Source organism: Litoribrevibacter euphylliae, assembly GCF_042646085.1.
GTDB classification, from domain to species: domain Bacteria; phylum Pseudomonadota; class Gammaproteobacteria; order Pseudomonadales; family Litoribrevibacteraceae; genus Litoribrevibacter; species Litoribrevibacter euphylliae.
On record NZ_JBHRSZ010000004.1, the window covers coordinates 519,042 to 634,384 of the forward strand.

At 45.3% G+C, this 115,343-nt stretch carries 103 protein-coding genes and 2 tRNA genes (2 of these 105 cut by a window edge); 66 read left to right on the forward strand and 39 right to left on the reverse strand.

Annotation, left to right across the window (positions count from 1 at the left end; all coding sequences use genetic code 11):
• Together ACFOEK_RS09820 and ACFOEK_RS09825 are read right to left on the reverse strand one after the other, a co-directional pair.
• A protein-coding gene (locus ACFOEK_RS09820) for a flavin reductase family protein (RefSeq protein ID WP_386719868.1) crosses the window boundary here: on the reverse strand, positions 1–1,079 show its 5' portion. 46 nt of this gene lie to the left of the window's left edge; the window shows 1,079 of its 1,125 coding nt (coding positions 1–1,079); the start codon lies at positions 1,077–1,079; its stop codon lies off the left edge, out of view.
• Positions 1,080–1,228: 149 nt separating this feature from the next.
• Positions 1,229–1,756 (reverse strand): aminoacyl-tRNA deacylase, encoded by a 528-nt coding sequence (locus ACFOEK_RS09825; RefSeq protein WP_386719871.1) that lies wholly within the window; start codon positions 1,754–1,756, stop codon positions 1,229–1,231.
• Positions 1,757–2,200: 444 nt separating this feature from the next.
• Between ACFOEK_RS09825 and ACFOEK_RS09830 the strand changes: the two genes are divergently transcribed.
• The 3 genes from ACFOEK_RS09830 to ACFOEK_RS09840 all read left to right on the forward strand — a co-directional run bounded on the left by ACFOEK_RS09830 (position 2,201) and on the right by ACFOEK_RS09840 (position 6,344).
• A complete protein-coding gene (locus ACFOEK_RS09830) occupies positions 2,201–3,349 on the forward strand; it encodes a mechanosensitive ion channel family protein (protein ID WP_386719874.1) in 1,149 nt (382 codons plus the stop codon).
• 105 nt (positions 3,350–3,454) lie between these two features.
• Complete coding sequence (gene dsbD / locus ACFOEK_RS09835; RefSeq protein WP_386719877.1) at positions 3,455–5,275, forward strand: protein-disulfide reductase DsbD; 1,821 nt, start codon at positions 3,455–3,457, stop codon at positions 5,273–5,275.
• A 175-nt stretch (positions 5,276–5,450) separates the two neighbouring features.
• Positions 5,451–6,344, forward strand: a complete 894-nt coding sequence (locus ACFOEK_RS09840; protein ID WP_386719880.1) for a hypothetical protein — start codon at positions 5,451–5,453, stop codon at positions 6,342–6,344.
• Between the two features lie 34 nt (positions 6,345–6,378).
• Here ACFOEK_RS09840 and ACFOEK_RS09845 read toward each other — a convergent pair whose 3' ends face one another.
• Positions 6,379–7,455: a CsiV family protein gene (locus tag ACFOEK_RS09845; protein WP_386719883.1), complete on the reverse strand. Its 1,077-nt coding sequence runs from the start codon at positions 7,453–7,455 to the stop codon at positions 6,379–6,381.
• Positions 7,456–7,458: 3 nt separating this feature from the next.
• Complete coding sequence (gene mfd / locus ACFOEK_RS09850; protein ID WP_386719886.1) at positions 7,459–10,926, reverse strand: transcription-repair coupling factor; 3,468 nt, start codon at positions 10,924–10,926, stop codon at positions 7,459–7,461.
• Between the two features lie 452 nt (positions 10,927–11,378).
• On the opposite strand from mfd, the gene ACFOEK_RS09855 reads away from it, so the two are divergent.
• From ACFOEK_RS09855 to ACFOEK_RS09910, 12 genes are all read left to right on the forward strand, one after another.
• Positions 11,379–12,818, forward strand: coding sequence for a glyceraldehyde-3-phosphate dehydrogenase (locus ACFOEK_RS09855; RefSeq protein WP_386721537.1), 1,440 nt, complete (start codon positions 11,379–11,381; stop codon positions 12,816–12,818).
• A gap of 308 nt (positions 12,819–13,126) precedes the next feature.
• Positions 13,127–14,464 carry a Na(+)-translocating NADH-quinone reductase subunit A gene (locus tag ACFOEK_RS09860; protein WP_386719889.1) on the forward strand — a complete coding sequence of 446 codons (1,338 nt, stop codon included), beginning with the start codon at positions 13,127–13,129 and terminating at the stop codon, positions 14,462–14,464.
• A 2-nt stretch (positions 14,465–14,466) separates the two neighbouring features.
• Complete coding sequence (locus tag ACFOEK_RS09865) at positions 14,467–15,660, forward strand: NADH:ubiquinone reductase (Na(+)-transporting) subunit B (RefSeq protein ID WP_386719892.1); 1,194 nt, start codon at positions 14,467–14,469, stop codon at positions 15,658–15,660.
• Entirely contained in the window at positions 15,653–16,444 is a 792-nt protein-coding gene (locus ACFOEK_RS09870; protein WP_386719895.1) for a Na(+)-translocating NADH-quinone reductase subunit C, read from the forward strand. The genes ACFOEK_RS09865 and ACFOEK_RS09870 overlap by 8 nt, the downstream gene beginning before the upstream one ends.
• A 3-nt stretch (positions 16,445–16,447) precedes the next feature.
• Complete coding sequence (locus tag ACFOEK_RS09875) at positions 16,448–17,107, forward strand: NADH:ubiquinone reductase (Na(+)-transporting) subunit D (RefSeq protein ID WP_386719898.1); 660 nt, start codon at positions 16,448–16,450, stop codon at positions 17,105–17,107.
• Positions 17,107–17,721: an NADH:ubiquinone reductase (Na(+)-transporting) subunit E gene (gene nqrE / locus ACFOEK_RS09880; RefSeq protein ID WP_386719900.1), complete on the forward strand. Its 615-nt coding sequence runs from the start codon at positions 17,107–17,109 to the stop codon at positions 17,719–17,721. The genes ACFOEK_RS09875 and nqrE overlap by 1 nt, the downstream gene beginning before the upstream one ends.
• A gap of 26 nt (positions 17,722–17,747) precedes the next feature.
• Positions 17,748–18,977, forward strand: coding sequence for an NADH:ubiquinone reductase (Na(+)-transporting) subunit F (nqrF, locus tag ACFOEK_RS09885; RefSeq protein WP_386719903.1), 1,230 nt, complete (start codon positions 17,748–17,750; stop codon positions 18,975–18,977).
• Positions 18,978–19,067: 90 nt separating this feature from the next.
• The gene (locus tag ACFOEK_RS09890) at positions 19,068–20,111 is read left to right on the forward strand and encodes an FAD:protein FMN transferase (protein WP_386719906.1); all 1,044 of its coding nucleotides are present in this window, start codon (positions 19,068–19,070) and stop codon (positions 20,109–20,111) included.
• Between the two features lie 149 nt (positions 20,112–20,260).
• Positions 20,261–20,497 carry a (Na+)-NQR maturation NqrM gene (gene nqrM, locus ACFOEK_RS09895; RefSeq protein ID WP_386719909.1) on the forward strand — a complete coding sequence of 79 codons (237 nt, stop codon included), beginning with the start codon at positions 20,261–20,263 and terminating at the stop codon, positions 20,495–20,497.
• Positions 20,498–20,584: 87 nt separating this feature from the next.
• Positions 20,585–21,979, forward strand: coding sequence for a Si-specific NAD(P)(+) transhydrogenase (gene sthA / locus ACFOEK_RS09900; protein WP_386719912.1), 1,395 nt, complete (start codon positions 20,585–20,587; stop codon positions 21,977–21,979).
• A gap of 233 nt (positions 21,980–22,212) precedes the next feature.
• Entirely contained in the window at positions 22,213–22,488 is a 276-nt protein-coding gene (locus ACFOEK_RS09905) for a PA4642 family protein (protein WP_386719915.1), read from the forward strand.
• Positions 22,489–22,624: 136 nt separating this feature from the next.
• Positions 22,625–23,449: a mechanosensitive ion channel family protein gene (locus tag ACFOEK_RS09910; protein WP_386719918.1), complete on the forward strand. Its 825-nt coding sequence runs from the start codon at positions 22,625–22,627 to the stop codon at positions 23,447–23,449.
• Positions 23,450–23,515: 66 nt separating this feature from the next.
• Here ACFOEK_RS09910 and tal read toward each other — a convergent pair whose 3' ends face one another.
• Entirely contained in the window at positions 23,516–24,466 is a 951-nt protein-coding gene (gene tal / locus ACFOEK_RS09915) for a transaldolase (RefSeq protein ID WP_386719921.1), read from the reverse strand.
• A 91-nt stretch (positions 24,467–24,557) separates the two neighbouring features.
• The gene (dusA, locus tag ACFOEK_RS09920) at positions 24,558–25,547 is read right to left on the reverse strand and encodes a tRNA dihydrouridine(20/20a) synthase DusA (RefSeq protein WP_386719923.1); all 990 of its coding nucleotides are present in this window, start codon (positions 25,545–25,547) and stop codon (positions 24,558–24,560) included.
• 217 nt (positions 25,548–25,764) lie between these two features.
• Between dusA and ACFOEK_RS09925 the strand changes: the two genes are divergently transcribed.
• The 5 genes from ACFOEK_RS09925 (at position 25,765) to ACFOEK_RS09945 (ending at position 30,234) form a co-directional block, all read left to right on the forward strand.
• Positions 25,765–27,318 (forward strand): DUF3369 domain-containing protein, encoded by a 1,554-nt coding sequence (locus ACFOEK_RS09925; protein ID WP_386719925.1) that lies wholly within the window; start codon positions 25,765–25,767, stop codon positions 27,316–27,318.
• Positions 27,319–27,460: 142 nt separating this feature from the next.
• Positions 27,461–28,957: a glutamate--tRNA ligase gene (gltX, locus tag ACFOEK_RS09930; RefSeq protein WP_386719928.1), complete on the forward strand. Its 1,497-nt coding sequence runs from the start codon at positions 27,461–27,463 to the stop codon at positions 28,955–28,957.
• 112 nt (positions 28,958–29,069) lie between these two features.
• Positions 29,070–29,145: transfer RNA gene (locus ACFOEK_RS09935), tRNA-Ala, on the forward strand.
• Positions 29,146–29,174: 29 nt separating this feature from the next.
• Positions 29,175–29,250 (forward strand) — tRNA-Glu (locus ACFOEK_RS09940).
• A gap of 282 nt (positions 29,251–29,532) precedes the next feature.
• Positions 29,533–30,234, forward strand: coding sequence for a GGDEF domain-containing protein (locus ACFOEK_RS09945; protein ID WP_386719931.1), 702 nt, complete (start codon positions 29,533–29,535; stop codon positions 30,232–30,234).
• Positions 30,235–30,326: 92 nt separating this feature from the next.
• Here the strand turns inward: ACFOEK_RS09945 and leuA are convergent, their stop codons facing one another.
• The gene (gene leuA, locus ACFOEK_RS09950) at positions 30,327–32,042 is read right to left on the reverse strand and encodes a 2-isopropylmalate synthase (protein WP_386719934.1); all 1,716 of its coding nucleotides are present in this window, start codon (positions 32,040–32,042) and stop codon (positions 30,327–30,329) included.
• Between the two features lie 421 nt (positions 32,043–32,463).
• Between leuA and ACFOEK_RS09955 the strand changes: the two genes are divergently transcribed.
• Positions 32,464–32,940, forward strand: coding sequence for an Lrp/AsnC family transcriptional regulator (locus ACFOEK_RS09955; protein WP_386721539.1), 477 nt, complete (start codon positions 32,464–32,466; stop codon positions 32,938–32,940).
• An 84-nt stretch (positions 32,941–33,024) separates the two neighbouring features.
• On the opposite strand, the gene ACFOEK_RS09960 is transcribed toward ACFOEK_RS09955, so the two are convergent.
• A complete protein-coding gene (locus ACFOEK_RS09960) occupies positions 33,025–33,789 on the reverse strand; it encodes a TlyA family RNA methyltransferase (protein ID WP_386719937.1) in 765 nt (254 codons plus the stop codon).
• Positions 33,790–34,046: 257 nt separating this feature from the next.
• Here ACFOEK_RS09960 and ACFOEK_RS09965 point away from each other — a divergent pair, with 257 nt between their 5' ends.
• From ACFOEK_RS09965 to ACFOEK_RS10010, 10 genes are all read left to right on the forward strand, one after another.
• Entirely contained in the window at positions 34,047–36,338 is a 2,292-nt protein-coding gene (locus tag ACFOEK_RS09965; protein ID WP_386719940.1) for a choice-of-anchor I family protein, read from the forward strand.
• Positions 36,339–36,491: 153 nt separating this feature from the next.
• Positions 36,492–36,869, forward strand: coding sequence for a GFA family protein (locus tag ACFOEK_RS09970; RefSeq protein ID WP_386719943.1), 378 nt, complete (start codon positions 36,492–36,494; stop codon positions 36,867–36,869).
• Positions 36,870–36,893: 24 nt separating this feature from the next.
• A complete protein-coding gene (locus tag ACFOEK_RS09975; protein WP_386719946.1) occupies positions 36,894–37,292 on the forward strand; it encodes a hypothetical protein in 399 nt (132 codons plus the stop codon).
• Between the two features lie 141 nt (positions 37,293–37,433).
• Complete coding sequence (locus ACFOEK_RS09980; RefSeq protein ID WP_386719949.1) at positions 37,434–38,222, forward strand: substrate-binding periplasmic protein; 789 nt, start codon at positions 37,434–37,436, stop codon at positions 38,220–38,222.
• Between the two features lie 111 nt (positions 38,223–38,333).
• Positions 38,334–38,744: a CopL family metal-binding regulatory protein gene (locus tag ACFOEK_RS09985; protein ID WP_386719952.1), complete on the forward strand. Its 411-nt coding sequence runs from the start codon at positions 38,334–38,336 to the stop codon at positions 38,742–38,744.
• A 125-nt stretch (positions 38,745–38,869) separates the two neighbouring features.
• Entirely contained in the window at positions 38,870–40,468 is a 1,599-nt protein-coding gene (locus ACFOEK_RS09990) for an efflux RND transporter periplasmic adaptor subunit (protein ID WP_386719955.1), read from the forward strand.
• Between the two features lie 12 nt (positions 40,469–40,480).
• Positions 40,481–43,582 carry an efflux RND transporter permease subunit gene (locus ACFOEK_RS09995; protein WP_386719958.1) on the forward strand — a complete coding sequence of 1,034 codons (3,102 nt, stop codon included), beginning with the start codon at positions 40,481–40,483 and terminating at the stop codon, positions 43,580–43,582.
• A 26-nt stretch (positions 43,583–43,608) separates the two neighbouring features.
• The gene (locus ACFOEK_RS10000; RefSeq protein WP_386719961.1) at positions 43,609–44,160 is read left to right on the forward strand and encodes a cupredoxin domain-containing protein; all 552 of its coding nucleotides are present in this window, start codon (positions 43,609–43,611) and stop codon (positions 44,158–44,160) included.
• A gap of 195 nt (positions 44,161–44,355) precedes the next feature.
• Positions 44,356–45,450 (forward strand): lipase family protein, encoded by a 1,095-nt coding sequence (locus ACFOEK_RS10005; protein ID WP_386719964.1) that lies wholly within the window; start codon positions 44,356–44,358, stop codon positions 45,448–45,450.
• 131 nt (positions 45,451–45,581) lie between these two features.
• A complete protein-coding gene (locus ACFOEK_RS10010) occupies positions 45,582–46,304 on the forward strand; it encodes a hypothetical protein (RefSeq protein WP_386719967.1) in 723 nt (240 codons plus the stop codon).
• Positions 46,305–46,759: 455 nt separating this feature from the next.
• Here the strand turns inward: ACFOEK_RS10010 and ACFOEK_RS10015 are convergent, their stop codons facing one another.
• The 4 genes from ACFOEK_RS10015 to ACFOEK_RS10030 all read right to left on the reverse strand — a co-directional run bounded on the left by ACFOEK_RS10015 (position 46,760) and on the right by ACFOEK_RS10030 (position 50,769).
• Positions 46,760–47,425 (reverse strand): SDR family oxidoreductase, encoded by a 666-nt coding sequence (locus ACFOEK_RS10015; RefSeq protein WP_386719970.1) that lies wholly within the window; start codon positions 47,423–47,425, stop codon positions 46,760–46,762.
• A gap of 114 nt (positions 47,426–47,539) precedes the next feature.
• Positions 47,540–48,085 (reverse strand): HugZ family pyridoxamine 5'-phosphate oxidase, encoded by a 546-nt coding sequence (locus ACFOEK_RS10020; protein WP_386719972.1) that lies wholly within the window; start codon positions 48,083–48,085, stop codon positions 47,540–47,542.
• An 89-nt stretch (positions 48,086–48,174) separates the two neighbouring features.
• Positions 48,175–48,552 (reverse strand): heme utilization cystosolic carrier protein HutX, encoded by a 378-nt coding sequence (gene hutX / locus ACFOEK_RS10025; RefSeq protein WP_386719975.1) that lies wholly within the window; start codon positions 48,550–48,552, stop codon positions 48,175–48,177.
• A 96-nt stretch (positions 48,553–48,648) separates the two neighbouring features.
• Positions 48,649–50,769 carry a TonB-dependent hemoglobin/transferrin/lactoferrin family receptor gene (locus tag ACFOEK_RS10030; RefSeq protein WP_386719978.1) on the reverse strand — a complete coding sequence of 707 codons (2,121 nt, stop codon included), beginning with the start codon at positions 50,767–50,769 and terminating at the stop codon, positions 48,649–48,651.
• A gap of 279 nt (positions 50,770–51,048) precedes the next feature.
• Between ACFOEK_RS10030 and ACFOEK_RS10035 the strand changes: the two genes are divergently transcribed.
• The 7 genes from ACFOEK_RS10035 to ACFOEK_RS10065 all read left to right on the forward strand — a co-directional run bounded on the left by ACFOEK_RS10035 (position 51,049) and on the right by ACFOEK_RS10065 (position 58,563).
• Positions 51,049–51,879, forward strand: coding sequence for an energy transducer TonB (locus ACFOEK_RS10035; RefSeq protein WP_386719981.1), 831 nt, complete (start codon positions 51,049–51,051; stop codon positions 51,877–51,879).
• Positions 51,880–51,968: 89 nt separating this feature from the next.
• A complete protein-coding gene (locus ACFOEK_RS10040) occupies positions 51,969–52,640 on the forward strand; it encodes a MotA/TolQ/ExbB proton channel family protein (RefSeq protein WP_386719984.1) in 672 nt (223 codons plus the stop codon).
• Positions 52,637–53,083, forward strand: a complete 447-nt coding sequence (locus ACFOEK_RS10045) for an ExbD/TolR family protein (protein WP_386719987.1) — start codon at positions 52,637–52,639, stop codon at positions 53,081–53,083. Before ACFOEK_RS10040 ends, ACFOEK_RS10045 begins: the two co-directional genes overlap by 4 nt.
• Positions 53,084–53,115: 32 nt before the next feature.
• A complete protein-coding gene (locus ACFOEK_RS10050) occupies positions 53,116–54,066 on the forward strand; it encodes a heme/hemin ABC transporter substrate-binding protein (RefSeq protein WP_386719990.1) in 951 nt (316 codons plus the stop codon).
• Positions 54,066–55,109: a FecCD family ABC transporter permease gene (locus ACFOEK_RS10055; protein WP_386719993.1), complete on the forward strand. Its 1,044-nt coding sequence runs from the start codon at positions 54,066–54,068 to the stop codon at positions 55,107–55,109. Before ACFOEK_RS10050 ends, ACFOEK_RS10055 begins: the two co-directional genes overlap by 1 nt.
• Positions 55,110–55,922 (forward strand): heme ABC transporter ATP-binding protein, encoded by an 813-nt coding sequence (locus ACFOEK_RS10060; protein ID WP_386719996.1) that lies wholly within the window; start codon positions 55,110–55,112, stop codon positions 55,920–55,922. It abuts the gene before it with no gap.
• A gap of 595 nt (positions 55,923–56,517) precedes the next feature.
• Positions 56,518–58,563, forward strand: coding sequence for a methyl-accepting chemotaxis protein (locus ACFOEK_RS10065; RefSeq protein ID WP_386719999.1), 2,046 nt, complete (start codon positions 56,518–56,520; stop codon positions 58,561–58,563).
• A 16-nt stretch (positions 58,564–58,579) separates the two neighbouring features.
• Here ACFOEK_RS10065 and ACFOEK_RS10070 read toward each other — a convergent pair whose 3' ends face one another.
• From ACFOEK_RS10070 to ACFOEK_RS10080, 3 genes are all read right to left on the reverse strand, one after another.
• A complete protein-coding gene (locus ACFOEK_RS10070) occupies positions 58,580–60,229 on the reverse strand; it encodes a GAF domain-containing hybrid sensor histidine kinase/response regulator (protein ID WP_386720002.1) in 1,650 nt (549 codons plus the stop codon).
• A 117-nt stretch (positions 60,230–60,346) separates the two neighbouring features.
• Complete coding sequence (locus tag ACFOEK_RS10075; RefSeq protein WP_386720005.1) at positions 60,347–60,667, reverse strand: hypothetical protein; 321 nt, start codon at positions 60,665–60,667, stop codon at positions 60,347–60,349.
• A gap of 30 nt (positions 60,668–60,697) precedes the next feature.
• Positions 60,698–62,239 (reverse strand): M20/M25/M40 family metallo-hydrolase, encoded by a 1,542-nt coding sequence (locus ACFOEK_RS10080; RefSeq protein WP_386720008.1) that lies wholly within the window; start codon positions 62,237–62,239, stop codon positions 60,698–60,700.
• A 439-nt stretch (positions 62,240–62,678) separates the two neighbouring features.
• On the opposite strand from ACFOEK_RS10080, the gene ACFOEK_RS10085 reads away from it, so the two are divergent.
• Positions 62,679–64,823, forward strand: coding sequence for a TonB-dependent receptor (locus ACFOEK_RS10085; protein ID WP_386720010.1), 2,145 nt, complete (start codon positions 62,679–62,681; stop codon positions 64,821–64,823).
• A gap of 10 nt (positions 64,824–64,833) precedes the next feature.
• Positions 64,834–66,594, forward strand: coding sequence for a PepSY domain-containing protein (locus ACFOEK_RS10090; protein WP_386720013.1), 1,761 nt, complete (start codon positions 64,834–64,836; stop codon positions 66,592–66,594).
• 111 nt (positions 66,595–66,705) lie between these two features.
• Here ACFOEK_RS10090 and ACFOEK_RS10095 read toward each other — a convergent pair whose 3' ends face one another.
• A complete protein-coding gene (locus ACFOEK_RS10095; protein WP_386720016.1) occupies positions 66,706–67,005 on the reverse strand; it encodes an ArsR/SmtB family transcription factor in 300 nt (99 codons plus the stop codon).
• Positions 67,006–67,186: 181 nt separating this feature from the next.
• Here ACFOEK_RS10095 and ACFOEK_RS10100 point away from each other — a divergent pair, with 181 nt between their 5' ends.
• The gene (locus ACFOEK_RS10100) at positions 67,187–68,182 is read left to right on the forward strand and encodes a permease (protein ID WP_386720018.1); all 996 of its coding nucleotides are present in this window, start codon (positions 67,187–67,189) and stop codon (positions 68,180–68,182) included.
• A gap of 10 nt (positions 68,183–68,192) precedes the next feature.
• Here the strand turns inward: ACFOEK_RS10100 and ACFOEK_RS10105 are convergent, their stop codons facing one another.
• Both ACFOEK_RS10105 and ACFOEK_RS10110 read right to left on the reverse strand, forming a co-directional pair.
• Positions 68,193–69,011, reverse strand: coding sequence for a substrate-binding periplasmic protein (locus tag ACFOEK_RS10105; protein WP_386720021.1), 819 nt, complete (start codon positions 69,009–69,011; stop codon positions 68,193–68,195).
• 166 nt (positions 69,012–69,177) lie between these two features.
• Positions 69,178–70,149, reverse strand: a complete 972-nt coding sequence (locus ACFOEK_RS10110; protein WP_386720024.1) for a helix-turn-helix domain-containing protein — start codon at positions 70,147–70,149, stop codon at positions 69,178–69,180.
• A gap of 322 nt (positions 70,150–70,471) precedes the next feature.
• Here ACFOEK_RS10110 and ACFOEK_RS10115 point away from each other — a divergent pair, with 322 nt between their 5' ends.
• The 6 genes from ACFOEK_RS10115 (at position 70,472) to ACFOEK_RS10140 (ending at position 76,513) form a co-directional block, all read left to right on the forward strand.
• Positions 70,472–71,917, forward strand: coding sequence for an ethanolamine ammonia-lyase subunit EutB (locus ACFOEK_RS10115; protein WP_386720027.1), 1,446 nt, complete (start codon positions 70,472–70,474; stop codon positions 71,915–71,917).
• Positions 71,918–71,919: 2 nt separating this feature from the next.
• Positions 71,920–72,870, forward strand: coding sequence for an ethanolamine ammonia-lyase subunit EutC (gene eutC / locus ACFOEK_RS10120; RefSeq protein ID WP_386721541.1), 951 nt, complete (start codon positions 71,920–71,922; stop codon positions 72,868–72,870).
• A gap of 85 nt (positions 72,871–72,955) precedes the next feature.
• On the forward strand, positions 72,956–74,341 hold the full coding sequence (locus tag ACFOEK_RS10125; protein WP_386720030.1) for an ammonium transporter: 1,386 nt from the start codon (positions 72,956–72,958) through the stop codon (positions 74,339–74,341).
• Between the two features lie 2 nt (positions 74,342–74,343).
• Positions 74,344–74,508: a hypothetical protein gene (locus ACFOEK_RS10130; RefSeq protein WP_386720033.1), complete on the forward strand. Its 165-nt coding sequence runs from the start codon at positions 74,344–74,346 to the stop codon at positions 74,506–74,508.
• A gap of 200 nt (positions 74,509–74,708) precedes the next feature.
• Positions 74,709–75,428 (forward strand): hypothetical protein, encoded by a 720-nt coding sequence (locus ACFOEK_RS10135; protein WP_386720036.1) that lies wholly within the window; start codon positions 74,709–74,711, stop codon positions 75,426–75,428.
• A 113-nt stretch (positions 75,429–75,541) separates the two neighbouring features.
• The gene (locus ACFOEK_RS10140; RefSeq protein ID WP_386720039.1) at positions 75,542–76,513 is read left to right on the forward strand and encodes a transposase; all 972 of its coding nucleotides are present in this window, start codon (positions 75,542–75,544) and stop codon (positions 76,511–76,513) included.
• A 584-nt stretch (positions 76,514–77,097) separates the two neighbouring features.
• On the opposite strand, the gene ACFOEK_RS10145 is transcribed toward ACFOEK_RS10140, so the two are convergent.
• From ACFOEK_RS10145 to ACFOEK_RS10155, 3 genes are all read right to left on the reverse strand, one after another.
• Positions 77,098–77,634, reverse strand: coding sequence for a hypothetical protein (locus tag ACFOEK_RS10145; RefSeq protein ID WP_386720042.1), 537 nt, complete (start codon positions 77,632–77,634; stop codon positions 77,098–77,100).
• A gap of 133 nt (positions 77,635–77,767) precedes the next feature.
• Complete coding sequence (locus tag ACFOEK_RS10150; RefSeq protein ID WP_386720045.1) at positions 77,768–78,907, reverse strand: YheT family hydrolase; 1,140 nt, start codon at positions 78,905–78,907, stop codon at positions 77,768–77,770.
• A 179-nt stretch (positions 78,908–79,086) separates the two neighbouring features.
• Positions 79,087–79,734 carry a glutathione S-transferase family protein gene (locus tag ACFOEK_RS10155; protein ID WP_386720048.1) on the reverse strand — a complete coding sequence of 216 codons (648 nt, stop codon included), beginning with the start codon at positions 79,732–79,734 and terminating at the stop codon, positions 79,087–79,089.
• A gap of 108 nt (positions 79,735–79,842) precedes the next feature.
• On the opposite strand from ACFOEK_RS10155, the gene ACFOEK_RS10160 reads away from it, so the two are divergent.
• Positions 79,843–80,253, forward strand: coding sequence for a winged helix-turn-helix transcriptional regulator (locus ACFOEK_RS10160; protein WP_386720051.1), 411 nt, complete (start codon positions 79,843–79,845; stop codon positions 80,251–80,253).
• 98 nt (positions 80,254–80,351) lie between these two features.
• On the opposite strand, the gene ACFOEK_RS10165 is transcribed toward ACFOEK_RS10160, so the two are convergent.
• From ACFOEK_RS10165 to ACFOEK_RS10180, 4 genes are all read right to left on the reverse strand, one after another.
• Positions 80,352–81,332, reverse strand: a complete 981-nt coding sequence (locus ACFOEK_RS10165) for an ion transporter (protein ID WP_386720054.1) — start codon at positions 81,330–81,332, stop codon at positions 80,352–80,354.
• Positions 81,325–82,515: a low temperature requirement protein A gene (locus ACFOEK_RS10170; protein ID WP_386720057.1), complete on the reverse strand. Its 1,191-nt coding sequence runs from the start codon at positions 82,513–82,515 to the stop codon at positions 81,325–81,327. Before ACFOEK_RS10170 ends, ACFOEK_RS10165 begins: the two co-directional genes overlap by 8 nt.
• Positions 82,516–82,532: 17 nt before the next feature.
• The gene (locus ACFOEK_RS10175; protein ID WP_386720060.1) at positions 82,533–83,066 is read right to left on the reverse strand and encodes a redoxin domain-containing protein; all 534 of its coding nucleotides are present in this window, start codon (positions 83,064–83,066) and stop codon (positions 82,533–82,535) included.
• A gap of 152 nt (positions 83,067–83,218) precedes the next feature.
• Complete coding sequence (locus ACFOEK_RS10180) at positions 83,219–83,581, reverse strand: winged helix-turn-helix transcriptional regulator (protein ID WP_386720063.1); 363 nt, start codon at positions 83,579–83,581, stop codon at positions 83,219–83,221.
• Between the two features lie 124 nt (positions 83,582–83,705).
• Between ACFOEK_RS10180 and ACFOEK_RS10185 the strand changes: the two genes are divergently transcribed.
• The 3 genes from ACFOEK_RS10185 to ACFOEK_RS10195 all read left to right on the forward strand — a co-directional run bounded on the left by ACFOEK_RS10185 (position 83,706) and on the right by ACFOEK_RS10195 (position 85,495).
• A complete protein-coding gene (locus ACFOEK_RS10185) occupies positions 83,706–84,290 on the forward strand; it encodes an NAD(P)H-dependent oxidoreductase (RefSeq protein WP_386720065.1) in 585 nt (194 codons plus the stop codon).
• A gap of 78 nt (positions 84,291–84,368) precedes the next feature.
• Positions 84,369–84,800, forward strand: coding sequence for a hypothetical protein (locus tag ACFOEK_RS10190; RefSeq protein ID WP_386720068.1), 432 nt, complete (start codon positions 84,369–84,371; stop codon positions 84,798–84,800).
• Between the two features lie 23 nt (positions 84,801–84,823).
• A complete protein-coding gene (locus tag ACFOEK_RS10195) occupies positions 84,824–85,495 on the forward strand; it encodes a DsbA family oxidoreductase (RefSeq protein ID WP_386720071.1) in 672 nt (223 codons plus the stop codon).
• A gap of 87 nt (positions 85,496–85,582) precedes the next feature.
• On the opposite strand, the gene ACFOEK_RS10200 is transcribed toward ACFOEK_RS10195, so the two are convergent.
• Positions 85,583–86,491 carry a LysR family transcriptional regulator gene (locus tag ACFOEK_RS10200; protein ID WP_386720074.1) on the reverse strand — a complete coding sequence of 303 codons (909 nt, stop codon included), beginning with the start codon at positions 86,489–86,491 and terminating at the stop codon, positions 85,583–85,585.
• Between the two features lie 188 nt (positions 86,492–86,679).
• On the opposite strand from ACFOEK_RS10200, the gene ACFOEK_RS10205 reads away from it, so the two are divergent.
• The 8 genes from ACFOEK_RS10205 (at position 86,680) to ACFOEK_RS10240 (ending at position 95,637) form a co-directional block, all read left to right on the forward strand.
• A complete protein-coding gene (locus tag ACFOEK_RS10205; protein WP_386720077.1) occupies positions 86,680–87,471 on the forward strand; it encodes a CmcJ/NvfI family oxidoreductase in 792 nt (263 codons plus the stop codon).
• A 1-nt stretch (position 87,472) separates the two neighbouring features.
• Complete coding sequence (locus tag ACFOEK_RS10210; protein WP_386720080.1) at positions 87,473–88,810, forward strand: aldehyde dehydrogenase family protein; 1,338 nt, start codon at positions 87,473–87,475, stop codon at positions 88,808–88,810.
• Between the two features lie 9 nt (positions 88,811–88,819).
• Complete coding sequence (locus ACFOEK_RS10215) at positions 88,820–89,602, forward strand: prolyl hydroxylase family protein (RefSeq protein ID WP_386720083.1); 783 nt, start codon at positions 88,820–88,822, stop codon at positions 89,600–89,602.
• A 151-nt stretch (positions 89,603–89,753) separates the two neighbouring features.
• The gene (locus ACFOEK_RS10220; RefSeq protein WP_386720086.1) at positions 89,754–90,821 is read left to right on the forward strand and encodes an XdhC family protein; all 1,068 of its coding nucleotides are present in this window, start codon (positions 89,754–89,756) and stop codon (positions 90,819–90,821) included.
• Positions 90,822–91,001: 180 nt separating this feature from the next.
• Positions 91,002–91,493, forward strand: coding sequence for a (2Fe-2S)-binding protein (locus ACFOEK_RS10225; RefSeq protein WP_386720089.1), 492 nt, complete (start codon positions 91,002–91,004; stop codon positions 91,491–91,493).
• A gap of 1 nt (position 91,494) precedes the next feature.
• On the forward strand, positions 91,495–93,789 hold the full coding sequence (locus ACFOEK_RS10230; protein WP_386720092.1) for a xanthine dehydrogenase family protein molybdopterin-binding subunit: 2,295 nt from the start codon (positions 91,495–91,497) through the stop codon (positions 93,787–93,789).
• A complete protein-coding gene (locus ACFOEK_RS10235; protein ID WP_386720095.1) occupies positions 93,786–94,481 on the forward strand; it encodes a hypothetical protein in 696 nt (231 codons plus the stop codon). Before ACFOEK_RS10230 ends, ACFOEK_RS10235 begins: the two co-directional genes overlap by 4 nt.
• Before the next feature lie 10 nt (positions 94,482–94,491).
• Entirely contained in the window at positions 94,492–95,637 is a 1,146-nt protein-coding gene (locus tag ACFOEK_RS10240) for a cysteine desulfurase family protein (protein ID WP_386720098.1), read from the forward strand.
• Between the two features lie 272 nt (positions 95,638–95,909).
• Here the strand turns inward: ACFOEK_RS10240 and ACFOEK_RS10245 are convergent, their stop codons facing one another.
• The gene (locus ACFOEK_RS10245) at positions 95,910–96,596 is read right to left on the reverse strand and encodes a hypothetical protein (protein WP_386720101.1); all 687 of its coding nucleotides are present in this window, start codon (positions 96,594–96,596) and stop codon (positions 95,910–95,912) included.
• Between the two features lie 112 nt (positions 96,597–96,708).
• Here ACFOEK_RS10245 and ACFOEK_RS10250 point away from each other — a divergent pair, with 112 nt between their 5' ends.
• Positions 96,709–97,272 carry a type II secretion system protein gene (locus ACFOEK_RS10250; protein ID WP_386720104.1) on the forward strand — a complete coding sequence of 188 codons (564 nt, stop codon included), beginning with the start codon at positions 96,709–96,711 and terminating at the stop codon, positions 97,270–97,272.
• Positions 97,273–97,336: 64 nt separating this feature from the next.
• On the opposite strand, the gene ACFOEK_RS10255 is transcribed toward ACFOEK_RS10250, so the two are convergent.
• Both ACFOEK_RS10255 and ACFOEK_RS10260 read right to left on the reverse strand, forming a co-directional pair.
• Positions 97,337–98,764 (reverse strand): patatin-like phospholipase family protein, encoded by a 1,428-nt coding sequence (locus tag ACFOEK_RS10255; protein WP_386720107.1) that lies wholly within the window; start codon positions 98,762–98,764, stop codon positions 97,337–97,339.
• A gap of 281 nt (positions 98,765–99,045) precedes the next feature.
• Positions 99,046–100,086 carry a hypothetical protein gene (locus ACFOEK_RS10260; protein ID WP_386720110.1) on the reverse strand — a complete coding sequence of 347 codons (1,041 nt, stop codon included), beginning with the start codon at positions 100,084–100,086 and terminating at the stop codon, positions 99,046–99,048.
• 293 nt (positions 100,087–100,379) lie between these two features.
• On the opposite strand from ACFOEK_RS10260, the gene ACFOEK_RS10265 reads away from it, so the two are divergent.
• A complete protein-coding gene (locus ACFOEK_RS10265; RefSeq protein ID WP_386720113.1) occupies positions 100,380–101,312 on the forward strand; it encodes an NAD-dependent epimerase/dehydratase family protein in 933 nt (310 codons plus the stop codon).
• A gap of 26 nt (positions 101,313–101,338) precedes the next feature.
• On the opposite strand, the gene ACFOEK_RS10270 is transcribed toward ACFOEK_RS10265, so the two are convergent.
• From ACFOEK_RS10270 to ACFOEK_RS10290, 5 genes are all read right to left on the reverse strand, one after another.
• Positions 101,339–101,743, reverse strand: a complete 405-nt coding sequence (locus ACFOEK_RS10270) for a MerR family transcriptional regulator (RefSeq protein WP_386720116.1) — start codon at positions 101,741–101,743, stop codon at positions 101,339–101,341.
• Positions 101,744–101,945: 202 nt separating this feature from the next.
• Positions 101,946–102,743, reverse strand: coding sequence for a hypothetical protein (locus ACFOEK_RS10275; protein WP_386720118.1), 798 nt, complete (start codon positions 102,741–102,743; stop codon positions 101,946–101,948).
• A 191-nt stretch (positions 102,744–102,934) separates the two neighbouring features.
• A complete protein-coding gene (locus ACFOEK_RS10280) occupies positions 102,935–103,834 on the reverse strand; it encodes a LysR family transcriptional regulator (protein ID WP_386720121.1) in 900 nt (299 codons plus the stop codon).
• Positions 103,835–103,969: 135 nt separating this feature from the next.
• Positions 103,970–104,590 (reverse strand): CAP domain-containing protein, encoded by a 621-nt coding sequence (locus tag ACFOEK_RS10285; RefSeq protein ID WP_386720123.1) that lies wholly within the window; start codon positions 104,588–104,590, stop codon positions 103,970–103,972.
• 119 nt (positions 104,591–104,709) lie between these two features.
• Entirely contained in the window at positions 104,710–105,444 is a 735-nt protein-coding gene (locus ACFOEK_RS10290) for a substrate-binding periplasmic protein (RefSeq protein WP_386720126.1), read from the reverse strand.
• A gap of 412 nt (positions 105,445–105,856) precedes the next feature.
• Here ACFOEK_RS10290 and ACFOEK_RS10295 point away from each other — a divergent pair, with 412 nt between their 5' ends.
• Positions 105,857–106,903 (forward strand): alpha/beta hydrolase, encoded by a 1,047-nt coding sequence (locus tag ACFOEK_RS10295; RefSeq protein ID WP_386720128.1) that lies wholly within the window; start codon positions 105,857–105,859, stop codon positions 106,901–106,903.
• Positions 106,904–107,027: 124 nt separating this feature from the next.
• Here the strand turns inward: ACFOEK_RS10295 and ACFOEK_RS10300 are convergent, their stop codons facing one another.
• On the reverse strand, positions 107,028–108,101 hold the full coding sequence (locus ACFOEK_RS10300; protein ID WP_386720131.1) for an alkene reductase: 1,074 nt from the start codon (positions 108,099–108,101) through the stop codon (positions 107,028–107,030).
• 96 nt (positions 108,102–108,197) lie between these two features.
• Here ACFOEK_RS10300 and ACFOEK_RS10305 point away from each other — a divergent pair, with 96 nt between their 5' ends.
• Positions 108,198–109,148 (forward strand): LysR family transcriptional regulator, encoded by a 951-nt coding sequence (locus ACFOEK_RS10305; RefSeq protein WP_386720134.1) that lies wholly within the window; start codon positions 108,198–108,200, stop codon positions 109,146–109,148.
• Positions 109,149–109,167: 19 nt separating this feature from the next.
• Here ACFOEK_RS10305 and ACFOEK_RS10310 read toward each other — a convergent pair whose 3' ends face one another.
• The gene (locus ACFOEK_RS10310; RefSeq protein ID WP_386720137.1) at positions 109,168–110,265 is read right to left on the reverse strand and encodes an alkene reductase; all 1,098 of its coding nucleotides are present in this window, start codon (positions 110,263–110,265) and stop codon (positions 109,168–109,170) included.
• Positions 110,266–110,375: 110 nt separating this feature from the next.
• Positions 110,376–110,783, reverse strand: coding sequence for a VOC family protein (locus tag ACFOEK_RS10315; RefSeq protein ID WP_386720140.1), 408 nt, complete (start codon positions 110,781–110,783; stop codon positions 110,376–110,378).
• Positions 110,784–110,893: 110 nt separating this feature from the next.
• Here ACFOEK_RS10315 and ACFOEK_RS10320 point away from each other — a divergent pair, with 110 nt between their 5' ends.
• Positions 110,894–111,808, forward strand: coding sequence for a LysR family transcriptional regulator (locus ACFOEK_RS10320; RefSeq protein WP_386720143.1), 915 nt, complete (start codon positions 110,894–110,896; stop codon positions 111,806–111,808).
• A 45-nt stretch (positions 111,809–111,853) separates the two neighbouring features.
• Here ACFOEK_RS10320 and ACFOEK_RS10325 read toward each other — a convergent pair whose 3' ends face one another.
• Positions 111,854–112,732, reverse strand: a complete 879-nt coding sequence (locus tag ACFOEK_RS10325; protein WP_386720146.1) for a hypothetical protein — start codon at positions 112,730–112,732, stop codon at positions 111,854–111,856.
• Between the two features lie 215 nt (positions 112,733–112,947).
• Between ACFOEK_RS10325 and ACFOEK_RS10330 the strand changes: the two genes are divergently transcribed.
• A complete protein-coding gene (locus ACFOEK_RS10330) occupies positions 112,948–113,157 on the forward strand; it encodes a hypothetical protein (protein ID WP_386720149.1) in 210 nt (69 codons plus the stop codon).
• Between the two features lie 21 nt (positions 113,158–113,178).
• Positions 113,179–113,766 (forward strand): hypothetical protein, encoded by a 588-nt coding sequence (locus ACFOEK_RS10335; protein ID WP_386720151.1) that lies wholly within the window; start codon positions 113,179–113,181, stop codon positions 113,764–113,766.
• A 19-nt stretch (positions 113,767–113,785) separates the two neighbouring features.
• Here ACFOEK_RS10335 and ACFOEK_RS10340 read toward each other — a convergent pair whose 3' ends face one another.
• On the reverse strand, positions 113,786–115,343 hold the 3' portion of the coding sequence (locus ACFOEK_RS10340; RefSeq protein ID WP_386720154.1) for a hypothetical protein. The gene runs 92 nt beyond the window's last position; only the last 1,558 of its 1,650 coding nucleotides appear in the window; its start codon lies off the right edge, out of view — the gene reads right to left on this strand; its stop codon occupies positions 113,786–113,788.

The following is a 115,343-nucleotide window of genomic DNA, read 5'->3' on the forward strand; positions in this document are numbered from 1 at the left end:
TGAATGTCTTCTTTGGCGGTATCTGAGGTTTCACCGGTGAGTGTATTCAGTACGACGCCTTTGTTTTTCGTACATTTGCATTGATGGCAAATGCCCATTCGGCAGCCGTAGTCGGGGGATAGACGAGCATTTTCGGCCAGTTCCAATAATGTCTGGGAACTCTTTGATAGAGTTTGGGTTGTTTGACCGGCTTTAATGAACTCAACTTGAGCTTCAATTTCTGGCTGAGATGAAGGCAGAGCACGAATGGGGAGAAAGTGTTCTTGTACTATGCGCTCTTTTTCTATGCCTTGAGAAACGAACAGTTCTGTAATGTCTTTTGACATTTTGCTCGGGCCGCAAAGATAGATGGCGCGCTCTTTGAAGTCAGGGCAAAGCGCTTCGAGCATGGTTTCATCAAGGTGTCCTTGTGTTTGCGTATTGATAAAGTGCACTTTGAAGGAGGGATGTTTTTGAATCAGCGTCTCTAGTTCTTCTTGGAATAGGTGCGTGCTACGAGAGAAATAGAGGACATCTATGCTAGTTTGATGATTTTGGTGGCTTGAAAGTAAACTTTTAATCGGTGTAACGCCAGAACCCCCCGCAATAAGAAGCTTCGGGGTTTTGCTCTCTTTAAATACAAACTCGCCTTTGGCCTGAGAAATTTGGACATAACTGTTTTTAGACAGACCTTCAATTAGCCAAGGCGTTACGCGGCCTTTTTCCTGTTCTCGGATCGTTAATTCAATAATGCCTGTTTTATTCCAAGCCTGGGTTGAACTCGAAATACTAAAGCATCGAGTGACTAACGCGCCTTCCTGCATTGCTGTCAGTTCAATGTATTGGCCTGCTTGAAATCCTGGCCAGTGACGATGCGTTTTCAATGCGATTTGGATGATGTCTGTTTCCAAGCGCTTAATGCTTATTACTTTTGTTCTGTACTTTTTATTGCTCCAAAGAGGTAAAAATGCCTGGATAAGAGGTTCGTAGTAAGAAGTCAGCGACTGGTTGTTTACTAAAGATTCTTTGAGGAAGTTGGTGATCTTTAGTTTAAATTGTTGATTTTTATGGCTTAAATTTATATCGCTATTTGTAAGCATGTGTTTCTCCTCTTTTCAGCGTACAGTTGTACTCTTAAATTGTTAAAGTTTCAATACAAGAGCAATGATTTGTTTGGCGGTCAGAGGAAAGGAAGTTGGTGCCAGCCTTGAAAAAGGCTGGCGTTTAATGAGGTGGGTGTTTCGTTTGTTTAGTATTCGGCACCATTATCTTCAGCGTCGAACTGTGCGCTACTGGGCGGGTAGCCTGTACTGAAGTGGCTTATATTGCCATGTGCTTGAGTGGCTATCAGTGACATAAATTGTCGGTTGCTCATGCTGATTAAGGCTTTGTCGTCACCGGACTCCATGTAGAGTTTGTCGATGTCAGAAAGGCAGGAGCTCCAAATAGCACTTAGGTGATAGGCGGATGGAACGGCGGGAATAGACCCTGGCGTGCAATCCTGAAATATTTTCGTTAGGTCGGTTTCCTTGGCGAAAGACCAGTGGGACATGAGCTCTTTATTGACTCTGCTTATGTCGAGTTTGTGGTCGGCAGGTATCAGGGCGATTAAGTAGTTATCTCCATTGTTAAGCAATATGGCTTTGACCATGTTGTGCAATGGTATGTTGGCGGATCGTGCGCTGTCAGAAGCGCTGTGACTTTCTGGATGAAAGATGGTTTGGTAATGAATTGCCTGGTCATTAAGGTATGTGGCCAGATTGCGAGCGATGGACATGGTGTGTCCTCCTTTTTCATCTGGGATACTTTTATTCTAGTTCAGTCTTGAAATAACAGGGTAAGAGGATGAGTGCAGAGGATAGGTGGCTTTTCCTACATAAGAAGGTGTCTCTGTCTCTAGTGACAGTTTTGTCAGAACGTTAAGGTTACACCTGTTTTTTAAGGGCAGGGACGCTTCATGATTCAGTTAGTAAAGCTATGTGGTGGTTGGTTGAAGTTGGACAATACGAGCACTTCTCTTTTAACGGCCGCTGCGGCCTTATTAATTCTCACCGGTATATTTTCCTTATAGTGCGTTTTGTCTTGTGATAACGCATAGTTTCTCTGTATTTTTCTCATAAATCCTTTGATGTAGCTTCCAATCTCTTATACATTTTGTGCTCATTCGAATCTCCCCGTTTTTGACTGTTTGGGACATATTTCTACATCAAGGTGAAAAGTAATGAATGATTTAAGCATGGAAGAGTGGATCTTAGCTCAGGGTTGGCTTAGTTGGTCTGAAGGCTATGTTTGGGTTTGGTTGGTTCTCTCTGTTCTGATACTGGCTGCTGTCATTAATGTGATTGTTGCGCACTTGTTAGATGTTGCTGATCGTCAGTCCAAGAAAACATTGAATCTTTGGGATGATTCCTTAATTTATGCTCTAAGAAAACCCGCTCGTGTTTCTGTTTGGGTTGTGGCAGTTATTTTGAGTGTGGATATCATTGAGAAAAGCTCCAGCAACAAAGCGGTCAGTTCTGTATTGGACTACGTTCAGCCTGAGCGTTACACCTTGTTTGTGGTTTTTTTCATGTGTTGGTTTGGTTTGCGTTTTATCAAACAGGCCGAGCGTATTTTAGTTGATCCTGAACGTTTGAAAAAACCAATGGATTTAACGACAGTGCATGCCTTGGGTAAAGCTATGAAGGCTGTGGTGATTGTCATTGGTATGATTGTGGCTCTTCAAACCTTGGGTATTAGTGTTTCGGGCTTGTTGGCTTTTGGTGGTGTGGGTGGTATTGCTGTCGGTTTTGCGGCGAAAGATCTGCTGGCTAATTTCTTTGGCGGTTTGATGATTTATCTGGATCGCCCGTTTAAAGTGGGTGATTGGGTTCGTTCTCCTGACAAAAATATTGAAGGCACTGTTGAGGATATTGGGTGGCGTCTAACTCGTATTCGTACGTTTGATAAGCGTCCGTTGTATGTTCCAAATTCTACATTTACCAGCATCTCTGTCGAAAACCCATCTCGAATGTTGAATCGTCGCATTTATGAAACCATTGGTTTGCGTTATGGCGATGCTAAGTCGGTTCCTTTAATTGTGCAGGATGTTCGCGAAATGTTGGCAGGGCATCCTGATATTGATACAAACCAGACGTTGATTGTTAACTTTAATTCGTTCGGTGCGCATTCTTTGGACTTCTTTGTTTATACCTTTACTAAAACGACGGACTGGATCGAGTATCATAAGGTCAAAGAAAAAGTGCTGCTGGCTATCATGGATATCGTTCACAAACATGGTGCAGATATGGCCTTCCCAACTCAAACCTTGCATGTGGAAGGCAGTCTGCAAGCGGAAGAGCGTCGGTTGGTATCTGAGGAACTATCTTAGTTCTTTTGAGTCCATAGTTGAGTTCACTAATATTTATTTGATTTGCTTAATAGAGAAGTATCTATGGTTTTTTCTGAAGGGTATGGCATCCAAAAGGTGAGAGTAATGCAGGCTTTTTTGGGTGTGCTTATGTTAGGGCTTTTGTTTGGTGCTAACCCTTCCTATTCAGCAAATGGTAGTCTTTGGGACAGTGCTTCAAATGGTGGGCTGTTTACGCAAGAGGAGCCTGAGTTTCTCCCGGTGGATGAGGCGTTTCAGTTTGAGTCTGAGATTAGTAATGACAACCGACTGATTATTCGCTGGAATATTACCGATGGCTATTATCTCTATGAGGATCGCTTTTCGGTTAAGGATGCTGCCGGTAATAAGCTGGATTTTGAAACCATTGAGGGTAAGTCGAAAGAAAAGGACGATCCTGCGTTTGGATTGGTTCAAGTCTATTATCATGGTTGGGCGGTAGCGGTAACGCCTGATGTGGAAGGTGAGGTCAAAGTTCAATATCAGGGGTGTGCAGATGCAGGCCTTTGTTACCCACCGACGCGTAAAACTGCTTTCTGGGAAGGCGGCGTATCTGATGGCTCTCTATCAGATCTTACTTCTAATAATGGTTCTAATTCTTCTGCTAAAAGTTCTGTAAATTCGACAGCAACTTCTTCTGAGGCTGGTGCTTTATTACAAGAAGGCTTTTTCATCACACTTCTGATGTTTCTCGGGATTGGTCTTGGGTTGGCATTCACGCCATGTGTTTTGCCTATGCTGCCAATTTTGAGCTCTGTGGTGGTAAATCATCAGGGTAAACATAAGCATTCGGCGTTTCTTGCATCATTCTCTTATGTCTTGGGTATGGCTGTAACCTACAGTGCGTTAGGCGTTGCGATGGCAGGCTTTGGTGATGCAGTGCAAATGCAGGCTTGGTTGCAGCAGCCGATTGTAGTTGGGGTGTTCGCGGCGATATTTGTTGCCTTGGCACTTTCGATGTTTGGTTTGTACGAACTGCAGTTGCCTGAGTTTATTCGAAGCAAATTGAGTGGCGCGGGTGAAGGCTCTAAAAATCATGGTTTGTTTGGTTGTATTGTTCTTGGTGCTATTTCTGCGCTGGTGGTTTCACCTTGTGTTTCGGGGCCGTTGGCAGGGGTCTTAATTTACATAAGTACGACCCAGGACATGTTGTTGGGGGGCTCTGCTTTGTTTGCTATGGCATTAGGGATGGGCTTGCCGTTGATGGCTGTGGTGCTGGGCGGTCGGAATGTTTTGCCAAAAGCCGGTGTCTGGATGGAACAGGTTAAGGTGGTCTTTGGCGTCATGTTGTTATTGATGGCGTTGTATTTGGTTAAGCATCTGTTAACTACAGAAATGTTGGCCATCATGGTTTCCGTGATTTTAATTGTGTTTACCATTTGGGCGGGGGTTTTGGATTCGGTTACTAATGCTCTATATCGCGGGATTTTGCTGGTTGTCTTTGTATATTCGTTGGCTTTGTTGGCTTCCGGTTTGTCTGGCAAAGCCAGTTTCGATACGCCTCTTTCGTTTGTCACTATTGGGTCTAAAGCTGTTGCTCAGGAAACCAAGCTGGATGTGCTTAAGGTGACTCCGGGCGTTGAATTGGAGCAAGTGTTAGCTCAATCAAAACGCCAAGAGAAACCTATCATGTTAGATGTATTAGCGGACTGGTGTGTATCCTGTTTTGTGATGGAAAAAGACATTCTGGTTAAGGATGACGTTAAAGCCATGATGTCTGGTGTTGATATCGTTAAGGTTGATATTACTGAAGTGGCGGAGGCCAATGCTCAATTCTTGCAGGAGCAGAGCTTGTTTGGACCTCCGGCGTTCTTGTTTTATGATGCCCAGGGAAATCAAATTGGGCGGATCGTTGGTGAAGTGACGAAAGCTGAGTTTGAAGCTTATTATCGTTCACTTACGTTCTAAAGAGCTTTTTAAAAAGAGCATTCTAAACAGAGTGTTCTAAGCAGAATTTTTTGTCGATGTATTTTGATGGTTTTACCATCTGTCCGAATCCCCTTAATCCTCTTTGGAATCTGATTGGTTCCTTCTAATCCTATCTATAGTTAGAAACGAAACTTATATTTATCGGAGGTTTGCCATGAAATACTGGAAGACTTCGTTATTCACTGTTTTTCTGTTTTTAACTGAAGTATCAGTTGTCTCGGCCAGCGGCTTAGTGCAGTCGAGTTTTTCTTATCTCACTAGTACGCCAGAAATTCACTATCAGGTAACTATCAACAAAAAGAGCATAGTGTCTGCGACTCTGGAAGTGCTGGATGTCGGGGATGTTGCGCCTCCCGGCTTTGAGGTGGCGAGTGCTGAGCTCATCTCTCAGAAAGGGCTGCCTTCAACCTTTACCTTCTATAAGCCTGATAGCGGTTGGCCAGTCGGTTTCTATAAACTGGTTGTGCGCGATAATGATGTGGTCATAGATCAGGTTGTATTTAATGTGATTCCTCAATCAGATACTGCTAGTGCATCGGCGAGCGAACCAGCCGGAACCGATAATTATCCGCAAGCTAGTCAAAGCCGGGGCGGTGTTTTGGCTCAAGGAACTGGTGGACAGTTAACTTCGGATGCCGCAAATGCCTACGTGGATGCGCTGGTGTTTGTTCATGCTCAAATGGGGCAACCTCGTAACTTTACTGCGTCAGAGCGTCAAACCATCATCAATAACCTCGCAAACAGCTTTTCAGTCTTTCCATTTGATACACAACAGGATCTATCGCAAGCACGGCAGCTATTGAATCAGTATCAAGCCTCATGGGACTACATAGGATTGCAGGAGCAGAAGGATTTCGCGTACGTAGTGCTGTCTATTGCCTATGGCGAACGAGAAGCTGCACAAGCTTTGGGTTATAACTCTGGAGGCGGTTCTTCAGGAGGATCGAGCGGAGGAAGCTCCTATTATTCCGATGGTGCGTCGTATGTCAGTGATGGCAACTGTGCGATCTTTTCTTCGGAATATGGCAGTGTTTCGAGTTGTGATTAGGTGGGTATGTGAAAATACCCACCGGAGAGGTTGTTTAGCTGGAGCTTTTCAGCTTATCCAGCGGTGTTACCTTGATGATCATGCCAAATTTTGGGTGATCTAAGTAATACAAGTCTTTCGAGTGCTTCATGATGCGGTCTTCTTTGATATGGAAGACTTCATTGGTTACATAAGAGGAAGTGTGTTCGTCTTTTTTGCCAAGCACGTCTTCGTCTACATTCAGTGAGAATAGTTTTAGATGGTGGGGTTGGATGCCTTGGTTGTCGAAACTGTTGACCTCTGTGGTGTTGCTTGTTGGTTCTGCATTGATCGAGTCCTTAAACAGTTCATCGGTTAAGTCCAAATTAATGGCTTGATCGCTTTTGAGACTAAAAGTTTTTAAAAATAGGTCTGCGTAGGCGTGAAGATAGCGTTGTTTACTTACTTTTAAGAAGGCTTCAAATTCCGGTTGGTCATCGAACCAGTTACCAGCAATTAAGTGCAGTGTTGGCGATTCACTTTTTGGCAAGGTTGGTTGCTTCCAGGCGGTTGCCAGCAAAACTTGGTATTTCTGGCTCTTTTCAAGGCGCTTATGTGCGTCTTTCAGTAGTTCCAGTTCTTCCTTCTGGTAAGGGATTAATGATGGTTCGGTCGTGTTCTCTTGTCTTAATGCGCTTTCTGGCAGATCTTGAGTTTGTTGCTGGTAGGTTGTTGTTCCATTGTAGATGCCTGGAATGTTATTTAGAGGCGTGTATTCCAGTCCATGATTTTCCATCTGAAGAGGGTGGCGATCAGAATAATCAAACCCGCCAAGCATGATAAGAGGAGTTGGGTTTTTATAGTCTATTGCCCTGGGGAACTCTTCAGTAACCTTGTCGATGTCTTGTTTGAAGACAATAACTTCTACTTTGAACCATGGAGGAAGTTCTTCCGATGTCGTAGCGCTGTTTGCTTGACCAGAATTTTCGGCAGAAGGGATGCTGGTCGCAGCTTTAATATTTTGGCGTTGTTGTTCTAAGTCGCGGGAAAGATCTTCGGCGTTAATGTCGTTTTCTGTTGTTTCGGCATAAACGTGGCTTCCAGATGCGATGCAAATAGCAATACAGATGGCTGATAAGATTGTAGATTTCAAGAGTTATTCCTTCGGTGCTAATTCGGCTAGTAAAGCATCCACTGCTTGGAAGCGGCGTTCAGTTTTGTTCATATCTAACGTAAATTGCAATTGATTGCCACCTTGTAAACGATACTTTTGTGGCTGAGATTGCATCATAGTTACGATTTTAAAGGTGTCTACGCGCGTGTCTGACGAAAATACCATTTTGCCGCTCTTTGGCCCGGCTTCAATTTTAGTGATGCCCAGAGTTTCGGCTTTAAATCTGAGTTCGGTTAAGCGGAACAAGTTTTTAGTGGCGTCTGGTAGTAATCCAAAGCGATCGACCATTTCAACTTTCAAGTCATGCAGTGCTTGTTTGTTATCGGCATTGGATATGCGCTTGTAGATAATCAAACGTTCATGAATGTCAGGTAGGTACTCGTTAGGAATGAGTGCTGGTATTTTCAGGTTTACTTCTGTGGATTGCTGTAATGGCTTATCCAGGTTTGGTTCTTTGCCTTCTTTAATGGATTTAACGGCATCTTCCAGTAATTCCATAAAGAGCGTGAAGCCAACCCCTTCAATTTGACCGCTTTGGTCTTCACCAAGCAATTCCCCCGCACCACGAATTTCTAAGTCATGGGTGGCGAGCGTAAAACCGGCGCCAAGGGTATCGGCGGCGCTGATTGCTTCAAGTCGTTTAACGGCATCTTTGGTAATGCTACGAGGCGGCGGTGTCATTAAATACGCATACGCTTGGTGGTGGGAGCGTCCTACGCGGCCTCGTAATTGGTGTAATTGTGCAAGCCCGAATTTGTCGGCGCGTTCAATAATGATGGTGTTGGCGTTTGGAACGTCAATCCCGGTTTCGATAATGGTGGTGCAAACCAGAATATTGAAACGACGGTGGTAGAAGTCTGACATGATGCGTTCAAGTTCAGATTCTCGCATTTGACCGTGTGCAAACTCGACTCGAGCTTCCGGCATGAGTTCACGAATGTTCTGCGCAGTTTTCTCAATGCTTTTGACTTCGTTATGAAGAATATAGGCTTGGCCACCACGTAATAGCTCACGTAGAAGGGCTTCTCGTAAGGTGACGTCGTCTTTTTGTCGAACAAAGGTTTTAACTGAAAGTCGTTTTGCTGGCGGTGTTGCGATGATAGATAAGTCGCGAATGCCGGACATCGACATGTTAAGTGTTCTAGGGATTGGTGTGGCGGTGAGTGTCAGAATGTCTACGTCTGAACGCAGGGATTTCAGTTTATCTTTTTGCTGAACACCAAAACGGTGTTCTTCATCAATAATGAGTAAGCCAAGGTCTTTGAACTTAACATCGCCCTGAATGATTTTGTGTGTGCCAACCAGAATATCGACTTTGCCTTCTTCGAGCTGTTGTAGTGCTGCTGTTTGTTCTTTGGCGGTTTTGAATCGTGAAAGCACTTCCACTTTTACGGGCCAATCTGCAAAGCGATCCCGAAAGCTCTCATAATGCTGTTGAGCGAGAAGCGTTGTCGGTACTAGAACCGCTACTTGCTTGCCGGATTGTACGGCAACAAACGCGGCTCGCATGGCTACTTCGGTTTTGCCGAAGCCTACGTCACCACACACCAACCGATCCATCGGGGTTGGTTTGTGCATATCTTGAATGACGGCATTAATGGCTTGTGCTTGATCGGGGGTTTCTTCAAACGGGAAGCCTGCCGAAAATTGACGGTAACTTTCGTCTGGGAGATCAAACTGGAAGCCTTTTTTGGCGGCGCGGCGCGCATAAATATCCAGTAATTGGGCGGCAGTGTCTCTGGCTTTCTCTGCGGCTTTTCGTTTTGCCTGGCTCCAGCGTTCAGATCCAAGTTTGTTGATTGGCGCGTGTTCGTCATCTGCACCAGTGTAGCGAGCAATCATGTGCAAGTTGTTGACGGGCACGTAGAGCTTAGCGTTGTCGGCGTATTCCAGGATTAGGAATTCATTGGCTTGGCCGTCAAGTTCGATGGTTTCTAATCCGCGATAGCGACCAACGCCATGATCCAAGTGAACAACAGGCGAATCCATTTTAAGTTCGGTAAGGTTCTTAATAACCTGATCGCTATGATCTTCGGTTTTGGTAGCGCGGCGACGTTGGCTGACGGTAAAACCAAAGAGTTCTTGTTCGGTGATGATTGCGAGGTTTTGGTTTTCGAAAATAACGCCTTTCGCCAGCGGAGCAACCAACAGTTGAACTGTGTCTTTTTGGGAAATGGACAGGTCTTGCCAGTTTCCTATGTTGGTAGTTTTTACGTGCGCACCCTTTAGGGATTCGGCGAGCGTTTCTCTACGACCTGCTGAATCAGGAATTAAAACAATGGTACCGTCAAAGTCTTTGGTGAATTGTATCAGTCGGCTGTATGGCTCGGCCAGTCTGTGATCAACGCTTAGATCAGGCGCTGTACTTACGGGAAGGTTGAGCTTGCCAGCCTGCTCTTCGAGAGGTTTGTCCGAAAAGCTGATTCGCTGGAATGATTTCAGTTGAGCCAGTAAGTCATTCGGTCGAGAGTAGAGTTCTGCCGGAGGTAAAAGAGGACGTTCAATATCATAACGTAAGCTTTCGTAGCGTTGCTCAATGTCATTCCAAAATTTTTCTAGGTGATCGCTGATCTGCTCAAAACTAAAAATACAGGCTTGTTCAGGAATGTAGTCCAGTAAACAGCTCATGCCTTCTTCAAATAGGGCGTTGAAGAATAACGGTTGGTAGTACTCAATGCCTGAAGGGATAAGGTTATTTTGTAGATCTTTTAAGAGTGGTGCTTTATGAGATTGCTCGAAGGTTTCTCTGAACAACTTTCTAAAGGCGGTGAAGCTTTCGTCGTTACATGGAAATTCGCGCGCTGGCAGTAGATTAATAGCTTCGAATTTTTCAAGTGATCTTTGGTTTTCGGGGTCAAAGCTTCGTAAACTTTCTACTTCATCGTCAAACAGTTCTATACGGTAAGGTAGATCGTGACCCATTGGGTAGAGGTCAATGATTGAGCCACGGATTGAGAATTCACCGTGCTCATAGACAGTGTCAACATGTTGGTAGCCTGCGTGAGCTAGGCGTTCACGAAGTTTATCGAGCTTTAATGTGTCTTCGAGTTTGATGGAAAAAACATATTTGCCAATAAAGGATGCAGGTGGCACTTTTTGCATCAGTGTTTGGGCGGAAATAATTAGGACGCCGTTATTTGCCTGCCTTAAGGCGTTTAAGGTTTTTAATCGCTCAGAAATAATGTCTTGATGAGGCGAAAAGGTATCGTAGGGTAGGGTTTCCCAGTCAGGGAAGTTCAATACCGGCAATTGGCCTTTTGAAAAAAACTCTAATTCTTGAGAAAGGATGTCTGCTTGGCTGTTGTTGTCGGTAATGACGAGACCAAAACTGTTTAGCTTATGTAGCGTTTGAGCAATTAATAAGGCTGCAGATGAGCCAATAACTTTACCATAACGCTTGTGATCATTGAGTTGTGCTTTTTCAAGAAGATCGTTCGAGTCAAACAGCATAATGAATTAAAGCCTTTTTCGATTGTTCCGAGCGAATACAAAAGATGAGTAGATAAACTTCGCTTGGAATTGTCCTTAGATATTTTTAGGAAATTACGCCAGGGAACCGCATTTTACCTGATTGTATTCTAGGTGCCAGTGCTTTGGTGGAAAGGTGGGAGGGTGGTAGATCCTTTGATTATTAATGGTTTTCAAGTGTTGGGAGGTTTTTTGGTGTTCTTGATTTATGAAAAATGGGACGTTTCGAGCCAATAAAGTTGCGTTTTAAACCCTAAAAAAAGATAATAAGCGCGATTTTTTTACCGCTCGATCAGAAAATGAGCAGAGAAGGGCCGGGGAAGTCACTGTTTCTGTCTTTTTATCTGTTCGGGTGGCTCATATTAATGTGCTTGGATCAAATGAATTGATTCTAAGCTTAAGTCGCTTGTCAAAAAGGTGCCGTCGTGACTGATATCGCAGAAACTCATTTTTCTGATTGGAAAAATCGTGAAGAAATAGCAGAAACAATGATCCCGCTAGTGGGTAAATTAAGCCGTGATCGTAACGTTATTGCTACTGTTTACGGTCGCTCTCTAGTAAATCGTTCTGTTATTCATATCTTAAAAGCACACCGTGCAGCTCGTCGTATCGAGACTTCTGAGTTGTCAGTTGCGGACAGTTTGAAAGTAGTTCAAGCAATTCTTGAGCTTGGTATCCGTAATGCACGTATTGATATTGGTAAGCTTGGCTATCGTTTGAGCAAGCAACCTGAAGGCACTGATGCAGTTGAGTATGTAAAAACTGAGCTGTCTGAGTTAGGCGATACTTCTAATGTTAAACAAGAAGGTCGTGATGTTGTTCTTTATGGTTTTGGTCGTATTGGTCGTTTGTTGGCTCGTATTCTTATCGAGAAAGCAGGCAGCGGTGAAAACACTCGCTTGCGTGCAATTGTTGTTCGTCAAGGTAAGGGTAACGATCTTGAGAAGCGTGCAAGCTTGCTTCGTCGTGACTCTGTACATGGTTCTTTCCAGGGTACCATCACTGTTGATGAGGAAAACTGCGGTATCATCGCAAACGGCAACTTCATTAAAGTGATCTATGCAAGTTCTCCTGAGACTGTGGATTACGAGTCTTACGGTATTAAAGACGCGATCATTGTTGATAACACTGGTAAGTGGCGTGATGTTGAAGGCTTGTCTTTGCATTTGGAAGCGAAAGGGGCTTCTAAGGCGATTCTGACTGCTCCTGGTAAAGGTGACATGAAGAACATCGTTTATGGAATTAATAGCGATTCAATCGAAGAGTCTGACAAGCTGATTTCTGCGGCTTCTTGTACTACTAACGCGATCACACCTGTTCTTAAAGCAGTGAATGACGAGTTCGGCATCGAGCATGGTCATGTTGAAACAGTTCACTCTTACACGAATGACCAGAACTTAATTGATAACTACCACAGTGCTGACCGTCGTGGTCGTTCTGCACCATTAAATATGGTTATCACTGAAACGGGTGCGGCGAAAGCAGTATCTAAAGCGCTTCCTGAAATGGCTGGTAAACTAACTGGTAATGCGATTCGTGTTCCTACGCCAAACGTTTCTATGGCAATTCTTAACCTGACGCTTAAGAAAGAAACAACAACTGAAGAGATCAATGCTTATCTACGTCGTACTGCATTGTACTCTGAGCTTCAGCAGCAGATTGACTATGTTGATTCGCCTGAAGTAGTTTCTTCTGATTTCGTTGGTTCCCGTAAGGCGGGTATCGTTGATGGTAAAGCTACAATCGTGAATGGTGATAAAGCGGTTCTTTACGTTTGGTACGATAATGAGTTCGGTTACAGCTGTCAGGTTGTTCGTATTCTTGAGCAGGTAGCGGGTTGTAAGTTCCCTGAATACCCTCTGGATAAGAAATAATTGATTTTGATTGAAAACTGATCAGTGTGGATTTTGGAGTTAAATTAGTCTAACCCTTATATTCTGCTAGTCTTAAAGGCCAAGAGTTTGATCAAGCTCTTGGCCTTTTTTTATGGGTTGGCTAAAAACTGATCTTCGTCTTTGATTTATAACAAAAATACTCAAAGGAGGTAGTGTAAAGCTAGTCTCCTTTCGATATAATTTCGCAGATTTTTGGGTGGGGGAAACCCCGAAAAGTTTACTAGCATGCTAAATACTCACGTAAGAATGAGTACTAAGCGAGCTTTGATGAGAGACTTGGCAATCGAATGATTAAGCTAAAACGTGGCCTTGATCTTCCCATCTCTGGAAGTCCAGAGCAGTCTATTCGTCAAGGAAATTCAGTTCGCACTGTCGGCGTTGTAGGTTTTGACTACAACGGTATGAAGCCTACGATGGAAGTTCAAGTAGGTGATCAGGTCAAGTGTGGTCAGGTGATTTTCTCTGACAAGAAGACTCCAGGAGTGCTGTATACAGCACCGGCTTCCGGCAAAGTGGTTGAAATCAACCGTGGGGAGAAACGAGTTCTACAGTCCGTTGTGATCGAAGTGGATGGTGACGAGTCTGTAGAATTTCCGAAATACAGCGATACAGCAAGCCTAACCCGCGAACAGGTTCAGGAGAATCTTGTAACTTCTGGTATGTGGACGGCGTTGCGTACGCGTCCTTTCAGTAAAGTACCGGAAGTAGGTTCAGTCCCTGCATCTATTTTTGTTCAGGCAATTGATACCAATCCATTGGCAGCTGATCCTCAAGTGATTATTCAGGAAAAAGCGGAAGCTTTTAAGAGTGGTCTTGAGATCTTAACAAAGTTAACTGATGGAAAAGTATTTGTATGTCAGGCTGAAGGTGCAAGTACTCCTGTTCCTTCAACTGCGCAAGTACAACTGGCAGGTTTTGCTGGTCCTCATCCAGCTGGTCTTCCTGGTACGCATATTCATTTCCTAGATCCAGTGAATGCAGCTAAAACAGTCTGGACAATTAATTACCAAGAAGTGATTGCGATTGCTAACTTGTTCTCAACAGGTCGTTTGGACATTGAGCGTGTTGTTGCTCTTGCCGGTCCTCAGGTTAAGAAGCCAGGTTTGGTTCGCACTCGTGTAGGCGCGAATGTAAATGACCTTGCGGCGGGTGAGTTAGATGGCTCGAATAACCGTTTGATCTCTGGTTCTGTCTTTGGTGGTCGTGCTACTCGTGGCCCTGTTAGTTATCTTGGTCGTTACCACACTCAGATTTCTGTTCTTGAGGAAGGTACCAACCGTGATTTCATGGGGTGGCTATCTCCTGGTGGTAAGCGCTTCTCATTATTGAATATCTATCTTTCCAAGTTGGCTCCAAGCCGTCTCTTTAACTTCAATACTAATACTAATGGTAGTGAGCGTGCGATGGTTCCTGTGGGGCTCTATGAAAAAGTGATGCCTCTGGATATTTTACCAACTCAGTTGCTTCGCTCGTTAGCGGTAGGTGATACTGAAACCGCTCAATTGCTTGGTGCGTTGGAACTTGATGAGGAAGATTTGGCATTGTGTACTTTTGTTTGCCCGGGCAAATACGAGTACGGTCCAATCTTGCGTGATAACTTGACCCGAATTGAGAAGGAGGGCTAACCGTGAGTCTTAGAGGTTTCCTAGACAAAATCGAGCCCCAATTCCATAAAGGGGGCAAATACGAGAAGTGGTATGCGCTTTTTGAAGCGGTGGATACTATTTTCTATTCTCCAGGCAGCACAACCAAAACAACGGCCCATGTACGCGATGGTATTGACCTTAAGCGTATGATGATCACCGTTTGGTTTTTGCTATGGCCAGCTATGTTTTACGGCATGTGGAATATCGGCTTGCAGGCAAATACTGCCATTGCTGCAGGTACAGGTACTGCGCCGACTGACTGGCACGCATTATTCTTTACTGGTCATGATCCTGCCAGCATGTTGGATAACTTCATGTTTGGTGCGGCTTACTTCCTGCCAATTTATTTCGTTGCTTTCGCAGTGGGTGGTATCTGGGAAGTATTGTTCGCGATTACTCGTGGCCACGAAGTTAACGAAGGTTTCTTCGTAACCTCTATCCTGTTTGCATTGATTCTTCCACCTTCAATCCCACTGTGGCAGGTTGCTTTGGGCATCAGCTTCGGCGTTGTGATTGGTAAGGAAGTGTTCGGTGGAACAGGTAAAAACTTCCTGAACCCGGCATTAACCGGTCGTGCTTTCCTGTTCTTTGCATATCCTGCTCAAATGTCAGGTGATGCAATCTGGACAGCTGTAGACGGCTTCTCAGGTGCGACTCCGTTGAGTCTTGCTGCAACTGGTGGTGTAGACGCCATTCTTGCTAGCGGTGTAACTTGGGCAGATACCTTCTTCGGTAATATCCAAGGTTCTGTGGGTGAAACATCAACTCTGATGCTGTTGATCGGTGGTGGTGTACTGCTGCTTACAGGCATTGCATCGTGGAGGATCGTTGCCGGTGTAATGATCGGTATGGTTGCTACCTCGCTACTACTAAACAGTGTTGATTCTGAAACTAACCCAATGTTTGCGTTGCCTTGGTACTGGCACTTAACCCTAGGTGGTTTTGCAATTGGTATGTTGTTTATGGCAACAGATCCAGTATCCGCATCTATGACGAATAAAGGTAAGTGGTATTTTGGTGCTTTGATTGGCTTCATGGTGGTGTTGATCCGTGTGGTTAACCCTGCGTTCCCAGAAGGCATGATGCTGGCGATCCTATTTGCTAACTTGTTCGCCCCGTTAATTGATCACTTCGTGGTTCAAGCAAACATCAAGAGGAGGTTAGCGCGTGTCTAGTAATAACGATACGATCGGAAAAACTATCACAGTTGCACTTCTTCTTTGTATTGTGTGTTCTGTGATTGTATCTGGTGCGGCAATTGCGCTAAAACCTGCGCAAATTGCTAACAAAGCATTGGATATGCAGCGAAACATTCTTGCTATTGGTGGTTTGTCTAAACCAGGTGAGAGCCTAACTAAAGCCAAAGTTGAAGAGTTGTTTGGTCAGATCGAAGAAAAGTATGTCGATATGAGCACTGGTAAGTTTACGGAAGCTCCTTTCCCTAACTACGATCAAGTAAAAGCAACGAAAGATCCTAAGTTTTCTGAGAAGATTCCTGCGGATCAGGACATTGCTTCTTTGAAGCGTAAAGCGAATGTAGCAACTGTCTATAAAGTGGTTGGTGGTGAAAATGCTGGTCGCTTGATTCTTCCTGTTAGTGGTTATGGCTTGTGGTCAACGCTCTATGGTTTCGTAGCACTTGAGTCAGACCTAAATACGGTTGCTGGTTTAGGCTTCTATACACACGGTGAAACTCCGGGGCTAGGTGGTGAAATTGATAATCCACGTTGGAAAAAAATGTGGGTTGGCAAATCTATCTATGATGCAAACGGTAATGTCGTAGCCAAAGTTAAGAAAGGCATTGTGAATCCTGAAATTGCTGTTGAAAAGCAGCATCAGGTAGATGGTCTTTCTGGTGCAACACTTACCAGTAACGGTGTAAGTAATCTGATTAAGTTCTGGTTAGGTGACAATGGTTTTGCACCTTTCCTAAAGAACTACCAAGCAGGGGAGGCTTAATCAATGTCTGATATTAAACAGGTATTGACTGAACCAGTCGTAAAAAATAACCCAATTGCACTTCAGATTCTTGGTATCTGTTCAGCGCTTGCTGTAACCACTTCTCTGAACGTTGCTTTGGTGATGAGTATGGCAGTAATTGCAGTAACTGCTTTCTCTAACCTTTTTGTTTCTGTAATTCGTATGCATATTCCTAGCAGCATTCGGATTATTGTTCAGATGACGATCATTGCATCCTTGGTAATCGTTGTGGATCAGGTATTGAAAGCCTTTGCTTACTCAATCAGTAAGCAGCTTTCGGTATTCGTTGGTCTGATTATTACTAACTGTATTGTAATGGGTCGTGCTGAAGCCTATGCGATGAAAAATGGCCCATTCATGAGCTTTATGGATGGTATTGGTAATGGTCTTGGTTATTCTGCGATTCTTATCGTGGTTGCCTTCTTCCGTGAGCTGTTCGGTGCTGGTAAGTTGTTCGGTATCGAAATTCTGCCTTTGGTAACTGAAGGTGGTTGGTATAACCCGAACGGTCTGTTGTTGCTTCCACCAAGTGCGTTCTTCTTGATCGGTGGCATCATCTGGGCAATTCGTACCTTCCAGAAGGATCAGGTTGAAGCACCTGACTTCAAGATTGCTAAAAATACAACGAAGGAGGCTTACTAATGGAACATTATTTAAGTCTTTTAGTACGTGCCATTTTCGTTGAGAACATGGCATTAGCTTTCTTCCTGGGGATGTGTACCTTCATTGCAATCTCTAAGAAGATTCAAACCTCTTTAGGTCTGGGTATTGCTGTTATCGTGGTATTGGCCATTACAGTGCCGGTAAACAATCTGATTTATACCTACCTTCTTAAAGAAGGTGCGTTGACTTGGATTAGCCCTGATTACGCTACAGTGGATCTAAGTTTCCTTGGTCTGTTGAGCTACATCGGTGTGATCGCTGCAATGGTTCAAATCCTGGAGATGGTGTTGGATAAATACATTCCTACACTATACAACTCTCTGGGTGTGTTCCTGCCGTTGATTACCGTGAACTGTGCAATCATGGGTGCTTCATTGTTTATGGTGGAGCGTGATTATCAGTTTGGTGAAAGTGTTGTGTATGGTGTGGGTGCTGGTATTGGTTGGGCACTTGCGATTACTGCACTTGCGGGCATCCGTGAAAAATTGAAGTACAGCGACATTCCTGAAGGGTTACGCGGTTTAGGTATTACCTTTATGTGCGTAGGCTTGATGTCTCTTGGCTTCATGTCTTTCGGCGGCATTTCTTTGTAGTCGGTCACTATAGCGAGGGTATATAAATGTTAGGAACTGAAGTAATACTCGGTGTAGTGATGTTCACAGTGATCGTTATGGCGTTGGTGGCAGTTATTCTTTCTGCTCGTGCCAAACTTGTGAACTCAGGTGATGTCACTATCGGGATCAATGACGATGATGATAAATCTATCGTTACGCCAGCAGGTGGTAAGTTGCTACAGACATTGGCAGCTTCCAATGTATTCTTGTCATCAGCGTGTGGTGGTGGCGGTACTTGCGCTCAGTGTAAATGTAAGGTGTTTGAAGGCGGCGGCGACATGCTACCAACGGAAGCCTCTTACTTTACTAAGCGTGAAGCTCAAGAAGGTTGGCGTCTTGCATGTCAGGTGGCTGTTAAGCAAGACATGAAGATCGAAGTTGAAGATGAAGTCTTCGGCGTTAAGAAGTGGGAATGTACGGTTGAATCTAACCCGAATGTTGCTACCTTCATTAAGGAGCTAACGCTTCGCCTTCCTGAAGGTGAAAATGTTGACTTCCGTGCAGGTGGTTATGTTCAGTTAGAATGTCCGCCACACCATGTTAAGTACAGTGATTTTGATATTCCTGAAGAATATCGTGGTGACTGGGATCACTTTGGCATCTTTAAGTATGAGTCAATCGTTAAAGAGCCTGTGATTCGTGCTTACTCAATGGCGAACTACCCTGAAGAGCGTGGTGTTGTTAAGTTCAATATTCGTATTGCAACGCCGCCTCCAGGTACTGATCACCCACCAGGTATCATGTCATCTTACGTATTCAACCTGAAACCAGGCGATAAGATTACTGTATACGGCCCATTTGGTGAGTTCTTCGCGAAAGATACTGATGCTGAAATGGTGTTTATCGGTGGTGGTGCAGGTATGGCGCCTATGCGTTCGCACATCTTCGATCAGCTTAAGCGTCTTAACAGCAAGCGTAAGATCAGCTTCTGGTACGGTGCTCGTTCTATGCGTGAGTCCTTCTACAATGAAGAGTACGACATGCTTGCAGAAGAGAACGAGAACTTTGATTGGCATTTGGCTCTTTCAGACCCTCAACCAGAGGACAACTGGGAAGGCTTGACCGGGTTCATTCATAACGTACTTTATGAAGAGTACCTGAAAGACCACCCTGCGCCAGAAGATTGTGAGTTCTACATGTGTGGGCCTCCAATGATGAACGCAGCCGTAATCAACATGTTGGAAAACTTGGGTGTAGAGCCTGAGAACATTCTGCTTGATGACTTCGGTGGTTAAATAAAAAAGGCCGCATTTGCGGCCTTTTTTATTTGTAATTTTTTATTTCTGATTAATCTCTCATACAACATCTGATTTTGTAGGTGTCTCTTGTCTCAAAAGCAAATCTTAATAGGCTTCCTTTTACTGGTTGCGATTCTTTCGATCGGTATCTTTAACAAAAATAGCTCTTCTACTGATAAAGCCCAGGTTAAAAGTTCGTATCAAGGGCGAGCCATGGGGACCACGTACAGTGTAGTGTATGTTCTAAATGGCAAGGTTGAAGAAAAGGTCGTTCAGACTCGAATTGATCAGGCCATTAATCTTGTTAATGATCAGATGTCTACGTACAAAGCAGACTCAAATTTATCTATTTTTAATCAAAAGCCTGCAGGAGCCTGTTATAAGTTTCCTCAAGATACCTATCGTGTGTTGGAAATGGCGGTGGAGATAAGTAACGTCACTGAGGGGGCTTTTGATCCGACTGTAGGGCCTTTAGTAAACCTCTGGGGGTTTGGACCGGATTATCACGAATCCAAAAGGCCGTCTGATGAGCAAATACGAGAACTCAAGTCGACTAAAGTCGGATATCAATACCTTACGTTGAAAGAAGATAATGTGGCGTGTAAGGAAAAAGATATATACGTTGATCTGTCCGCCATTGCAAAAGGATACGCTGTAGATCTGGTTGCGGAGTATTTGGATAAGCTAGGTATAGAATCTTATTTGGTTGAAATTGGTGGTGAACTGAAAGCGAAAGGTATAAAACCAAATAATGAGTATTGGTATATTGCTATCGAAAACCCAGAAACTGAACTTGGTCGCTCAGTTCATAAAATTCTGGAACTTCAAAATACTGGGATAGCAACGTCTGGGGATTACAGAAACTATTTCGAAGTTGATGGAAAACGTTTCTCTCACACTATTGATCCTCAGACTGGTATGCCAATTAAGCATAACTTGGCTTCGATCAGTGTTTTGAATCCTTCAGTAGCGTATGCTGACGCAATGGCTACCGCTATGAATGTTATGGGCCCTGAAAAAGCTTTGCTTCTGGCAGAGAAACAAAGTCTGGCAGTTTATCTGTTGGTAAAGAGCGATAAGGGCTTTGAAGTCAAAAGTACAGATGCCTTTTTGCAGTATATAATTGAATAATATTCGAATGAATTGACGCTTGGCTGGATTGAGGGCTTCTTAAGGAAGTACAATTCGCCATTAAATAGTATTCGCTGAAAGCTGAACTTTTCCTTGAGTTCTCTTTCAAAAAGCAAATTAATTCGTGAAATCAAATCGGTGGTAATTCTATGGAATTAATGATTGTTGCTTTTGTGGTTATGTTGTTGCTGGTAGCTGGTATGGCTATTGGGGTCATCATGGGCCGGGAACCAATCAAAGGGTCATGCGGAGGCATGGCTGCATTAGGTATGGATACTGCGTGCGATATTTGTGGCGGTAACCCTGCCAAATGTGATGAAGAAAACGAAAGACAGCGTAAAGCTGCACAAGGCAAAGACGATCAGTTTTACGATGCTTCTAACTGATTAGTTATTTCAAGTTAAGTTGGTATACGAAAACAATAAATAAGTTATGGGTTGAATGTTTAACCCATAGAACACAGGGAAAACTTAATGGCGGATTTATATTACGACGTAGTAGTTATTGGTTCTGGTCCTGCGGGCGAAGGTGCTGCAATTAATGCAGCCAAGTGCGGAAAGCGTGTGGCTGTTATCGAAATGCAATCACAGGTAGGTGGTAACTGTACTCACAAAGGTACGATACCTTCAAAAGCGTTACGTCATGCGGTAAAGCAGATCATTACCTTTAATACCAACCCTATGTTCCGTGATATTGGTGAACCTCGTTGGTTCTCTTTCCCGAATGTGTTGAAAGGCGCTAATCGTGTGATGCAGAAGCAGGTAAAGCTGCGTACTGAGCATTATGCACGTAATCGTATCGACATACATTTTGGTCATGCGAAGTTTGTTGATCAGAATACCATTACAGTAACAGGTGGCTCGAATACAGCGGATCGCCTGCATGCCAAGAACTTCGTGATTGCAACAGGCTCCCGTCCTTGGCACCCACCCGGTGTTAACTTTAATCATCCACGCGTCTATGACAGTGATTCCGTGCTTGAACTTCAACATACACCGCGGACTTTAATTATTTATGGTGCGGGTGTGATTGGCTCTGAGTATGCTTCTATTTTTGTTGGCTTAGGCGTGAAAGTAGACCTGATCAATCCGGCTGATACCTTACTGTCTTTTCTTGATAGTGAAATCTCGGATGCATTGGGTTATCACCTTCGCAGTAATGGCGTGATGGTTCGGCATAATGAACAGTTTGAATCACTAGAAGCGCAAGAGAATGGAGTTATTCTAAATCTTCAGTCCGGTAAGCGATTAAAAGCAGATGCTTTCTTATGGTGTAATGGTCGTTCAGGTATTACGGACAATCTTGGGTTGGAGAATATCGGTTTAGAGCCAAATTCTCGTGGTCAGCTGGAGGTTGATGAGCACTATCGGACCTCTGTTGAAAACGTCTATGCCGCTGGTGATGTGATCGGTTGGCCAAGCTTGGCTAGTGCTTCCTATGATCAGGGACGAGCAGCCTCTAAGGACTTGGCTGAAGACCCTGAGTTCCATATGGTCACGGATGTACCTACAGGGATTTATACTATTCCGGAAATTAGCTCGGTAGGTTTAACGGAGCAGCAATTGACCGAGAAAAAAGTACCTTATGAAGTAGGGCAGGCGCAATTTCAGCATACGGCTCGTGCGCAAATTACGGGTGAACCGATTGGTATGCTGAAGATTCTTTTCCATCGTGAAACGTTGGAAATTTTGGGCGTTCACTGTTTTGGTGATCAAGCGTCTGAGATTGTTCACATTGGACAGGCAATTATGAATCAGCCGGGTGAGTTAAACAGTATCAAATACTTTGTAAATACCACGTTCAACTATCCAACCATGGCTGAAGCTTATCGTGTTGCTGCATTAAATGGCTTGAACCGAATTTTCTAGCTTGCTTGAGCTTTGATTTCAAAGGCTTCTGATTTGCGTCAGAGGCCTTTTTTATTACGTAAAATCCTTATCAGATTTACTTGTTTTTATATCTGTTTTTCGAGTAAGAGAGCGCCTTATTATTTGTTTTGTTTATGATATGATTCGCGCCATTAGATTGATAAGCTTTCCAGCGGCTGTATTACGATTAACATAATTGCCAGTCGTTGAACGATGATTAAGGTGAGTGAGACATGCTAAAGAAAGATAAGCAAAAAGTGTTTAAAGATGTATGGAGTGATGACCATATTAAGTCATTTCTTGAGCGTGCGCCTTATGGTGATGAAAACCCTGATTTCTATGCGCTAAATATTGCTTATCGTTATATGGTTGCTGATGATTTTGCTCGGTTCGTCGCTTTCTTTAAGGAAGCGGGTCGTGACATTGAGGCTACCGGTCCTGAAGGGAAAAACATGAAGCAGCTATTGGCTGAGCATCCAAACGGTGAAGATTATCTTGCAGCTCTGTAAGGCTAGGATAAAATTATCGTAAAGAAGGAGCGTTAAGCTCCTTTTTTTGTGTCTGGCTGTTTGAGTCGAGTTAGCTTCCGAAGGCATACCTTTACTGGTTAAGCCTTTACTGAACAGGGCTTTATGAGGCATGTATATGATGGATGAAGAATTACAACAAATTGAGAAAGCGTATGATTTGGTGACTGAGTTCATAGTGACTTATTCATTCCAGGTTTTGGGTGCAATTATCGTATTGGTTATTGGCTTCTTTATTGCCCGTGCAATTTCTAAGGCAATGAATAAGTTCTGTGTTTCTAGAGGGATAGATGTCACATTAGCAAAGTTTCTCGCAAGCGCGGTTAATATTCTTATTCTCGGTTGTTTCATTATTATCAGTTTAGGAAAATTTGGAATCAGTATTGCCCCGTTTGTTGCTGCTCTAGGTGCTTTAACTTTCGGGATTGGATTAGCGCTGCAAGGGCCTGTTTCGAACTATGGCGCAGGTCTCGCTATTATTTTGTCTCGACCTTTTAAAGTCGGGGATACTGTTACCATTAGTGATTACTCAGGGGTCGTAACAGACGTAAAGCTCGCTAATACTCAGTTAGCTACGGAAGATGGTGAAATCATTACCATTCCGAATAAGAAAATTATTGGCGAAGTCATTCACAACTCATTTAGCTACAAGTTGGTAGAAGTGGTTGTTGGCATTGATTACGCTGATGATTCACAGGCCGCAGTTGATTCCATCGTATCGGTTTTAAATGACTTTGATGTGGTGGCAGATGACCCTAAGCCTCAGGTGGGTATCGATAACTTTGGTGATTTCTCCGTAAACTTGGGCGTTCGATTTTGGGTGCCTATGAATAGCTATTACGAAACTAAGTATCAAGTGAATCAGAAAATTTATGAGGCGATTAAGCGAAATGGGATATCCATTCCGTTCCCTAGACGAGAAGTGAAAATGCTAGATAAATAGTTTCTTACAGCCATTAAAAAACGCAGCTTTTAGCTGCGTTTTTTAATGAGGGGCAGATGAACTTTCTTATGAAAGAGAGGCAATCTTTTGCTCAAGCTTAACCTGATCTTTGGCAAAATTTCGAATGCCTTCAGCAAGCTTCTCTGTTGCCATTGGATCCTCGTTCATAGCCCAGCGGAAGTCAGCTTCATTAAAGGTAACCGCTTCCATAACTTCATATTTATCCGCAAATAGCTTCTGCTCGAGCACTGATGTGGATTGTTCTAGATCAGAAAGCAGAGCAGGGCTGATGGTTAAACGATCACATCCTGCCAATTGTTCAATTTCACCTGTGTTACGGAAGCTTGCGCCCATAACAATAGTTTTATGGCCATGCTGCTTGAAGTAGTTGTAGATCTTAGTGACTGATAGTACACCAGGGTCGGTTTGAGCAGTGTAATCTTCACCTGTTGATGCTTTGTACCAGTCTAGGATGCGGCCAACAAAAGGCGAAATTAGGAATGCATTGGCTTCAGCTGCAGCAACGGCTTGGACGAAGCTAAAGATAAGGGTCAGGTTGCAGTTGATGCCTTCTTTCTGAAGTATTTCAGCGGCTTTGATACCTTCCCAAGTGGAAGCAATCTTAATGAGTACACGATCTTTACTTATGCCGTTCGCTTCGTAAAGTTCGATGATTTGCTTGGCTTTGGTAACCGTTGCTTCTGTATCGAACGATAATCTTGCATCGACTTCTGTTGAAATATAGCCCGGAATGATTCCTGTGATTTCTGTGCCGAGGTCAACGCCGAACTTATCACAGGCCAGTGAAACTTGTTGTTTAGCACTGGAAGCATGACCTTTTGCCCATGAAAGTGCATTCTTCAGCAGGTCTTGGTAATGAGGTAATTCGGATGCTTTCAGCAATAGTGATGGGTTGGTGGTCGCATCAACAGGCTTAAAGATTTTGATGGCTTCGATGTCACCTGTATCGGCAACGACTTGTGTCATTGTTTTTAGTTGGTTTAACTTGTTATCCATAACGCAACTTCTTCTGTAAATTTTGAGTATTCTTACCCATACCATATTACAACTGGATTACAAAGGTAAGGGTAAGAGCCTCAATATTCACTTAAAGTTGTTCGGGAACCATCTCCAGTGCTTCAATCAGTACCTCAAGTCCAGCTCCACGCTTAGGTGCATTTTCTGAAATATGGCGACGGAAGCGGCGAGCTCCAGGCACGGCTTGGAACATTCCCAGAATATGCCGAGCAATATGGTTCAGGTAGGTACCTTTTTCGAGCTCGGATTCAACGTATGGGTAAATAGCTCGAATTGCATCATGACGAGAAACTTGTTCTGCTGAGAGGTCTCCAAAGATTCGTTGATCCACCTCTGAAAACATATAAGGGTTGTTGTAGGCTTCCCGGCCAATCATGACACCATCGACTTTGGTTAAATGTTCTTCCACTTCTTCAAGTGTCTTTACGCCGCCGTTCAGTGAAATATGAAAACCAGGAAACTCTTCTTTTAAGCGATATACGAAGTCGTATTTCAGCGGTGGAATTTCACGGTTTTCTTTTGGGCTCAAGCCTTTCAAAATTGCTTTTCGAGCATGAACAATAAAGGTTTCACATTGGGATATGTGATTTACGGTACCGACGAAATTTAAGAATTCTTCATAGCTATCGCGGTCATCAATACCAATGCGAGATTTAACAGTCACAGGGATAGAAACAACATCTTGCATTGCTTTGATGCATTCACCGACCAATTCCGGTTCTGCCATTAAGCAGGCACCGAAGCTCCCATTCTGAACTCGGTCACTCGGACAGCCGACGTTAAGGTTAATTTCATCGTAGCCTCTGTTTTCGGCAATTTTTGCACATTCAGCCAAGGCTTTAGGATCGGATCCGCCTAGCTGCAATGCCACAAAGTGCTCTGCGTCGTTAAACTTCAAGTGGCGTTCTCTATCCCCAAAGAGAATCGCGCCGGTAGTAACCATTTCAGTATATAGCAGTGTGTGTTGGGTCAGCTCTCGCATGAACGTTCTGTAGTGGCTGGTTGTCCAATCTAACATTGGGGCAATGGAGAGTTTTCGGGAATGGTTAATATCGTGCATACAACTACTTTTTGATGGTAAGAAATCAGAGTGCGCGGAGTTTAACATTTTCTAAAAAATAGGCCGATATGTTTATGGATCAAATATGTTTAAAAATGTCAAAAATCCCAGTAAAGCCGATAAAGGATGCTACTCTTAGTGGAAGATGAGTAAATAAATAAGCCGACAGGTTACAAGTGGAAATAGGCTTGAAGCACTAAACGTTCGGGGGAGTTGAATGAACGAAGACGATTTACTTTTCATGGATGAAGAGGAAGCCGAAACCAAAGATGAGGTTGAGCCTTGGAAAATTCTGATCGTTGATGATGAAGCAGAAGTCCACGATGTTACACGCTTTGCTTTATCGGGATTCGAATTTGATGATAAGCCGTTGCAGTTTCTTGATGCATACTCTGGTCAAGAAGCCAGAGGGATCTTAGCCAATCACCCAGACGTAGCGGTCATCCTGTTAGACGTAGTGATGGAATCTGAAGATTCCGGACTCAGGGTGGCTAAGTTCATTCGTGAAGAACTCAAATACACCAGTGTTCGTATCATTCTTAGAACTGGCCAGCCTGGACATGCACCGGAAAAGACTGTAGTTCGGGATTACGATATCAATGATTACAAAGCAAAAACTGAGCTAACGGCTCAGAAGCTTTATACCTTAATGTTGTCTAGCCTGCGTTCCTACCGTGACATTGTCAGTCTTGAAAGAAACAAACGAGGCTTAGAGAAGGTTATTCAGTGTTCTCGTGGCATTTTTGAAAAGCACGCGATGGACCAGTTTGTAGAAGGTGCACTTGAGCAATTAGTTTCTTTGCTGTTTCTCGATCATCAACCTGAACTCTACAGCTATGACAGCCTTGCAGTTGAACTTAAGGACACAACCCGTCTTCGTTCCTTATGCAGTTGTGGAAAATTTAAGGCCAAAGGCGATTTCTGTCTAAGCGATCTGCCCGAAGATGTTCGATGCATTTTTAAACAGGCTATCTCTGAAAAAAGCAATATCTTCCGAGACAATGACTTAGTGGTGTACTGCGAAGGTAAACGGCGAGCCATTCTTATGTACGTTGATGGTCATCATGTGCTTTCTGCTCTCGATAAAGAATTGTTGGAAGTGTTTACTAAAAACGTAGTAACCGCGTATGAAAATATTGAGATATACGAGAAGACTCAACAGCGGACTGATGATTTGATTGCATACTTGGCCGAGTTAACCGAATGCCGAGATCAATTTGTTGGACGTCATACTCAGCGTGTTGCGGAAATTTCTGCCAAGCTGGGTGAATATTTTGGTTTGTCGTTACAGGAGATTTCTGCACTGAAAACTGCAGCGCCTCTTCATGACTTCGGGAATTTGATGTTGCCGGAAGAGTTACTTCACAAGAATGGCTCATTAACTGACGAAGAGATGGAGAAGGTCAGAACACATTCCCAGCGTGGTGCGGAAATGCTGGCTCAGGCAGATCAAGAGATACTGAAGTTGGCTGGCACCATTGCTCAAGATCACCATGAAAAGTGGGATGGTTCCGGATACCCTCACGGCAAGCAAGGCGAAGAAATTCATATTATGGGGCGCATTGTAGCCATTGCTGATGTGTTTGATCTGTTGGCTTGTAAACGCAGCTATCGTGAACCTTGGCCTTTGGAAGATATTATCCGTTACTTTGAAGATCAGAAAGGGCTGCATTTTGACCCCGCTTTGGTTGATATCCTGCTCAGTCATCTCAATGAGTTTATTAAAATTCGAGAGAAATTCCCCGATCCAGAATATCATTCAACGGAGTAGGGCAGGCTGATTAATAAAAAATAGCTTTCCATTAAGTGGGGTCGAACTAATACTGCTGATCAATAGCAAGGTTCGCCCCATTTCTGTATCATTGCCTGCAAATTTTATTTCCTTCCTTTGAACGTATTTTTGAGATAGATAAATGACAGTTCGTACGCGTATTGCGCCATCTCCAACTGGCGATCCACACGTAGGTACCGCCTACATTGCCCTTTTTAACTTATGTTTTGCGCGCCAGCATGGTGGCCAATTCATTCTTCGTATTGAAGATACTGACCAAACGCGTAGTACACAGGAATCTGAAGACCAAATTTTGGAAGCTATGCGCTGGATGGGGCTGGAATGGGATGAAGGGCCGGATGTAGGTGGTCCTCACGGTCCGTATCGCCAAAGCGAGCGTAAAGACAGCTACCGTCAGTATGCCGAAGACTTGATCGAGAAAGGTCATGCGTTCTACTGCTTCCGTACGCCAGAAGAGCTTGATGTGATCCGTGAAGAGCGTAAAGCTGCAGGCTTGAATCCTGGTATTAAAGGTGACTTAGAGCTTCCAGCAGACGAAGTTAAAGCACGCCTTGAAGCGGGTGATTCGTATGTGATCCGTATGAAAGTGCCGGATGAAGGCACGTGTGTAATCGAAGATCGTCTTCGTGGCACCATTGAGATCGATTGGTCTCAAGTAGATTGTCAGATTTTGTTGAAATCAGACGGTATGCCAACTTATCACTTGGCCAACGTGGTTGATGATCACCTGATGGAAATTACTCACGTAATCCGTGGGGAAGAGTGGATTAACTCCGCACCTAAGCACAAGTTGTTGTATGAATACTTTGGCTGGGATATGCCTGAGCTAATCCACATGCCGTTGCTGCGTAACCCGGACAAAAGCAAGCTAAGCAAGCGTAAGAATCCAACGTCTATCACATTCTATGAGCGTATGGGATTTTTACCAGAAGCGCTAACCAACTACCTAGGTCGTATGGGTTGGTCAATGCCAGATGAGCGTGAAAAATTCTCTTTGGCGGAAATGATCGAGAACTTCGATATCAATCGTGTATCGCTCGGCGGGCCGATTTTCGACGTTGAAAAGTTAAGCTGGCTGAATGGCCTGTGGATTCGTGAGGAGCTTTCTGTTGAACAGTTTGCTGATCGTATTCATCAGTGGGCATTCAACGAGAAAAACATCATGCCGATGTTACCGTTTGTTCAAGGTCGAATTAATGCCTTCAGTGATATTGCGCCACTGGTTAACTTTATGTTCTCAGGCATGTTGCCGTTGGGAGCATCAGCGTTTGAGCACAAGAAACTGGATGAAGATGCCGTGAAGCGCGTACTTCAATTTACTTTGTGGAAATTGGAAGCACAGCGCCATTGGTCCAAAGAAAATATCTTTGCCGACATTAAAGCCTTGAGCAAAATTATGGATATTAAGATGGGTGACTTCATGCAGCCTATCTTTGTGGCCATTGCAGGAACACCAAACTCATGGTCAGTGATGGATTCTATGGCGATGCTAGGGCCGGATATGACCCGTGCGCGTTTGCGTTATGCATTGAATGAAGTACTGGGTGGCTTCTCCAAAAACGAAACCAAGAAAGTAGATAAAGAGTACCGAGCTATTCTTACTCAGCTTGAAGGTTAATTGATCGCTAATTAACCTAAATAGTGGTTTTTTAATAAGAATTTAACTTTTTTGAAATTTTTTCTTGACTGAGGATGGGGTAATCACTAATATGCACCCCGTCCAAAGCAGTGGGGCCTTAGCTCAGCTGGGAGAGCGCAACGCTGGCAGCGTTGAGGTCAACGGTTCGATCCCGTTAGGCTCCACCAAATTAACTTCTTGAAGTTAATTCTACTGCGTCCCATTCGTCTAGTGGCCTAGGACACCGCCCTTTCACGGCGGTAACAGGGGTTCGAACCCCCTATGGGACGCCACTCTTTCCCTCTGCTTTATCCTGACTTACTCTGTCTATTTTTTTTAGTCTATTCATAAGTTTTACTTTCTCTCTGTATTCGTTGTGTTTCGTTGTGTGATGATCTTTAGACGTTAGACGTTAGACGTTAGACGTTAGACGTTAGACGTTAGACGTTAGACATCCCTGTGATTCAGTTCACACCTTACTAGTGCTTCCTTATTTCTTCCCAATTTCGTTCACTGAGCTTGCCAAGTTGCTCTCTATCTTTACGTTTAACGACGGGAAAACACTTGGAAGTATCATGAACACGCTATTGAATCGAATTGGTGAATTTGCCATTTCAAAGTTTCATTTTCGACTTTGTTTGCTGATGTTGGCTGGTTTTACTCCGGTTTCAACTATTTTGTATCTGGATAAAGTCTATTGGGTTGCGGGCTTATCCAGTTTGGTTGTGAGTTATTGCTTGATAGTGGTGTTTTACCACTGCGACTACTTTGAACGCCAATGTCATCAGTTAGCCAGTGAGGTGATTAAAGATCCTCTCACGGGTGCCTTTAATCGACGTTTCCTCATTGAAAAACTGAATGAATGTTTATCGATCTTTCGACGTACCTTTGAAGTGACTTCGGTTATTTCCATCGATATAGACCACTTTAAATCCATCAATGATCAACACGGGCATGATGTGGGTGACGAAGTATTGCGTCAGCTCGTTCGGAATATTAAAGGCCGTATCCGTCATACGGATCGTTTATGTCGAGTAGGGGGCGAGGAATTTATTTTGGTATTGCCGGCTACGAATAAGTTCCAGTCGAGAGTAGTCGCTGAATCTTTGAGAGAAAGACTGAAACACTCCGAGTTTCCTAATGGTATGAAAGTGACTGTGAGTATGGGGATTTCAGAGATTGTAGCGGGGGATGATATTGATAGCTTAACTAAGCGCTCTGATGTGGCTTTGTATGAAGCTAAGCGAGCAGGGCGTGATCAGGTGATTTCTTGCTGAGATTAGACAGCGTATGTTTCAAGATCGAATAAAGACAAAAAAGGCGAAGAGCATATGTTCTTCGCCTTTTTTTGTGTGTCTTGGCTGAGTTTCTAGACGTTACTCTGTGACTCAGCCTTTGAAGCTTGGCTCACGTATTTGTTAAGGCAGTTTAATACAGCGGCTAAGCTGGCAGTTAGAATATCTTGATGGATAGCTGCGGCTTCTATGCTCTTGCCATTCACTTCTACCTGAAGGTACGCAATGGCTTTGGACTCAGAGCCGTGTTCCAGAGCATGTTCATGAAACTCCTGAACGTCGATGGTCAAACCTGCAAATCCAGACAGTGCATGGGTAAAGGCGGATACTGCGCCATTGCCTTGACCTGTGATGGTTTTGATTTCCTGGCCATCTCTTATCTCAGCTGTAACTACGTCTGATTCACTTCTGTGCACAGAATATTTTTCCAGTGCGTAAGGTGATGACGACGACATATAGTGCTCGTCGAACAAGGCCTTAATCGTTTCTGAATCTACAACCGTCGAAGTTTTCTCAGCATGAGATTGAACGATGCTACTGAAACCGATCTGCATCCAGCGCGGAAGTTGAATACCGTAATCCAAGTCAAGTGTATAAGCGACGCCGCCTTTGCCTGATTGGCTGTTGACTCGAATCACTTCCTGATAGTTGCGACCTAAGTCCGCAGGATCAATGGGTAGATACGCAATGTCCCAAGCATCTTCTGGTTGATGTTGATCCAAACACTTCTTAATCGCATCTTGGTGCGAGCCGGAGAAGGCGGTGAACACCAACTCACCTGCATATGGGTGACGGGGATGTACCGGCATCTGGGTCGCTTCTTTATAGACTCGTACAATTTTGTTCATGTCGGCCAAGTCCAGTTTAGGATCAATGCCCTGGCTGTATAGGTTCATTGCCATAGTCACAATGTCCATATTGCCAGTACGCTCACCGTTCCCCATAAGAGTGCCTTCGACCCGATCAGCTCCGGCCATCACTGCAAGCTCGGCCGCCGCTACGGCGCAGCCACGATCATTATGAGTATGAACACTGATGTTCACTGAGTCGCGACGATTAACGTGGTTGCAGAACCATTCAATCTGATCAGCAAATACATTCGGTGTCGCCATTTCAACGGTTGATGGCAAATTGATAATGACTTTGTTTTGCGGTGTTGGTTGCCAAACATCGATGACGGCATTGGCCACTTCAACCGCGTAATCAATTTCAGTGCCGGTGAAACTCTCTGGTGAATATTCAAAAGTCCATTGAGTTTCAGGATACTTAGCGGCGTATTCCTGAACCCACTTGGCACCTTGTACTGCGATGGCTTTAATACCGTCTTTGTCTTGTTTGAAGACCTTTTCACGTTGCACCGTTGAGGTTGAGTTATAAACATGCACGACGGCACGTTTAACACCTTTCAAGGCTTCAAAGGTTTTTTCAATCAAGTGTTCACGAGCTTGAACTAGCACCTGAACGGTCACATCGTCCGGAATTTGATTCTCTTCAATTAACCAACGAACAAAATCGTAGTCTGGTTGAGATGCGGCCGGGAAACCAATTTCGATCTCTTTAAAACCAACCTCTACCAATAATTGATAAAGCGCCTGTTTCTGGCTCACTGTCATAGGCTCGAGTAAGGCTTGATTACCATCGCGGAGATCCACGGAACACCAATAGGGTGCTTGTGTGATTACCTGATCCGGCCATGTGCGATTCTTCATTTGAATCGGTGCAAATGGGCGGTACTTTTTATGATTAAAGCTTAGGTGATGGCTAAAACCTGATGTATTTGCGCCTGACATTGTCTATTCCAGTTATGTTTTAAAGGGTTGATAGAATCTTTTGGATAATCAATTTAAGCCAGGTTAGGCGGTACCTGCATCTCTGGGTTTAAGATGTCTAGAGTCCTTTATGAGCCTGGCTTTCGTTAATGCATCTTTACTAACGAAAGTGCTTTCTTTTTGAGAAAGTGCTCTGAGCGCGTCTCCACTCGCTCGATCAATCTTGTGAATTGATATTTAAGAACCTTTGATCCTGGCGATTTGTCTGCTGGGTAACAGCGTTGACAGGAAGAAATTATATGTCTGATGGAAGGGCGATTGGTTGCTAATGTGCTGCTGTTTTTGAGTCTTTATGCAATAAGTAATTAAAATCTGTTTGTTGTGTGGTGATATATTGCTTTAATATTTGTGTGTTGAATATAAAAAGGAAGTTTTTCCTGTGATTGAGCTAGATCGTACCGATAAACGCATTATTGAAGAGTTGCAAAAAGACGGTTCTCTGAGCAATTTGGAGTTAGCCGAAAAAGTAGGGCTATCGCCATCCCCCTGTTCTCGTCGAGTCAAGCATCTTGAAGACAGTGGTGTCATTGTCGGTAAAGCGGTGCTATTGGATGCAGAAAAGTTGGGACTTAACTTAACTGCAATCATTCAAGTCAGCATGGATCGCCATACCCCAGATCGTTTTGAAAACTTTGATAAAACGCTAGAGGGCTACCCTGAAGTGGTCACCTGTTCTTTGATTACCGGTCAGGCGGCAGATTATTTAGTCGAAGTGCTGGTAACCGATATGGCGCACTATCAAGAATTTCTATTGAACAAGCTGACCACTATTTCAGGCGTAACCGGGGTTCATTCAAGCTTCGTGCTGAGAAAAATCATTAACCGGACGGCTGTGCCGTTGGATCATCTGAGTCGATAAGGGAATGGGGGCGGGGCTCTTAGCTCTCCAAATCATAGCTCAAGTTAGTTCTTAACTGTCTAGCTTTTTACTGTCTATCCTTCATTACCCGTTCTTTATTGCCCACACCAGGAACTCACGATTGCCATCGCCGCCTTTGATGGAGCTTTCGATGTAGCTCTTAACGGTGAGTCCTAATTCTGAACAAGTTGCGCGAATGTGGTTCTCAACGTCTTTATAAAGTGCTGGATCACGAACAATGCCGCCTTTTCCGATGCCTTCTTTACCTACTTCAAATTGAGGTTTTACTAAAGACACTAGATGTCCGCCAGATTTCATAACGGGAGCCAGGGCAGGGAGGATCTTAGTCTGGGAAATAAAAGAGACATCCATCACCACAATATCGAAGCCTTCACTGTTGATGGTATGAGGCAACACTAATTGAGGGTCTAGTTCACGAGCGTTAATGCCTTCGTATAAGGTCACGCGGTCATCGTTTCGTAGCGTTTCAACTAATTGATCGTGACCAACCTCAACTCCAACGACATGCTTTGCGCCAGCCTGTAACAAGCAGTCAGTAAAACCACCGGTAGAACAACCCACGTCTAAACCAATCATATCTGTCACATCAATATTGTTGTCTTTCAATGCACCTTCTAGCTTTAAACCGCCACGAGAAACGAACTTGTCTTCTTCATGGGCTTCAATTTCCAGCGGTTCAGAACCTTCCAGCTTAAAACTCGGTTTGGTAATGACTTTCCATTGACTGCCTATTTGAACTTTCACTCGACCCGAACTGATGAGCTTTTGCGCGTGGGTGCGGGAGTTAGCTAAGGACTGTTCAACAAGGACTACATCAAGACGTTTCATGGACTACTCAACGAAATTCAAAGACAAAATTTGGACGGTGTTGTAATGGGATTTTGGTATTGAGAATAAAGTGTGGCAACTATACCAGAAAAGTGAATTTAAGCCTTTTTAATCTTGTTTCCGGCGGCTCATTTTTAGCTGTTGTCATTGTTTTGTCTTTTTTCTGACTTATGGCTGACATTTTTCCAGGGTAGAAATTAACCGGTTTTGTAATTGAACTAACCGGTATAAAAGTCTTAACCGCCAGGGAGATAATAATGAAGCTAGCCGCGAAAGGTTTTGGAAAAGGGGGTTTGAATATTAGCCCTATGGTTCTTGCTGTAGCTATGGGCTCAGCTGTAATGGTTGGATGCAGTGATAATGATGACTCATCTTCATCTTCGCCAAGTGTTCAAACTGGAGTATTTGTAGATTCCGCAGTGGGCGGTATTAACTATCGTACTGCCACTCAATCAGGATCAACGAATGCTGATGGTGAGTTTAACTACATCGAAGGCGAAACGGTAACCTTCTCAATCGGTGATATTGATCTTCCGGCAACAGTGGCAAGTAATCTTTTAACGCCTCTGGATTTGGCTGATTCTGATAATCCTTACGATGAAGCTGCAAATAATATTGCTCGCCTTCTTCAAACACTTGATTCAGACGGTGATGCGTCAAATGGTATCACCATTGAACAAGCAAGCCATACTGCTGCAGCTGATGCTGAAATCACTGATTGGTCTGATACGGATGCGTTCGAAACAGCGGTTAATGATGTGTTTGAGCCAGATGCAATTGTTTCTGCGAATGAGGCAGCACAGCATTTGGAAGAAACCCTTCAAGAGAATAATGGCCACGCGTCTTTGACTATGATTGGCCGTTTTGCTGAAGAACAAGAGCTGGATGAAGGCATGGCTGAAATTGTGGCTTTCCACAAAAACAGCGACAGTATTCTGGTCATCAATGCAAACGAAAAGACTGTTGATATTTTGAATGCTGCGGAGCTTTCAAGTAATGAACTTGAGTCGCCACTCACTGCCTCTAATTTGATACGTCGTTCTCAGTTGAATGTAGGCGCGGATGTCGATGCAGATGAAAATCTTGATGGTTTTGAGTCAGGAGGCATCAACAGTGTTGCCGTTGTAAATAATTTAATGGCGGTTGCTGTTGAGCACGATGACAAGCAAGCAAACGGTGTCATTGCTTTCTATAGCTTGAATGAAGAGGGTGCTGCAACCTACGTGAAATCTGTTGCGGCGGGTGCGCTTCCAGATAATGTACAAATTTCTTCTGATGGTGCGTTTGCGGTTGCTGCGAACGAAGGTGAACCTTCAAGTGATTACACGAATGATCCTGTAGGTTCTGTAACCATCGTTGCTATTACAAATGGTGTGCCTGCCGACGACGGTACTCAGGTGACGTTTGAAGCCTTTAACGAGGGTGGTGCTCGTGCGGATGAAATTGAAGGCGTTCGTATTTCTGGTTTGAACGCGTCTGTAGCGCAGGATCTTGAACCTGAATACGTGGCTATTTCTGATGACAACACCACAGCCTTTGTTTCCCTTCAAGAAAACAATGCCCTCGCTGTGATTGATTTGGCGGAAGGGACTGTTGAGCGTCTGATTGGTCTTGGTTATAAAGATCACAGTGTTGAGGGGAATGGTTTGGATGCATCTAACAAAGATGACTGCTCTCAAGAAGACGTTGAAGAGCAGGAATGTGAAGAAGTAAACGACGGCATCAACATCAAAACCTATGCAAATCTTCGCGGCTTATATATGCCTGACAGTATTGCTAGTGTTGAGATCGAAGGCGTGAACTATGTTGTTACGGCCAACGAAGGGGATTCTCGCGAGTACTTCTTTGATGTCGCTAACGAAGAAGAGTGTATCGCTGCCAACGGTCTGGATTATGACGAAGACGATGGCTGCTTGGCTTGGATCGACGAAGTACGTGTTAAAGATCTGGAAGATTTAGATCTGTCGCTTAACGAAGAGGTGTTCACCGATGAAACCATTGCTGACAACGAAAATCTTGGCCGTTTGAAGGTGATTTCGACGGAAGGTGACACAGACAACAATGGTTCGCTCGAAACATTGTATTCCTTCGGTACGCGTTCATTCTCTATTTTCAATGGCGATACCGGTGCTTTGGTATTTGATTCAGGCGATGATTTCGAGCAAATCACTGCTCAAGCGCTAGGTACTGAAGGTTTTAATACAACCAACGATGAAAACGCGTTTGATGATCGTTCGGATGACAAAGGCCCTGAACCTGAAGCTTTGGCGGTAGGCAAAGTCGGAGATAAGACGTATGCCTTTGTCGGTCTTGAGCGTACCGGCGGCATCATGATGTATGACATTACTGATCCTGCTGAACCTATGTTTGTTCAGTACACAGTTAACCGTGACTATTCTGTGGACATTGAAGAGTCTCTGGAGGAGGCTGGTGATCTTGCGCCAGAAGGCTTCAAGTTCGTATCGGCTGAAGACAGCCCGACTGATAATGCTCTGCTGATTGTTGGTAACGAAGTGTCTGGCACGACGACAGTGTATGAAGTGAAGTAACATTTTTTCACTTTAGTTCGAAAGCCCTGGTTCGGAAGAGCCGGGGCTTTTTCGTTATCGTTAGGTCCATGCTTAAAACATCTATAGCTGATGCTTTTCTCAATATGTTTTGTGGGGTAGTGTTTATTGGTTCATAAATTTAAGGAATTGAATATGGATGCAATAGGAATGCATAAAGGCACTTGCCACTGCGGTAATGTTGAGTTTGAAGTAAACCTACCAAATGGCTTTGAAGAGTTATCGCGTTGCAATTGTTCAATGTGCGCACGTCGTGGCGCGGTTGTTACGTCGGTTCCTCTTTCATCATTCACCTTGTCAAAAGGGCAAAATCATTTAACCCTGTATCAATTCAACACCAAAACTGCAGAGCATTATTTTTGTGATACCTGTGGTATCTATACTCACCACAAACGTCGTTCTAATCCGAATCAATATGCAATCAATGTGGCCTGCCTTGAAGGTGTTGACCCGTTTCAGTTAGGGCCGATTCCGACGACTGATGGTCAAAATCATTCTTGTGATCGCAAATAGGCTTTTGAGCTTTTAGGAGGGCGTATGCTGGCTCGAATTCTAATTTCTTTGGGTGTCTGCATTTTTGCAGTAATTGTTCCTGTTTTGGAAATTAATGTGTCGCATGTATTTAACCCCGATTGGCCTGCGCACGCTCGCTTTCATGAGGTCTGGCAGTTATTTACTAACTGTGGAATCGGTTTGTTGTGTTTATGGTTAACTTGGTTGAAAAACAATGTTCGATTGGCCAGTGTTTTGATTGTGTTGGTTATGGGTGGTGTTTTATTTGCTCATGCGACAGAAACGTTCTATGGCGGTTCTGTTCTCTCCGGTAACTTAAGTAAAACCTTATTAGGGCTCGAACTTGCAGCGTTTGCGGCTTGTTTGGCGATCGTTTTTGCGATGGTAGCCGCTGTTCTTGATATGCGAAGCAAGGTTCAGTGACGTCTTAATGTGGATGAGTATTCATCGGACTGAATTAATGTTGTGTAAGTGAATGCTGACATGAAAAATGTAGAAAATAGCAAGAAGCAAAGGTATGGGCTAGTATCTTAATGATGTGGTGAAAACATAGTGATGCCCCATATGATCCGATCTATTTCCTACTTGATATTATCTATTTCGATTTTCAGCTTTTCTGCTCTTAGCTCGGCAAGCCCTAGCTCGGGCATCAAGCGACCTGTGTTAATTGTTGGGTTGAGTGAAACAGATTATTACCCTTTCTATTTTGAACAAGACGGGCAGATAGTGGGTGCAGCAGCAGAGATTGTGACTCATCTGGCTCACAAGCTTAAATATCAGTTGAAATATAAGCGATTCCCTTGGAAACGAGTACAGCATAATTTGGCTAAGGGTAACATTGATATGGTATTGCTTTACTTCAAAACACCGGAGAGGGCAGAACATGTGTATTATGTTGATCTTCCGCATGTCTATGAGTCGAGCTCATTAATTGTCCGTCGTGACAGTAGTATCAAGTATTCAGGCGACCTTAATCAGCTGATTACTTATACCTTTGGGAATGTGAACGGCTATTGGCATGGGGCGTCGTATTCTGAACATAAAACCCTCAATAAAAGGGCGTTCAGCTCTACCGAAGAGCTGTTAACTGGCTTGAAGCGTGGTTCAATAGACATAGCCGTAGGCAATAAACCGGTGATGTTGCAGATTGCAAAAACCATGGGGCACGAGGATCAGTTTGCTTTTTTAGAGCCTAAAATTGATTATGCGCCAGACTACATTGCTTTTTCCAAAGCGAAACCGAAAGCCAAAGAACGAGTGAAAGCGTTTTCTAAGGCGCTGAAACCTTTCCTTAAAACCAAAAAATATCGACAAATTCTTGAGAAATACGGGTTCGATATTGCGCCAAAGTAAGATACGATGCACGACTGGCTACCCAGTTTAGAGTTCATCTTATGGAACTCTTACTCGTTGTGTGACTCCAACGAACGTGGTTTTTGGCAATAACTTTGTGAGTACCTCATTTTGCGTCATTTCAAAATTTGCATATTAGTGTTGAGCTTGTTGGCGTTAGTTAGCCAGAGCTATGCGAATGCCGTGATGAGTGTATCGATGTCTCACGTTAAGGTTGGCCAAGGCAATGCGGTCACTTCTGATCAAACAATTTCAACAAGCATGTCGGATCACTGTAGCGAAATGATGCAAGACATGACTGCTGAACATCTACCACAAGCCAGCCATGATAACCCCTCTGCTGCAGGCGATTGTTGTCAGGATACTTGTCAATGTTCCCTAGGCGTTTGTTCTTCTCCGCTATTCCATAATGTGATCTCTATTACTTCCGTTATTTGGGCTTCCCAGCCTGAGTTTATAGATTCTCAAGCTTCAATCGTTCGACTCGCAGCTTCTCTATACCGTCCTCCTATCACTGCTTAAACACCCTTAGTGCGCCTACTTTTGGCGTATTCTCAGTCATTCGAAGTGTTTGTTACGTACAAATTGTTAGCCACAAATTGCTAGCTTCGGATGTTGGTATTTAGCAGTGATAAAGAACAATGAATATGAAAATAGTTTCCGTAGTCTTTGCGGTGGTCTTAGGCACGATTGTCGGTGTCTTGGTGACGCCATTTTTAGCTGAACAAGGTGTATTGCCTTCGTTTATTTCTTTAACTACGGGTCAGCAAGACTCGAAAAACAGCGAACCTGAACCTCTCTACTGGGTCGCCCCGATGGACTCCAATTACCGTCGGGATAAGCCGGGTAAGTCTCCCATGGGAATGGATTTAATTCCTGTTTATGCGCAAGAGGGTGGAAGTGATTCAAGCCCCGGTACCGTTAGTATTTCCCCCGAAGTCATCAATAACCTTGGTGTGCGTCTTGGTTTTGCCGAGATGCGAATACTTGAAAGCAGAATCGAAACTGTGGGCTATGTGCAATATAACGAAGATGCCCTGATTCACATTCATCCTCGTATTCAAGGCTGGATTGAAAAACTCTACGTCACAGCCGAAGGTGACCCCGTCAAAAAAGGTCAGCCTTTGTATGATATCTACTCTCAAGAGCTGATTAATGCGCAAGAGGAATTATTGTTAGCGCTCAATCAGCAAAGTATTCGTTTGAGACAGGCCGCCATGCGTAAACTCAGATTGCTGCATGTGCCTGAGAAAAGCATTCAACGCTTGTTGAGAACGCGTAAAGTGGCCGAGAACATTACGTTTTATGCGCCTCAGTCGGGTGTGTTAGATAACCTTTCGATTAGAGAGGGCTTCTTCGTAAAACCTGAGACAACCTTGATGTCCATTGGGGCTTTGGATGAAGTTTGGGTCGAGGCGGAAGTCTTTGAAAAGCAGGCGGGCTTGGCCCGTATAGGTGCTGATGTCACCATGACACTGGACTATTTTCCCGGGCAAAGCTGGCAAGGTAAGGTCGATTACATCTATCCGTCATTGGATGCCATGACCCGTACTCTGAAAGTACGTGTGCGCTTTGATAATAAACAGCATCTTCTTAAACCCAATATGTTCGCTAGCGTCGTTATTCATGCCAGTGACAACAAACAGCACTTGATGATCCCCAGAGAAGCCGTGATTCGTACGCAAGATCAGGATCGCGTGGTATTGGCTCTTGGAGACGGTAAGTTTAAGTCTATTGAAGTGACGCTCGGCCAATCTGACCAAATGTATGTAGAAGTATTGGATGGACTTGAAGAAGGTGAAACTGTCGTAACCTCTGCACAATTCTTACTGGATTCAGAATCTTCCAAAAGCTCTGACTTCAAGCGAATGGAAGCTCGTACTGAAGAGAAGGGCGCGCCTGACAATGGAGGCCCGCAATCCTCTTGGGTAGAAGCCAAAATCGAAAGTATTGAAAGCATGGACGGTATGGGAGCTATGGTCGGAGCCACTCACCAACCAATCGATGAATGGGGCTGGCCAGAGATGTATATGGATTTTCCTGTGGCGGAATCGGTGGATGTAGCGGCTTTAACTGTGGGTATGGTGCTGCACATTCAGATTACCAAGTACCCTAACCACAAGTTTGAAATCAGTGACGTTCATATTCCTGATGATGCAATGATGAAGGGAATGCAACCCGACATGTCACCTATGACCGAAGAGGTGGATCACAGCGGTCATGACATGAGCAGTGAAGGCATGTAGGGGGATAGCTTTATGATTGAATCCGTTATTCGCTGGTCGGTGCACAACCGATTTTTTGTATTACTTGCGACCTTTATCTTGATAGGTGCTGGCGCGTATTCCATCAAGAATACGCCGGTGGATGCCATTCCTGATATGTCTGATGTTCAGGTGATCATCAAAACCTCGTATCCAGGGCAAGCGCCTCAGGTGGTGGAAGATCAAGTCACTTATCCGTTAACGACCGCCATGTTATCGGTACCCGGTGCTGAGACTGTGCGTGGTTATTCTTTTTTCGGGGATTCTTATGTGTATGTCATTTTTAATGAAGACACGGATCTCTACTGGGCCAGGAGTCGGGTACTTGAATATCTAAGCCAAGTTGCTCCGAATCTTCCAGCAACGGCCAAGCCTCAACTGGGGCCGGATGCTACTGGTGTGGGCTGGGTCTATATCTATTCTTTGGTCGATAAGACGGGCAAACATGACATCAGCCAATTGCGATCCATTCAGGACTGGTTTTTGAAGTATGAGCTTCAAACCGTTCCTGGCGTATCGGAAGTTGCTGCAGTGGGCGGTATGGTCAAGCAATATCAGGTGATCGTTGACCCGGATAAACTTCGTGCCTTTGATCTTCCGCTCTCCTTAATTCAAACCGCTATTCAACAAGGTAATCAGGAAGTCGGCGCGTCTGTGGTTGAAATGGCTGAAGCTGAATACATGGTAAGAGCTACCGGCTATATCCAGAATCAGCAAGATCTAGCCAATATTCCCTTGGGTGTGAACGCTAATGGCACACCTCTGTTATTGAAAGATGTTGCTGAGATTGAATTAGGCCCGCAAATGCGTCGTGGCATTGCCGAGCTTAATGGCGAAGGGGAAACCGTTGGTGGCGTTGTGGTTATGCGCTTTGGCGAAAACGCGCAAAAGACCATTGAAGGCGTGGTGGCTAAACTCGACGAACTCAAGAAAGGGTTGCCCGAAGGGGTAGAGCTGGTCACCGTTTATGATCGTTCCGGGTTGATTCAAAGTGCCATCGACAATCTCTGGGATAAACTGGCCGAAGAGCTGCTGATGGTGGCTTTGGTCTGTGTGATTTTCCTAGTGCACGTGCGCAGTTCGCTGGTGGCTATGATCAGCCTGCCGGTAGGGATTTTGGCGGCCTTTGTCGTTATGCATCTGCAAGGCTTGAATGCCAACATCATGTCGCTGGGCGGTATTGCCATCGCCATTGGTGCCATGATTGATGGGGCCATTGTGTTGATCGAAAACATGCACAAACACATGGAGCGCACGCCACTGACCGATCAAAATCGTTGGAAGATTGTGGCCGACTCTGCCGCAGAAGTGGGGCCATCCCTCTTTTTTAGCTTGTTGATCATCACCGTCAGTTTCTTACCCGTGTTTACACTCGAAGCACAAGAAGGTCGGATGTTCTCCCCTTTGGCATTTACCAAGACCTATGCCATGGCGGCCGCTGCGGCGTTAGCGATTACCTTGGTGCCTGCACTCATGGGCTACTTCATTCGGGGGCGAGTGATCAGTGAGCGTAAGAATCCCATCAATCGTTTGTTGATTGCTGGCTATAAGCCGATACTTCGCGGTGTACTGAATCATCCTCTTTTGACCTTGAGTTTCGCTTTGTTGGTGACTGGTGCGTCACTGTATCCGGCCAGCAAGATCGGCAGTGAATTTATGCCACCGTTGGATGAAGGCGATCTGATGTACATGCCGACAACCTATCCTGGTATTTCCATCGGTAAAGCCCGTGAGTTACTACAACAAACGGATAAGTTGATTCGAACAGTACCGGAAGTTGAGAATGTCTTCGGAAAAGTAGGGCGAGCCGAAACCGCAACCGACCCTGCACCTTTGACCATGATTGAAACCTTCATTCAGTTAAAGCCGAAAGAACAATGGCGACCAGGCATTACATCAAAAGACCTGATTAACGAATTTGAAGGTTTGGTGAAACTCCCTGGGGTGACTAACGCTTGGGTGATGCCGATTAAAACCCGGATTGATATGTTAGCGACGGGCATTAAGACCCCGGTGGGAATCAAGATCGCCGGACCTGAGCTGGCGACCATCCAAAAAATCGGACAAGACTTGGAGTTTATTCTTAATGATATTGAAGGTACTGCCTCTGCTTACTCCGAGCGTGTGGCAGGTGGCCGTTATATCAAGGTGGATATTCAACGTGGCAAAGCGGCTCGCTATGGCTTGAACATTGCCGACGTTCAACAAGTCGTTAGCTCTGCCATTGGTGGAATGAACGTCTCACAAACCGTTGAAGGGCTGGAACGCTATCCCATAAATCTTCGGTATCCTCAGCATTACCGAGATACGCCCGAGAAGATGGCTCTCTTACCTTTGGTGACGCCTTCTGGTCAGCGTATTTCGTTGGGGGACGTTGCCAATATTTATATTGAGGATGGTCCGCCAATGATTAAGAGTGAAAATGCACGTCTCAATGGCTGGACCTTTGTCGATATTGAAGGCATTGATATAGGCTCTTATGTAGCAAACGCCCGTGATATTGTGGCTGAACGCTTGGATGTTCCGGCCGGTTATTCCATTACTTGGGCTGGGCAATACGAATACATGGAGCGTGCGGTTGAGAAGCTTACCTACATCGTACCTTTGACTCTTATGATCATCATTGTGCTGCTGTACATGAATTTCCGGAGTTTTGCTGAAGTAATGATGATCTTACTGACCTTGCCTTTGGCTATGACCGGTGGAGTACTTTTGATGTATTTTGAAGGCTTCAATTTTTCGGTGGCGGTCGGTGTTGGTTTTATTGCGCTTGCAGGGGTTGCCGCAGAAACCGGGGTGATCATGTTGCAGTATTTAAAACAAAGCTGTGGCGAATTACCTAATACGGTGGATCGTCAACACATCAAAGCGGCCGTATTGGATGGCGCGGTATTACGAGTGCGTCCTGTGATGATGACGGCAATTGCGACCATCGTAGGTTTGATTCCGATTATGTACGGAGCAGGTACTGGCTCAGAGGTGATGAGTCGCATTGCAGCACCTATGGTCGGGGGTATGGTAACCTCGGTGGTGCTCACCTTGATTGTGATACCTGTGACTTATTATTTGTGGCAGCGTGTATTAAAACGCGTCTAATTTTTTTGTTTGTTTAAAGGATTTATATGAAAACTTTTTTGACTGTTATTTCGATGTTCTCTTTATCACTTTCTTTAAATGCACTGGCTGGCGGCGCGGGGAATCATCAGCACATGGATCATTCAAAGATGAATCATGATCAGATGAGCTCGGGTATGGATCATTCACAAATGAATCACGAGCATGGTAACAAGGCATTAAGTGCCAGTGGTGAACCAGGAGTTGCTGAAGAAGTGACAAAGACCATTAAGTTAGAAACCGTTGATGCGATGCGTTTCAATTTTGAACGTTTGCCTGAAATTAATTCAGGCGATGTCGTTCGCTTTGTGGTGACTAACAAAGGTCAGATCAACCATGAGTTCTCCATTGGAAATGCAGCAGAGCAAAAGTCGCATCAAGCGATGATGCGTCAAATGCCGGATATGGTTCATGAAGATGGAAACTCCATCACTGTGAAACCAGGGGAGACTCGTGAATTAATCTGGAAGTTTAAAGGCGATCCGAAGGTGGTATTTGCCTGTAATATCCCGGGTCATGCCGAAGCGGGGATGACTCACTCAATGAATTTGTCGGAGTGATGTCTACAGATATTTAGAGGTTTCCTAGATCGCTTGATCTAAACAATTGACCCAAGTCGATGAACCTTCTGGTTATCGTCCTTAAGAAAAGGGCGAATACCTACAGAAGGTTCATCGGTTTCTCAGAAGTTTGTTGTCTTGAAATGATCCACACTCAATAGCGTTGATTTATTCGGTTAAAGGCAAAGGACTCCTATGAAATACTCCATCGAACAGCAAATGCTGACACTCTCCTACATCTCTTACTGTGGCTATGCGCTCACTGGTTCAGATAAGAACAACGCCCAGAAGATTGCCCCAAGGCTGGTTGAACACTTAGCGTTGGAACCGCCCACCGCAGATGAATGGAAGCTGGTGTGGGGGCCGGCCGTCAGTGAATTTTGGTTCTCGCTGTTCGATGACAATATGGCGTATATTGTTCAGCATCGTAAGTACCCTCATAAGCTGGCTGTAGTTTTTCGTGGAACTAACCCGGTGGCACTCTCAAATTGGATCGTCGAAGATTTCTTCGTGTTCAGAAAGAAACCTTGGAAAGCAGGCTGCAACTCGGTTCAGGTCTATGGCAACCGTCCGGCTAAGATTTCTTATGGCACTCATGTGGGCATGGAAAAAGTAAAGAAAATGGAAGCGCCGGTTGGGGTTCCCGGTGCGGGTACGACCATGTTGCAGTTCTTGCGAATCCAGGCAGAAACGCATGACAAACCCTTGGATATCACAGTAACAGGCCATAGCTTAGGCGCGACCTTATCTTCAACTTACGGACTCTTTCTAAAACAAACGTCAGGTCAGGTGGATATCCCAGTGCAAGAACAATGGGATCCGGAAGGTAACGCGAGTATTCATGTCTACGCTTTCGCGGGTGCTACAGCGGGCAATAAAGCCTTTGCCGACTATTCTGACTCCCTGTTAGATGACTCCCACCTGAAACGACTTTCCAGCAGCCTGGACATAGTCCCTCACGCCTGGAATAGAGAGTCAGTTGCTGAAATGAGAGACCTCTATTTACCGGTGGCTAAGCCTAATATTCTGGTGGACTTATTTGTCACGCAAGCGACATTGGCGTCTATCTTATGTGACTACACTCAACCCCAAGCACAACAACCGTATCTTGAAGGTGAACTATCGGATGTGTGTCGGGAGTATTTCCAGCAAGCCATCTATCAACATGTGGTTGCTTATCCTAATTTGTTGGGATTGGAAGGAATTCTCGATCCGCTGACTTACTTCCCAATTCTAAAAGCGGTTTTACCTTGTTATTCGGACAAAGAACCACAGCCTGTAGCCGACTAGGTGTTGTTGAATAAAGTGAGTAAAGGTATTTGAGGAAACGGTTTTGAGGAAAGCATGCCAGCCGTAACATTTGTTAATTTCAGATCAGACTCGATGGGATAGGATAGCGCCACCCTGTTTCGGAAGATCTGATGATGAAAAAGAACGTCTGGCATGCTGTCTCGAATTACCCTGAATTAAAATTCGGGCAGTACATTGTCCCTAACTTTGTGTCCAACTCGGTTGCCATTAAGGTGTCTGACAACGAATTTGTGGTTATTAGCCCGGGTAAGCCGTTGTTGGATTCCTGGCCTGAAGAGTGGCATCGCCCAGACATTAAACTCCATATCGTCATGCCCAATGGCTACCACTACATGGGTGTGAAGCATTGGCAGAAGACGTTCAGAAACTTTGCATTATATGCCAGCCGAAAAGCCATTACTCGATTGATGCAACAAGGCGTGGTGGCGTCGGAAAATGAAATCTATGCCTTAGAAGACAAACAACCGCCGATGCCACAAGGCTATTCGGTGTTGTTGCCTCCGGGTCATAGAGCCGGAGATGCCTGGATTAAAAAACAAGATGAACAGGGTTGCCTCTGGATCACCTGCGACAGCTTTCTGAATTACGACCGACTCTCCAACCAGCCGGTAGCCCGCTTTACCCAAAAGCTGTTGGACGCTGCACCGGGGCTTAAAATGAGCCAAGTAGTGAAGTGGTTCATCATTGAAGACCGCGCTCAGTTCAAGTCTTGGGTGTTGAATCAATTACAGTTGGATAAACCGACCACAATGATCCCGAGTCACGGTGAGATTGCTCAGGCAGAAGATCTGTATAAAAAGATAAATCAGCTAGTGATAGATCGTTTAGATTAACACCAATAGGGCAGTAAATTTTACTGCCCTAAGATTCTTTATCTAGTCTTGTGTGTCTGATAACTGAATAAAATATGGTATTGGGGCATTTGATCCTGCAGGAACAGCATCACATGAGGACACAACTGAGGCATCAGTATATTTATATGATACGTCAATCTTTCGAGATGATACTTGGGCTGTTTGGAGTATGCTTAACCATGATTTACAAGTACTCGTACTTACGTTACCTATGTCTTGTGCAATGTTGCAAAGTACTATAAATGTACCGTCTGATATTGCATTTCCAGATAGGTATAGGCCTCCTGTATTCGAAATACGAGTTTTTATAACTGATGTTTGACACTGAGGTCCAGCGAGTATTGATTGAGAAGACAATAATGCTGTAAGTATTAATACAAGCTTCTTCATTGGGTTTCCTAGTATTGGTGAATGAGAAGGCCGGATTGTATTACTTACCAAGGTAGCACTTCACCATTGGAGTGCCAGAAACCACCGGTATTTTCCATATTCAGTTCTTCAATACGTGCGGCTAACCCTTTCGCGGCATCTTGCGGTGAAATATCACCGTTGAAGCCCACCATGCGGGTTTGAACAAAGCCTGGATGCAATTGAGCTACCGCGATACCTTGCGATTTCAGGTCTTCGGCCAGTGATTTGCCGAAGGCATTCAATGCGGCTTTGGACGCGCGGTAACCGTAATACGCACCGGATGTATTATCCGCAATCGAACCCATACGACTGGTGATGTTGGCGATCTTTGAACCCTCTTTTAACTGAGGAAGTAGCGCGAGCGTCACTTTAAGAGGGCCGTAGGCGTTGACTTCCATCTGTTGTTCAATGGTCTCAAAGTCCATATTACTGAGCGTTTCATTGATAAAGAGACCTGCATTGTTAATCAAAATATCGATGCTTTGATTGCTCAGGAAAATCTTTAATTGCTCAATGGCATTGATGTTAGAAACGTCGATATGCTCTATCACCATGGATGCGACTTCGTCTAATTCGTCCGATGTTTCTCGGCATACGCCAATAACTTGATCGCCTTGGGCTTGATAATGTCTCGCGAGTTCAAGACCAATGCCTCGATTGGCTCCAGTGATAACGACCGTTCTGCTCATGGGATGTCCTTTTCTGCTCTTTTCTGATTGGGATAGATTAAGGTTGTGTAAGAGTGTAGCGATTAAGTCCGTTATGGGGGCCAATTAGTTCAAAACAAGTGTTGATGATGTTTGTTAAGAGGCTTTTGCTTCTTCAGAGACAGTGGCTCGGGTTTTGTGTCCGTCTCGTAAACGATCAATGCTTTCACCGCATAGGGTATCGCCTGCAATGGCAAAAGCCCGACCAAAGTCTTTCACGTAACGACCGCCTAATGGATTGAGGCGGAACAAGTTGAAATCACTCAACTCAGCCAGTTTATGAATGCGGTCCCCGTGCTTTTGAAAAAGTTGCTCAATACCGGTTTTGTACTCATCAGAATCTAATTCGATGTGCTTGGCCTGTACTTGATAGTTCACTCGAATACGCGCAAAGATAGTCGCGGCTTCCGATTCATCTTCGACAATTTGAACAGCGGCTTTAGGGTTGTTTCTCAGATTCTTACCATGAATAGCGATGTCACTCAGCAATACATAAATACACTCGTCGCCAGTGGCGAAAGGCGCGTAAGAGGCGTATGGATAACCGTCTTCATCCAGACTTGCAAGGTTCAGAGTCTTGCGGGTGTTTAGAAAGTCGATGATTTCATCGCCCAAACGTTGTTCAAGGCCTTTGTTTTTCATAATTCTAATCCTAATAAATTGGGGAATCTCTGAGCAGGGAAGGGTTTGTTCAAAGGTTCCTTTATATAGTTTATATGATTGAGTAATTACTATGCGCTATAGATTGTTTGTAGTTCTTTAAAACGGGTTACTTGATTCTCAAGTAATTCGCCGTCGGAATCCCGGCCAACGAAAATTTTAAAAATGCAGCCGTTGTCTTTGTCATTGAACACCAAGGCATAGCTTTGTTTACCTCGGTGTTGCTTGTCTTGGAAGGCAATGTGATCCACTTTGTCGAGATTTAAATGGCCTTCAAAACCGGATTCGCCTTTGAGGTTATAGAATCCTTGTGCAACCGAGCCTTGAGGGAAATTACCTTTGAATTCAAACACTGACCCGCCGTGAAGAATGATGGTGGTTGTGTTTCCCCAATCTGCAATCTCTTGCAGTAATTCGAGGGCATTGTCGCCAGGTATGTTCATAGTCATTAACTCATCCGGTTTTTATTGGGGATTAGAATTTGTAGCAAGTACGTCTTCTAATCCCTCTCTTTATGTGAAACATGTATTGTAAATAGTTAGCGGTTAGAAGCTGTACTTAGCCGCTACTTTTAGTGAACGGCCAGGCTCATACACTTCCGAGAAGGCTTGTTGATAATGGGTGTCTTGTAAGTTTGCTAAGACAACATCCACTTTTACACCTTCCAGACTTGTGTCTGAGGGTTCCCAAGTCGCGTACAGATCGGTCGTGGTATAGCCATCATACACATGTTGATCTTCTTCAATGCGATCTTGCTTTTCAGCACTTAGGATTCTGACACCGGCTTTGGTGTCGATATCCCAGAAACCGTAACTAATATCAGCAACCCACTTGTCCGCAGGAATGTTAGGAAGGTGATCTTTGGTAGTGCCAGAAGAGGTCGTGGTATCGTGCGTGCCGCGTGTTTGACCGTAGCTTAGTAACGCATTGAAGGCACCAATCTGATAATTCGCTTCAAGCTCATAACCCCATAACTCTGCGTCACGTGCATTTGTATGAGTGGATGTCCCTGATACACAGTTACACGCGGGTGGTGGGCCGAAATCAGCTGTGGTTACAACGTCCAGATAGATGAAGTCTTCAACGTCGTTTTGGAACGCCGTCGCGGCAATCGTTAGCTTGTCATCCGCTAATAGATTGTTAAATGCCAGATCTACACTTAACTCGATGTTTTTGGCGGTTTCAGGTTTTAGATCCGGGTTAGCTACGAACTCATTATCCCAGCCTGGTGCGCCATAGTTGAAGTGTGTCCCTTGGATGTACAGCTCATAAGAGGATGGAGCGCGGAAGGCTTCATCGTAACGCAAACTCCAACGCATCCAATCGGTCGCTTGCCAACGAATACCCGCTGATGTTGAAAGATTGTTCTCGTCAGCACTGGTGTCCAGGTCATCCGACTCCGTTTCAAAGCTGTCGTAGCGAAGGCTGGCGTCCAGTTGAATTGTGGAGGTTAGATCATGAGTAATCGTGGTGAATGCACCCCAAACTTCACTTTCCGCTTTGGATGGCGGGTTAGGACGGTTGCCGGTGCTAGCGTCTTCGGTTCGTTTGGTTTCAATGGTGTCCTTGTAGCCATCAATCCCAACCAGTATTTGTGTCTGGTCGAAGTCGAAATTATTCAGAAGGTTCAAGCCAATTGTTTTTAGATCGCTTTGGTCGGTGCCTTCCAGTAAGTTAACCTCTTCGTTTTCTGTGTCGTTTAAATACAGTTTGGCATCGAAGTTAAGGTACTTAGAGGAGCCTTTGTGGGAATAATCAATCGCAGCGTGTTGATCTTTCACTAGACGATCAATCAGTAGATCGTCAGCGTTCTCGGCTTCATCGGTAGAACCCACCGTTGGCGGATGACCATCAAGATCGGCGTAGCGATATTGTGCTTGAACGCGCTGGTATTGATCGAGGTCGATCCCAAATTTACCTAAATAGGTGGTGTTTTTGGCTTCTGTTCCATACAAGGTCTGGCGTGAATCAACGTTTTCACCTTGCTTCATGAAGTTGCTGTCGTAGTGCGTGGCAGCAAAAAGCACATCCATGTTGTCGTGTTTAGCGGCGATTCCGGCAGACGTTGTACGAACGTCACCATTGGTTTGGTAGCCTTTCTTGATGAAACCACCGACATCGTTACCTTCTTGGATCAGGTCATCGGACTCAATGGTGTTTTGAACAACCACACCTCCAATGGCACCAGAACCCCACAAGCTACTAGAAGGGCCTTTCAGCACTTCAACAGATTTTAATAGCTCAGGATCAAGGAAATAAGACGGGCGGTGAGAGAAGTTGGTGTTGGAACGAGCACCGTCGATCACCTGAAGAACTTTGTCACCTTCCAGACCACGAATGTTAATTTTTTGGTTGCCTGGTACGGCGCCACCACCCACAGAAACGTTTGTTTGATAAGAAACGGCTTCGGCTACTGAGTTGGCTTGGATTTCTTCCAGCTGTTCTTTTTCAACCACTGAAACGGTACGTGTCACATCTTCTGCGTCTTGGGAAACTCGAGTCGCATTTACCGTGACTTTTTTGAATTCAGTAATGTCTCTGTTTTCTGTAGTGACAGACGTTTTTTTTGTAGAAACATTAGCATCTTGAGTTTGTGCATACACGTTGCTGGAGAGTAGCAAACTTCCTAAACCGCTGACTGCTAGAGCGGTAATCGCTTTTGACATGAGTGATTTTCCTAAATCGATCTAAATGTTCCAAGCTAAACAACGAGTTCTTCTGAGAACTTCTTAATGTTTGGTGCACATCCTGGTGCCAATATCTTCCGTGTTGTGATTTGTTATCGGTTGCAAATGCTAATTATTCTCAATAATATAGTCAACAGAAATGAGAATTGTTTTTATTTGAATGCTTTGTCAGTAAACAATCGTTTGGTAGCAAAGGCTCAGTAAACGGCTTGTCATAACTGAGAATCCACACATGAAGCGTGAAAGGTGTTAAGGGAAATGAAGAGTTTTGGTGTTCGATTATTTTCCGTGTGTATGGCGTTGCTGCTTCATGCAGGCGTGATCAGCTATTTAAACTCCTATGAGCAACAACAAGTAAGTTCAGGTCAGGTATCTAACTCAACCTTGGCGTTATCTTTTTCATTTTCTTCGCCACTGATTGAAAGAGCAGAGGCAAGCATTTCGAAGCCCGTGCTTATTGAAGAGTCTACTGAAGAGTCTATTCAAGAACCGATTCAAAAGCTTATAGATGCCCCTATTAAAGAGCCTGTGGTAGATCCAATAAGCAAACCACAACTACAAAAAGCCCAGCCAGCTCCCCAAGTGCCTGCAATCGTTGACAGTTTCCCACAAAAAGACACTCAAACAACAGAGAAGGTAACTGACGTTTTAGAAACTGAAATAGCCGCAGCCGAAACCGAGAGTCCGACCATTAAAAACGATTCGAAAACGCCAATCTCTGAAATGAAAGAAACTGAAACGAATGAAGTGGAAACCGAGTCTGTTGCCAGCCAGGCAACGGCGATATCGAATCAGTCGGGCGTTCATGAAGACATCATCCTTGATCCGCAATTTAAGTCCGATCCACAGCCGCCTATCTATCCCCGCTTAGCGCGCAAGCGTGGTCAGGAAGGTGTGGTCTGGCTGGATGTGTGGTTAGACAGTCGTGGCGAACAAACCAAGTTGGAAGTCTATGACAGTTCAGGCATAGGCTCGCTGGATCGTGCGGCGATTGAGGCTGTTTCCAAGTGGGAGTTTGTTCCCAAACATGCCGCAGGTCTGACGGTGGCGTCTCGGGTGCGTATCCCGGTGCACTTTATGTTGAATTAACTGGATGTTGAATTAACTAGATATTTTGAACTCGCCATTTTTTTTGAACGTATAAAACCCCCTAAAGAGAAACAGTAAGAGCAAGATTTATGTCCTTAGAAATCATTCAGCAACAGCTCGGGCCGTTGGCCATTCCTATGTTGGTGTTGTCTTTATTGGTATTCATTATTCTGATTGAACGTTTTTGTGTATTGGCTCATGCAAGTCTTCGCCGTCGTTCATCGCCTTTATCTAAGGTTGCTGACGGAGCTTCCTCTTCAGAACCATCTAAACGATTGATCCGAATGCCGCTGATCACTGCAGAGGGCATTCAGTTATTGGCGGAACATACTGAGCAAACCAAGCCAATCCGAGAAGAAATTTCGGGCATCTGGTTACTACAAAAGAAACGAAAACTGTCATCCGGACTTCGCTTTTTACAGGTGATTGCGGTACTGGCTCCGTTATTGGGGTTATTCGGAACGGTACTTGGTCTTATTAAAGTGTTTGATGATTTGTCCGTGGTAACGGGAGCGATTGAACCTTCGATGTTGGCCGAAGGCTTGGGGTTGGCGATGTACACCACGGCAGCGGGGCTTTTGATTGCCGTGCCAGCAGTGGCCGGAGCTCATTGTTATGCCATGTGGGTGGATCGCCTAATCAATCATGCTGAGCATGTGATGAATCATTTCAATTTGATGCTGGAAGGGGTGTCGGTGTCAGACTGTTCCCACCCAATGGGCGAGCTGACAAACGCTTCGTTGAAGGAATCCATAGCATGATCACAGCGTCTTCTGGGAGTCATGCTGAGAACAATGGCAACGAGGTTCCTTCCTTAGAGCTCACACCCCTGATTGATATTGTGTTTATCGTCATTGTGTTCCTGTTGATTACAGCGAATGCACCTTTGTTAAAACTGCCCGTCAATATTCCTGAAGCCACTGAAAATCCGTCTGCAGACGTGATCAGTGACGAGACCTTAGTCATCACGGTTGCGTCAGACCAAAACAGCTGGGCGCTAGGTGACGATACGTATGAAGAATGGGGTGAGCTAAAAACAGTGCTTCTAGGGCGTATTCAAAGCAAGCAAAGCGTATTGAATTCACTCAATATTTCCATTGCAACCGATAACTCAGCAACCGCTGAATCTTTGGTAAAAGTGATGTCATTTTTAAATGAACATCAGTTGAAGAATGTACAAATCTTGATGCAACAGCCGGAGTAATCGGCTTAATTTTCTACACGGTAGGGTATGTCATGTCGACTTTAAAGATGAATAGTGAGGATGTTCAATTGGCCAGAAAAGCATCTCTTTTAAAGCAAGAGTTCACCGAACATCTGCTTCCCGTGTTACTTGCTTTGGCGGCATGCACGGTGGTTTTGCTGGGTGCGTTTGCATCTCCTGCGCAAGCAAGTACCTCGTCAGATGATGTGCGAATCATCAGTACAGATGCCGGTACAACAGAAATCCTGGTGGCTTTAGGGCAGGGCGAATCTTTGGTGGGTATTGATGTGACCAGTTCTGTGCCTGACACCTTAACGCCAGCGAAGGTTGGTTATCATCGTCAATTGGCAGCCGAAGGTTTGTTGAGCTTGGCTCCGACGATTGTTTTTGGCAGTGAACACATTGGCCCAAAAGAAACCGTTAATGCTCTGAAAAGCGCTAATACGCAATTGGTACTGCAACCCACCGCGACCGATTCACAACAACTGATCGAGAACATTCAGCAAGTTGCGGAAGCTTTAAAACTGTCCGGTGATCAACTGGTCGATCAAGTTCAATCGGCGCAGCACATTCTTGATAAAAACTTGGATAAAAGCTCGGATAAAAGATTGGATAAAGCGTCTTCAGGGCGATCTACAAAAGCGGTGTTTTTGTTGTATTTGGAAGGGCGTGGTTTGAAACAGGCCGGACTAGGTACTTCCGGAGATTCACTTCTGAACCTGTTAGGTTTAGAGAATGTGTCTTCTCATTCTAATTACCGCTCTGTTTCTGCGGAAGGTCTAATGACCATGCAGCCCGAGGTGATTCTGATCGGCAGCCAAAACCCTAAAGCAGCTGAGGCCTTGTTAGCGCAATTCCCGTCGTTGTCTCATACGCCAGCCGTTGAAAACAACAAGGTGCTGTTTGTGGATGCGGCTGCGTTGGTGTCAGGTATTAGTCTGAAGGCAATGGAAGAAGCCGTGCGCGTGTCTGAAGCTTTGTAATGAACAGTCGTCGTTTATCTGCAGAATCTCTCATGTCGCCCATCATGTTACCTATGATGGTGCTATTAGTTCTTTTGGTCGCTTGGTCCGTCGCCAGTGGCCCCATGAAGTTGCCTTTAACCCAGAGTTTAATCTCGATTTGGGATGGTGTGTTTGGTAGTGAGTTCAGCACGCTTCAACAATATGAAAAAGTGGTAGTGTGGGACCTTCGTTTACCGAGAACCATCCTGGCTTTGTTGGTTGGGGCGTTACTGGCTCAGTGCGGCGCGGTGATGCAAGGCATCTTCCGAAATCCGCTGGCTGACCCAGGTATTATCGGCGTGGCGTCAGGTGCGGCATTAGGTGCGGCCATCGCCATCGTTGTGTTACCTGTTGAATACCAATATCTGACGGTGCCGTTTTGTTCCTTTGTGGGGGGCTTATTAACCACTTGGTTGGTCTATGGATTAGCCAAAAACGAATCAGGTACTTCGGTCGTTATCCTGTTATTAGCAGGTGTTGCTATTGCCGCCTTTGGTGGTGCCATTATTGGCTTTTTAACCTACATCGCAAATGACCAAGCACTGCGGGATTTGAGTCTCTGGCAGATGGGGTCTTTGGCATCCGCTTCCGGTTTTGATCTGATGTTAACCGGCGTTGTGTTAGTGATTGTGATGGTGCTGTTTCAGAAACAGGCCAATGCATTGAATGCACTCTTGTTAGGTGAAGCGGAAGCACGCCACTTGGGCATCGAAGTCGAAAAGCTGAAGCAGCAGTTCATTCTGATTACGGCGATTGGGGTCGGTGTTGCGGTATCGGTATCGGGCGTAATTGGCTTTGTTGGCTTGGTGGTTCCGCATCTCGTTCGCATGATGGTGGGGCCGGATCATCGTATTCTTTTGCCTTTGTCCGCGATGTTAGGCGCGGCCTTGTTGTTGCTTGCTGATCTTGGTGCCCGAACTTGGATGAGCCCAGCGGAATTACCCGTGGGACTGGTTACGGCAGGTTTGGGTGCACCTTTCTTTATGGTACTTCTATTTCAACGTCGACAGGGAATGATGTAGATGGGGCGAGATTTACAAACAGAGGTTTCAAAAACAGGCGATGTTTTATCGATTCAAAATCTCTCTTTGTCGGTAGGGCGAAAGTCACTTTTAAACATTGATACGCTGTTTGCTCGTTCGGGTCAGCTGATTGCTTTGCTCGGGGCTAATGGTGCGGGTAAATCCACCTTATTTAAGTCCATTACTGGCGAAATGCTGCCAGATGATGTTCACGCTTCTCGTGTTGAATTGCATGGCAAAAGTGTGTCTCAGTGGCAGCCCCAACAGCTGGCTCGTCACCTTGGCGTGTTGCCGCAAGCCAGCCAGCTCAGTTTTCCTTTTACGGTAAAAGAAGTGGTGGGTTTGGGATTAATTCCATTGACTGCCAGCAGGGCCGAGGGCCAACGTTTGGTGGCAGATGCTATGAGACAAACTGACACCACTCAATTTGCTGATCGTATCTACACTCAGCTGTCAGGTGGTGAGCGGCAGCGTGTTCATTTAGCTCGCGTGTTGGTGCAGTTATCCCAAGCGGATCAGACTCCTGTGTTGCTACTGGATGAACCGACTTCTGCGCAAGATTTAGGGCAACAGCATCACATTCTCAAATTAGCCGAAGACTTGTGTCACCAAAAGGGTTGGACGGTGATCGCGATTCTCCATGACCTAAACCAAGCTATGCGTTATTGCGATCAAGTTTGGTTGTTGCAGCAAGGTCGTGTGATCGAGCAGGGGGCGCCTAATCAGGTGTTGACTGAATCTATCATTGAAGGGGTTTGGGGTTATCGACCCGAGTTGGTAAAAAGAGCTAATGGCGAGTACGTTTTGGTTTAGGTCTTAGGTTAGAGAATAAGCCAAATAAGGCGTTAGGCGAACCTTTTCGCCTAACGTCATAGACTCTGAGTTATGCCTGTCCAGCGGTTCCTTAAGATCAACGAGCAACAATGGATGCCTTGTACGCCATCCGCAATGATGACCATAGTTAGCTGCGGTTTAGTTGGTACTTTTAGGATGTCTTAAGGATAGGCACAAAAGCCGGTAGAAAGGCAGACATTGGTGGTGTCTCCCATCAGCGAAGAGAGGATGAAGGCTTGTCCGTTTGGTTAGTAATCTAACGCCCTTAAAGTGGTTAATACATAAGAACCAAGGGACATCAGAGGCTTACTTCTTCCCGAGCATCAGTTTTTACGGTCATTTGCTAACCTAATGATATTTATAGGTTATTAATTCTCATTCTCTAATCGACGTCAGTTACTTCTCTTTTTTTCAAAACCTTAAAGTATGACGAGCCCTGTATTTTCAGCGCTATATTGCTTTCTTACGCCTCAACGTTTTATGGGTGATTCAATCACAAAGCTGTTTGATAACGTGGTTGATCAATAGCGTTTGAGACGCACCAGAAACTGACAAATTCAACAAGGAAGTGGCTATGGGCTTTAAATCATTGCAATCGAAAATAAGGTACACCCTGTTGGCTGTTCTGGCGGTGATGCTAGTTGTCGTATCTGTCGTAGTCTCTTTAATGGAAAGTCGAACCATCCTCGATCAAGCCAACGCCGAAATTGAAACTAAGGTGTCCGCCTCCCTCAAACTCTTAGCCATCACTGACTCTGTTATGAAGGAACGAGTGGCGTCGTCGATGGCGCTGCTTAAACAGCGTGGTGTTGAACTCGGGGATGCCGCTGCTGGGTCGTCTGTGACGGTGAATGGTCGGCAAACCAAGGACTTATTATTGGGTGGTGAATCGCAGGCAAATCGCTTTGGTTTGGTGGATGGTGTGACCGAAGTGATGGGCGGTACCGCGACCTTATTTGTGCGTGATGGCAGTAATTTTGTTCGAGTCTCTACGAATGTCATGAAGCAAGGCAAACGGGCTATCGGTACGTTATTGGCTCCGGATGGCAAAGTCATAAAGTTGATTCGTAATAAACGCCCTTACTATGGGCAAGTGGATATTTTGGGCACGCCTTACGTGACAGGTTATGAACCGGTTCTTGACAGCAGTGGCCAGGTCGTCGGTATTTGGTACGTTGGCTACAAGGCGGATTTGCAAGAGCTTCAAGCGGCGGTGACCAGCAGTCATATTCTGGAAACTGGGTTTGTTGCTCTGGTGGATGATATGCAGCGACTTCGTTTTCATTCGTCACAAGATGATGCATTGGTCAGTGCGGTGCTGGATGGTTCTGAATCAGGCTGGCAAGTAACACGAGTCGATTTTCCCGCTTGGAATTACCAACTGATTGCGGCTTATCCCGACAGTGACATCGTTGGCTTGATTATGCATAAAGTGGCGGTGATCTTACTGGGTGCTGTGGTCATTTCAGCTTTACTGATGTTTGTGCTTGGGTGGGCGATCAACAGTTTGGTGGTCAGACCGGTTCAATCGGCCATGAACGTGGCGGATCGTATTGCTCATGGACAGTTTGATAACCACATCGAGTATTCCAACAACGATGAAGTAGGGCGTTTACTCAACTCTTTGAGGGTTATGCAGCAGGCATTGAGTCATTTCATTAGTCAAGTATCGGTGGCCGGAGAGCAACTCAGTATTACTTCTGGCGAGCTTTCCACGGTTTCACAACAAACCCTGGCTGGAGTTGCCGATCAAAGAACTAGAACCGATTCGGTAGCGACGGCTATGGATGAAATGACTGCCACGGTTGCTGAGGTAGCACGAAATGCCAGCGAAGCGGCCGAAGTGACTCATCAAACCGATCAGAAAACCAAAGACGGTCTCAATGTGGTGAATCAAACCATGCAGACCATTCACTTATTAGCGGAAGATGTCAATCAAGCCGCTGAAACCATCAATCAACTGGAGAAATCCACGGAGCATATTTCGACGGTAGTTGATGTGATCAGAGGCATTGCCGAACAAACCAATCTACTTGCACTGAATGCAGCCATTGAAGCCGCTCGTGCCGGTGAACAAGGGCGAGGTTTTGCGGTTGTTGCGAGTGAAGTTCGGGAATTGGCAACGCGAACTCATGAATCGACTCAGGAAATATCTAACATGATTGATTCGTTGTGCAGTGGCGCCCGAGCTTCGGTGTCCAGTATGCAAGCCAGCAGTGATAGAGCCAACGAGAGTGTCTCCAAAGCGGATCTGGCGTTATCTGCACTCAACAGTATTGCTGAAGCCGTTACCCATATGAAAGACATGAATCATCAAATTGCTTCGGCTGCCGAAGAACAGAGTTGTGTGGCGGAAGAAGTCAGTCGTAACGTTTGGGAAATCCGTAAAGTGGCGGAAGAAACCAGTGAAGGTGCTGGTTTGGCATTCAGTGCGATGAATCGACTCTCAGACCTGGCGGGGACTCTTGATGCATTGCTGAGGCAGTACCAAGGGCAACAGCAAGAGCCGCAAGACTTGTATTCGTTTACGGGTTCGCAGGTGCCCAGAAATGATAATGTCTCGATCGAGGCCCGATCTGCTGTAATCTCTGGGAAAACTGAAGCGCTTGTGCTTACCTAAGTTCAGGTTGTGATAGTTAAAGCCACTTACTCAGTTTCTTTTTGAGGTCTTCCGGGTCAATCGGCTTGCCAATGTGATCGTCCATTCCGGCTTGTCGACAGCGTTCAATATCCGGTGTCAGGGCATTGGCGGTTAAGGCCAGAATAGGTAGCGTGCTTTTTGATCCTTCCAAATCACGAATGGCTTGGGTTGCCTTATAGCCATCTAATACCGGCATCAGGCAATCCATCAAAATGAGATCATAGTTATTCGAATGTATGTTCTCTAACGCTTCTTGGCCGTTTTCGGCTACGTCATAGCTGATGCCAAGTTTATCCAAAAAGCCTTGCGCGATTTGTTGATTGATCAGGTTGTCCTCTACCAGAAGCACGTGACCGGTTAGTTTTTTATCTAACTCTTGGGGTTCTGCATTCTGGTTGCTTGATTGAGTGGCGGTTAAATGCTTGAACGGAAGCGTAAACCAGAAGGTCGAGCCTTTGCCTTTTTCACTTTCAACACCAATGTGACCGCCCATGAGTTCAACCAAGGATTTACAAATGGAAAGCCCTAAACCGGTGCCGCCGTATTTTCGGGTAGTACTTTTGTCCGCTTGATGGAAACGCTCAAATAACTTGGATGCCTGTTCCTGTGTTAAGCCGATGCCGGTATCCGAAACTTGAAAACGGAAACACCCAACACGTCGGTTGTCGACCAAGTCTGAGCTGGTTTCTGTGATGCTCAGTCTGACCTGTCCGTCGCTGGTGAATTTAAGTGCATTACTGATTAGGTTATTGAGCACCTGTTTGAGTCGCAGACCATCGCCTAGCAAATGAAAGTTGCTGATGTTATTAAATTCGTAATCCAGTTTTACTGGTGAGTCGGATAATTTCAACGCTTGGGTGCTAACGATTTCAACCGCCAGTTCATCCAATTCAAACGGCGTTTCCGATAATTCGATCTTACCGGCTTCAATTTTTGAAATATCGAGAATGTCATCAAGAATGTTGCCCAGTGAAGAAGAGCTGCTTAATGCAAGGTTCACCAGTTTGTGTTGCTTTTTATTGAGCTCGGTGTCATTCAGAAGCTTTAGGGCACCTACAATACCGTTCATAGGGGTACGAATTTCATGACTCATATTAGACAGAAACTCGGTTTTATACTGGTTGGCTTTTTGTAGCTTTTTCTCTTGAACTTGTCGCTTGAGCTCAACTTCAATCCAAGATGCCATCAGTTTGAGTGCATCGATATCAACATCACGAAACTGTCTTGGGTAGGGATTCGGGCTCGAGAAATTGAGCGTGCCGTAGAGCCGACCGTTCACGTGAATGGGGACGCCGATATAAGATTCCAGTTGGAACGCAGCATAGGCAGGATGAGTAGAGTACTTATCATTCTTTCCCATGTGCTCAATAGCAACGGGTTGTCTGGAGGTACAGGTGATGTTGCAGTAAGTGATGCCAACATCAAACTTGTCGCCGGGTTTAAGCTCAACCCCATCAGGCGTGACGCAATGCATCACGGTGTAATCACCATCCTCAATATTCGATAGGATCGCAATATCGAGGACAAATCGCTCCAGTCCTAACCTAAGTAACTCTTGGATTTGATAGTCAAAGCCTTTGTCGTACGCATTGGTGATCTGATAAATGCGTCGTATGAGTCGTTCACTTTCAGAAATGTCTACCATGAGGAGTGCACTTATTACCTGAATTTAGGACCAAACTAATCTTCTAATCCTAAACGTTAATACGTTTATTCGCCATTGAATAAACGCATATTTAATCTCAAAAATACAAATAGTTAGCTATTTACGGACGATAAGATCACCACCACTTAATAATACCTGCTCACCATCAAACGTTACTTCTTCCCAATGTTCAGGATTGGAAGATTCATTTTCGTGAACAGTTAAGTAACAAAAGTTAGGGCTTTCAGTTTCAGGAAGGATGTTGACTAATGAGCTTCCAGTAATACCATACTTTTCACAGAGTTCTAGTTGACCAATTGCGGATTTAACTAAGTTAATTTGGCCTATATGCTCAGCTTTAGCCTGAATTGTGGGGAAGTGGCTTTCAGCCTCAAGTTCACTTAAAAATTCTTTTAATTTAACGACTGCAGGATTCATGGTTATCCGTTAATGCATAATTTAAAGGTTTCATAATTTATTCAGTAAATGTTGATAGAACCGAATACTTTCCAAATAACTCTCAATGGCTACTTTTTCATTAACGCCATGAAAGCCGCGAATTAATTCTCTGTTTAAAGTGAGGCCAACAAATCGATAGCTTTGCTCTGTCAGGTGTTCATAGTGTCGCGCATCGGTTGCGCCAATCATGATCATGGGCGAAATTTTAATGGCTTCATCACCTACCGTTTCTTGAATACTTTGGGCGATTAACTGATAGCCTGATTCGGTTGTGCCCGAGATTTTTGAAGGCTCACTGGCCTGGCCATAGATCTCTAGCTCAACTTGAGGGTCATTAATGATCTTTCTGGTTCGCTCGATTACTTGCTCAATGGAATCACCAGGCAGAATTCGATAATTAACCACGGCAGAGGCGTGGTTAGGAAGGACATTATCAACACCACTGCCTGCTAACATGGTGGGAGCGACAGTCGTTCTCATCGTTGCTCGGAGTTCTGGAATGGGTGGCATAATCCAGTGGGCAATGGGTTCAAACAGCCAGGCATTGGCCATGACTAAGCGTTGAATGAAAGGGGCGTCCTTACCTAAGCCTCGCACAAATTCGGCGGTATAGGTGAGATCAACGGGGAAGGGCGTGCTTTGAATCTTAGCCACGGCCATCGCTACCCGACCTGCAGCTGTAATCTTAGGTGGTTTTGAGGAATGCCCTGCATCGCTTGTTGCGATGATTTTCAGGCTTAAATAGCCTTTTTCACCAGGACCAATATGAACAACGCGTTCGCTGATATTGGGAACCAGTCCTTGGGTAATGTAACTGCCTTCGTCCAACACAAATTCAAAGGAAACGCCTTGTGTTTCAAGATACTGGGCAATAGCGACGGCACCATTCTGACCGCCCACTTCTTCATCATGGCCAAAGGCAAGATAGACGCTTCGGGTGGGGGTGGTGCCTTGTTTCAAGTGCCAATCAACGGCTTCCAATAACCCGAGTAAACTGGCTTTGTCATCCAATGCACCGCGCCCGTGAATGAATCCGTTTTCAACAACACCGCCAAAGGGAGGATGATTCCACTGAGACAACTGATTTTTAGGCACCGGAACCACATCGCTGTGAGCAAGTAAGAGAATGGGCTTTTGTGTGGAATCAGAACCTTGCCAGTGAAGTAACAGACCATGATTATTAAACTTGGTGATCTCTAATTCTTGAAATATACGAGGATAACTTTGCTCTAGAAATCCTGTGAAATCTGCAAATGCGTCGAAGTTGGCATCAGCCTGACCTCGTACCGAAACCGTTGGAAACTGAATGGCTTTTGAAAGCCGATCAACCACCTCAGCAGACTCTTCTTTGGTTCGTGTCATCAGCACGTTTCCATTCGGATTTGGTGTCTCCGAATTGGTGTAGATGCTTACAGACATGTCGGAAGACGTGAAGCGGTAAGTGTTGATCAACACTATTGCGGTCAAACAAAAAAGCCCCAACAGCGTGATTTTAGTGAGTAGCCAAAGGCGGCTTTTAAACGAGTGGGCAAGCGATGTGAAAGAATCCATTATTGGTCGTGTTCCATCCTGGGCTCTTTAATCCATTAAAGAGTCGTATTGTTATGATTATTCAGGTTCCCTAGGTCGGAAAATCCTACCGTGAGTTTGGATTCAGCACAATCAAAAGAAGGCGAACAGGGCTTAGGCAAGGTTTTGAGGGTGCGACAATTAGTCACATCCCAAACCTGAAAAAAGTGGTTTACACTGGCTTTATATTTTGATGCTTATTTAAATATTTACCCCTCTTAACGCCAGGCTTGTTACGAGGGGTTTTCTTTTTTTAACTTATTGATATTTAAGTTATTATCTCTTCTTAAGTGCGACAATTAGTCGCATTCTCATTCTTCATTTCTCGCTATAGACTGCGCGCGTTCTTGGATACCCCAAGAGCCAACTAATAACAACCCATAACAACTAATGACAATTACAACAGCAGCCAGGATTTGAGATGAAGAAACGTTCAATGGTAAGCGCCAGCATTGCCGCGTCGATCATGATGACACCCGTGATGGTTGAGAGCATCATGGCCGATGAAATCCAATCGAATCAATCTGAACCAATAGTTAACTCAGATAAAATCGTGATTACCGCGACCCGTGAAGCACAGGATAAAATGCAGGTTGCGGAATCGGTAACCGGGTTTGATGCCTACGAAAACCAACATGTTTCTCCCTCTCACCCTGCGGAATTATTGAATCGCAGTGCCGGTGTCCACATCAACAATCTGGGCGGTGAAGGGCACATGACAGCCATTCGCCAACCGATCACCACCAAAGGTGTGTATCTGTTCTTGGAAGATGGTATTCCAACGCGTCCGACCGGCTTCTTTAATCACAACGGCCTTTATGAAGTGAATATTCCGCAAAGCGAACGTATCGAAGTCACTAAAGGGCCAGGTTCATCCTTGTACGGCAGTGAGGCCATCGGCGGCATTATTAATTCCATGACCAAAGCCAGCCCGGATGAAGCAGAAGCCAGCGGCGTGGTTGAATTGGGTTCGTATGGTTGGAAGCGCACTTTGCTATCCGGCGGTAATGCGATTACCGATGACACGGGCTTTCGTATCGATTTCAACGCCACAGATAATTCCGGCTATCGTCAGGAAGCCGATTATTCTCGTTATTCCTCCACGATTCGTTTGGACAGCCAGTTAACCGATCAGTTGACCAGCAAAACCGTGATGTCCTACAGCTATGTGGATCAGAGCGGTACTTCGTCACTGGAAGAAGAGGATTACAAGAAAAACCCCAAGAAGAACCGATTCCATGATGATATTGGCTATCGCGAAGTCAGCGCGTTTCGACTTTCCAATGAATTTAACTTTGAGATGAACGACGATGCGCTAATTTCATTGGTGCCTTTCTATCGCAATAACACCACAGAAATGATGCCAAGCTGGATGGTATCGTATGACCCGAACGTTCGTGAAACCAAGTTTCAATCCTTTGGCTTGATGTCTAAATACCGTCAGAACTTCTGGCAAGGCAAAGCAACCGCTATTGTCGGGATGGATGTTGATTACTCGCCGTCTTCTTTCAAAGAAGAGCGCATTACGGTGACTCAGGTTGGCGACATCTACACAGATTATGACAAGACTGGGCAGTTGAGTTATGACTACGATGCCGATCAACTGTCTGTTTCGCCTTACCTTCACACAGAATTTCAAGTGCACGATCAGATACGCTTAACCGCAGGTCTGCGATACGATTATTTCGATGTGGATTACGATGACAATCTTGAACATCAAGCCGTTGACCCAAGCCATCTCCGCCCGGAATCTCAATCTGTCGACTTTGATGAACTGAGCCCTAAACTGGGTGTGGTGTATCAGTTCAGAAAAGATCATATGGCGTACGCCAATTATCGTCATGCCTTCCGTGCTCCTTCTGTCGGTCAGTTGTTCCGTGCTGGTTCTTCGATTAATACCGATGAATTACAACCTGTGTCTTCGGACAGCTATGAAATCGGAGTGCGAGGCAATATTAACCCGCAACACAGCTATGAAATTGCGATTTATCACATGACGGTGGAAGACGACATTGTTTCCTACATTGATGGCGCTGACCGTAAGACCACCAATGCAGGGGAAACCACTCACAAGGGTATTGAGATTGCTCTTAATGGTGATCTAACCGAAGAATTGAAATACGGCGTGGCAGCAAGTTACTCAAAACAAGAGTACAAAGACTTCCAGTACGTTTATGGCTACTATTCGACAGGTTGCTTTTGCTATGTGCAGGAAAACCTCAATTTTAAAGGAAACGATGTCGGTAAAGCGCCACGCACTATGGCCAATGTACACCTTAATTACTATCCGACGTATATGCCAATGGCCAGCTTCGAGCTGGAGTGGGAGCACTTAGGTGACTACTACACCGATGAAACCAACACTGCTAAATACAGTGGGCACAATCTTTTCAATCTACGTGGCGAATATGAGTTGACCGAAGACACTGTGATTTTTGGTCGAGTGATGAACCTGTTCGACAAGCGCTATTCCACTTACACCTCGAATCAGGTGGGCGATTCTGATATTTCCTACCGTCCCGGTAACCCTATGACTGGGGTTGTCGGCGTTCGTTTGAGTCTGTAAGGAGCGTCGAGTGGCCAATCCTTCATCTAAAGCAACGTCGCTGAGGCGTTCCAACTTATCCTTGCATAACATCTTGCTCTGGTGGGGCGCTGCGTGTGTGTTGATCTGGACATTGTCCGGATTAACGCACCCCTTGATGTCCTGGTTCGGGCCAAAACAAGCCAGTTATCGTCCACCCGCATTGACGCTCGATGTTATTGCCGATTCTGCACTTGCTCAGGGCATTGCGCTTTCTGAGTTGAAAACCATGACCTCAGTGTTAGTTCAGGCTCAACTGGATCAGGTATCCATCGCTAAAGTGGTGCCGAGTGCTGATGGCCCAATGTTGCAGCTTACTTACGATCAGTCGCAGCCAAGGCAGTATGTACCGCTGATGGCGCTTGTGGCTCAGCCCAATAGCTCTGTCGCAAATCTGCTGTCTTCGCCATTAACGGCGCAGACGCTTGTAAAAGACGCGATGCTTGAGAACTATGACGAGACGCAAGCCCGATGGCTAGCCAGCCACTACACCGGCCGATCTCAAGATGAGATCAAGCAAGTGATTTTTCAGACTGAGTTTGATGGCGACTACCCGTGGGTTAATCGACTTCTGCCCGTTTATAAAGTTTATTTTAAAGGCAATGGAGAAGACGAAGGCGATGATCAGCTAACCGCTTATATTCATACCGAATCTTTGCAGCTAGCTGGTCTTGCCAACCAAACGCGTCTTCGTTTGCAGACCGTATTCCGTGCATTGCACACCTTTGATTTTCTGGATGCACAAGACAACATTCGAGTGGTGGCCGTTTTTCTGGCAATGCTGGTGCTGGTTGGCGTCTCGGTCAGTGGTTTAGGTCTGGTGATCCTAATCAAGAGAAGAAAGATCAAACAGAGTGATCGAAAATGGCATCGCCGTTTGGGGTATGTCTTGTGGTTGCCTTTGTTCGCTTGGTCGATCTCTGGGTGCTATCACTTAATTCAAGCCGCATTTGTGGATGCCCCAGCGGGCATGCGATTAAACCCGGTGTTTGATTTTGGCCAGTTTTCAGGTGACCAGAGTTTAAATGAATCGCTTAAAACGCGGGGGGAAGAAAGCTCGACTGCCTCTGATGATGAACTTAAAGGCATTGATGGCGCTTCGATTCTGGCTGCAAGTCTAATGAATCTTGATGGACAACTGGTGTATCGACTGTCTGTGACCAAAGGGCATAATGATCATCAAGTAACTAATGGTTCGGAAGGCCCGCATTCTCATCATCAAGCCTTGGTCAAAAAGTACAAAGGCAATCCCTCTGAAACATCGTCACTCTATGTGGATGCGTTCTCTTTAATGCCGCTGACCATTTCGGACAAAGACAGAGCGTGGACGCTTGCGACTGAGTTCACTGGTTTATCAAGCGATGCGGTGTTGTCGATTGATAAAGTGACGCACTTTGGCCCGGACTATGACTTCCGTAATAAGCGATTACCGGTGTGGAAGGTGAGTTTTGATGATTCAGAACAGCGCCAGGTGTTTGTTGATCCGGCGACCAATTTATTGGTGGATCAGACGCGATCCGTTGATCGGGCAGAACGTTGGTCGTTCTCGATACTTCATAAGTGGAATCATTTAATCCCATTAACCGGGCGCTTTAAGCGCGATGTGATTATCGTTATCACTTTGGCGTTTATTACTTTGATTACGGTTTTTGGCATTCGTATGGCCTTAGCTCGGCGAGCTCGATTGAGACGCAAGCAAAAGGAGAAAACGGCTTCTGGACTTAACGACACCGAAGTGGGTGATGCGTCTTAACATAGCTATAGATTCACGCAGCCTCCATTCGGAGGCTGTTTCATGTTTATATCCACGGTTACTTTTACTCTTTTTCAGGGAGGGCTATTTAGAGGTTCCCTAGACAATAAGTTACTTATAGTTGGGGTCGTCCAAACAGCATTCTTCCTGAAGGAAGTGGATCACGGAAAGCAACTGTTCATACTCTGCCACGCAGTACAGAGTCCGGCCTTCTCGTCTTTGCTTGATTAAACGGGCAGAGGTTAAGCTCGACAAGTGATGGGATAGGGTCGAGCCAGGAATACCCAATTCTTCTTGAATCACCCCCACCGGCATACCGTCATAACCAGACTTCACCAGACGTTTAAATATTTGCAGCCGAATAGGGTGCCCTAATTCTTTTAGCGCTTTGGCTGTTTCTTCAATGTTCATACTTATCACCCTTCAATGATTGCAGGGCATTATTTCATATTTCTATATTTCTAGAAATATCTTGACTGAGATCCTTGATGGAATTATATTTCGAAAAAACTAGAAATATAGAAATAAGTCTGGATGTATATCTAGAATGTCTCGTATTTCTGAACACTCATATCGAAGTTAGAGGTGAATCATGACGATTACTTCAGAGATGTTGATGAACTCGCTCAACATGTTTGCATTCTTAGCGGTAGAACTGACCTTACTGTTTTTGGTGATCAGCTATTTTGTTGGTGTCTTACAGGAGTACATTCCTCCGGCCAAAGTTCAATCCATTTTGAGTAGCAAGAAGGGAAAGGGTTATGTGGTCGCCGCTCTGTTAGGTGCCATTACTCCGTTTTGTTCTTGCTCGACGATCCCGTTCCTTAAGGGCTTGATTCGTGCCAAAGCAGGGTTTGGCGCGATGATGGTATTTCTGTTTTCCAGCCCGTTGCTTAATCCAATCATCATTGGATTATTTATCTTTACCTTTGGCTTGAAGGTGGCTGTGTTTTACTTTGCGATTGCGATGGTGGTTTCTGTAGTGGCAGGGTATCTGTTGGAGAAACTGAAATTCGAACGTTTCATTCGTGACGAAGCCTATTTTGATCCTGCCAAATCAAGCTGTGGTTCTGGCTCTGGCTCTGGTTCTTGTTCTGGCTCTGCTTCTGCCTCAATAAATACAGAAAACCAAGGGTGTGGAGAGGCGGTATCTCTAGAAAGCAATGTTGTCGAGCTTCCAAACAAGTGGCTACGCATCTGGGATGCTACCTGGAGTGACTTTAAGAAAGCGCTACCTTACCTGATTTTCGGGGTGGCACTGGGTTCTTTAATTTATGGGGTGATTCCGACCGAGTTTATCGTCAAGGTTGCGGATGACAGTAATCCGTTAGCGATTCCGATTGCAGCTGTTATCGGTATTCCACTTTATGTAAAAGCGGAGCTAATCATTCCTTTGAGTTCAGCGTTGACAGCACAGGGCGTGAATCTAGGCGCAATGATGGCGCTGATCATTGGCAGTGCCGGGGCCAGTATTACCGAGGTGATCTTACTCAAGTCGATCTTTAAAAACCCTATGATCATTGCCTTCTTAACGGTGATTCTCGGCATGGCTGTTATGGCCGGCTTTCTTTACAGAGCGTTCTTTTAAAATCAAATACTCACTCATCATCGTGTGATGGTTGAGTACACAACACCTGATATTGCTTACACAACAGGGCGTATTCAGGTGTTTGCTTTACGGCTTTCAGGGCTTTTGAAAAGTCATCAACAAACTGCTTATTCACCGAGGCTTTGCTGAAGGCCAAATACATAGGCTTTACCTGAATGGGTGTGTGTTCCAGAATCGTAAACTCATCCTCATGGTTTCGAATCATGTTGCGTAAGACGATAATTTCATCGGCCAAGAAATCAAAACGGCCTGCCTTAAACATGTTAAATAGCTGTGTTTCGTGGGTGACTTCAAAATATTTGATGTTGTTACTTTCCAGAAAATGCCAGAACTCACCAGGAAAGTTATAGCCTCGAATCATCCCAACAGTACGACCTTTTAAATCATCAAACGATTGGTAGTTTAGGAGCTGCTTATTGTTGTTTCTTACTGCAAATACTTTGGCGGAATTCACCAAGGGTTCGTCAGGAAACCAAAGCAATTCTTTGCGTTCTTCATTTTTAGAGGTGCTGTGTATTGCGTGGATTTTTCCCGTGTAAGTGGATTCCAACGCTCGTTTCCAGGGATACATCCTATGGTGATAGCTGTTGATGTTCATCTGAACTAAGGTGAGATCAATCAGTTCTGCCGAGAAACCTTGGATTTGATGATCTTCGGTTGAAAACTCATAAGGTGGAAACTCTGCAGCTCCGATGGTTAGTTTGCCAGAATAAAGAGATTCGGTAGATAGCGGTTGTTGTGCCTGTATAGGGGGGATTGCCAGGAAGCTGATGAGAAAGCTGAGTATAACGGCTTGAAATCTATACATCGTTTGAACGACCAGAGAGTGAACTTATAGTTATTATTTTTCAACGTTAGCTATCAACTATAGAGCATTACGAAATGGTCGCGTATACGAATAAAGTATTGGCTTTATGCCTTATCCTCCGTGAACGGTACTTGGTTTTACTATGTTGTCTTTAACAACTTTCTCTTTAACGATGAAGCGTCTCCGAAGGGCGTTCCCCAAACAGTTGTTTGTAATCCTTGGCGAATTGGCTTAAATGCCAAAAGCCCCACTGGCTGGCAATGTCAGAGATGGATTCCCGATTGCTCATAGGCTTGAACTGATTTTGATGTAAGGCTCGACGGACACCGTTCAGTCGACTGGCCCGAATGTATTGCAATGGGCTAATTCCCAAGACAGAGGTAAAGCTGTATTGCAGCGTTCGGCGGCTGACATTGGCGTGCTCGCATAGGTCGGTAATGGTGACTGGGGCATCCGGGTGGGCTTCCATGTAGTGTTTGACCTTATCGACCACCGCTCTTCTGCGTTCAAAACTCGGCGCTACCGGGATGTGGTGACTTTCTTGTTTCAGTACTTCCAAAATCGACATCATCACCATTTCAGTGAGCACCTTATCCGGCGTGAGATTGTGCTCTGTGTTTAGAATTCGGTTCAGAATATAGCGAATGTGATACAGGGTTTTGCGCGGCACAGCCAGTCGGCCTTGCTGGGTTAAATCCTGCCAATTCAGTGGCACGCCTTGAATATCGGCCACTTTCATTAATGCACTTTGAGTGATTACCACACCAAAGATGTTGAAATCTTCCGGGGTGATCAGTTCAAACTCTGTGTCTCCGGGGCGACACATCACGTGTTCGTCTTTGATTTCGAGCCCGTTTATTCGGCTGACGTTATGACCGTTCTCAGGTAGCCCTAACCAGATGGAGTCTGACCAAACGTTGCATGTTTGTCTGAGCGCATGGCTGGTGTGTTCTTTAAAGACTTGCAGTTGTGGTAATGCCAATTCAGCAATGCTTCCGTAAAAGCCACCGCCACTGACTTGGTCGTATTGCTGTTGCCAGTCGGTCAGGTTTTGGGCGTGTTCATCTGCATCATGAGCTTCGGTGCGTATTGGTTGAATGCTCTTATTTGGTGCAAATGCCTCTTGTGCTGGCTTCATTCGGTGGCTCCATTGTCACATACGTGATGACGAATCTTGGTAAATATCTTGACTAAATGGTTGTTCAATAAAGAGTTTTTAGATTTGCCAAAATTCGTTAACTCAAAAAATCGGTTGTTGTTACCTTGGTAAAGAGCAAAAGCTATTCCGAAGTTTGATTTTTGGGGTATCCAGCGTTCATCGGAAGGTTCAATGAAACGTGAAATAAACCAAAGCAGGGTGTGATGGATACGCTGTAATAAAAGTATGTCATCGCTCGTTCTAAGGTGGTGTTTGAAACGAACCCAATCAAGGAATAGACAGTAGGTTACGAGGTAAGGGTATGAGTCAGTATCGGTTTACTCTGGGCAGTCAGACGGTTCAGTTTAAGAATCTGGCAGAGTTAATGGCCAAAGCGACCCCGGCGCGTTCGGGAGATCGTTTGGCGGGTGTCGCTGCACATTCCGCAGAGGAACGTGTTATGGCACAAATGGCACTGGCCGATGTGCCGTTGAAAGTCTTCTTAAATGAAGCCTTGGTGCCGTACGAAGAGGACGAAGTGACTCGTCTGATTCTGGATGATCACGATAAAACAGCCTTTGGCACAATTTCGCATCTCACCGTGGGAGACTTTCGAAATTGGCTGTTGAGTGATGAGGCCACGCCAGAGGTGCTAGCCAGTGTCCGTAATGCCATTACCCCGGAAATGGCAGCGGCGGTGAGCAAGCTTATGCGCAATCAGGATTTAATCATGGTGGCGCAGAAGTGTCGGGTGGTCACTGCCTTCAGAAATACGATAGGACTGGAAGGGCGTTTCTCGACGCGGTTGCAACCGAACCACCCAACCGACGATGTGACGGGCATTGCAGCCAGTATGCTGGATGGCCTTTTGTACGGCAATGGCGATGCAGTGATTGGCATTAATCCGGCCACCGACAATGTGGCACAGGCCATCAAACTGATGAATCTGATGGATGAAGTGATCCAGAAATACCAGATTCCCACCCAATCCTGTGTGTTGACCCATGTAACCAACACCATGGAAGCCATAGAGCAGGGCGCACCTGTGGATTTGGTGTTTCAGTCCATCGGTGGCACCGAAGCCACCAACAGCAGCTTTGGTTTTAACCTCAATACTTTACAAGAAGCGCAGGATGCCGCGCTGTCACTGAATCGTGGTACTGTCTACAACGGGACTGGCGATAATGCTTCAAATCAAAGCAATGTCATGTACTTCGAAACCGGGCAAGGAAGCTCACTCTCCGCCAATGCGCATCACGGGTTGGATCAACAAACCTGCGAAGCGCGCGCCTACGCGGTGGCCAGAAAATTTGAGCCTTTACTGGTCAATACCGTGGTGGGCTTCATTGGTCCCGAGTACTTGTTCGACGGAAAAGAGATCATTCGAGCCGGTCTTGAAGATCACTTCTGCGGCAAGTTACTCGGTGTGCCGATGGGGTGCGATGTGTGCTACACCAACCACGCCGAGGCGGATCAAAACGACATGGACAATCTGCTCACCTTATTGGGCGTCGCAGGCTGTACCTTCATCATGGGCATTCCTGGCTCTGATGACATCATGCTCAACTACCAAACCACCTCGTTTCACGATGCCTTATATGCACGCCGAGTGCTGAACCTCAAGCCCGCGCCAGAATTCGAACGTTGGTTAGAAGAAATGCAGATCTTCTCTGATGTCGACCGTTACCGTTTGAACGACGAATTGCCTTCAGCCTTTGCCAAACCCTTGCTGAATGTCGCTTCAAACAACAAGGCGTCGGGAGAATGAGCATGAAAAACGTCATTGATCATCCGGCTAAAAATACCGGCGAGAAGGCTTCAGAAAAAAACAGTGTGATTGAAAACCCGTGGCGCAAATTACGGGACTTTACCGACGCACGCATTGGCTTGGGAAGATCCGGTGTTAGCATTCCCACCAAGCACTTATTGGCATTTCAGTTAGCGCACGCACAAGCTCAGGATGCAGTGCATTTACCGCTGGATACAGATGAACTTACTCAGGCGTTATGCGCCAGTGGTGTACTTCAAAACCCGGAGCAGGCGGTGTTGCTGCACAGTCAGGCCGAAGATCGTTCAGTCTATTTGCAACGCCCGGATTTAGGTCGTCGATTGGACGAAGCGTCCGTCGACGCATTGAAAATGCTTCACTCTGATCAAGGGAATGCGATGCAGGCCTACGATTTGGCGGTGGTTGTGGTGGATGGCTTATCTTCCTTAGCCATTCAACAGAACACCGCCCCGTTTTTAACCGAACTCTATGCGGCATTGAAGGCGGATACTCAGCCCTGGAATCTCGCACCGATCACCATTGTTCAACAAGGCCGTGTGGCCGTGGGCGATGAAGTAGGGGAGTTACTCCATGCCCGATGCGTGTTGCTTTTAGTGGGTGAACGCCCAGGACTTAGCTCACCCGATAGCTTGGGCTTGTACCTAACCTGGGCGCCCAAAGTGGGGCTCACCGATGCTGCCCGAAACTGCATTTCAAACGTGCGTAAAGCCGGGCTGGATTACCCGGATGCCGTTCGAAAAGCCATGTACTTATTGAAGGAATCCCGCCAGTTGAAACTGTCCGGGGTGAACCTGAAAGACCGCTCGGAAGAGGGCGATCTGGTTTTGGATTCTCAATCAAAACAGATAGCCCAATCAGAACACTCAGAACAAACAAACTTGGAAAGCGGCACTAAGACCGCCAACGAAAAAAACTTTTTAGTCAGTGATTAAGCACTGCCTAGATGACCTTTTTCGTTACGAGTAATAGATCAAGAACACTTATTTCACATAAAAACTAGCACGAGGAAACTAGCTTATGGCTACAGAAACTCCAACCCTGGAGTCGTTACAGGCTGCGTTACAAACGCAGCAGGCGACCTTCGAAATGCACCAGGCAATGAATGTCGAGGTGTTCTACTGGTGGTGTACCGCCATCATGATGATGATCCACGCAGGCTTCCTGGCCTATGAAATGGGGGCATCCCGAAGTAAAAATGCACTGGCCGCAGGGATTAAAAACATCCTCGCATTGGCGGTGATTATCCCGACCTTCTATTTGTTCGGCTGGTGGATTTACAACGCCTTCCCGAATGGCTTTGTTCCTATTGATGCGGCAGCGGCCTTGCCTTGGTCGCAAAGCATGGGGCCGGATGCGCAAGACATGGGCACGGGTATTTTCTGGGCTGCGTTTGCGCTGTTTGGTGCCACCACAGGGTCGATTTTGTCCGGTGCGGTGATCGAGCGTATTCGCGTCAGTGCTTTCCTGATTTTGACGGTTTTCTTAGGCAGTGCGATCTGGATTTTGGCCGGTGCCTGGGGTTGGCACCCGGACGGTTGGTTACTGACCGATCTTGGTTATCATGACGTAGGGGCATCGGGAGTGGTTCACGCAGTCGCAGGTTTCTTCACCTTGGGTGTATTAATAAACCTGGGCGCGCGTAAAGGTAAATTCATCAATGGTGTTGCTCAAACCATCGCACCACACAGCTTACCTATGACGCTGATTGGTTTGATGATGATCATCTTTGGTTTCTTCGGCTTCCTTGGCGGCTGCATCATCTTTAATGGTGGTGAAACCGGTTGGACGACCATCTACAACACACCAACCAACTTATCTGCCTTCGCATTCAACACCCTAATGGGCTTTGCTGGTGGCGTGATTGGCTGTTACATCGCAACCCGTGACCCATTCTGGACCATGTCTGGCGGTCTGGTTGGCATCATCTCTGTGGCAGCTGGCCTTGATCTGTACAGCCCAAGCTTGGCCTTCATCATCGCAGTTGTGATGGGGGTGGCAGCGGTTCAATTCGCTAAATTCCTGGAGAAAATGGGCATCGACGACGCAGTCGGCGCAGTGGCAGTTCACGGCTTCACCGGTGTGGTTGCAGTTGCGCTAGTGGGCGTATTCGCAGGCGGCACACCAAACGTAAATGGCGCACCTGATATCACCTTCGTCGGTCAGGCGACTGCGGCGGTCATCATGGGGCTACTTGGTTTTATCCCTGGCTACGGCATCTCATTTGCGCTGAAAAAACTGAACATGCTACGTGTTCCAGAAGCGTGCGAAGACATCGGTATCGACGAAGTTGAAATCCTGGCTAAGCCATACCCGGAAGCAAACGTACCTGCCACTGCAGACAGCGACGTACCAAACAAACTGGCTGGTCAACCACACGACGGCCTATCACCACAAGGAGCTTAATCATGGGTGCATCAATTACAACGTGGGAAAACGTCTCCGCTTACTTCACCTTTGCAGACAACCCAGCGGCGCTCGTGCTGTTTGCCCTTGGCACAGCAGGCATAGTAGTGGGCTTGATTAGCTACATTGTTAAGCACGAGAATGAGGCATTTAAAAAGCATAAGTAAGTTGAGTGCTTTTGGATGTTGAAATGACGGCGCCTTCGGGCGCCGTTTTTTGTGGTATTCATAACTCGTTATTGAAGGTAATTGACTATCTAAGTGATTTGGGTTGGAATTGATTGATTTAAAACTAACCAACCTTTTGGGATGGTTGGGCTTATGAAACTTTTTCCGTTGATTAATCGTTAAATTCAAAGGAGATATATGTGCCTGAACTGAATTCAAGTTTTCTTAAAGAGATTGTATCTGTTCTGAACAGTACTCGATTCTCGGAAGGGGATTTTAATCTGGGGGGAGATGATTATAGAGAACTGCTTAGAATACAGTTTAAATATGATAGCCGGTACTTATTTATTCTTAAAGAAGAAGAGGTTACAGAAGAAGTAACGACAGGGAAGAGCTATGGTTTAACAACCTCAAGTTACTCTAAAACTGTAACGAAGCTATTTACATACGAATCTCCAGGAGAGTATAAAGCTGAAGATAAACAAGGGATTTCTAGCTTCACGGAAGTACCTGAACGGATCACTTCATGGTGCCACAATATTCATAGAGAATTAAGCAATGAAATGTTGATAGACCTGGATATTGATAAAGCGAAGGAAGATTTCAAGGAAAGTATATCGCTAGATCCAGATGAGCCGGATTCAACGTTTTCGAAGGAGGAAGTTGAAGTACTTACTTCCAAGCTAGAAACATTATACTCCAAGGTTAGCGAGTTGAGTGAAAAGTATCACATTTCAGAATCGGAACTAAGTAGGTTAAAAGGCGAGCTGGATGCGATTAAAGAAAATGCAAAGGTCTATAAAAAGGGAATTTGGGCAAAAATGACCGAAAACAAGATAACGAACTTCGTTTTTGAATTTCTTAAGTCAAAAGAAGGTAGAGGGTTAATTGTAGAGACCATTAAAAAACTTGGTAGTTGAAAGGGAAAACCTCGGGGAAAACCTCGGACATCCAACGTAAGAAGATTGGCCGATAGTCTTTTGAACTGTGTTTATATACAGTTTTCATGTCTTCACTATCCAAGGCCAATCTCATGCCTAAGCCACGCAAAGCCCAAATATCGCTAGATGCCACGCCTTACTATCACTGTGTTTCACGCTGTGTTCGACGAGCCTTTCTTTGTGGCCTGGATGATTTAACAGGCAAGAGTTACGAGCATCGCCGAGGCTGGTTAGAGAACAAGTTACTCTCACTTCCAGCCATCTTTGCCATTGATATTGCGGCCTACGCTATCATGTCTAATCATTATCACGTGGTGTTGTATGTGGATGCAGAGCAGGCTAAGAACTGGACGGATTATGAGGTGGCAGAGCGGTGGCATAAGTTGTTTCGTGGCTCGCTTATTTCTATGAAGTTTTTAAAGCATCAGGAATTAACTGAGGGCGAAAAGATCACGCTGGATCTCCAAATCACTAAGTGGCGTGAACGCTTGCAAGATATCAGTTGGTTCATGCGGGTGTTGAACGAAGCCATTGCCAGAGAAGCGAATAGGGAAGATCAATGCAGTGGTCGATTCTGGGAAGGTCGCTTCAAATCTCAAGCATTACTCGATGAAAAAGCACTCTTGGCTTGCATGGCGTATGTGGATCTCAACCCTGTGCGAGCCAAGATGGCTAGAACGCCGGAGCATTCCGATCATACTTCTGTTAAGAAGCGCTACCAAACAGCAATTCAAACCCAAGAACCAAACCCGTCTAAAAATCAGGTGAAAGAATTGCTGCCGTTTACGGGCTATCCAAATAACGAGCAAAAGAAAGGTTTACCCGTTCCATTAACCGATTACCTTGCGCTTGTGGATTGGACAGGGCGCGTTGTACGAGACGATAAACGCGGGGCTTTATCAAACACACTGCCACCAATACTCGATCGACTCAGTCTTGATCAGCAAGAATGGCTTAGACTCTCTCAAAGCTTTGAAAAATCATACAAAACCTTTGCTGGCGACTCTGACAAGATAAAGTTGGTTAGTCAGCTGCTTGGATATCAACGCGTTAGAACGACCTGATTTAATATACTCAAAAACTCATGTACTCGGTGGTGACTGAGGTTTTGTTGTGTCTGTGATCTGTGTTTTGACGAGAATTTCTGGTTATTAGCAGTTGGCATTGATATTTGTTGCAAAGGTCTGTGAGTTCTTGAATGATGGCCGGGGTATTTTCTTAAAGTGGCTGTCTCAATTCAGTCAGTCTCAATTCAGTCATTGTCTTAATTCAGTCATTCAGTCGCTGTCTTATTCCAAAGAGAGATTTGTTCAAACAATAACGTATAGCTTTGTCCCAATGAGAAGCACCAAACCAAGTTGAACAACCAAGAAACCGCTATTTAATATGAACTTATATCGGGAGTAGATTGGGGAGAATTCTTTAAGAATTATTGCCGTGAGTACGACTGAGTAAACCAAGGCAGTAGCTTCGTGAATTAACACATCCAGTATATGAGAGCCCATCAGAGGTTGATTTGGGTAGCTGACTTCAGAAAGGGCCTCAAAAAAGAATCGGGCATTCATGCTAACTAATAATAGAATGCCTAAGAGAATATTGAGGATGTAAATTAGTGTGTTGGTGATTCTGATCGTAGGGGGATGATTACTCACAAACAACCAACCACCATTTCATCCATCGCTCTTTCCGCTCCACCGGGGTGAGTCAATTCAATCTTGCATGCCTCACTGCGTTTTCCGGATTTCACCGCATAAATATTTAGGGTTAATGACACAGGTTCTTGGTCGGCTTGTCGGCCATCGTCCCAATGAAAATCAAAGGATTGGTAGCCATTCCAGGCACTGCGAGGGATCAGTGGTTTGGTGTGTTCGCTCAGGCTTAAGCCTTGAATGTTGGTACTGACGATTTCAAATTGAAAGCCTGCCTCATTGTCTTCCATGTCAGAAAATTCAAAGGCAGGGTCTGAGGGATTTATATAGATGGTAACGAACCCTATGCTAGCGCATGAGCTTGTGCCCGAGTGACCTCGGGTAATTCTGTACTTCAGGTCTGTAAGCGAGCTGGGTGTTGTGGTTGATTCAATGCCTGCTGGCGTGGGTTCCGGGGCGTATTTTACGGGTAAGAATCGACAGGCGTAGGATGAGACGGAGAATAGGGTAATGAATAAAAGTAGGAACAGTCGCATAACTTCCATGTTCTTTGAGTGTCTGGGTCAGTGAGGTTGGCTAAATCGTTGTTTCTTTTCGGTCGTTTAGCGTTAATACCTGATTTTCTATTAACTTGCCACAGAGATGTTACCTTCATCAATGGGTATTTGATTAGGTTACAGCTATTGCGTAGTCATCTTGATTTTGCATTTCTGTTTGAAGCTCATAAACAGAAGTGAAGTATTCTGTAATTAGCCTGTTAGCCCAGGGCTTTGCTGTCATGCCTTCAAAATACGCACAGTGGCTGCCTCGATCGGTTAGCACTAGGATGACGTTGTCCATTGCTTCAATACGATGTTGATGTTCATAGACATTGTCGATGTGACAGACTGGGTCATCTTTTGAATTCAGAATAAGCGTAGGAACTTTGATTGAATCAAAGACTTCAGAGGGATTAGATTTGAGCATATAGTCTTCGGTGCTTTCGTTACCCGCGACTTCATACAAGTGTTGATGGAATTCGTGCAGATCCTGAGTGTTGGTTAATGCGTCATAAGAGTCTAAATGCTGAAGCACAGCTTTGTTTGGTGTGATGAACAGTTTATGAAGTTTTTTTGCCATCATTTTGCTGTAAAAAGGTACTGCGCGGGTAAAGGCATTACGCATGTCATAGGCCGGGCAGTAGGCTACAGCGGCTTTAATTGGGGTGTTATTTCCTACTTTTCCTAAGTAATGTGCAAGCACACCTGAACCGGCTGAAATACCTGTGGCGTATAAGTCTGACTGAGGGAAGCACGCTTGAATATGTTCTATTTGAGCGGCGAAATCATCGGTATTACCCATGGTATTGAAGTTGGCAGTTTTCAGGCTTAACTCGCCATGACCACGGCGAACGCACAGTGCTACGCGCCAACCCAGATTCTCTCGCACATAGCGTACAAAACCACGCATACTTTGTGGGTTGCCCGAAATCGTATGCAACACCAACATGGTGGGTGTGTTTTCCGGTAAATCTAACCCCAGCCAATCAACGGACACCTGACCACCATCTGTCATGGTTAAGACATCATGTCGGTCATATTCCAACGGTTTGGCAAAGCCTTTTATGAAACCAAGCACTATTAGCTGCAAGTGCGTATTGAACAGCCATGGAGTCGCAAAATAACGATGATTTAAGGCTTTAGTGGCTTTAACAATAGCGTCGTTAAATGGCGTGGCTTGATAAATTAAAGATGGCTTCTTTGCTGCAGTTGCAAAGTAGTAAATTGCTGCCAGTAAAACGATTCCCAAACTTACCAGAAGTAGTGTCATAAAAGAGCTCTTTGCAGAAAGAAAGGCCACATTCTAGAAGAGAGGGTATACAGTGTAAAGATGGGTTGGGTTAAATGGTCAGTTTTCAACCTTAAACACTCAGCTTTCTTCAAAAAAACAGCCACCAATGAGTATGAACCTGTCATTGATGTCTGTCCTTTGCAACTTGTCCTTCGTATTTAAACAGCGGCTTTGCCAATGGCTTCAACGCTTTGTGGAGCCGTTGGCACCCAATGATCTGAGTTGCGCATACGTTCAAAATACGCATTTAGGTGAGGGAAGTCTGTCCAATCAAAGGGTACGTTTTCTTTAAAGAACTCAACGTGAATCATGGCGTAATCGGCTAGAGTGATCGTTTCTCCTACCATGAAGGTTCTATTCTCCAAGTGTGTATTTAAAATCGGAGCAAACCGTGTCAGTTGTTCTTTGGTCCAGTTAATAACACCTTCATTGCCTGGTGCACCCAAAAAGCCAGGTTTAGCAACGGATTCGAATGCCAGGGTACCAAACGCCTGGTTGAAGTGTGCCAGTTCCCAGCACAACCAACGAACAACATCCGCCCGCTTTTTCAAATCGGTGGGGAACAATTGGTCATCCCCGGCTTTATCCGCCAAATACTGGATTATTGCATTGGATTCCCAAAGCTTGAGATCTCCGTCGACTAACGCGGGCACCATCGCATTGGGGTTGATCGCCTTATACTCTGGGGTTTGGTTATCTCCCTCAAACAGATCCAAATATTCTACTTCGACATCAAGCCCTAAGTGGTTAATTACGGATAGTACTTTCCTTGAATTGGGTGAACCTACGATGGCATAGAGTTTCATTTTTGTGTCCCTTTATAGTTTACTTGTTTTTTGAAAGTATTTTTACCTTAGGAATATTACTTTCTTTTTGCAAGTGTTTTGTGTTGGGTAATGCGTTAAAATATTTTGATGGTAGATAAGAAGACAAAATCATGGGCTGGCTGCCCTGTGCGCTTTGGCATGAGCCAGTTTGGCGACAAATGGAGCTTTCTGATAATTCGCGACTTGATGTTCAAAGGTCGAAAGTATTATCACGAGTTTATGGAAGCGGGCGAAGGCATCTCAACCAATGTGCTGGCCACTCGGCTGGCGGATTTGGAAGCCAATGGCATTATTAGTAAAGCCAAAGATCCAAAGAAGGGCTCACGCTATATTTATACTTTGACGCAAAAAGGTATTGAACTGATGCCGATGATGCTAGCCATGATGGATTGGGCGGAGAAGTATGATGACGCCACTGAAGTTCCACGTGAGTTCATAGAGAAGCTACGTTCCGATCCGGCTAAACTGCAGCAAGAGTTGCTGGATAAACTGTCTTAACTTTAGCTAGTTTCATTCCTTTCGAATAATACTAAAGTGTCTGTCCTTCTTAAGTGTTTTCGGTGGTTAGTGGCTGTCATATAGAATGAAGGTTGTGCTTACATGTTGCTGTTTTCGTGATCCAAGGGTTCTCCGCAATGGGGGCAGGTAATACCTATCTTGGCCTTCATTTCCGCATAAACGGCTTCACGAATATGATCTGCGGCGCGAGATGAAATCCCTAATTGCTTTCTCAAGGCTTCGATATCTTCCTCTTCTTGTTCGCAAATCATGCCGTCTTCCAAGGCTTTTCTGAATTCTCGTTGCATGCTGGAACGGCGGCGGTGGATTTGTTCATTGAGACCGCTAGCAATAATACCGGCAGGCAGAGCGGCCATACCGATTCCAATGACTGTTATCAAAGCACCAAATATCTTACCTGCTATGGTAATTGGTGTGACATCACCATAGCCAACCGTTGTGAGAGTAGCGACTGCCCACCACATTGCAGAAGGTATCGAGCCGAAGGCGTCTGGTTGTACCGTATGCTCAGCCAACCAGGCACCGCTGGCTGCAAAGATAAGCATCAATATTAATATAAAAAAGCCTGCGAAAAAGGCACCGGCTTCTTCTTCAAATACCGCGAGTAACATGCTTAACGCTGGCGAATAGCGGGTGAGCTTCAGTAAACGTAGCATTCGGAAAGCACGAAGAATACGAAGGTCGATAGGGATTAACAGGTAGAGTAGTGCAGGTAATATAGCTAATAGATCTATGATCGCGACCGGTGAGCGTACCCAAGATATCCGGGTTGGTGTGTTCGGGTTTTCGGGGGCTACCCATAAACGCAATAGAAACTCACAGATAAAAATACATAGTGAGGTGGTTTCAAAAAGATCAAAGGCGAATTTCCAGCTTTGATATATTGAATCCACGGTTTCAATGATGACTGCACTGACATTCAAAATGATCAATGTGATTAGGGTTATTTCAAGCAACTTAGGACCGAAGGCGTTTCGGTCCGGTCGCTCTAACCACCAATAGACTTTGGCTCTTAGGCTTTCATCAATGTGAGCGTTAGAAGATAGAGTGTTACTCATGGCGAAAGGTCAACCATGCACGCGTTAATGGAAAAAGTATTTGCGAGAGTAATGCAAACCCCCAAATGAAGTTTGCTACGATGGCGGGCACGTGAGGAACAATAAAGAAACAGCCAATCGCCATTACGATGCCAAAAAGTCGAACATCCCAGCGGCCAAAGTCCGAAGCAACGCGATGTTCAATAACGTTTTTTAGCACCCACAGCATGGCGATATAACCTGCCAGACCAAAACATCCAATCGCAGCGTACTTAGTAGGATAGGGTTCCCAGAAACCAATCTTTACTTCAGCAGCGAGCGCTACGCCAACCATCACGCCACAAATCATAAGAACCAAATGAGCCAGCCACCACTTGACCAAAGTACCAAGTTTGTCATCTTTGGGCTTTCCGTTACCTACAAAATCAAAGTAGATCCAGCACATGATGAACATGGACACACCGCCAATGATGAAATTCACTAGCACGTCAGGGGAAACTTTATAAATGCCTTTTTCAGAAAGAGTGACAACCAACTTAAAGAAGCCTTCACCGAGCACGATTAACGTTAGCAGTGCGAAACGTTCCGCCATATGACCGAGGCGAGGGACAAATCGCTCGTATCGTATAATGGATAACTTGGGGATCATGTACAGTGCCTGAGTAGCTACGATGGCTGCCCCGAAGACCCAATAACCATAAGGCTGTGGTATAAATGCTGTACTGGCAAAAATAATGGCAAATATCGAGAAAGTCCTGATTTGCTCATTACACAAAGAATGGGTCGAAGAGTTATTTCTTCGGGCTCTGAAATACAGCATCGCCAGCATGGCTCGGTTAGCTGCGAATCCAAGAGCAAAGAAGGCCCAGCCCTTACCCCCGATGGATGGAATTGCGGCTGCCATAAACATCAAGGTACAAATCATGACGGACATGATGACTCTGTGCCAAACGTCTGTACTGACGTAAATGGAGTTAAAAATACTGAGCTCGCCCCATGCATACCACAAGGCTATAAAGACACCGCAAAACACCAGAAAACCGTCAAGGTTTAAGTGGTGAGATAAGTAGCTTCCAAGAAGGAAGATAGTGACCACATGAATCAGATCATAAAACAGCTCTACCCAATGGACGTGATCGTGGGCGTGATCCAGATCCTGATGATGTTGTGGCTTTCTCCACATCGGGTGTTCTTGCAGTGCCATGGAAATAACTCTCCTAATTAGCTGTAGGCGTAAGTGCCACGAATCGGATAGTTATTACTGCGAATCCATTCCAAACCGGATACAAGGTTTTCCAGATCCGGGCGTACAAACGGGTTGTTTGAAATGTCGACAACCTGAAGGGTGCCTTGCTCATTGATGATGAACAGACCTGGCTCCGCAAATGGGTGATCGGTTTCTTGTTCTGATCTTGGGTGTGAAATGTACAGCCCCAAAGATTTCATTTCTTCGGTGGTTAAGCCATAGAAGAGAGGGAAGTTAACGTTCAAGCGGCTGGTGTGTTCTTCCAGCTGTGCCAAGCTGTCGCCAGAAACTGCGACCACATCAATGCCGATGGCATTCAATCGAGCGGTGTACGCAGACAATTCATTCATGTATCGGGTGCACAAAGGGCAGTGGCGACCGCGATAAACAACCAGCATTTGCCAGTCAAAATTGCCTTGGGGTTTGCTTAGGTCTCTGTCCGCGACATTCAAGCCGGATTTGGTTAGGGATGGAAACGGGGCACCCGCTTCAAGTTTGAATGTTGTCATGACGACTCTCCAATAATGTGCTTGTGATCTTTTCTATTATTGGAGAGCCGATGAGAAAAACAATTAGTTGCTTTTTGGTAACCTAGTGAATCTTTGGATATATCACACTGATCTGGGAATAAGTCCGACAAACGGCGTTGATCGAGCTGGAGTTAATTCCCGACGTTGTGTTCTTCAGACCAAATACGCAGTGTTTCTAAAATATCCAATGCCGATTGGCCAAATTCGGTAAGTTCATACGTTACTGCGACTGGGCGTTCGTTAATGACTTTTCGAACTACCATACCTTCTTCTTCAAGCTCTTTAAGCCGTTGATCTACCATCTTTTTACTGGCCCCGCCCAACATGCGGGTTAGATCATTGAATCGCACTGGCTCATCTTTTAAATGATAAATAATGGAGCCTTTCCACTTACCGCCAATCAGTCTCATGCCCTTTTCAATCGAGCAGGGTTCATTGCAGGCGTTCTGTACCGTTTTTTTGCCTCGGGCATCGACTTTGATGACGCTTTCCATATTAAAACCTCAAAAAATAGTAGGTTACCAAAAGTAAACTAATTGTATTTGGTTTACAGGTTACCATAATAAACCACTAAGCGAAAACGCTAACAATGATTGTTTGTTAAGTGAGGATGAACCCATGAGTAACGTATTAATTTTAAATGCACACCATTACTACCCATTTGCTGAAGGCAAGTTAAATGCAACCTTGGTACAGGCGGCTGAAGAATTACTTAAAGCAAAAGGGCATAAGGTAAGAATAGTCCATGTTGGTGAGACTTATGATGTTGAAGAGGAGCTTGCGAATCATCAATGGGCAGACGTTGTGTTCTTGCAATCACCCGTGAACTGGATGGGTGTACCTTGGACCTTCAAAAAGTACATGGATGACGTTTACACCGCTGGCATGGGGGGCGCTCTGTGTCATGGTGATGGTCGAAATGAATCGGCACCAAAGGAAAACTACGGGGCAGGTGGTACGTTAACGGATACCAAGTACATGCTGTCATTGACTTTCAATGCACCGGAAGAAGCCTTTAATAATCCGGATGAATACTTGTTCCAAGGCAAGAGTGTTGATGACTTGTGGTTCCCAATGCACATGAATTTCCGTTTCTTCGGTATGCAGCCTATGGAGACGTTTGTGTGCTACGACGTGATGAAGAATGCAGACGTTGAGAACGACTTCAAACGTTTCGCTGCTCATATCGATAAGCACTTTTAATTCCATCAAATCGTCAGGTTATAAGCCAGGGCAATGAATTACATTGCCCTGATTGAAATCCAGTAGGGGGGATTACGCATGTTTAAGGTTATTCAGTCTGTTTTGGTTATGGGGTTGTTGCTGATCAACCCATTAGCGAGTGCGCAAACCAACCAAGAAACGGGGGTTAATGAAAACATACCGGCCGCTCATATAGCATCGCCAGAGATGTACCAAGTGCTGTTGGACAATGATCAGGTCTTGGTGTTGAAGATGGTGTTAAAACCGAATCAGGCGGATGCGCTTCATCGTCATCAGGATGAAACCGTGTATTTCGAAAAAGGCGGCAAATTGAGAATTGTTACCGGTGCAGGGAAACCGCTGGAAGTTGAGGTGCCGGATGGTCATGTGATGTGGCATTCAGCCTGGAGTCATCAAGTGACCAATATTGGTGACACTGATGTAGTGGCTGTGATTGTTGAAAGTAAAGGCAGTAACCAGCTTATCAGCCAGGTGTCTGTTCAACCGTAAGGTACTCAGCAGAGAGGTGAAAAATGAACAGTTCGTTGAATCATTCAACTTTGTTGAAGATTGATATTCTTTCCGATGTCGTTTGCCCTTGGTGTGTGATTGGCTATAAGCGATTACAAAAGGCTATTCAGGAACTGCAATTAGAAGACAAGGTCTGTATTGAATGGCATCCCTTTGAGTTGAATCCACAGATGAGCCCGGAGGGAGAGAACTTACGAAGTCATCTGGCGGCAAAGTATGGAACGACACTGGAAGGCAGTATTGCAGCACGAAAACATTTGACCGAGTTAGGTGCAGAGCTGGGCTTTCGTTTTAACTACTTTGATGAAATGCGAATGTATAACACTCGCAAGGCTCATTTATTAATTCATTTGGCAAAGGAGAAGGGGCTTCAAACGGTCATGTCTGAAGCGCTTTTCGAAGCCTACTTTTCAAATCAAAAGGATATTTCAGACACTGAAGAGCTGGTTAAGGTAGCCGTTCAAGTGGGCTTTAATGAGGCTGAGGTTTGTTATGTGTTGAATGACCGATCTTTAACCGAAATGCTTCAAAGCCTTCAAGGAAAGTGGTTAAGCAATGATTTTAATGGGGTTCCTGCATTTATCTTTAATTATGGTGTAACGCTTACCGGCGCTCAGGAGATCAATACCTTTAAATCAGTGTTAACGCGAGTAATTGCAGAGGAGCTAGTTTGAGCGCGAACCGCTTTTTCTTCCCTAGTGCCGACGATTGATGATTTGAAAGGGCTGCAAAGAGAGTTGTTCTTAGCAAGCAGATTTGTTCTAGGGAACCTCTCTTTTTTTGTCTGTTATCTTGAGCAATTGATCTCGTATCCAGCGATGAAGCGGGTCTTGGCTGGATCGTTGATGCCACACCGAGATGACTTCAAAGCCCGGAATGTTTTTATCCAATGTGATCTTCTTCAGGTTCGTATTGGGTAGAAGACGAGACGGTATAAAACCACAAAGGTCACTGTGCGCAATGCAGGCTTTTGCAGCCGTAAAGGTTGGGACTGAAAGCACCACATTTCTCGGGTGGCCTTGTTCACGAAACCATTGGTTGGCGGCACCGGTAAAATCACCTCGCGAAGGGGAAACCACTAACTGAGGGATTCGAGCGATTTCTGCGATTGTCATCTCATCTTTAACCTGCTGATTATCACAAGATGCGACACAGCAATACTCCTCAACATATAAACATTGTGAGGGGTAGTTAGGTGGCACGAAATCCGGATTACTGATAACGAGATCCACTTCTCCCGTTAACAGTGCGGAAGCTAATTGGTCGAGCTCCAGTTTCTTTATTGCCAGTTTTACGCCCGGCGCTTCTCTGCGCAGAATTTCCACCAGATAAGGCAGAATTACAACTTGTTCTAAATCGGTAGAGCTGATCGTAAACGTTTTATTGATCGCTTGAAGATCCAATTCGTCGGGCGTGAGTAAATCCTCAAGGGCTTTCAGAATATGGTCTATCTTCGGTTGCAGTGATTCCGCATAAGGCGTAGGAATGACGCCATTGCTGGTGCGGATAAACAAGCGATCATCGAGGGTTGTTCTCAGTTTTTTCAATTGATCACTGACGGCTTGTTGGGTGACACCCAACTGATCGGCAACTCTGGACAGATTGCGTTCCTGAAGAAGGCCGTGAAGAACCCTGAGTTGTTTAATGTCGATTCTACTAAGTGCGCTCACTCTTCCCTCTGTTTCTAGCTAGTCAGTTGGTAAAAAATGTCAGTTGGTAACCCATGTTAGTGGTCGATGTTATTAATACAAGTTTTTATTGTATCAGTAACATTGATATCTTGTTTTTGTTTGTATCTCTGGGCTCTTAAAATCACTTTCAAATAATGAAAATGATCTGAATAGGTCAGGAGAGGGTTATGTTTACCGTCAATTATGTAAAGCCAGGGCGAGATTTGGTGTATGACCAGCGACATCTTGGTCCCGGCAGCGAACAGTTAAGTGACCGTGTAGAGCAAAGATTGATTGATATTGAGGATGGGCGAGCTGCAAACACCCGATTCTCGTTGAGTGCTTCAGGCTTCGAGTTGGTTGAGGTTGATTTTAACTATGATCGTTTCGATAGTTCTTCTGGCATTAAAGACGATCTGCTTCCGGCTGTCTCGTCGTGGTTGAAATCCCGTTTGGGGGCTTCTGAGGTTCTGGTCTTTGATCATACATTTCGGTCTAAAGCCGCTAGTGAGAAAACGACTCAGCATCGTTCGCCTGTAAAAACCGCTCACAACGATTACACCTCAAATTCTGCGGAACACCGTTTGTATCAAGAAACGATTTCGCGTCCGGAGTTAAGACAGAAACGTTTTCAATTCATCAACCTTTGGATGCCTATCTATCACAAGGTGGAAGAATCGCCTTTGGCTATGGTCGATATCAGTACGGCCAAGGAATCGGATTACCATCCGTTGAGGCTTCTTTATCCAGATCGCGAAGGTGAAATTGCTGCAATTTCATATAACCCTGATCACAAATGGTATTACTTTTCTGAGATGGCGCCGGGAGAAGCGCTGTTAATCAAAGTCTTCGATAGTGAAATGGGCACCAAGCTCAACGGGGTGCCGCACACCGCCGTTGATCCGATAGAAGCTGCACACCCTAGTGCACTGCGAAGCAGTCTAGAAATTCGCACCATTGCGTTCTTTGAGGATCACTAATATGAGTCGTCTTTATTCGGTGAACCCTCTCGATCAATCTGTGGTGGGGGATGTGGCTGTTACCACGCAAGAGCAACTGACGGAGATCGTTGAACGGGCCAAAATCGGACAACAGGCTTGGGCCAAATGTGCGCTTTCAGAGCGCGCGCAACAATTATCTGATGCCTATAAGAAGTTACTGCCCCATCAGGCGCAGCTGGCTACTTTGATCAGTCAGGAAATGGGTAAGGATTTCCGTCGCGCCAGTTATGAGGCGCATGGTGTGGTCCAAAGTGCGGCTTACATGATTGAAGAGGCCGTTGATGCGTTTCAACCGGAACGCTTGGCGGCCAGAAGTGAGTTGCAGTATCGAGCTTTAGGAGTAGTCGGGGTTATTTCTCCGTGGAATTACCCTTTGGCGATGGCTAACAATTTGTTGATTCCTGCGTTGGTCGCTGGCAACAGTGTGATTTTGAAACCTTCCGAACACACACCGTTGGTAGCGGATTTATTCATTCAAACACTGCAGTCCCAGTTACCAGACGGTGTCCTGCAAATTGTTCATGGTGATGGGCAAGTCGGGCAAGCGCTGGTTCAGTCCGACATACAGATGATTGCCTTTACAGGCTCCGTTGCCGCAGGTCGGAACATCATGGCCAATGCGGCGCCTCAACTGAAACGCTTGGTGATGGAATTGGGCGGTAATGATCCGATGATTGTTCTGGCTAGCGCCGATATCAAAGCGGCGGCACGTTTTGCGGTAGCCAGTTCCTTTGAGAACGCAGGCCAAATGTGTACGTCAACAGAGCGCGTCTATGTGGATCAAAGCATTGCCGATGCTTTTTATCAGCAAGTCATGGCTGATGCCCGAAACTACCAAACCGGTGGGTGGGATGAGCCGGGTGTAAACATAGGGCCATTAGCCTCTGCTGACCAGCATCAGCGGGTGGTGAATCAATTACAGGATGCGGAGCAGAAAGGTGCGCGTTTTCTGATGGGGCAAGCCGATTATCCATTACCGTTTGTGGAGCCTACCGTCGTTGCTGGTATGACACCTGATATGCAACTGGAACAAACAGAAACCTTTGGGCCGGTTGTTGCGATGGCCGAATTTGAGCATGTTGAGGAAGCTATCGAGCGCGCTAATGATTCCATCTATGGCTTAGGTGCTGTGGTCTTTGGCGGACAGGATGCCGCAGCAGTCGCTGAACAGCTAGAAGCTGGCATGGTTTCAGTAAATCAGGGTGTTGGTGGCCCAGGGGATAGCCCTTGGGTAGGGGCTAAACAAAGTGGCTTTGGGTTTCATGGCTCAAAAGCAGGGCATCGACAATTCAGTCAGGTTCGGGTGATCAATTTTTAGGAGCAAACTATGAAGAATGTAGAAACTTCGTCATTTTATGTCGTAGCCCGCGAACCAGGGGCTGAGAATCCATCGTTACCGACCTGGGCAAATGAGCAGCCTAACCCGGTGATGCTGGACAAAAATTACGATACGTCTGTGATTGTCAGAAAAGACGTGCCCGAGGTGCCAGCCGCCTATCAACTGTTGAATGTGTTCACACGGGAAGAGTGCCAGCGCTTCATCGAGATTACCGAGCAATTAGGCTATCTCAAAGATGCGGCAGTGTCGTTACCCAGGGAAGTTCGCCATAACGACAACGTAACCTGGGTGACGGATCAAACCACTGGTCAGCTGATCTGGCAGCGGGTTGAGCAATTAGCGAATACCCAGTTGGATGCTTTCGACGGGAAACGTCCGGTTGGAATAAACGCTCGGTTTCGTTTTTATCGCTATGGCGAAGGTGACTTCTTTAAAAACCACATTGATGGTGCATGGCCGGGATCTCGAGTGATTGATCGTGAATTGATTACCAACGCGTATCCCGACCGTTATAGCCAGATGACTTTCTTGATTTTGTTAAGCGAGGACTTCGAAGGCGGGGCCACACGTTTCCTGGTTAACGCTGATGACCCAACACAGCCAGCACGTAGAAGCGCCTCCGTGAAAACGGTGGATGTGCGTACTCCGGCGGGTGGTGTGTTGTGTTTTCCTCATGGTCATCACCCGTTGCATTGCTTGCACAGCTCAGAACCGATCAGCAAAGGCACTAAATACATCATACGTACTGATATGTTGTTTGAGCTTGAGTGATCAAGATTGACCACCCTGGTTCTTAGGGTGGTTACCAAAAGGTGACTAATTTTTTTTAATTTTCAATTCTTGGATACTGCCGGGAGGGTGAACTATTGCCCGCATTTCTTCGAGTTGAACTCATTAAACGTGGTAGCGAAGAGTAGAGCTGATGGCAAATCATATTTCACATCTTTTATCGATTTGGATTGATCGTAAGGATCAAACAGAGTGGGTATTAGGTACTGTCGTTCGGACACAGGGCTCCAGCTATCGTAAGGCTGGAGCCATGATGTTGTTCAGCGGTGAGGGGGATCAATGGGGCTTGCTCAGTGGTGGCTGTCTTGAGAGCGACATTCAACGTCATGCACGAAAGGTAATGTTAACGGGGCAACCCAAAGCAGTGACTTATGACGGTAACGATGAAGATGACATCTCCTTTCAGTTAGGCATTGGTTGTGGCGGTGTTGTCGATATCTTGTTGCAGCCAATTACGAAACATAACGACTATCTGGCGTTGGAACACATGCACCACGCATTAGCCTCAGGCAAAGGCGGCGTTTATTTCCTTGATACGCGTGCAAGTGGCGATGGCTTGGCGAATCAATTTCAGGCGAATGATCAAAAAAATACAGATACGGGTTCACCATCTGGTTATCTGCTTGGTCTAAGCGGGTATTCGTTGCCTATTCCCGTGAAACCTCGAACTCATCTATTGATTATTGGTGGTGGCGTCGATGCCAGACCACTGGCCCACATGGCTTCTGAGTTGGGATGGCAAACAACGGTCTGGGACCCGAGGCCTGCAAACGCGCGGCCTAACTTTTTTGAATCGGTCGATCATTTACTCCGGCATGGTATCGACTGTCTTAGCCAGCACCTCAATACCTATCCAGTAGACGCAGCAGTTGTCATGAGCCATAGCATAACTCTGGATTCTTCTGCTGTGGAGGTGCTGGCTCCTTTTGAACTGAATTATCTGGCGATGTTAGGGCCAGTTCATCGACGTCAGCAGGTGTTAGACAACGCAGGTATTAATACGTCTGATCGCTTTCAACGTCTGGCTCGATATGTCGCTGGGCCTGCTGGCCTTGATCTGGGCGGAGAGCTTCCGGAAAACATTGCCTTGTCGATTCTTGCCGAGTGTCAGGCGGTATTGGAGGGGCGTTCAGCTCAATCTCTGAGCCTTACATTAGTGCCCGAAGAGCGGCTGACAAAACAGTTAGTGAGTAACGGATAGAGTGCAGTTTGAGAGGTTCAGTCCATATTCAGACACCAAAGCCATTAGCACGACAGACACATATAAGTAAGAAACATATAAGTAAGAAACATATAAGTAAGAAAAACATTAGTACGACAAACAGCAGCACGACCAACAAGAGTTTCCCTTCAGAGGAAATGCATTGATTAGGAGAAGGTAATGATCGAGTTCTATCTCAATGGTCAGAAAGTGACGACCAATGCGGCCGAAGATACCCCATTGCTCTGGGTAATTCGTGATGAATTTAAACTGAAAGGCACCAAATTTGGCTGTGGCATAGCCATGTGTGGTGCTTGTACTTTGCATGTGAATGGTAACGCTGTTCGTTCCTGTTCTTACCCGGTAAGCCTGGTGAAGGGTACTCAGGTGACCACTATTGAGGGGCTGAACAATGAGCACCCGATGCAAAAAGCGTGGGTTGAAGAGCAGGTGCCTCAATGCGGTTACTGTCAGTCAGGTCAGATTATGCAGGCTGCTACCTTGCTGAAGTACAACCCCAACCCTAGTGATCAGGACATCGTCAATCACATGAGTGCCAACTTATGTCGTTGCATGGCTTATAAGCGTATCCAAAAAGCGGTAAAGCGAGCTGCTGCAGATTCAAGCGTGGGAATTTATGAACCACAGACGGATAAAGAATTGGAGGCCTAAGATGAGATCATTAAAAGCGTTAAAACATAAAACGACCATTTCACGTCGTAATTTCATGATCGGCTCCGTCAGTGGCTCTCTGATGATGGCGTTTGCACCGGGCGTGATGGCGTCTACGGTGTCTGCCACTGAATCCCTCAAAAATAAAGTCTTCTCACCAACCATCTGGTTTGAAATTAAGGGTTCCGGTGAGGTTGTAGTGAATATCTCAAAGGCAGAAATGGGTCAGCACGTCGGTTCGGCATTGGCTCGTATTGTTGCGGATGAACTGGGAGCAGACTGGGAACAAGTGAGTATTCATCATGTGGATACAGACCCGAAATGGGGCTTTATGGTGACCGGAGGTTCCTGGTCGATTTTTACCTCATATAAACCGCTTTCCCAAGCGGGGGCTGCCGGTCGGATTGCCTTGATTGACGCTGCAGCGAAACTGAAAGGGGTTTCTGCCAAAGACTGCACAACTGAGAATGGCCATGTTCTAACACCAAAAGGTAAGGTGAGCTTTGGGGAGTTGGTTCAAAAAGGGCAGTTTAACCAGACGTTTGATCAAGAAGCGTTGGCAAAAATGCCTATTAAAGCGAAGGCCAATCATAAATTAATTGGCGGTCACTTTAAGGCGTTGGACATTCCTGCGAAAACCAATGGCACAGCAAAATACGGAATCGACGTTGAAATCGAAGGGATGGTCTATGCTCGCCCGATTGTGCCGCCAACTCGCTATGGCAGCAAAGTGGTCACGGTGAATGACAGTCAGGCAAAAGCGGTTAAGGGTTATCTTGGCTATGAAATTCTGAAAGACCCCAGTGAGACGCTACAAGGCTGGGTATCCGTGTTGGCGTCGGATTATCCAACTGCGATGAAAGTAGCGGACTTGGTGAAGGTGACGTATCAAGCCGGGCCGACGGCCAAGGTTTCCGAACAAGATATTCTTGATGAAGGTACTCGACAGGTAAATGATGCCTCAGAGGGGTATTTATTTGTGGATGACGGCGATGTGACGGGTGCCAGTAAGTCCGCAGACACACATTTAGATGCCATCTACCGAACTAATACGGCGTTGCATTTTGCACTTGAACCGTTAAATGCCACTGTTCACTTTGATAAAGGTATTTGGCATGTTCACGGTGGAAACCAGTGGCAGTCACTGACCTTGCCAACCTTGGCTAAAGCTTTAGGTGTGGAGCAAGAAAAAGTGATCATGCATCAATACTATTTAGGTGGTGGTTTTGGTCGTCGCTTGTGGGGTGATTATTTGATCCCGGCAGCGTTGACGGCGAAGCAGATTGGCAAGCCGGTTAAGTTGTTATTCACCCGAGCGGATGACTCCCGATTTGACCAAGTGCGTTCACCATCGGTCGCGCGCTTAGATGCCAGTTTGGATGCTCAAGGGCAATTGACAGGTTTGGAGCATGCCTTTTCAGCAGGTTGGCCAACTCTGACCATGGCACCTGGGTTCATGCCTGAAAGTGTTGATAAAAAAGGCAAGATCGATCCCTTTTCTTCCAGTGGTGCTGACCATTGGTACAGCATGAGAAACCATCGGGCTCGCGCAATTAATAATGATTTGGCTCAACAAACGTTCTTGCCTGGTTGGTTACGTTCAGTGGGGCAAGGCTGGATTGTATGGGGGTTGGAATCTTTCATTGATGAGATTGCTCATAAAGCTGGCGTTGACCCAGTTCAGTTCCGACTGTCAATGTTGGATGGCCAAGGTAAGCAGGCTGGACGTGCGCCAGAAAGTGTGGGTGGCGCATTGCGCCTGAAGAACACTCTGGAACGGCTGGTGAAACGCATAGGGTATGGTAAGTCATTACCTGCTGATGAAGGTATTGGTATCGCTATTACTGCCGGTCAGGAACGCACCATGCCAGCCTGGATTGCAACGGCTGCTCATGTGAAGGTGGATCGTTCTACGGGCAAGATTGATGTTAAAAAGGTCACTATGGTGGCGGATGCCGGGGTGATTGTTCATCCGGATGGTGCCTTGGCTCAGCTCGAAGGCAGTGCGTATTGGGGCGTGAGTCTGGCACTGCACGAATTCACCGAAATTGAACAAGGTCAGGTGAAGGATGTAAACCTAAATAGTTACTTGCCATTGCGTATGAATGATGCGCCCGAGTTGGATATTGAATTGGTCGAAAGTGATCAGGTGCCAACCGGATTGGGTGAGCCAGGCGTGATCGGCGTAGCTCCGGCCATTGGTAATGCGGTGTTTAACGCTGTGGGTGTCCGTCTGCGTGACTTACCGATGAAGCCGCAACATGTACTCGATGCATTAAATAAGGAGACGGTGTGATGGTCTCTTTGTTTACTCTCACTTGGCGTTATCTACTGGCAATCCTTAGTGTCTTTGTCGTGTCTAACACGGCTTTTAGTGATGCTTATCAGGACTATAAGGCGTCACCGAATGGTGAAACGGCATTTGAGTATCTGCATCAAGTGGCTACACATCCAAGGTGCAGTAATTGTCATGGCGTTATGGACGGTGGTGTTCATCGGCCAACCGTGGGCGACGAACGTCGACCACATCCAATGAATATCAGCAGTGCTAATAATCTTAGGTTAACCGTAGAAAACCATCATTTTGTGCAGGTGCCCAACTCGACCCAGCCGGTCAATTGCAGAAGCTGTCACCAAAACAAGAATGGCGCTTCACCCGGTATGCCACCGGGGGCAGCGAACGATCTGATGCCGGGCTTTGTCTGGCACATGCCGCCACCGACCATGATAGTGCCAGCCGATATTTCGCCAACACAATTGTGCGCAAATTGGTTAGATCCAGCCAAGAACAGTTTTTTGGCGTTTCGTGGTAGTCGTGACGATATGAAAACTTTTGAAAAAGAGTTTGTTCATCATGTCAGTGACGACCCTTTGATTCGTTGGGCATGGAATCCTGGCCCAGGGCGGTCGCCTGCTCCTGGTACACATCAAGAGTTTGTGACGGCTATGCAGCTTTGGATCGACCAAGATGCCCCTTGCCCTAACTAACAGGTGATTTATGACGGCACATCATCCTTGTATTTATTTGGACTATGCGGCCACGACACCTGTTGACCCTGCAGTGATTCAGGCTATGAATCACTGCATGTCATTTGATGGTTCGTTTGGTAATGCTGCGTCTGTGTATCATCCCTTTGGTTGGGACTCAGCAGAGCTTATTGACGGCGCTAAAGAGCAAGTGGCTAAGTTGATAGGTGCTGCTCCTTCTGAACTGGTGTTTACTTCCGGTGCGACTGAATCCATCAATCTGGCGTTGAAAGGTCTGGCGTTGCATCCTGACAACTCCAAGCGCCATATCATAACCTCTGCGACTGAACACAAAGCGGTGTTGGATGTCTGTGCTTTTCTAGAGCAAAAGGGATTCAGTATCACCTATTTGAACCCGGATCAGCAGGGGATCATCAACAAGGATCAAGTACTCTCTGCGATGCAGGACGATACCTTGTTGGTTAGCTTGATGCATGTAAACAACGAAACGGGCGTGATTCAGAACATAACCGAGATTGGTGAGTTATGCCGATCAAAATCAGTATTGTTTCATGTGGATGCGGCACAAAGCGCAGGAAAACTCGTAATTGATGTTAAACATTCGAATATAGATCTATTGTCTTTGTCGGCTCATAAATTTTATGGGCCGAAAGGCGTTGGCGCTCTGTTTATATGTCGAGGTTTACCAACTCATCTTTCGCCGATGATACATGGCGGAGGGCATCAGAAGGGTATGCGCTCCGGTACGCTTCCGACACAACAAATTGTTGGCCTGGGTAAGGCCTGTGAGATTGCAATGGAGCGCATGGATGCCGATTTGAACATCACACAAGCGCATTATGATCGGGTGGTTGACTCTGTGTCTGGCTTGTCTGGTGTGATCATAAACGGAGATCAAGACCGTCATTATCCAGGCATTCTAAATCTATCGTTTCCTGGTAGAGACAGTGAAGAGCTGATGATGCGCTTGAAACGCTTCGCGGTATCGTCAGGCTCTGCGTGTTCATCTGCAGATCGAAAGCCTTCTCATGTACTTCTGGCGATGGGGCGTTCAGCTGATCTTGCTCATTCTTCATTACGAATCAGTTTTGGGCGTTATACCTCTGAGGACGATGTGAAGCATCTGATTCAAGCCCTTAGCGCGCTGTTTCCTTGATGGTATTTCAGGTTTCAGCTTTTTCACTATTCTATGATCAATAGCCATCGAACCGTTTAATCCTGCACCTATGATGAAGTGGTAGCGATTGTTTCAGCGATGTTAATAACGTGGGGTTTTCAGATAGGGGGCGTGGCAAAGAATTTAATAACCGAGAATCAAATTTACGTAATACCTTTGCTATGTCTATGAGTACGGTCACTTCGTTTCACTTTGTTGATGGGCATTATCTGTGAATGGAGCTATCTGTTGTACTCTCTATGTCAGTATTTTTATACGGATCTTCGCATGCTCACCTGTTGATGTGTTTTTACACTTTCCAAATACTTAAGTTCATTGGTGATGATGGCTCTGTTTAAGGCTGAAACATCGGCAATGTTCTCAACCAGCGCAAGATAGTCAGAAATGAAGCGATGGAAGTAGCCCAAACCAAGGGTCTTAAAGACGAGACGACTCTTTTTGAGAAACTTAATTTTACTTTGGTCGTTCAACAACTGAATGATGTATTGAGATAACTCATCGAATAGCTTCAGAATTTCTCCATGCTTTTCAATGTAGTCAGCAGGCATCTTTAAAGACTCATAAAGTTCTGTTGAAGAGCCTTCTTGTGCCGTCAATGTTATCTCTTGAGCAATGGACACATTGAACTCAGAGATCAAAACGTGAAGTTCGAGAGGAATCAGAATAGGGGTTTTATCTGAGAGCGTTTTTTCTACTAACTCAATTTTCTTGCTGGTTTTAAGTACTGCATTGGAATCCAGGCCTTGATTGACGATGTCGGAATAGAAGGCTAACAGTTGCTGTTCTTGACGATCTTTGGTTAAGGGTAAGTGCCTGTTATAAAAATTGGATTTCTGATGGTCTTCGATGGCGGTTATGAGGTGGGTCCCGTGCTTTTGAGAAATAGCCTCGTTAACGGAGTGTAGGCGAGAGAACAACTCGGATAGTTTTCTTTTCATGATGGCATTAGGTCAGTACAATAAATTAATGTAGGATTGTACTACAATTTTACCTGCCGTAAATTAGTAGGGCGGGTTTAATATAAGGGTTGTGACGTTGTACGTGCTGAAAATGAATAAGAATGTGGGTTTCACCCTGATTGAACTGGTCGCTGTGATAGTAATTCTAGGCATCCTCTCTGCGTTTGCCCTTCCTCGGTTTGCATCCATTAGTGATGATGCGCATGAGAGTGTTGCTAAAGGGGTGTTTGCTGCGTTTGAGTCTGGGGTCAAAATTTTTCATGCTTGCTATGTTGCAAAGGGAAGTGGTGGATTCAGAACCGATCTGAATTGTTTCGGGAATGATTCAGTGGCCTCGGCCGTTACGGGATACCCATTAGGAACAACCACCGGAAGCTCTGCCAACGGCACAATCTTAAACGGCGCTAACTGTCAGGAACTCTGGGAAACTCTGTTGGAACATAATGACTTTGTGTTGGCGTTCCATACCGATGCTAACTTCGTGTCAGGAAATGACATCATCTATTGGTACGCAGGAGGCGATGTAACATCGAACTCGACTTACTGTTACTACAACTACATTGCGGATGACCCAAGAAAAGGCCAGGAGAATTGGCAGATGCGTTATTATCCAGCTACAGGAGATGTAACCATTGGCCGTGAGACCTTGGGTTAACTCAATTAGATTATTTCAGATTTGGTCTTTGCCAAGTTGTAGTTGAAGGTGCTATGACTTCTCCTCAGCCTCCCTTCATCTCCTCAATACACGCTCTAAGCGTGTTACTAATGCGCGTCTGGTTTCTGATCATTTGTAAATGAGGCCAGGTGGCTTGTTCGCCTTTTAGAATAAGGTAGTTCAGTTCTTTCTCATTCGGGTTAATCATGAACTTCTTATACCAGCCAATGGGGAATTTAGGGTGGATTGTGATATCGCCCAAGTAATCTTGATCCAGTAAGAGTTCAGCGTAACTCAGGCTTGCGTTGAACGGTTGTCTGGTGATTCGACGTTGCGCCAGCTTGATCATGGCGTTGCCTTGGCTTACCAAGGATGAGATGGCTACATCTTTTATTAGGGCTACTATTCCAGGCTTTTGTCTTTGAGATACGAAAGGTAGAATGTGGGGGTTGGCCTGACTTACGATAAAGTAATTGACGTTGAATAAACGACTGATTCGTTGCCTTGGAATGTCGGATGCAATGGCACCGTCACACCAGGTTTCCGTGGGGAGATAATCCTGTTCTGCTTCATTAGTACCTTCATGAGTTCCTGACCTTCTGGCTTTCAGTGATGCCGGAGGAAATAACCCAGGAACAGAGCACGATGCCTTCGAAGCTGTAGTAATTAAAACATCGGGTGCTGTTAAATGATTCAAGATTCTGGGTTTCTGGCCTGGTCGGGTAGGGGATACGGTGATGCTAACGCTTCGCCCTGTTTTCTGATACGCCTCCGCAAAGGTATAGGGCTTTATGTTGCTTTCAATACAGGTCTTGAGTTGTGTTTCATCCATCCATGCGCCTTGCTTGATTTTTTGCGTTAAAGGCAAAGGCTTCAAGGGTTGATAATGTGCGTTCTCGGGGGTGTTAAATAACTCGGTCAGTTCTTCATCTGTGTGCGTTGCAATAATGCCTGCCGCAATTGAGCCCATGCTTGTTCCTGAAACGATGTCTGGCAGTAAGTGCTGATCAAATAAGGATTTAACAACGCCAATATGGGCAATCCCAAAGGTACCGCCACCACTTAACATCAGTGCCGGACGACCAAAATTCTTTTCTACCTGACTAAAGCGCTTCAGTTTGTCGTCCTGTGTCATGTTAGGCAGAGCCGTTTTGGCAAGAAGCTCGATACCCTCGGTGACTGTGTCGAGGTAGGCTTCAACTTCGCTGTTACAGAATTGGTGAAGCCTGACGTTATTCAGTTCCCCGACCATTTGATGCAAGGATTCATCCAGAAAACGACTCAGCTCCACTAATCGCGAGTGGTTGATTAAGTTCGCCAAGCGTTCAGTGTGATTCGTTAATAAAGACCGGGAGGATTCAAAGTTGTCATACCTTGAGCTGTTATAACGTGAGCTGGCGTAATCCGATTGCTTGGTTGATTCATGCAGTGATAGCCATTCGTTATAGGTTTTCACATTAGATAATTGCTTATTTGATAGTGAAACTTTCATCTACTTTCCTGGCTGCATTGTGTGAATTTTAGTTCAGGTAGGCGTTCGTTATAGCATGTTTACAGCGGAAAATCGGTGATAGTAAGATATACGTGGTACAAAGACTATTCAGACTCGTTATTTTGAGCAAGGTAAGGACGAATTTGTAATTGAAGAGCTGGTTGACTTAGGCCTGTTAGGCATTGGGTAATCCAGCCACTTCTTATGTAAAAGTAAGAGGCTCATTAAGGCTACTTATCAAAAGTGACTGGATCTTTAGTATGTATCGAATAGAGGGGGTGTTATTTCTGCGTCAGCAACTCAGGTGCATACAGCGCACTCTGGAATTCAGGTACGTACTCGTATTTCATCACATCTCCTAATTTTAATGACTTGATGTACTGAGACAGTTCTCCACCGTTCAATTTAAGATTCACTGAATCGTTGTCTGAGTTGGTACCATAGCTTAGTTGTCTTGATACCGCATAGCCCGTGGTGAGCTGGCCTTTGGCATCTATGTTTGTGAAGCTGTTGGTTACCAAGGCTGCGTCCGTAGATAGGTCTTCCAGCTTTTGTGCTTCAAAAGTAACGTCTACTTTACCTGTCTTCCTGTCATAGATTTCATACGTCACCGTTTGGTCGTTCTCGCTGAGGTTGATTCTGGTGAGCCATTTAGGAAGGTTGTAACCAACAATTCCTCGAACTCTTGCAAGTTCCGTGTCTACCGGAAGTTTAAGCACATAACCCCAAAAGTCTTTCGACATTGACTGGCCAATCAGTGTCAGCGGGCCTAGATTGGAACTGCCCGGTTCGTTGGTGATGATCGACAAGGCAATTTCGTTGTAGCTGTCGTTATCGCAGTAGTGATAGGCGTAAGCAGTAAACGCGACCAACCCTCGACCTGGCCAGATTTGAAGGGGCTGAACTTGCTCAAGTACTTCAGATGGCATCAATTCTCTGAGGCGGTCAATATCGGCAGTAAACACCGCCGTTACCTTGCTGTTCTTGTAATAGAAGTTCGGTGAGTAGGATTCAAAGCCAATATCTACTTTGGTCTTCTTGAGTTGTTTGAACCAACTTAAATCCACATCCGGTGCTTCGGATTGAATCACATGTAATGGTGGATTCGAGCGGTATCTATCGTATAAACCACCCTTAACGACAGGCACTTTATAACCTGCAATATCAATGATTGAGCTATTTGTAATGGGATTCGTATTTGTAGTGGTATGAGCCGCTTTTGTATTTTCTTCTACAGTATTCCTTAAGTTTTCTGCAAAAGAAGTGAAAGCTAACGCGTTCAGCAATACACCGATTAGGAGTGAAATAAGTTTGATCTTCATCTTTGTATACCTCTGTATGAATGATGAATGTCACAGAGCAATGTCTGGTGTCTGAAACAGAGGCTAACCTTGAACTGAACTTTAAGGTCAAGCGTTAAGTTTAATATTTTTTGAAAACTCTTTACGCTTAAAAGAATGAAAATTTAAGGTGTTGACCTTCAAGCTAACTTTAAACTTATGATGTGCTCCTAACGTAATACGCGATCGGCTAACGCAGTGATTATTCGCATCGTTCATCAGCGTCGCAGAGACAGGCTTTTATTTAGACAAGCCTTTATTCGGAGAAATTAACCATGCAGACAATTTTGGGAGCAAACGGACAAATTGGCCGGGAGTTGGCCTTAAGCTTAAAACGAGATTTTACCAGTGATCTTCGATTGGTCAGCCGGAATCCGCAGAAAGTGAATGATACAGACGCCTTGGTTCGAGCGGATTTGATGGATAAGGATCAAACCATCCGAGCCGTAGAGGGTTCAGAGATCGTGTATTTTACTGCTGGTCTGCCAATGAATACTAAGATGTGGGTCGAGCGTTGGCCTACGATGATGCGTAACGTGATTGATGCCTGTGTGACGCACAATGCCAAAATGGTGTATTTCGATAACACCTACATGTACCCACAGACGGATGTTCCTCAAACTGAAGACAGCCACTTTGAGCCGTATGGTGAAAAAGGGATGGTTCGAGCGAATATCGTTCAGGACTTATTGAGCCACATGTCGAAAGGGCAATTGGACGCCTTAGTGTGTCGAGCACCAGAATTTTACGGCCCAGGTCAAACGCAGAGCATCACCAATGCAATCGTGATTGAGCCTATGTTATCAGGCAAAACGCCGAAAGTGTTTTTGCGCGATGATATGCTGCGAACGTTAATTTATACGCCCGATGCCAGTCGCGCTATGGCGTTACTGGGTAATACGCCGGATGCCTATTCACAGACTTGGCATTTGCCGTGTGATGATAATCGGCTGACCTACCAAGCGTTTATTGAGCTGGCTGCGCAAGTCTTTGGTACGAAAGCGAACTACAAGGTTCTGAAGCAGTGGCAATTGAGTATTGCTGGCATGTTTAACGATACGCTTCGCGAAGCAGCAGAGCTCTTGCCTCGCTATAAGATGGATAACATCTTTGTATCCGATAAATTCAAAACGCGTTTTCCTGAGTTTGAGGTGACCTCATTCAAAGATGGTTTAAGCGCCATTTGGAAGGAGCATTCAGGTAACTAAAGATTTGGCTATCTCCCTGATTTAAATTACTCAATATTGAATTGAGACAGGACTCGTCGAGCATTATCGTCGCAGTCCATGTCTTTGGGTTTGGCGTCTACTTCTTTGAGGACTTCCAAGAGCTTGGTTTTGTTGTCGGCCAGTTTCTTTTGAAGTATTTCAATGTCTTCCAGTTTTTGATGCAAGGCTTTGACTAACGAATCATGATCCCATTGGGTTAGGTCGGGTGGCAGCAGAGCGCGAAGTTCATCCAGCGTGAAACCGGCTTGTTGAGCCACATCAATCAGTTTTAACACAATGACAGCTTCAGGTGGATAGTCTCTATAACCATTGGCTTGTCGTTTTACTATTTTTAGAAGTCCGATGCTTTCGTAGAAACGAATGCGAGAGGGTGCAAGCCCTGTGATTTTCGATAGCTCTCCGATTTTCATATGCTCCAACTCTAATGACCTTAATTTAGTCTATGCCGCATGCCACTTGTTCGCCATTCATGTGTTCGGGATGAAATGCTCAGCCTGACATGTTCGGCATGAAATACTCGGAAGATAATAAGGTTAAAGGCAGCTTTAAGGTCAAGCAAAAACGCCCAAGTGTATTTACCTGGGCGTTTAAGTTGATCAGTCTACGAGAGGATTAATCTAATAGCTTTGGTGCATCACCGCTGAAATCGATCCAAGGGTTCCCACCAAGAGTTTCAGTTCCCTCAACGCTCGGTTCTTCATAGCGCATTACAAAGTGTTCGGGGCCGTGGGCATAGGCAACCACCAATCCATAAGATGCATCCAAGAAGCCACCGTGTGGGCCAAGGCCTGGGTAACTGATGCGCCATGCTTTGCCGTTAACGGGTACGAAGCCCAAGGTTAGCTTGCCTACTACGTTGTTTGGCAAGGTGAAGAACCAAGTCCAGTCGCCGCCGGAGACAATGGTCATCACTTCATCAATGCCTTGTCCGTTGTCAGAGCTGTTAACGTGCAGTTTGCCAAATTTGCCTTGAAGGTACTCGATAATGTCAGGCGTCATGGCTTTCATGTCGTACACCTTAGGATAGGGCGCAACGCCAATTTCTGAGGTAGATAAAAAGCCACCCCGATGCGCTTCTGGTTCACGGCCTGCCAGTTCAATTTGCTCAAGAAGATCCTTTCTGTTGAGTGCGAATAAGGACATTAGCTTTTCGCTTTCTTGTGTATTGAGCGCACGTTCTTTGGATGTTTCCAGAATCGGCTTGGCTTCTGGTGGGATTGCCACCGTGCTCACTCGTACACCGACGGAACGAAGCACTCTGTTCACGGCATCGACGCCGCTCGTTGGTTCGCGGCCATCGCTGTAGGAAAGAATTAACTGGCCGGCATTGTCTGTGCTGCCTGCGATACTTTGAGAAAAAGGCATAAGGGCGATCACGCCTGCAAATGCTATGTTGATCCACGTTTTCATGTTCAAACCTCTAAACTGCTGATTGATTTAAGCGCAGTTTAGGGGGTGTTACGCTGGTGAAAAACCGGACTTGAGTAAACTTATTGATAACTAAAGGTAAACAATGCTGGTTGGGTGCGAGGGTTTCTACGCGTTTTTATAGGTTTTGTTGTTATTTGGTGAACTATCAATGAGAAAATTATGCAGTACAGCTACTGGTTTTTGAAATGCTCGACCACAAAATCAATAAATGCACGTATCTTTTGAGATTGCTCTTTATGGTAAGGGTAGATAACGAATAAGGAATGTTTTTCGACATGCCATTCCGGCAAGATTTCAACCAGTTCACCTGTGTTGAGTTGGTCTCTTACAAATATATCCGGGAGTAATGCAATGCCTTGACCTAAGATAGCAGCTTGTCTTAAGGCTATGCCGCTATTCACGACATATCTGCTCTGGGTGAGTTCTACTTCATTGATTTGGTTTTGATCCGGGTTTCTGAATATCCATCGTCGGGCCGATGAAGAGAAGCTGTAGATCAAGCAGTTGTGATGGGTTAAATCGTCTGGTGCCGTTAAAGGCAAAGTGCGGTCAAGGTAGCTTGGAGAGGCGCAGAGTACTCGCTTCATCTCAACGAGTTTTCGCGATCTCAGACTGGAGTTATTCAGCTCAGCCCCCCCGCGAATGGCAATGTCGACGCCTTGTTCGATGAGGTCTATGTATTGGTCGCTCATCACCACTTCCACCGACAGTTCTGGATGCTTATCCATAAAGGCACAGATGATGGGATTAATCTCGATAAGCCCCAAGGACATGGGCACACTGATCTTTAATGAGCCTTTCAGTGTATGCGAGGCTTCAATCACTGAAAGATCGGCGTGTTTAAGGTTATCTAATATGTTGCAGACTTGGTTGTAATAGAGCTGGCCATTTTCTGTGATGTGCAGTTTTCGAGTGGTTCGGTTGATTAATGGGCTTTGCAGATATTCTTCGAGCTCATTAATGTTTTTACTGATGGCGGCTTTGGACAGGTTTAAATCGTCAGCCGCTGCTGTGAAACTTCCCAGTTCTACAACTCTTCGGAAAACGGCCAAAGCCTTTAGTTTATCCATGTCTGCAATCTCTATTGTTTCTGATCAGTGAATGATTATATGGCTTGATCGGTATTTATTCACTGTCAGTGGACTGCTCTTGTAAGTCGCTCTTGTAAGTTGTACTTGCGAAATGAAAGTCCGAAATAAGTCAATTTACCTCGGCCGCGCAAACACTTGCGTCCAATACGTTGGGTAGTCTGCGGTGGCTGAATCCACTCGGGACGATCCAAACTCGGTAAAGTTGCCGTTCATGATGTTGCGGCAGTGGCCTTCGCTGTTGAGCCAGCCAGTGACCACTTGCGTAACGCTGGTTTGGCCTGCGGCGATGTTTTCACCCACAGCGGACCAATTGTAATTCTGCGCATCTACACGATTCGATACCGATAAACCATCTGAACCCGTGTGGCTGAAGAAGTTGTTGGTGGCCATGTCAGTGCTGTGGGAAAGGGCGGCGGCTTCAAGGTCACAGTTCCAAGTTAACGCTGAAACAGCGGGGAGGTCATCGCTTCCACAGGTGTAACCTGAAGCGCGCGCGGCGTTTACTTGGTCGAGCATGTCTTGTTCGTTGGCGTCCAACTGGCATGAGTTTGTTGGGTTGTTGTCGGTGTCTGTGTTGTCTTGGTTGGTATTAGTGTTCTCTGTATTAGTCGTATCCGTAGACGCAACACCATCTGAGCCAGAAGACGAGCCTCCGCCGCCTCCACAGGCAGTTAAAAATAAGGCAGTAAAGCAGGTCGTGAGAAGAAGAGGGGAGGTGTTCTTTTGAATATGCATGAATCAGTGCTCGATAGTGAAAACAGCCATGGTATCGGGCAGGTTGAAAAGAACTGTGATCTTGGTTTGATCGTACACTTTGTTACTTTTTTGGTGACTGTACTTGCTCAGTGAGCAGATTAATCGTCATCGGGTTGTAGGTTTGTCCGTTGTAAGTAGCTCTTCAATAGATGATTGTAACGGCCATCTGCTCTGAGTTGTTTTAATTGTTCATCAAACTGGTCACGAATCTTTGTCAGGCCGTTTTTCTTTGAAAACATGATGTAACTGGGGACTTGTTGAACGAGAGGGCGAACTTCTTCAATGGTGTCCAGTTTATGGTGTTTGCTGGCAACGTAGAGCGCACCGAGTCGGTTGTTGATCCAGAGGTCAACCCGTCGGGTGAGTAGCATCCCGAGGCATTGTTCTGCGGTCGCTACGGAATGCAAATTAGTAAAGAGGCCTTGTTGCTGTAGGTCATCAAATTTACTGCCGTAACTCACTTTGCTGATGGTGATAATGCCGTGGTCAATAACTTCGTGGAGATCTCCCTCAAATGGAATGACACTGCCTTTCCGTTTGAAGAATGCGACTTCTTGTAGAAACAGGACTTCCTTTGAAAAAATGGCGAACTCTTGTCGTTCTTCAGTTTTATAGGCCGTATATACGGCATCAATCTTTCCTTCCTCCAGGTAAGTTAATGCTCTGGCCCATGGGTAGATTCTGATGGTGACGGGTTGATTCATTTCTTTGAAGACAGCGCGAACGATGTCGGTTGCGGCGCCTTCAACGTTCGTTCTATCTTCGCTGTAGTGGATGTACGGAGGGTAATCCAGGGTGCCAATTTCCAACGTTCTCGCTTGAGATACGCTCATCGTGGAAACCATTAACCAAAAAGCAAAAAGGGATCGAAACATTGAGTCCACCACCGGTCAGTGAAGTACTAAGTCATTACAGTCAAAGAATGCGTGCTTCGCAACGTGGTGCAGGGGGGTTCGAATTCATGCTGTTAAGTGCGAGTTGTCGAATTGGAGCGGTTGAATGAGGGTTTTCGAATGAGAGATGTTGAGCGAAATTTTAGTAGAAAAGAATAAATTGAATCCCAAAGCGTTAGTCGAGTGCTAACCAGTCCTCATTTCTTATCTTAATGTCCGCAGACCTACCCAAATGGGTGGGGACGTTCTTTTCAAGCATTGGTTTAATCGCTTCGCCTTTTAAAAGGCGTATTCATTGAGGCTGAAAAGCTCGGAGAAGCTTGTCTCGTCATACATTGTAAAGGATTGAATAATGCGAATAGTAATGACCTTTGTTGGTTTTCTTTTGTTGTCTTGTATCGCTCAGGCTGAGTTGGTATCCCAATCAGATTGGGAGGCTGATCGCCTTTATGGATTTGATGATAAGACGCTGTATTTTCCGGATGATTACGATGGTGCTGTTACCGCACATTTAGTGCGTAAGCTGGCACCAGAATCGACTAAAAAAGCGGTGCTGTATGTTCATGGTTTTGTTGATTATTTCTTCCAGGAAGAATTGGCTCAGCAATATAACGACCAGGGTTATAACTTTTATGCGTTAGATTTGAGAAAGCACGGTCGTTCTTTAATGGATCATCAGCATCCAAATTTTATGTTTGACGTGTCGGAGTTTTATGAAGAACTTGATGCCGCTGTTTCGATCATACGCAATGACGAAGGTAACGAAAAACTTCTGCTTAATGCCCATTCAACGGGTGGCCTGATTACTGCGCTGTATACGGTGGATCGTCAGAACAGCAGTTCATTCGATCAGCCATTCGACGCCATTGTCTATAACGGGCCGTTTTTCGATATCAATGATGCGTTCTTGAACATCAATTCCTACTACTTGTTGCCTGAAGTATTGAAGTCAATTGCGTCAATTAACCCGTTTGGTGCAACGGGCATGACCATCCCCGTTCAGTACGGCGAGTCGCTTCATGTGTCTGAGCGAGGCGAGTGGGATTACGATCTGAACTTGAAGCCTATCTATAGCTTCCCGATCTATTGGGGGTGGTTGAAAGGCGTGATTGATGCTCAGCAACGCCTTCAGAAAGGGTTGGATATTCAGGTGCCTGTTTTGGTGATGTATTCAACCCAATCTTCAACGCCATTCTTTAATTTCTGGCGAGATGAGTTCCAGGAGACGGATGTGATTCTGGATGTAAAAGACATCAATCGTATTTCAGATGTGTTGGGTAAACATGTGACTGAAATTCGTGTGGAAGGTGGTGTTCACGACCTAACTTTATCCAAAAAAGTTGTCAGAAACCGTGTGTATAAAGACATGTTAATTTGGTCAAATGCTTACATGAACTAATCAGAGCATGTCTTTCTAAGCATTAAAAAACTGGCCCCTGAGTATGCTTAACAGGGGCTCGTTTTATTAGATCTCGTTTATTCGATCTTATTTATTAGATCTTATTTATTAGACATAGCGACTATTAATTCATGGTCGGATAATCTGTGTAACCTTCCGCACCGCCCATGTAGAAGGTAGTTGGATCAGCCTCATTAAGCTCTGCATTGGCTGCAAAGCGTTCAACCAAATCCGGGTTAGCAATAAAAGGTACGCCAAAAGCGACGGCGTCTAGTTGATTCTCACCAATGGATGCAGACGCTTCTTCATGGCTATAGCCCATGTTGCCAATCAAATTCCCTTTGTACAGCTTGCGTGCTGGCGTCATCACATCGCCGGATTGTTGCCCTAAGAAGTCGGTGCGCATTAGATCCCAGAAGGCCAAGTCGAACTGGTTCAAGTGTTCGGCCAACCAAGTGGTTAAGGCAACCGGATCACTGTCTATCATGCTGTTGAAGCTGTTAAGAGGGGAAGTACGCAAGCCAACTTTGCCTGAGCCCCACACGTCGATCACGGCTTCCAGAACTTCAAACAGCAGCCGTGCACGGTTTTCAATGGAACCACCGTATTGATCATCGCGCTGATTTGTTCCATCACGAAGGAAGTTATCCAGGAGATAACCGTTCGCACCGTGAACTTCGACACCATCAAAGCCGGCTTCTTTGGCATTTATGGCGGCTTGTTTGAAGCCTGCAACAATGCCTGGAATTTCATTGGTTTCCAATGCGCGAGGTACGGTGTACGCCTTTTTGCCGTTCGGGGTGTGAACTTCATCGTTCGTGATCGCTAATGGGCTTGCTGCCACCGGTGTTTTACCGTCGTTAAGATCCGGGTGACAAGCACGACCACCATGCCAGAGTTGAAGAACAATTTTACCGCCATTGGCATGAACTGCATCCGTCACCTTGCGCCAACCTTCAATTTGTTCTTGAGAATAGATGCCTGGTTCATTCATAAATGCTGAGTTGCCTTCCATTACCATGGTGGCTTCCGCAATGATTAAACCGGCGCCTGCACGCTGCGCGTAATATTCGGCCATCATGTCAGTTGGTACATGGTTAACTGCGCGAGCGCGGGTGAGTGGTGCCATCAAAGCACGGTTTTTTAGTTTGATATCACCCAGTTGGATTTCAGAAAGAATGTTAAGTGTGTCGGTCATGGAAGAGCTCCAGAAAAATGTATGAGTAAACGCTTGAGTCGTTGATGGGTGTAGAGTATGGTTTGCCTGTTGGTGAAACAATAGGGTAATTAGAAAGTGATTGTTCGTAATTTAGAAACTATTGATTTTAGAACCTTGTCGGTTTTTGTAACGACCTGTCAGCAAATGAACCTAACTCAGTGTGCAGAGTTAATGGGCTTGCCTAAATCGACGGTGAGTAAGGCCATCACAAAACTTGAAGATCATCTAGAAGCTAAATTACTGGAGCGATCGACCCGTAAAATTCAGATCACCGAAGCCGGACAAATCGTGTTTAATCGAGCGGCTCAGCTGGTGAATGAGTTTAAAGCGCTGACTCAAGACGTTCAGGAAATGGAGCAGCAAGTACAGGGGATGCTGCGGATCTCAGCGCCACCCACCTTAGGCGGTTTCTTTACCAACTATGTGTTGTCGCCTTTCATGAAACAGTGGCCAAAGATCAAGGTGTCTTTGGAATTGTCTTATGACTTTGATGATTTGTTTTCTCAAGGGTTTGATCTTGCCTTGCGAGTAGGGCAAGTGGCTGACGATCGTTTGGTGGCTAAGGAAATCGGCTATTCAACACGAGTATTGGTCGCAAGTTCTGCGTATCTCGAAGAGCATGGCTACCCTGAACAACCCTCGGATTTGGTTCACCATAATTGCCTTCGGTTTCAACGCAATGCTGAAAGTACACCATGGACGTTAATGTCTGAAGGAGACACGGTGTCTGTGGGTGTCACAAGTAATTTTTCCTGTTCCAATATACAAGGCTTAAAAAGTGCGGCCATTGCAGGGTTGGGGGTTGCTCAAATTCCTGCAAATGAATTGGTCTGCGAATGGAATGAAGGAAAATTGGTACGGGTTTTACCGGAGTGGCATGCGGTGCCTATGCCTATTTATCTGGTCTATCGCTCGGGACTCAATAAACCTAGGCGTTTGGAAGCCATGTTGGAACACATCCTTTCGATGAAAGAGCAGTTCCGCTTTGGGCCGGAACTGCTCAATTCGACAAAATGCAGGTTTTGAGGACTTGATTTAAGCCTTGTTAACCTTGATAGGCAGGGTAGTCTGTGTAGCCGCGTTCATCCCCTCCAAATAAGGTGGACGGGTCTGATATCTCATTGAGTGTCAGTCGATGTTCAAGTCGATAGGGTAAATCCGGATTGGCGAGGAACTTCCGTCCAAAGGCAACGAAGTCCACCAGTTTATTGTTAATCAGCTCTGATGCACTTTCTTCGTTGTAGTTGCCTGCGACCACGATGGCTCCTGAAAAGTTACGGCGTAGCTGGATGCGGAAGTCATCACTCACAACGGGCGCGTCATCCCAATCGGCTTCGGCCAAATGAATGTAAGCAATGCCCATTTCTTCGAACTTTTTAGACGCGAGTAAGATGGCGTCCACGGCTTGAGGATCGTTCATTCCTCGTTGGGTAATGAAGGGCGCGAGTCGAATTCCGGTACGTTCTGCACCTATGGCGTCGCTGATTGCAGTAACAATTTCAAACGCAAAGCGCAGTCGATTCTCGATACTTCCGCCGTATTCATCCTCACGTTTGTTTGAGGTGCTACGAATGAACTGGTCGATTAAATAGCCATTGGCGGCGTGAATTTCTACGCCATCAAAGCCAGCTTCGATGGCATTAAGTGCAGCCTGACGATACTGAACCACGATGGATTGGATTTCTTCTTTACTTAATGCTCGTGGTTCCGGGCAATCGAGCATTTGTCCAATACCGTCTTCACCAACGACCCACACCTGAGCATCAGGCGCTAATGCAGATGGCGCGACCGGTTTCCCATCTGGGTGAAAGGATGGGTGCGACATACGGCCAACATGCCATAGTTGAGAGAATATTCGTCCGCCGTTTTCGTGAACGGCTTGAGTGACCTTTTTCCAGCCGTTAATTTGCTCTGATGTGAAGATACCAGGAGTAAAGGAATAGCCTTTACCCTGTGGGGAAATTTGTGTTGCTTCAGAAACAATGAAAGCAGCACTTGCTCGTTGCGCATAATAGGTTGCCATTAACTCGGTGGGAATGTCGCCCGGTTGTTGAGTTCGAGAACGAGTCATAGGAGCCATGACCAATCGATTTTTGGTCGTGAAGTTGCTCACGGCAGCGGATTCAAATAATGGATTTGTCATCTTTTTATTCCTCTCTAATCTTGCTTGTTTTGCCTTGTTTGCTGGGTGCTATTTACTGACTGTTATTTACTGGCTTCTAAAGGAAGCTAACTGCGTGGGTGTGAAAGCCATTAATCGCGGCTGAATACGATTTCGACTTTCAGTTCATCCGGGCCGAACACGAATACTTGATGTTCTTCAGATTCGGGGATGTCTCGTTCGATGTAAGGAATCTGGTGTTGGTCTAGCCGGCGAATAAGCGTCGGGTAGTCTTTCGAACTAAAGGCCAGGTGATCGATGGTGTCCAAGCCTGAATGAAGGTTTGAACCCTTAGGTTGGCGTAAATACTCTGCCTGATGCGCATTAATATCAGAACGGTCAGCGAGATGAATGCAGGGCAGGTTTTGATCGTCATACAGCCAAACGCCATCAAACTCAAAAGCTGGCCGATCACCCACCGTTAGCGCTAACGCCTGACAAAAGAATGTCGTCATTTCTGATAAATCAGTGGTCATGATCAGCACGTGATTAAGTCGCATAAACGGCTCCTTTCTTTTCGCTTAAGTTCTATAGGTTAAAGATTAACTGTTTTGGATTTTTTGATAATTGGTTGTATGGTTAAAAGACTATTTATAAAAACTGAATAATCATGGCGAAAATCGACGATATGGAGCTGTTTGTTCATGTGGTTAAAGCAGGTGGCTTAGCGGCCGCAGGGCGCAAACTGGGCCTGTCACCTGCAAGTATGACGGCACGAATAAACCAAATTGAAACGCGTTATAAGACACGTTTACTCACGCGAAATACTCGCAATATTGCACTTACCGAGGCGGGCGAACGCTTCTATAGCGGCTGTTTAAACGTCTTAGAGGAAGTTGCGTATACCGAGAATCTTTTACAAGAATCAAAGCAAGAGCTTGAGGGCAGTTTGCGCATTGCTGCGACGTCTGATTTCGGTCGTCAGTGTGTTTCGCCAGCCATTGCAGAGTTTGCTGCACTGCATCCCAAGGTTTCTGTGCATCTAAAGCTGGCGGATGGTCTGATCAATATCATTGATGAAGGGGTAGATTTGGCCTTTCGATTTGGAAATTTACCAGACAGTAACTTGGTCAGCCGTCCCATCGCAGATAATCGTCGCGTGTTATGTGCCTCACCTGAATACTTAAAACGACATGGTGAACCACAGACTCCAGAGGACTTGAGACATCACCAATGTCTGGTGTTAGAACGACAAGGACAGCTGCTTAATGAATGGCATTTCGAATCCGACAACAAACGCAATACCCTAAAAGTCAGGCCTTATCTGTCTTGCTCGGATGGCGATGTCATTCGTAACTGGGCACTGCAAGGGCACGGTATTGTTCTGAAATCACTGATCGATGTGAAACAGAATATCGCAAACGGAACGCTAGTGTTGGTGCTGGAGCAGTATGTTCGAGGCTTCAGTCAAAAGGACAGCAACAGTGTTGGCCTGCAAGCCATTTACCCGAGTCGGCAATATCAACCTCGTCAGGTCAAAACGTTTTTAGAGTTCTTCTCAAAGTGGATGGAAAAGGGGGCTTGAGGAATTTCTTCCTCATCAAGCCCCTAGATGACTAATCAATAAAGTTTAACTCGAACTCACCCTGAATTCGTACTTCATTAGATTGTTCGTCAGCAAATAGTAGATCAAAGGCTCCAGACATTTTTTCTCATCTAATTGATAAAACTCTATTTCTTGTCTAGAAGATGATGCTCCAGAAAATTGGATTGGGAATAGGTTTTCGGTTCCAAATGCTTCAGTAATCTCGGTATTGTTGGAGCGGAGCTCAACATCGGCAAACTCACCCTCTGGGGTTAATTTAGATGAGTTTACTTCATAAGTGCCTACGGTCATTGATTTAGGATAAATAATGTTTAATACATAGATAGAGTCGTCAGCGTCAAATCGAATATCTAACGATCGATAAACATCGATACCTGAACCGTTACCTCTTGTTTGGATACCTGCGGTTATACATGTTGGAGCTTGATCTGTTATGGATTGTATTCCTTCAATTTCAAGATCGATAAAGCTGTCTCTGATAGCTGAGTAATTCGACATCTTATTTAGTATTCGAGAGGCATCGCCTGAATCTGTTTCTTTTAACTCTGTATCGCTAATAATTTCGTAACTAGATGGCGTAATAGTTGTGTTCCCAAAAGTGATTGGTCGAGCATTTAGAGTTGAATTCTCAATATCATAAGATGTTTTTGAGGGATCTAAAAAACAGGATGCTATTTCAGCTGTTTGCCCTGATTCTGTTAACACTGATTTATTATGAACAATATTTACTTCGTCATTTTGACTTGTCAGGTCTAAAGGAAAGCTTTGTGACCAAGTACCTGATAGAGACGATTCTCCGGCAACTTTCGCTGCCCCAGTTGAAGAATTAGAATCACTTGAACTACTGCAACCTCCCAGCACAGCCAGAGTTAGTAAAGTTGCTAGTGTATTAGTAAGTTTCATTAGGGCTATTCCTTAGCTTAATTATTCTTGTGCGCCGTATTTTAATTAATTCATGCGATTTAAGTAAATGAAACTATTTGGAGATTATTGATATCTTTCAAATGTTTCGTGCCAAGCATTGTTAGTAGCTTGGTGTTCTCCTTCCAATGAACTAGCCTTCTAAGTAATTTCTTTGAATCCGTTTGCTGGTCACTTCTGGGTGACATCCAGGCTGTATGAAAGCGCTTTTTCTCTCCGTTAGCTTGATCCTGTTATCAAGTGTTTTGTCCAAGTTATCTGCGTCTGAGCTTGGATCTTCTCCTGTGCGATTTTGTGATGGGCTGGAAGAGTGGCCACCTTTCTTATTTCTTGAACGTGATCAACAGGGCAGGAAAACCACCAAAATAACCGGTGCATCCATGGCTATTCTTGAACTGTTGTTTTAAGAATTGGATATATCATTTTCGATGAAATTAATGCCTTGGAAACGCTGTACTACCTCGGTTAAGAACTTTAGTACGACTCACCAAATTGAAGCCTTTACCAATGCCAGTTTTAATGAAAAACGCAATGAAGAGTATTGGGTGACGGATGCAATTTATCAGACTCAGCAAGGATTGTTTTATTCGACGACACGCTATCCGGATATTTCGTCAGAGTTCTTACTTAATAATTTGGATACGCTCACTTTGTACAATGTTCATGGTTACAGTGATGAGATTTATTACATTCGCTTGAAAGTAAACAAGAATAAGGAGGTGCTCAGTTCTGCTAAGACACCTCAAGCCGTTTTGAAGATGCTTTCCTTGGGACGTTGTGATGTGTTTGTGAATAGCATTGAACCGATTTTAGGGGCGCATTCACTTGATCAAAATACCTTACCGAAAGACGTTTGGTATTTTCCGTTAAAGGATATTCCGCAGAGTACGTTCCATATCTATCTCTCTCGTAACTCTCCAAGAGGTGAAGCATTAAGGAATCGCCTCAATGATGTCATTCAACAAAAGAAAGACGAGGGGGTGCTTGAAAAGATACTTAATACGTATTTTGAGTGAATTGACCAATTACAGCCGATCAATCACCCAATAAGGTATCAATTGTTTTATAGAGCCCCAGTTGACGATTTAACTTGTCGTCCTTTAATACGTCGAGCTCAGTAGTATTAAGCGATTGAGCAAACTGTTCTTTTGACTCTTTCTGATCAGTAACGTCACCATTTTGATACTCGACCATGGTTTCTTCTTTGGATTGTGCATGCGTTACTTTGCCAGAATTGACCTTGCCGTCGTCTTGGACATTGATGGAACGGAGAAGGGCGCCTTCTTCTTTCATGGTTTCATAACGGTAGGTTTGGTTTTTGAAGTCCACCATATCAAGACCAGGCAGTGCTTTATGTTGTCTAACATCCAATTCGTAGGTGGACGCTTGAGTAATCTCAGCGTAGCGACCTTTGTTGTTTAGCCCTTTTTGAACACTGGTTTCTTGTTGGATTTCTAGCGACATAAAGGATCGTTCAGTGGGCTTCTCAAGGTTTGGCATGATATCTCGAGTCCCAAAGAAGCTGGCTTCAAAGTCCGGTAAGCCGCTGAGTGTTGATTGAGCAACTTTAAGTTGGCGATCATTCAATGTTGTGTCGTCTTCTCTGCTTTCATAGTCTTCGCCTAGGGTAAAGCCCAGTGCGGTTGAAAAACCATCTTTAAAGAAGGAAGCAACTTGTGATGTTCTCAGCTCTGGCATTTGGTAAGACTCAGCCATGTGGTCAATCATTGCCAAGTAGGATTGGAACTGAAGACTTTGGTTGGCCTCTTTGTCTACCAACTGGTTATTCTTATCCACCGTAATGCTGTATTCCAAACCAAATTGCGAGGCTTCTAAGGTTTGGTTGCCCGAGTGTTTATCAATTTCGAAGTGGAATTCAGCTTCACTATTATAGAACTGGCTATTCAGAGATAGATCAAAGCTGGAAAGCTCATTCTTATCAAAGCTTTCAAGGCCATTCAGTTGTGCCATGCCTTGGCCATTGAAGAAGGCACCGGCGGATTGGCTTAAATCCATCGCCAAATTTTGAATGGCTTCAAGTTCATCCTCATCCAAATCACCTTCAAAATCGAATTCAAAGGAAGAACCTTTGATACCGGCAAAACTTCCACCTGCGAAGCGCGTACCGCCGTCTTCTTTATTGATGGTAATAGTGACTTTGTCGCCGTCTTTGGTTTCGATATCCAGACTGAAGGAGGCAACAACAGGTGCTTTGTTAAAGCCTTTGTAGTCGGCAGTGAGTCTGTTGCCTTCCATATCATACGGAAGAAAACCTGCATAATTGCGAACGCCGTCTTTGTACGAGCCTTTCGATAGATCCAGTTCTGTAATATTGGCCAGGTAGCTCGTTGGATTGAATTCTTTTCTGTTGGCTTGGGCTTCCAGTTCAGCGGCGAGTAGTTCATTTCGGTGAAGATATTCCGGGTCACCTTCGGGGGTATAACGTAGAACGCCGCTTTCAAATTCAATCTTAGGTTCGACCTTAATAGGCGCGGTTGAGATTTCTACGGTTACGGATGGAAGCTCGACGGGTTTGGAAGGTTGCTGTGCTTTGGCTTCAGCAATGCTGGCCTGCATTTTGGCTTTGGTTTCT

Bases quoted from the DNA above. Each gene is read 5' to 3' on its own strand.
- ACFOEK_RS10230 (WP_386720092.1), top strand. From the start codon at position 91,495: ATGAGATCATTAAAAGCGTTAAAACATAAAACGACCATTTCACGTCGT.
- ACFOEK_RS10325 (WP_386720146.1), bottom strand. From the start codon at position 112,732: ATGAAACTTACTAATACACTAGCAACTTTACTAACTCTGGCTGTGCTG.
- ACFOEK_RS09910 (WP_386719918.1), top strand. From the start codon at position 22,625: ATGATGGATGAAGAATTACAACAAATTGAGAAAGCGTATGATTTGGTG.
- ACFOEK_RS10145 (WP_386720042.1), bottom strand. From the start codon at position 77,634: ATGCGACTGTTCCTACTTTTATTCATTACCCTATTCTCCGTCTCATCC.
- ACFOEK_RS10295 (WP_386720128.1), top strand. From the start codon at position 105,857: ATGCGAATAGTAATGACCTTTGTTGGTTTTCTTTTGTTGTCTTGTATC.
- ACFOEK_RS10210 (WP_386720080.1), top strand. From the start codon at position 87,473: ATGAGTCGTCTTTATTCGGTGAACCCTCTCGATCAATCTGTGGTGGGG.
- ACFOEK_RS10220 (WP_386720086.1), top strand. From the start codon at position 89,754: ATGGCAAATCATATTTCACATCTTTTATCGATTTGGATTGATCGTAAG.
- ACFOEK_RS10005 (WP_386719964.1), top strand. From the start codon at position 44,356: ATGAAATACTCCATCGAACAGCAAATGCTGACACTCTCCTACATCTCT.
- ACFOEK_RS10260 (WP_386720110.1), bottom strand. From the start codon at position 100,086: ATGAAGATCAAACTTATTTCACTCCTAATCGGTGTATTGCTGAACGCG.
- ACFOEK_RS10125 (WP_386720030.1), top strand. From the start codon at position 72,956: ATGGCTACAGAAACTCCAACCCTGGAGTCGTTACAGGCTGCGTTACAA.
- ACFOEK_RS09975 (WP_386719946.1), top strand. From the start codon at position 36,894: ATGCTGGCTCGAATTCTAATTTCTTTGGGTGTCTGCATTTTTGCAGTA.
- ACFOEK_RS09825 (WP_386719871.1), bottom strand. From the start codon at position 1,756: ATGTCCATCGCTCGCAATCTGGCCACATACCTTAATGACCAGGCAATT.
- ACFOEK_RS10000 (WP_386719961.1), top strand. From the start codon at position 43,609: ATGAAAACTTTTTTGACTGTTATTTCGATGTTCTCTTTATCACTTTCT.
- ACFOEK_RS10330 (WP_386720149.1), top strand. From the start codon at position 112,948: ATGAAAGCGCTTTTTCTCTCCGTTAGCTTGATCCTGTTATCAAGTGTT.
- ACFOEK_RS10160 (WP_386720051.1), top strand. From the start codon at position 79,843: ATGGTAGATAAGAAGACAAAATCATGGGCTGGCTGCCCTGTGCGCTTT.
- ACFOEK_RS10170 (WP_386720057.1), bottom strand. From the start codon at position 82,515: ATGGCACTGCAAGAACACCCGATGTGGAGAAAGCCACAACATCATCAG.
- ACFOEK_RS10225 (WP_386720089.1), top strand. From the start codon at position 91,002: ATGATCGAGTTCTATCTCAATGGTCAGAAAGTGACGACCAATGCGGCC.
- sthA (WP_386719912.1), top strand. From the start codon at position 20,585: ATGGCGGATTTATATTACGACGTAGTAGTTATTGGTTCTGGTCCTGCG.
- ACFOEK_RS09965 (WP_386719940.1), top strand. From the start codon at position 34,047: ATGAAGCTAGCCGCGAAAGGTTTTGGAAAAGGGGGTTTGAATATTAGC.
- ACFOEK_RS10040 (WP_386719984.1), top strand. From the start codon at position 51,969: ATGTCCTTAGAAATCATTCAGCAACAGCTCGGGCCGTTGGCCATTCCT.
- ACFOEK_RS10315 (WP_386720140.1), bottom strand. From the start codon at position 110,783: ATGCGACTTAATCACGTGCTGATCATGACCACTGATTTATCAGAAATG.
- dsbD (WP_386719877.1), top strand. From the start codon at position 3,455: ATGCAGGCTTTTTTGGGTGTGCTTATGTTAGGGCTTTTGTTTGGTGCT.
- ACFOEK_RS10215 (WP_386720083.1), top strand. From the start codon at position 88,820: ATGAAGAATGTAGAAACTTCGTCATTTTATGTCGTAGCCCGCGAACCA.
- tal (WP_386719921.1), bottom strand. From the start codon at position 24,466: ATGGATAACAAGTTAAACCAACTAAAAACAATGACACAAGTCGTTGCC.
- ACFOEK_RS10140 (WP_386720039.1), top strand. From the start codon at position 75,542: ATGCCTAAGCCACGCAAAGCCCAAATATCGCTAGATGCCACGCCTTAC.
- ACFOEK_RS10205 (WP_386720077.1), top strand. From the start codon at position 86,680: ATGTTTACCGTCAATTATGTAAAGCCAGGGCGAGATTTGGTGTATGAC.
- ACFOEK_RS10080 (WP_386720008.1), bottom strand. From the start codon at position 62,239: ATGGATTCTTTCACATCGCTTGCCCACTCGTTTAAAAGCCGCCTTTGG.
- nqrM (WP_386719909.1), top strand. From the start codon at position 20,261: ATGGAATTAATGATTGTTGCTTTTGTGGTTATGTTGTTGCTGGTAGCT.
- ACFOEK_RS10195 (WP_386720071.1), top strand. From the start codon at position 84,824: ATGAACAGTTCGTTGAATCATTCAACTTTGTTGAAGATTGATATTCTT.
- ACFOEK_RS10270 (WP_386720116.1), bottom strand. From the start codon at position 101,743: ATGAAAATCGGAGAGCTATCGAAAATCACAGGGCTTGCACCCTCTCGC.
- ACFOEK_RS10130 (WP_386720033.1), top strand. From the start codon at position 74,344: ATGGGTGCATCAATTACAACGTGGGAAAACGTCTCCGCTTACTTCACC.
- ACFOEK_RS10175 (WP_386720060.1), bottom strand. From the start codon at position 83,066: ATGACAACATTCAAACTTGAAGCGGGTGCCCCGTTTCCATCCCTAACC.
- gltX (WP_386719928.1), top strand. From the start codon at position 27,461: ATGACAGTTCGTACGCGTATTGCGCCATCTCCAACTGGCGATCCACAC.
- ACFOEK_RS10320 (WP_386720143.1), top strand. From the start codon at position 110,894: ATGGCGAAAATCGACGATATGGAGCTGTTTGTTCATGTGGTTAAAGCA.
- ACFOEK_RS09905 (WP_386719915.1), top strand. From the start codon at position 22,213: ATGCTAAAGAAAGATAAGCAAAAAGTGTTTAAAGATGTATGGAGTGAT.
- ACFOEK_RS10085 (WP_386720010.1), top strand. From the start codon at position 62,679: ATGAAGAAACGTTCAATGGTAAGCGCCAGCATTGCCGCGTCGATCATG.
- ACFOEK_RS10055 (WP_386719993.1), top strand. From the start codon at position 54,066: ATGAACAGTCGTCGTTTATCTGCAGAATCTCTCATGTCGCCCATCATG.
- ACFOEK_RS09970 (WP_386719943.1), top strand. From the start codon at position 36,492: ATGGATGCAATAGGAATGCATAAAGGCACTTGCCACTGCGGTAATGTT.
- ACFOEK_RS09980 (WP_386719949.1), top strand. From the start codon at position 37,434: ATGATCCGATCTATTTCCTACTTGATATTATCTATTTCGATTTTCAGC.
- ACFOEK_RS09875 (WP_386719898.1), top strand. From the start codon at position 16,448: ATGTCTGATATTAAACAGGTATTGACTGAACCAGTCGTAAAAAATAAC.
- ACFOEK_RS10255 (WP_386720107.1), bottom strand. From the start codon at position 98,764: ATGAAAGTTTCACTATCAAATAAGCAATTATCTAATGTGAAAACCTAT.
- ACFOEK_RS10265 (WP_386720113.1), top strand. From the start codon at position 100,380: ATGCAGACAATTTTGGGAGCAAACGGACAAATTGGCCGGGAGTTGGCC.
- ACFOEK_RS10115 (WP_386720027.1), top strand. From the start codon at position 70,472: ATGAGTCAGTATCGGTTTACTCTGGGCAGTCAGACGGTTCAGTTTAAG.
- ACFOEK_RS10110 (WP_386720024.1), bottom strand. From the start codon at position 70,149: ATGAAGCCAGCACAAGAGGCATTTGCACCAAATAAGAGCATTCAACCA.
- ACFOEK_RS10285 (WP_386720123.1), bottom strand. From the start codon at position 104,590: ATGCATATTCAAAAGAACACCTCCCCTCTTCTTCTCACGACCTGCTTT.
- ACFOEK_RS10095 (WP_386720016.1), bottom strand. From the start codon at position 67,005: ATGAACATTGAAGAAACAGCCAAAGCGCTAAAAGAATTAGGGCACCCT.
- ACFOEK_RS10300 (WP_386720131.1), bottom strand. From the start codon at position 108,101: ATGACCGACACACTTAACATTCTTTCTGAAATCCAACTGGGTGATATC.
- ACFOEK_RS10245 (WP_386720101.1), bottom strand. From the start codon at position 96,596: ATGAAAAGAAAACTATCCGAGTTGTTCTCTCGCCTACACTCCGTTAAC.
- ACFOEK_RS10185 (WP_386720065.1), top strand. From the start codon at position 83,706: ATGAGTAACGTATTAATTTTAAATGCACACCATTACTACCCATTTGCT.
- ACFOEK_RS09860 (WP_386719889.1), top strand. From the start codon at position 13,127: ATGATTAAGCTAAAACGTGGCCTTGATCTTCCCATCTCTGGAAGTCCA.
- mfd (WP_386719886.1), bottom strand. From the start codon at position 10,926: ATGCTGTTTGACTCGAACGATCTTCTTGAAAAAGCACAACTCAATGAT.
- ACFOEK_RS10165 (WP_386720054.1), bottom strand. From the start codon at position 81,332: ATGAGTAACACTCTATCTTCTAACGCTCACATTGATGAAAGCCTAAGA.
- ACFOEK_RS09925 (WP_386719925.1), top strand. From the start codon at position 25,765: ATGAACGAAGACGATTTACTTTTCATGGATGAAGAGGAAGCCGAAACC.
- nqrF (WP_386719903.1), top strand. From the start codon at position 17,748: ATGTTAGGAACTGAAGTAATACTCGGTGTAGTGATGTTCACAGTGATC.
- ACFOEK_RS10015 (WP_386719970.1), bottom strand. From the start codon at position 47,425: ATGAGCAGAACGGTCGTTATCACTGGAGCCAATCGAGGCATTGGTCTT.
- ACFOEK_RS09945 (WP_386719931.1), top strand. From the start codon at position 29,533: ATGAACACGCTATTGAATCGAATTGGTGAATTTGCCATTTCAAAGTTT.
- ACFOEK_RS10020 (WP_386719972.1), bottom strand. From the start codon at position 48,085: ATGAAAAACAAAGGCCTTGAACAACGTTTGGGCGATGAAATCATCGAC.
- ACFOEK_RS10045 (WP_386719987.1), top strand. From the start codon at position 52,637: ATGATCACAGCGTCTTCTGGGAGTCATGCTGAGAACAATGGCAACGAG.
- ACFOEK_RS10070 (WP_386720002.1), bottom strand. From the start codon at position 60,229: ATGGTAGACATTTCTGAAAGTGAACGACTCATACGACGCATTTATCAG.
- ACFOEK_RS09840 (WP_386719880.1), top strand. From the start codon at position 5,451: ATGAAATACTGGAAGACTTCGTTATTCACTGTTTTTCTGTTTTTAACT.
- ACFOEK_RS10280 (WP_386720121.1), bottom strand. From the start codon at position 103,834: ATGGATAAACTAAAGGCTTTGGCCGTTTTCCGAAGAGTTGTAGAACTG.
- ACFOEK_RS10150 (WP_386720045.1), bottom strand. From the start codon at position 78,907: ATGACACTACTTCTGGTAAGTTTGGGAATCGTTTTACTGGCAGCAATT.
- ACFOEK_RS10310 (WP_386720137.1), bottom strand. From the start codon at position 110,265: ATGACAAATCCATTATTTGAATCCGCTGCCGTGAGCAACTTCACGACC.
- hutX (WP_386719975.1), bottom strand. From the start codon at position 48,552: ATGACTATGAACATACCTGGCGACAATGCCCTCGAATTACTGCAAGAG.
- ACFOEK_RS10155 (WP_386720048.1), bottom strand. From the start codon at position 79,734: ATGAAACTCTATGCCATCGTAGGTTCACCCAATTCAAGGAAAGTACTA.
- ACFOEK_RS10275 (WP_386720118.1), bottom strand. From the start codon at position 102,743: ATGAAAACGTGGATCAACATAGCATTTGCAGGCGTGATCGCCCTTATG.
- ACFOEK_RS10240 (WP_386720098.1), top strand. From the start codon at position 94,492: ATGACGGCACATCATCCTTGTATTTATTTGGACTATGCGGCCACGACA.
- leuA (WP_386719934.1), bottom strand. From the start codon at position 32,042: ATGTCAGGCGCAAATACATCAGGTTTTAGCCATCACCTAAGCTTTAAT.
- ACFOEK_RS10030 (WP_386719978.1), bottom strand. From the start codon at position 50,769: ATGTCAAAAGCGATTACCGCTCTAGCAGTCAGCGGTTTAGGAAGTTTG.
- ACFOEK_RS10035 (WP_386719981.1), top strand. From the start codon at position 51,049: ATGAAGAGTTTTGGTGTTCGATTATTTTCCGTGTGTATGGCGTTGCTG.
- ACFOEK_RS09830 (WP_386719874.1), top strand. From the start codon at position 2,201: ATGAATGATTTAAGCATGGAAGAGTGGATCTTAGCTCAGGGTTGGCTT.
- ACFOEK_RS10060 (WP_386719996.1), top strand. From the start codon at position 55,110: ATGGGGCGAGATTTACAAACAGAGGTTTCAAAAACAGGCGATGTTTTA.
- ACFOEK_RS10335 (WP_386720151.1), top strand. From the start codon at position 113,179: ATGAAATTAATGCCTTGGAAACGCTGTACTACCTCGGTTAAGAACTTT.
- ACFOEK_RS10180 (WP_386720063.1), bottom strand. From the start codon at position 83,581: ATGGAAAGCGTCATCAAAGTCGATGCCCGAGGCAAAAAAACGGTACAG.
- ACFOEK_RS10250 (WP_386720104.1), top strand. From the start codon at position 96,709: ATGAATAAGAATGTGGGTTTCACCCTGATTGAACTGGTCGCTGTGATA.
- ACFOEK_RS10290 (WP_386720126.1), bottom strand. From the start codon at position 105,444: ATGAGCGTATCTCAAGCGAGAACGTTGGAAATTGGCACCCTGGATTAC.
- eutC (WP_386721541.1), top strand. From the start codon at position 71,920: ATGAAAAACGTCATTGATCATCCGGCTAAAAATACCGGCGAGAAGGCT.
- dusA (WP_386719923.1), bottom strand. From the start codon at position 25,547: ATGCACGATATTAACCATTCCCGAAAACTCTCCATTGCCCCAATGTTA.
- ACFOEK_RS09995 (WP_386719958.1), top strand. From the start codon at position 40,481: ATGATTGAATCCGTTATTCGCTGGTCGGTGCACAACCGATTTTTTGTA.
- ACFOEK_RS10190 (WP_386720068.1), top strand. From the start codon at position 84,369: ATGTTTAAGGTTATTCAGTCTGTTTTGGTTATGGGGTTGTTGCTGATC.
- ACFOEK_RS10050 (WP_386719990.1), top strand. From the start codon at position 53,116: ATGTCGACTTTAAAGATGAATAGTGAGGATGTTCAATTGGCCAGAAAA.
- ACFOEK_RS10100 (WP_386720018.1), top strand. From the start codon at position 67,187: ATGACGATTACTTCAGAGATGTTGATGAACTCGCTCAACATGTTTGCA.
- ACFOEK_RS10010 (WP_386719967.1), top strand. From the start codon at position 45,582: ATGATGAAAAAGAACGTCTGGCATGCTGTCTCGAATTACCCTGAATTA.
- ACFOEK_RS10105 (WP_386720021.1), bottom strand. From the start codon at position 69,011: ATGTATAGATTTCAAGCCGTTATACTCAGCTTTCTCATCAGCTTCCTG.
- ACFOEK_RS10075 (WP_386720005.1), bottom strand. From the start codon at position 60,667: ATGAATCCTGCAGTCGTTAAATTAAAAGAATTTTTAAGTGAACTTGAG.
- ACFOEK_RS09990 (WP_386719955.1), top strand. From the start codon at position 38,870: ATGAAAATAGTTTCCGTAGTCTTTGCGGTGGTCTTAGGCACGATTGTC.
- nqrE (WP_386719900.1), top strand. From the start codon at position 17,107: ATGGAACATTATTTAAGTCTTTTAGTACGTGCCATTTTCGTTGAGAAC.
- ACFOEK_RS09960 (WP_386719937.1), bottom strand. From the start codon at position 33,789: ATGAAACGTCTTGATGTAGTCCTTGTTGAACAGTCCTTAGCTAACTCC.
- ACFOEK_RS10065 (WP_386719999.1), top strand. From the start codon at position 56,518: ATGGGCTTTAAATCATTGCAATCGAAAATAAGGTACACCCTGTTGGCT.